Origin of the sequence: Streptomyces sp. NBC_01476 (assembly GCF_036227265.1) — a bacterium.
Lineage (GTDB): Bacteria > Actinomycetota > Actinomycetes > Streptomycetales > Streptomycetaceae > Actinacidiphila.
This window is the reverse complement of record NZ_CP109446.1, coordinates 7,935,682-8,047,397: the sequence shown is the minus strand read 5'-3', so window position 1 is coordinate 8,047,397 and position 111,716 is coordinate 7,935,682. Positions and strand designations below refer to the sequence as shown.

Here is a 111,716-nt window from a genome sequence, read left to right as displayed (position 1 = left end):
CCCTCGGCGGTGTCCGGCAGGAAGTACTGGCGCCACTCCCGGTTGCCCTCCTCGCCGTGGTTGCCGAGTTCGGCGGCGGGTTCCATGCCGTCGAACCGGCGGATGCGGTTGCGGATGACCTGGCGGGCCTTGGCGCCGCGCGGAGTGTCGGGCTCCAGTCCCTCGAAGACCCAGCGCGGCTGGAAGGTGATCATGAAGCCTCGGTTGTGGCGGCTGTGCCGGGTGACGTGGGCCGGGGTGTTGCAGACGACGAAGATCTCGGTGCCGCCGAAGCTGAACTCCCACCAGAGTTCCTCGGGGTCCAGCGGGCTGCCGGCCGGCCAGGGCTCCGGGTCGCCGTCGTGCAGGAACTGCAGCACCGACCAGAACCGGCGGAAGTAGTGGTCGAGCGTGCTCGGCTGCTCCTCGGGCCGGAAGAGGACCACCAGGGAGGTGTCCTTGCCCAGTTGCCGGTAGGTGGCGAGGTAGTCCTGAAGGATGCCGGCCAGCGGTCCCCAGGTGCTGTCGTCGTGCGGGCTGTCGATGAATCCGAACCGCAGCGACTGCTTCTTGGCCGCGGCCACCGCGAAGGTGCAGGGGAAGGGCCGGTCGGTGTCGAGCAGGGTCTCCACCAGCTCACGCGCGGCCGCCGGTCCCCACGGCGGGGTGGCGCCGATGGTGCAGGCGGCCAGCGTCTGGGCGGCGGTGGCGTCGGCCGCGGGGCTCTGCGCCACCGCGCCGGCGGTCGAAGGGCCCGGCGGCAGGGGGTTCGGCGCCGCGGCGAGAGGTCGGTTGTCGGACACAGGCACTGAATTGGACTCCGTCCCGGAAGAGGGCAGCTCGGCGCAGGGGCCGGGGCGCCCGGCAGGTGGCCGGCGGCGCCCCGGAGCGGGCCGCTGTCAGAACCGCGCGTACATGTCCTCGGGAATGATCGGCTGGTGGTAGGTGCACTCGCCGGAGAGCACGGTCGAGCCGTGCAGCCGGGAGACCGGGATGAGCACCTTGTCGCCCTCGTGCAGATCTATCTTGTGGGTGACGTTGTTCCAGAAGTGCATCTCCCCGCGCTCGATCATCACCAGCCGGTGCTCGTCGTGCACATGGGTGGTCGAGGTCTCCTCGTTGCTCTCCACGAAGGTGTCGAGGTCCACGGTGATGCCGTTGTCCTCGATGTACTTGTTGATCCGCGCTGCCTTGTCCTGGTGCTCGGGGATGCTGTCGGCCCAGGCCAGTTGCTGCGCCAGGTCCTCGTCCCACAGCGCGGCCAGCCATACGGCGTCGGCGAAGCCGTGGTGGAAGCGCTCGACACCCTCCGGACCGTAGAGCTCCAGCAGCGGCTCCACCCAGCGGCCGACCAGGTCGACGAGGTGGCCGGGGGCGACGCCGAGGTGGTCGAAGAGCGCCGGGCGCACGCCGAGTCCGTCCTCGAAGACGTCGGCGAACCGGGCGGCCGTGACGGCCTGGTCGATGCTGTGGTGCAGCAGCGCGCCCAGGAACTCGGGGTACTTCTCGCGGTCGCGGGAGAGCCAGTGCAGGTGGTTGCCGCGGGCCAGCGACGTGCCGAGGTAGAGCTGCCAGTAGGCGCCGGTGGTGGTCTTGAGTCCGGCGCCCTCCATCAGCGCGCGGTACTGGCCGCTCAGACCAGCCCAGGTGCGGTAGTCGTCCAGCAGCGCGACGCGGGCGCCCGGGTGGGCGATGTCGTACTCGCCGAGCGCGGCCCGGCCGACGGCCAGCCGGGAGGCGGGCAGGTAGGAGCTGAACTGGAGCAGGACGAAGGTCGCCGACGCCTTGCGGTCCTTGGTGGACAGCGCGGCGGTGAACGCCTGTCCGGATTCGGCGAGCCGCTGCTGGTGGTAGTCGGCGATCGCCGCCGCGACCTGCTCGGGGGCGTACCCGGGCAGCGGCTTGCGCTCCGAGGCCAGCAGGGAGAACAGGTGGCGCTCCAGCACGGGGGCCGCCATGGCGCCCAGCACGCGGTTGCTCTCGCTGTAGAAGGTGGCGGCGTCGGCCTGGGCGGCCGGGCCGGGGGACGGCGGCAGGTAGAGCAGTCCGCTGTCGTAGATGTTGCGCAGCATGCGGTGGCCCAGCAGGGCGCTGAGCTTGAGCGCCTTGGCCACGGGCATGGGCTTGCCGTAGTCGAGCCAGGCCAGGTCGTCCGGCCGTACCGGCCTGCGGTACGGGTCGTCCTCGGTGGTCAGCTCCTCCCATTCCGCGGCGCGGAAGGCCGGGTTGGCCGCGAATGCCTTGACGACGTCGTTCGGGTCTCCGGCGGTGAGCCGAGCGAATGTCTCCGAGTACTCCAGGGGCATGACGGTCCTCCAGAAGAGAATCGGGGCGGCGGATGTGCGAAGGCGGCACACGGGTCTCACCGTGCCGCCCAAGTAACTTAGGCAAGCCTTGCCTTACTTCCGAGCGGCGTCAAGCCCCCCCTCCCCAGCGGTGGTCAGGCTCTCCGGTCGGCGGGTGAGGGGCTGGGCTCGTTCCAGGCGGCCAGCAGGCGGAGCTTCTCCTCGGCGGGGGATCCGCGCTCCGCGGTGAAGACGACGGCACGCTGCCCGGTGTCGCCCGGCAGGGTCAGCATCTCGTAGTGCAGGGCCAGTTCGCCGACCGTCTCGTTGAAGAACCGCTTGGTGCCGTGGGAGTGCGCGTAGAGCCGGTACTCGGCCCAGTAGCGGACGAACTCGGGGGAAGCCAGGGCGATTTCCCCCACCAGCTGGTGCAGAACGGGGTCCGCCGGCCGGTCGACGGTGAGGTGGCGGAGCACCGCGGCGACCTGGGGCGCCACGGTCTCCCACGCGGCATAGACGGTTCGGGCCCGCGGGTTGAGGAACGTCCAGCGCGCGAGGTTGCGGTCCCGCACGGGCAGGGCGTCGAAGTCGTCGATCAGCAGCTTGGCGGTGCGGTTGACCGCGAGGACGTCCAGGCGCGGTCCGTGGATCAGCGCCGGGACGGGATCGAGCGCCTCGATCATCGCGACCAGTTCCGGGCGGGCCCTGGCCGTGACGTCCTTGACCGGCGCGGGCCGGTGGCCCGCGTTCCTGACCAGTGCCCGGAAATGCAGCCGTTCCAGTTCGTCGAGCTGGAGCGCCTTCTCGACCGCGGAGAGGACCTCGTCCGATATCCGCCCGATGCGTCCCTGCTCCAGCTTGGTGTAGTAGGCGGCACTGACCCCGGCCAGGGCCGCGACCTCCTCCCGGCGCAGCCCCGGCACCCGGCGCGGCCCGTGCGGGACCGGCAGCCCGGTCCTGCCCGGGTGGAGGGCCGCGCGGCGCGAGGTCAGGAACTCGCGCAGGGTGTTCTCGCCGTCCGCCATACCTCCTTTATAGCTCCGGACCGCTTTCGCGCGGGGCGGCGAGGGTGACCCTGCGCGTATCACGCTCAGTGCTTTTTCCCGGCCGTCCTCCGTGATCGAATGGAAAATGCCGCCGGCCGCGGATTCCGGCGACGTTCCATTCAGCGGCGGGATTCGCCGGCCGGTATCCACGCTTTACGCATTCCCGTACCGATATCAGGAGAGCATTCATGCCGTTCACCGTTCCCGCCCTGGCCGCCGCGGGACCCGACGCACCGCTGGAGTTCACCACCATCGAGCGCCGGGACCCGGGCCCGCACGACGTGGTCATCGACATCGCGTACACCGGTATCTGCCACACCGACATCGCGCTGCTGCACAACCGGTGGATGGAAGGCATCTTCCCGATGGTGCCGGGTCACGAGATCACCGGGACCGTCGCCGCCACCGGTGCGGACGTCACCCGGCACCGCGTCGGCGACCGGGTCGGCGTCGGCTGCTACGTGGACTCCTGCCGCACCTGCGAGAACTGCCTCGCCGGGGAGGAACAGCACTGCCGCAAGGGTGAGGTGATCACCTACAGCGCCCGTGACTACGAGGGCCGGATCACCTACGGCGGCTACAGCCGGCGGATCGTCGTCGACGAGAACTACGTGCTGCGCATCCCCGACGGCCTCGCCCTGGACACCGCCGCCCCGCTGCTCTGCGCGGGCGTCACGGTGTACGGGCCGCTGCGGCGCTGGGGAGCCGGCCCCGGCAGGTCCGTCGCCGTCGTCGGGATGGGCGGGCTGGGGCATCTCGCGGTCAAGATCGCCCACGCGATGGGTGCCCGTGTCACCGCTCTCAGCCGCAGCCTGACCAACCGTGAGGACGGGCTGCGGCTCGGCGCCGACGCCTATCTCAGCACCTCGGACCCCGCCACCTTCAGCGACCTCGCCTACGACGTCGACCTGATCGTCAACACGGTCTCCGCGCGGTTGGACATCGACGCCTTTCTCGGACTCCTGCGGCTGGACGGCGTGATGGTCAACGCCGGTGTCACCGCCGAGGCCGACAGCTTCCACGGGCCGCTGCTCGGCGCCGCCCGCCGCATCATCACCTCCACCAAGAACGGCGGCGTCCGCCAGTGCCAGGAGATGCTCGACTTCTGTGCCGCGCACGGCATCGGTGCGGACATCGAGACGGTCGCGGCCGGCCAGGTCGGCGGAGCGCTGGAACGGCTGGAGCGCGGCGATGTCCGCTACCGCTTCGTCATCGACGCGTCGACCTTCGACCACCCCGTGCCGTCGGCCTGACCGGCGCGGCCTGCTTCTCACCAGGCGGCTTCTCACCGGCTGCTTCTCACCGGGTCGCCTCCGCCGCATGTGTACATCTGTTCCTAAGCGGGTGTACGTTTGTACACATGCAGCGTCCCGAACCCCCTGCGAACCCCTCCGGGCCAGACGGCGCGACCGGCGGCGCGGCCGGAGGCCGGAAGGACGGCCGCCGCCCGCGCCGCAAGGACCCCGACCGCAAGGAACGGATCCTCGACGCCGCTCTCGACGTCCTGGCGGAGGACGGCGTGGCCGGCACCACCCATCGCCGTATCGCCGCCCGGGCCGATGTGCCGCTCGGCTCCGTCACGTACCACTTCGCGAGCCTGACCGGCCTTCAGGCGCAGGCGTTCGCGCGGTACGTCGAGATCCGGACCACGGCGTTCAGGGACCTGTTCGCGTCCGTGCGGACGCGCGACGAACTGGTCGAGGTGCTGACCGACCTGGTCCAGGAAGGTCCGGCACGGCACCGCAGCGCGGTCCTGGGCTTCGAACTCCATCTGGCGGCGCTGCGCGACCCCGAACTGCGCGCCCTCACCCAGCAGTGGACCACCGACAGCCGGGCGGTCCTCGCCCGCTTCACCGACCCGGACAACGCCGCCCGGCTGGACGCCCTGCTCGAAGGCGTGATCCTGCACGCCCTGCTCTCCACCGTGCCGGAACCCCGGGACAGGACGCGGGCGATGATCGACCGCACCCTCGGTCCGGTGTCCGGGCCGTTCGCATGACGGTCCGGCCGTCGCCGGCCCGCCGGAACCCGCGGCCGGAGCGCCGGCCGCAGCGGGGCGGCCACCGGCCGGGCGGCCGGTGCCGGCCATCCCCCAGCTACACACAACGGAGCCCGCGATGACCGACAGCCCGCCCCTGATCTCCGTCACCGACACCGAACTCGACGAGCTGCGCGCACGGCTGCGGCACACCCGCTGGCCGACGCCGTGGCCCACCGAGGGGTGGGCCGCCGGCACCGAGCAGGGCGAACTGCGGCGGCTCGTCGCCCACTGGGCCGACGGTTACGACTGGCGTGCGCAGGAGGCGGCGATCAACGCCCTGCCCTCCCGCTTCGCGGACATCGACGGGACAGCCGTCCACTACCTGCGCTTCGACGCCGAACACCCTGGCGCCCTGCCGGTCGTCCTGACCAACGGCTGGCCCAGTTCGGTCCTCGAACTGGTCGGCCTGGCCCGCCGGCTGGCCACCCCCTCGCGGTACGGAGGCGCCCCCGAGGACGCGTTCACGGTCATCGTCCCGTCCCTGCCGGGCTTCGCCTTCTCGCCGCAGCGGCCCGTGCTGGACGGCCTGCCCACCCACGAGATCTGGCACCGGCTGCTGCGGGGCCATCTCGGCTTCGAGCGTTACGCGGCCCACGGCGGGGACCTCGGCTCCGGTATCACCTCACGGCTGGCGGCGGCGCACCCCGAAGACCTCGTGGGCATCCATCTGCTGTCGGTCGCCAACCCGAGCGGGTACGACCCGGCCACTGTCACCGCGCAGGAGCAGGCGTACCTCGACTCCCTGGCCACCTGGTTCTCCGACGAGGGCGCGTACCTGCACCAGCAGCAGACGCGGCCCCTGACCCTCGGCTACGGCCTGGCCGACTCACCGACCGGGCTCCTCGCCTGGATCGTCGAGAAGTACCGCGCGTGGAGCGACTGCGGCGGCGACCTGTCGGCCCGGTTCAGTGACGACTTCCTCCTGACCCAGGCGTCTCTCTACTGGTTCACCCGGACCATCTCGACGTCGTTCCGGCCCTATTACGAGTACGACAGGGGCCGCGCCCACCGCCTGGAGCGGGTGGACGTCCCCACCGCCGTCGCCGTCTTCCCCGCCGACCTCGTCCAGCCCCCGCGCAGCTGGGCGGAGCGCACCTACAACGTCACCCGCTACACCCGCATGCCCCGCGGCGGCCACTTCGCCCCCCACGAAGAGCCCGGCCTCCTCGCCACCGACCTCACGGACTTCTTCCGCCCCCTGCGCGGTCGGACGTGACGCGGCCTGCCCGGCGCCCGAACGAGGAGCGGTCGGACGCACCGGGAGGTCACCCGAACGGAGCGGCACGTGTAAAGGCGCGCGAAGAGTGGCATATGTGAGCAAAACTCACTCCGGGAAGGGCGTCCCATGGTCCCGCCATCGCCGCACTGGGTCTCCCTGACCCGCAGCGCCCCCGCCTTCCAGAACGATCTGGGCAGCATTCAGGTCGTCGACGGCCAGGCACTGCCGATCCTCAACCGGCTGTCCATCAAGCGTGTGGTGCTGGCGCCCGGGGCGATCAGGGAACCGCAGTGGAACGTCAACGCCAACCAGCTCGCTTATGTCCTCAGCGGCGAGGTCCTGGTTTCCATGCTCGGCACCGGCAACGAGTTCTCGTCGTTCGTCGTCACCAAGGGGCAGATGTACCACGTCGAGTCCGGCTCGGTTTACCACATCGAGAATCTCGCCGATACCGACACGGAGATCATCATCGCCCTGCGCAGTGAGCGCCCGCAGCACTTCTCCCTGCGCGACAGTCTGTCGGCCATGACCAATTCCGTGCTGGGGAACACCTACGACCTGCCCTCCTCGGCGTTCGAGGCATTCGCCCGTCCGGATGCCTCCCAGATCCTGGCCCGGCAGGGCACCGCGTCGGTCAATCCCACGCAGCGGCTTCCCAATGCCCATCTGTTCGACATCGAGGCGCAGAACGCGCCGACCGCGTTCAGCTACGGCACCGCCCGTCTGGCGCGCAAGCAGTTCTGGGCGGCCCTCGACGACCTCTCGATGTACTCGCTGCGCGTCAAGGAGAGCGGGATGCGCGATCCGCACTGGCACCCCGTGACCGCGGAGATGGGATATGTGGCCAAGGGCCGGGCCCGGATGCGCGTCCTCGATCCTGACGTCAGCCTCAGCGAGTACGAACTGGGCCCCGGCGACGTCTACTTCGTCCCGCGCGCCTATCCGCACCACATCGAGGTGCTCGGCGACGAGGAGTTCCACTTCCTCATCTTCTTCGACCAGCCGACGCCCGGTGACGTCGGATACCGGGCCACCGCGACCGCGTTCTCCCGCGAGGTCCTGGCGTCCACCTTCGACGTGCCCGAGCGGGAGCTGCCGCAGTTCCCGGTCACCACGACCGACCCGCTCATCGTCGGCCGCAGGAACCCGACGGATCCGGTCAGGACGGCCTGAGAGACGACTTGCGATCCGTACCACCGACCACCGACGCCCGGCGCCTGGCCACGGTGTCGGCACTGATGTCCTACGCCGCCGGCGCCGGTGACGCCTTCGCCTTCGCGCAGCTCGGCGGGGTGTTCACAGCGAACATGACCGGAAGCCTGGTGCTGGCCGGGCTCACCTCCCGGCCGGCGTACGGGTCCCTCGTCTCGGGCGCGGCCACCGCGCTGGGCGCCTTCCTGATCGCCGTCTACGCCGTCTCCCGCGCCACCCCCGGGCGGCCCGCCCCGAACTGGCGCAGGATCCGCCGGGTGCTCTGGGTGGTGGGCGGGCTCAACCTCGCCCTGCTCGCGGCGATCGCCGCGAAGCCCAGCCCCGGCTCCGGCCTGCGGCTGGGGATGCTCGCCGTGTCCGCGGCGGCCATGGGAGCCCAGACCGCGGCCGCCAAACGGTACGAGCGCTCCTCGGGGGTGACCACGACCTTCGTCACCGGCACCCTGACCAGCCTGGCCCAGGACGCCGCCGACGGCAGTACCGATCACGCGGCCCTCCGTGTGGTGGTGGTCGTCATGCTCGTCCTCGGGGCCCTGACGGCCTCGGGTGCCATGTCCCTCGACCAGCGCCTCGGCCCCGCGGTCGCCGCTGCCGCGACAGTCGTCGCGGCCCTGGTCTTCCCACCGGACGGTGACCGGACCCCGTGACGACCATCCAGACACTCTCGCCGCCGCAGCTCCGCGGCTCCGTACTGCGCCGCCTCGGCCCCGCCTTCGTTCCGGCCATCGCCTACGTCGACCCCGGCAATCTGGTCACCAATGTGACCGCGGGCGCGCGCCACGGCACCGCGCTGCTGTGGGTGGTGGTCCTGGCGACGGGAGTCGCCGGCCCGGTCCAGTACCTGGCGGCCAAGCTCGGCGCGACCACCGGCCGGACGCTTCCGCAGCTCGTCGCCGAGCACTGCCCGGCGCCCTGGCGGGTCGCCTACTGGGCGCAGGCCGAACTCGTCTCGATCGCTACCGACGTCGCCGAGGTGATCGGCGCGGCCATCGCCATGCGTCTGCTGCTCGGGATCCCTCTCCCGCTCGGCGGCCTGATCGCGGCCGGCGTGGGGGCCGGACTGCTGACGGTGGGCGATCAGCTGGGCGAACGGTTCCTGCAGAGCGTCTCGGTCGTGTCGCTCGGCATCATCGGCGGGGCGTTCGCGTTCTGCCTGGCCTTCCGGCCGCCCCCGCTCCACGAACTCGGGGCCGGCCTGGTGCCGGCGCTGCCCGGCGAGGGGGCCCTTGTACTCGCGGCCGGAATCGTCGGCGCCACGATCATGCCGCACGCCATCCACATCCACAGCGCGCTCGCCCGCGGCCATCACCGCCTCGACGCGCACCGGATCGACGTGCTCACCGCGATGCTCTTCGCCGGCGCCACCAACGCCGCCATGCTCGTGGTCGGGGCCGGCGCGCTGCGCGGCATGGCGGGCGACGACTTCGCCGGCATCGCGGAAGGGCTGGCGGAGCGGGCCGGGAGCGCGGCTCGGACGGCGTTCTTGACGGCGCTGCTCGTCAGCGGGCTGACCTCCACCGCGGTCGGGACGCAGTCCGGGTCGGTGGTGATGAGCGGACTGCTGCGGCGCGAGATGCCGCGCTCGGTCCGCAGGCTCGCGACGGTGCTGCCCGCGGTGGTACTCCTCAGCGTCGGTGCCTCCCCCGTCATGGTGCTCATCCTGAGCCAGGTCGCCCTCGCGATCGGCCTGCCGCTGGTGCTCGTGCCCCTCGCGCTGATGACGTCGTCACGGCGGCTGATGGGGGCGCGGGCCAACGCGGTCCCAGTCGTGGTCGCACTGGCCGCGGCGATCGCCGCCGTCGTGGCGCTCGACGTCGCCCTGGTGGCGGAACCGCTGCTCCGGTGAACCGCCGGCGCGTGCCGGAGTCCTCCGGCGCGAGGGTTCCGGCCCGGGTCCGGCTCGGGACCGGCTCGGGTCAGGAGCGGTGGGACGCCGCCGACTTCGAGGCCGGGACCGGCAGGGAGAACCACACCGCTTTGCCGTCCACGGTGGGGACCGTACCCCAGGCGCGGGCGAGCGAGTCGACCAGGAGCAGGCCGCGGCCCGACTCCGCGTCGGCCACCGCGAAACGCGCCTGGGGCAGCACCGGGCTTCCGTCGGAGACCTCGACGCTCAGTTCCTCTCCGGCCTGCCGCAGCCGGAGCCGCAACGGCCCGCAGGCGTGCCGTACGGCATTGGACAGGAGTTCCGACGCGAGCAGGCACACGGTCTCGGAGAGCTCCGGGTAGTCCCACGCACGCAGGGTGTCCCGCAGGAACCGGCGCCCCTGGGCCACACTGATCGGCGTGGCCGCGAGGACCGCGGACACCGCCGTGGCGGGCGCCTCGGGCACCCTGACCAGCAGCAGGGTCACGTCGTCGCCGTAGTCCTCAGGACCGGGCAGCAGACTGGTGAGCACCGCGTCAGCGGTCGCCTCCAGGTCCAAGGTGCCGGCCACCGCCTTCTCCAGGGCGCTGCCCAGCGCTTCGATCTGCAACTCGATGTCGCTGGTGGGGGTCTCGACCAGGCCGTCGGTGTAGAGAGCGAGTACGGACCCCGGCAGCACCGTCATCCTGGTCTCCTGGTGCGGTACTTCGCCGACACCCAGCGGGACACTCACCTCGACCTGCGGGCGCTCGACCCGGCCGTCCGGCTGGATGACCAGCAGGGGCAGATGTCCGGCCGAACTGATGGTTGTCCGGCCCGCGTCGGGGTCCAGCACCAGGTAACAGCAGGTGACGAGCTGGTCGGGCAGTTCGCTGACGACCGCGTCCAGCGCCCGCATCAACTGCCAGGGCGGCATGCCGGTCTTCGCCAGCGCGTGCGCCGCGGAGCGCAACTGCCCCATGACGGCGGCCGCTTCGAGCCCCCGCCCCATCACGTCGCCTATCAGCACGCCGACCCTGCCCGCGCCCAGGGGTATCAGGTCGAACCAGTCACCACCGACACCTGCCCCCTGGCGGGCGGGGAAGTACCGGCTGGCGGTGGCCATTCCGGGTACCGGGGCCGGCGACCCCATCAGGCTGCGCTGCAAGGTGAGCGCCACATGCCGCTGCTGCTCGTAGAGTTCGGCGAGCTGCGCCTCGGCGGCCTTGCGCTCGCTGACATCCCGGATGGCGGCGGAGACCAGCGCGCCGCCGGGGGTTTCCAGCGGGCTGAGGCTGATCTCGACCGGGAACTCACGGCCGTCCCTGCGCAGTCCGTGCAGCTCAAGGCCCGCACCCATCGGGCGCACCTGCCGGTTCGACGCGTAGGAGTGGCGGAATCCGGGGTGCCGGCGGCGGAAGCGTTCAGGGACCAGTACCTCCACCGGCTGTCCCAGCAGGTCTTCGCGGGCGTAGCCGAACAGCGTCTCGGTCTGGGCGTTGACCAGCTGGATGGCTCCCGAGCCGTCGACGATCACCATCGCGTCGGGCGCCGCCTCCAGCAGTGCCCGGAAGGGTTCCTCGCTCGCCGTCGTCATGTTCCGCCTCGCGGTCGTCTGTCCCGGATGAGGGGACATCTCACCACGAGATGGACCCGGCGCCGACGGATTGTCGTTTTTCAGCGGCGAGCGACCGAGGTTGATCGGACGCCGGGGCACTCCGGGACACGAATGTTTGTGCGTTGTTCCGCTCCTTCCCCTCGCGCCGCCGGGGCGGGGATCTCCCGAACGCCTTCCGGGGCCGTTCGAAGGGCCGTTCGGCCCCACTGCGGTGACCTTGGGACCCTGTTCCCGGACACCGGCCGCGGCGAGTCTGGAGACACAAGGTCAATGAGGAGGTCGGTGTCATGACACGTTCCGTCATCGCGGGTCTGGACGGTTCACCGGAGAGCCTGGCCGCCGCGGACTGGGCGGCCAGGGAAGCCCTGCGCCGGGAGTTGCCGCTGCGCCTGGTGCACGCCTGGCAGTGGCAGCCGAGCGACCCCGCCACCACCACGGACAATTCCGCCCACCTCGACCCCGAGCGCCACTGGGCCGAGCGGATCCCGCGCGAGGCCGGCGCCACCTTGCGGGCCCGTTACCCCGGACTGTCCGTCACCGCCGATCAGATCGCCGCCCAGCCGGTGCCGGCGCTGCTGTCCGCCGCCGAGAACGCCGAACTGCTGGTCCTGGGCTCGCGCGGGCTGAGCAGCCTCGCCGGGTATCTCGTCGGCTCCGTGTCACAGGCGGTCGTCGCCCGGACGACGTGCCCGGTGGTCATGGTGCGGGCCGCCAGGACAGCGGCCGACGAACACCTGCCGGAGGAGAGCGGAAGTCCGGCCGATGATGCGCCATACCGCGACGTCGTCCTCGGCCTCGATCTGGTGAAGCCGAGCGACACCTTGCTCGGCTTCGCCTTCGAAGCCGCCGCCGCCCGGTCGGCGACCCTGCGGGTCGTCCACGGCTGGCTGCCGCCGGCCATCTACGGATACTCGCCGTCCGCGATGGCTCCCGACCTGAGCACCGAACTCGCCGGCCAGGAGATGAACGCGCTGACCGCGGCGCTCCGCCCGTGGCGGGAGAAGTTCCCCGCGGTCCGGGTGGTCGCCGAGTCAGCCATCGGTCCTGCCGCGCACCATCTCGTCGAGGCGGCCGGCCAGGCCAGCCTGGTCGTCGTCGGCCGGCGCACGCCCCGCCCGGGTCCGGGGCCGCATGTCGGTTCCGTCACCCACGCGCTGCTGCACCACTCGCCGGCCCCGGTCGCCGTGGTCCCGCACGACTGAGCCCTGTCACCGCCCGTCCCGGCACTGCCTGGCGGCCCGGCCGGCTCAGCGGCCGGTACGGATGCCTTCGAGCGAAAGGTCAAGGAGCCGCTGGGCCTGCCGGGCGCCGGCCGGGCCGGGCGGGACCCGCCAGACGCAGCCCATCAGCAGCAGGACGTCGTCCGGATCGAGGCCGGGGCGGATGGTGCCGTCGCGTTCGCCGGCGTCGAGCAGGACGCGGATGGCGTCGGTGACGGGGCCGTGGGTTTCGTGGGTGACCGCGTCGTGGACGGCGGTGGTGAGGGCGTCACCGAGCCCTCGCTTGATACGGATGTATCCGGCGAGGCGCTCGAACCACAGGCGCAGCGCCCGGGGCGGGGTCTCGGTGCGCAGCAGTTCCGGGGCCCAGTCGACGAGTTTCTGGACCTCGGCGCGGAACACCTCAAGGACCAGTGCCTCACGGCTGGGGAAGTGCCGGTAGAGGGTGCCGGGCCCGACCCCGGCCTGCTTCGCGATGGAATTGAGCGAGGCGTGGCCGTCCTCGGTGAGGATCTCGCGCGCGACGGCGAGGATGTGGGCGCGATTGCGCCGCGCGTCACTCCTCGGAGACATGCAGCCTTCGCCCCTTCGCCCGTCCTGCCTGGTGGTGCCGCACCGGCCACGGTCCGGGGGCACTGCGCGGATTAAAGCACACGGGCCGCCGCGCGGACCGCGACCGGCGGGGGCGGGCGGGGCGGGCCGGCGGACCCCGCGGCGCGGAGGGGCAGAGGGATAGGACGACGGCGGCTCGGGCCGGCCGGGCTCAGTCGAGGTCGGCCGTCACCCGCAGCACGGCGTCCGCCACCTGGACGGTCCAGCCGTCGGCGCGGGCCTCCAGGACGGTCCCGGGAGCACTCCGCCCGCCGGTCTCCAGCAGGGCCACATCGCGTACGACGACTTCCCGGCCGGCCAGTTCGGCCCGAGCCCGCGGCACGATGACATTCAGCGCGGCGGTCTTACGGATCACGACGGCCGCTTCCTCGGTGAAGTCCAGATACGTCTCTGCGGGTTCGAACGGCGCCGCGTACGTCGCGCCTCCCGGGTCCTGCCGCGTCCCCGGCACACCGGAGACCGCGCGGGACACGCCCTCGTCGATGACTTCGCCGAACATGGCGAACCACTCGGAGAGGAGAGCCGGGCCGCTGAGCCGCTCGGGCAGCGGCCGCTCCCGCTGGCTCAGGATCTCCCCGGTGTCGAACTCGGCGGCGGTGCGGTGAAGGGTGGCGCCGAAGGTGGGGGCGCCCTCGTACACCAGGCGCATCGGATTGGGCCCCCGCCCCGCGGGCAGCACCGACGGGTGGAGATTGACGGCACCGAACTTCGGGGCCTCGGTGATCTCCGCGGGGATGAGACGCGGATAGGCGGCGGACATCACCAGATCCGGGCGCATCGCCTGGATGACGGGAGCCGCGACCGCCTTCAGCTTGCCGGTGACCAGGACACTCTGGCCGGTCGGGACCCCGTCCACCACCGCGTTGCCGGCCTGGCCGTACCGATCGACCCGCTCGTTCGGCACGGTGACCACCAGGGGAATGCTGTGTCCCCGGCGCTCGGCCCAGCGGGAGATCAGATCGTAGTTGGGCAGAAAGCTCGTGAGGAGAACTATCCGCAGACCTTCGTCAGTCACTGCACATGTCCGTTCTGTATTCGCTCTGTGCTCCGGCCTCCCGGCCGCGGCCACCGGGCGGGGTGTGCCCGGCGGGCACCGCACGGCCGGCGCCACAGCGGCAAGCCTAAAAGAGCCATCCGTTTCCCCCCGCGGCGGCACCCGTCCCGGCATCTCCGGCGCGGCCGTCGCGACCGCTCGACGCGGTCCGTTCTCACACGGATGCGGGGGCCCGGAGAACGGGGCCGGTCGCCCTCGGGGACGGGGCAACTCGGCGGGGCCCCGCAAGGCGGCGAATTCCCCGCGCCGCGGACCCCGTCACTCTCCCGGCCCCGGAGCGGAGACCTGAGACCGGTTTGTCCGGTTTCGTGGTAGCCGGAGACATAACCGAAGACGTAACCGGAGACGGACCCCCGCCGTCCGTGAGCACCTCCTGGAAGGGGAGCACGATGCCCGAATCCGACGAGGCGCGGAGCTACGCCGCCGCACTCGACCGGGCCGAACGGCTGCTCGGCGTACGGCTGGAACGGTTCCTGGAACCAGGGCCCGGGGAGCCCGCCAACGGGGCGGACTTCAAACGTCTCGCCACCGTGCACACCTTCGGCGACGCGTGGTCGCGGACCGACGTGCTCGACACACGCACCCGCGCCCTGGTGTCCGTCACGATCGCCGCGACCCTGGGCACCCTCGAACCGCTGCGCGGGCAGCTCCGCATCGCGCTGAACAACGGCGTCTCCCCGCAGGAGATCGTCGAGGCGTTCGTCCAGATCGAGGCGTACGCCGGCGCCGCCCGTGCTTTCGACAGCTACCAGGTCGCCCTGCAGGTCTTCGAGGAGGCCGCGAAGGCGGAGCAGACGTAAGGGAGATCACAGCCGGGGCCGCCCCGCAGCGGGCCCGGCGGCCCCGGCTTGCCGTCGGGAAACAGATCGGTGTACCTTCCGGAGCGTGGGAAACAGATCCGTTTCCCACCGTCGTCCGCATACCAGCGCATACCAAGAGGCAGGCACACACATGGCTCGACAGATCTTCTTCGACACCACCGGCGGACCCGACGTGCTGTACCTGCGGGAGGTTGCCCTGCGCGATCCCGCGGCCGGGGAGGCCGTCCTCAGGGTGGACGCGATCGGGGTGAACCGGGCCGACGCCATGTTCCGTGAGGGGCGCTACTTCTATCCCCCGAACTCCCCCTCCGGACTCGGGTACGAGGCCGCCGGGGTCGTCGAAGCCGTCGGACCGGGTGTGAGCGAGGTCGCGGTGGGCGAGAGCGTCGCGGTCCTGCCCGCGTTCAAGCTCACCGAGTACGGCACCTACGGCGACCACGTGATCGTCCCCGCCTCGTCCCTCGTGCCCCGTCCGGCGGACAGTGACCCGGTCCGGGCGGCGGCCGTCTGGATGGCCTACGCCAGCGCGTACGGAGCACTGGCGGAGGGCGGTCCGGTCGCGGCGGGCGATCACGTACTCCTCACCGCGGCGACCGGCGGCGTCGGCCTGGCTGCCATCGAGGTCGCCAACAGGATCGGCGCCGTCCCGATCGCGACCACCCGGACGCCCGCCAAGAAGCAGCGGCTGCTCGACGCCGGCGCCGCACACGTCATCGTCACGGGCGAGGAGGATCTCACCAAGCGGGTCCACGAGATCACTGACGGCCGGGGGGTGACCACCGCGATGGACCCGGTGGGCGGCCCGGGAATCGTCGAGGTCATCGCGTGTGTCGCCACCGGAGGACGGCTTCTCGCCTACGGTCTGCTCGACCCCCGCAACGACCCCGGTCAGGGGCTGCCGGCCGTTCCCGGCATCGAGGTCAGCCTGTACACCCTCTTCCCCGTCACCGGCGACCCCGAGCGCCGGCGCAAAGCCATCGAGTTCATCGACGCCGGACTCGCCGACGGTGCGTTCGCCCCGGTGATCGACCGCACCTTCGACCTCGCGGACTTCGCCGAGGCCCACCGTTACATGGAGTCGAACGGGCAGTTCGGCAAGATCGTGCTCACCGTCCAGCACTGACCCCTCCCGGAGCCGGGCGGCCCGCGACACCGGCGGAGTCGCCGGCCGCGAAGGTTTCCCGCTCCGGTTTCCCGCTCCGGTTTCGCTCCGCCTCACACGTAGTCGTCGAGGCGGGCGACGGTGTAGCCCTGCGCGGCGATCGCCCGCAGCATCTTCGCCACCATCGCGGTCATCGACTCGCCCTTGAGCTGCGACGGTCCGCGGAAGTGCGCCAGGATGATGTCGCCGGGGTGGAACTTCCGGGACGGGTCCTGGAAGGTCACCCGGTTGATCTGCATGGTCTCGCGCCAGAGGATGATCGCCCGCAGGCCGCCGCACGACTTCACCGCGGCGCGTGTGTCGGCGTTCCAGTCTCCGTAGGGCGGCCGGAACAGGCCGGGCCTGGCACCGTACTCCTGGGTGAGTCTGCTCTGCTGGGTACAGATCTCGTGCCGCTGGCGGGCGAACGGCTCGGTGGGCAGATCGGGGTGGCTGAGCGTGTGGTCCTGTATCGAATTGCCCAGCGCCTGGAGGGGTTTGAAGTACTCGTAGTCGTTCTTGATGATGTCGTCGGTCAGGAACATGGTGAACGGGATCTTCAGGTCCCGCATCATGGCGACGAACTTCGGGTCCTTCTCCGCGCCGTCGTCGAAGGTGACGAAGACGATCTTCTGCTGGGTGGGTATCCGGCTGACTACGGGTATCTCACCGCCGTCGGTGCGCACCGGTTTGACCGCGGGGGCGGGTGGCTGCGGCGCGAGCACGGGGACGCCCCAGCTGCGGAACGCCGCGGCTCTGTCCGCTTCCGGCGCCCGGGTCGTGGTGAGGGGCGCGGCCGGCCGGCTCGCGGCGCCGGGCGGCGGTGTCGCCGCCGCCGAGTGCCCGGAGCAGCCGGTAGCGGCCAGGAGTCCGGCCACGGCCAGAAGGGGGAGCACTGCGTTGACGCGCATGGGTGGAGCCTGCCTCTGTGCCGAGCCGGACGGTCGTGGGCGCACGACGGTGGTGCGGTGGTGCCCTGCCGCCGTGCGCTCGCCCGGGAGGATGTGCGTATCCGGCCCGGGGTTCCCTCGGCCTGGGGATCAGCGGGGCGAGATCGTCATGCGCGCCCGGTGTCCGGCGGGAAGGTCACGCAGCGGGGAGCGGTGTACGGGCGGTTGCCGGTCACCGGGACACCGGTCAGCGGGCCACCAGTCCGTAAGGGGCCGGACCGCCGGTTCATAAGGAGGCCCCTCGCGTCAACTCCCCTGGAAACAGGGCACGTTGACGCACTCAACTTTCCTGAGTAGTTTCTCGTCGGGTTCTGCGCCACCCCGCAGGACACATCGCCGGCACCTTCCAGCACCGGTCAGGGGACGACATGAGCGAGCAGCGGGAAACACACCCGGCCGCACCGCGGCGGAGGGTTCTCGTAACAGCGCTGGGCACCGCGGCAGCCGCCACCGTGCTGTCGGCCGGCCCGGCCGCCGCGCGGGACGCGGGCGGCGGACTTCCCGGGTCGGCCGTCATCCTGGACCACGACGTGGATGTCGCGCGCGCCACTCCGCGGGTGGTCCGCCTGCTGGCCGGCTACTTCCGTGACAAGACCGCCCGCGACGCCGACGCGACCATGGCGCACTTCGCCCGGCGGACGGCATACGTCGACGCGACGCTGGGCTGGCCTTTTTACACCTGGCAGGACCTCTCGGACCTCTTCCACCAGCTGATGCCCACCTGGCCGGCCACCGCGCGGTCGTACCCCACCAAGATCCTCGGGGACGCCGACAGCGCGCTTGTCTTCTTCACCGACACCCCCGAACTCTTCGGCCACGAGATCCGCCCGATGGGGCTGGTCAACTTCAAGGACGGCCGGATCGCCCGGTGGGTCGACTACTGGGACGGGCGGGAGTTCACCCTGGCCGGCATCGAGGCGGAACGTACGCCGGCCGATCAGTTCCCGGCCGATTTCAAGGAGGGAACCGTGGGCGAGACCGCGGCTCCGGCCATCAAGCGGGTGGCCGCTTCCGTCTCCGCCGCGTTCGCCCGTGGCGATGTGGCCGCCGTGGCCCGGCTCTTCACCGCCGACGGCGTCCTCGAAGACCTCACCACGCACACCAAGGTCACCGGACACCTGGCCCTGGGCTCCTACCTCGGCCGGGCGATCACCCGGCTCCCCTACGGACCCGGCGCCAACGTCCGCCATGTGGTGGGCAGTTCGGCGGGCGGCGGATACGAGTGGACCAACCCCACCGGCCCGGTCCCACGCGGCGCCGCGGCGCTGGAACTCGACCGCGCGGGACTGATCACCCACCTCACGGCCGTCTGGGACGGCTCACTGCTCCCGCACACCGCACTCGCCGAACTCCAGTCCCTCACCATCGAAAGCTGACCCCCACCCGTGCAACCCCCGAACCCCCTCCCACGCCTCGCCTCACCGGGGCATCCCCTCCCCCATGTCCGCCCGGTCCCGCTCGGTTCCGGCCTCGGTGGCGTTCTCCCCACGCCGGTGTGGGGGCGCAAACCCGTCTCCGGCGCGGTAGAGGACGCTCCGTCCGCACCCTGACCCCGGGGCCACGGTCGCCGACCCCGCGGCGGGTTCTTTCGGGGTGGAGGGTCGGGGGGTGGATGCTGGGGGCGGGCGGCGCTGGGTTCGTCCGGCATGGGAGTACGAGGAGAGACCGTGAGAGAGCTCAGCTGGAACGACCGGGACGCGTGCTGGGAGACGACCTCCCGGGGGCGGGCCGTACTGGCCGACCCGCGGGTGAACCGGGGGACCGCGTTCACCGAGCGGGAGCGGGACGAGCTGGGTCTGGTGGGACTGGTCCCGCCGCAGGTGCTGAGCCAGGACGAGCAGGCGGCCCGCGCGTACTACCAGTTCTCCTCGCAGCCGAGCGATCTGGCGAAGAACGTGTACCTCACCGCTCTCCACGACCGCAACGAGGTGCTCTTCTTCCGCCTCGTCGGCGACCACCTCGCCGAGATGCTGCCCATCGTGTACACGCCGACCATCGGCGCCGCCATCGAGCGGTACAGCAACGAGTTCCGGCGCCCCCGCGGGATCTACCTGTCCGTGGACGCGCCCCAGGACATCGAACGCGCCCTCACCGCCTCGGGGCTGGGCGCCGACGACCTGGACCTCGTGGTGGCGACCGACGGCGAGGCGATCCTCGGCATCGGCGACTGGGGCGTGGGCGGCATCGACATCTCGGTCGGCAAACTCTGCGTGTACACCGCCGCGGGAGGTGTGGACCCGGCCCGCACCCTGCCGGTCATGCTCGACGTCGGCACCAACCGGCAGGAACTCCTGGACGACCCGCGCTATCTCGGCACCCGGCACCGGCGGGTCGACCGGGAGACGTACGACGCCTTCGTGGACGCCTTCGTGCGAACGGTGACCAAGCTGTTCCCACGCGCCCTGCTCCACTGGGAGGACTTCGGACCGGCCAACGCCCGCCGGATCCTCACCCGTTACCGCGACTCGTGCTGCACCTTCAACGACGACATCCAGGGCACGGGAGCGGTCAACCTCGCCGCGGTGCTCTCCGGGGTGAAGATCACGGGCGTGCCGCTGCGCGACCAGCGCATCGTGGTCTTCGGAGCGGGCACCGCCGGCATCGGCATCGCCGACCAGCTGCGCGACGCGCTGATCGCCGAGGGCCTCACCCACGACGAGGCCGTACGCCGGTTCTGGCCGGTCGACCGCTTCGGGCTCCTCACCGACGACCAGGACGGGCTGCGCGACTTCCAGCTCCCGTACGCCCGCCCCACCGCAGAGGTGGCCGACTGGCAGCGCGACAAGCGGGTCGGCGGTATCGCCCTCGGCGAGGTGGTCGCCCGGGTGCGTCCCACCGTACTGATCGGGTCGTCGGGGCAGGGCGGGGCCTTCACCGAGGACATCGTCCGGACGATGGCGGCGCACACCGACCGGCCGATCGTCATGCCGATGTCGAACCCGACACGGCTCGCCGAAGCCGTACCGTCCGACCTGCTGGAGTGGACCGGCGGCCGGGCGCTGATCGCCACCGGCAGCCCCTTCTCGGACGTCACCAGGGACGGGGTGACCCACCGGATCGGCCAGGCCAACAACGCCCTGGTCTTCCCCGGTCTCGGCCTCGGGGCCATCGTCTCCCGCGCCCAGAAGATCACCGACGGCATGCTGGTCGCGGCTGCCCACGCCGTCGCCGACCAGGCCAGGACCGGCACACCGGGTGCCCCGATCCTGCCGCCGACCGACGATCTGCGCAGCACCTCGGCGGCGGTCGCCGAAGCCGTGGCCCGTGCGGCGGCCGAGGACGGGGTGGCCCTGGCCGCCGTCGACGACGACACCATCGGGCAGCGGATCCGCGAGGCGATGTGGGCGCCGGTCTACCGGCCCGTCCGGGCTGTCTGAGGTTCCCCGACACACCCGTGGTAGCGTCGATTTCCGACTGTCCGGCGGGATGAGCTGTTCCCCGCGAACCGATCTTCGCCGGCCTTCGCCCCACCGCGTTCGGTCCCCGCACCGGCCAGCCGCGGGTGGCGGAAAACCGCCGTGGGCCCCCCGAGGGCCCTGACCCCCTTACGCACGAAGGCAAGCCGATGAACGCACTTCTTCCGCCGTCGCTGGTCGAACACTCCGAGGCCGAGGCCCTGTTCCGGTTCGAGACCGGCGCGCCTGACGCCGTACGCGCGGCGCTGGGGATGAACGCCACGCGGATCGGTGACGCGGTGGTCCTGTCGATGCGGGAGGACCCCACACGGTTCTGGAGCAAGGCGCTCGGCTTCGGCCGCACCGCGCCCGTCACGGCCGGACTCATCGGCGAGGTGTGCGACTTCTACCGGGCCGAGGGGACCCCGCAGGCGGTTCTCCAGCTCGCGCCCTCGGTGATCCCCGGGGACTGGGCGGAGATCTGCCGCCGCGAGGGCATCACCGCCCAGTCGTCATGGGTGAAACTCGTCGGCGTGGTCGACGAACTCGTGGCCAACGCGGATGCCTCTGACCGGCGGCCGCCGGCCGGTGTGCGGGTCACGCCGCTGGAGCCCGGCGACGCCGCGCGCTGGGCCTCGGTGATGATGCGGGCCTTCGGCATGCCGGAGACCCACTACGCGCAGATGGCCGCGGCCTCCGCCGGCCAACCCGGGTGGTATCCGTATGCCGCCTGGCTGGACGGGGAGATCGTGGGCACCGGGACGATGTACGTCGCCGAGGAGACGGCCCAGTTGTTCGCCGGGGCCGTACTGCCGCACGCGCGCAACCGCGGCGGGCAGACCGAACTGCTCGCCGCACGGGCGCGGATGGCGCAGAAACTGGGCTGCCGGTGGCTTGTCGCCGAAACGGGTGCCGAGACCGGCGGAAGCCACAACCCTTCCCTGCACAACATGCTCCGGCTCGGTTTCCGGACCGCCTACGAACGCCGCAACTGGACGTGGCAGCCGGTCACACCGGCGAGCGCGTAGCAAACGTGTGTTCGCTCCGGCTGTCTCCGGTTCTCACTTCACGGGTGTGATCCGCTATACAGGACTTACATCCACGATAGGGAGGTCGCATGTCCGAGCAACCGGGTTCGAGAAACCTCACCCATGTGTACGCCGACAGGATCCGGACCGATCTCGCCCGTGTGGAGGCGGAGATCGCCGAGACACACAAGCAACTGGAGCAACTGGCGACAGACCGCTCCTGGCTGCTGGGCCTGCTGGGTCATCTGTCCACCGACACGCAAACCCCCGGCGGGGAGTCCCTCCCTGACGGGGCGCCCGCGCCGGAGGAGGCCACCGCCCCCGAGGAGCCGGAAGCCGTCTCCCCAGCGGTCATCCCCGCTCAGCACTCCAACGGTGACGCGCCGGAGTCCGGCCCGCAGGTGCCCCGGAAGCGCCGGGGCGGCAACGGCGAGGCGACACTGCGCGATCTCGTTGTCCGTTTCCTGAGCAAAAAGGGCGAACCGACCTCGGTCCTCGAAGTTGCCGAGACACTGAACAGCGGGGACACCTCACGACAGGTGAGTACGGTCGTGGTGCGCAACACCCTGGAGGCGCTGGTGGCCAGGGGCATCGCCGAGCGGTCGAAGCAGGGCCGGTCGGTCTTCTACACCCTGCTTCCGGCGGCAGGCGCCAAGAGCAAGCGCCGGAAGGCTGCCAAGTCCGCGGAAGCCGTTGGCTGACCGAGCGGTCCGGGGTCCGCGCCGGCCGCGGGCACGGGGCGGATCGCGGGCCGCGGGGCATGCAGCACGCGGGACGCACCGCGCCGGAGCCGACGTCCTGGATGTCGGCTCCGGCGCGGCGCCGTACCGCCGGTTCAGCCGCGCAGGAACTCCAGCAGATCCGCGTTGAAGGTGTCCGCGAAGGGCGCGACCATCGACAGGCCGTGCGGAGCGCCGGGGTAGACCTTCAGCGTGGCGTCCTTCACCAACTGCACGGACTTCTCCGCGGAGTCCGCGATCGGCACGATCTGGTCGTCGTCGCCGTGCACGATCAGCGTCGGCACGTCGATGCGCCCCAGGTCCTGGGTGAGGTCGGTCTCGGAGAACGCCTTGACACAGTCGTAGGCACCCTTGATCCCGACCTGCATCGACCACAGCCAGAAGGCGTCCCGGGTGCCCTGAGAAACCTGCGAGCCTTCCCGGTTGGCGCCGTAGAAGGCGACGCTGAGATCCTCGTAGAACTGCGACCTGTCCCCGGCCACACCCGCGCGGATCTCGTCGAAGACCTCCCGCGGCAAACCTTCGGGGTTGGCCTCCGTCTTGAGCATCAGCGGCGGGATCGCGCCCAGCAGCAGCACCTTGGCGACCCGGCCCGTACCGTGCCGGCCGATGTAGCGGGTCACCTCACCGCCGCCGGTGGAGTGGCCGACCAGGACCACGTCGCGGAGGTCCAGGGTCTCGATCACCTCGGCCAGGTCGTCCGCGTACGTGTCGAGGTCGTTGCCGCCCCAGGTCTGGCTGGACCGGCCGTGCCCGCGGCGGTCGTGGACCACCGCGCGGAAGCCGTTCTCGGCGACCAGCCGCGCCTGGGGGTCCCAGGCGTCGCCGTTCAGCGGCCAGCCGTGGCTGAAGACGACGGGCTGACCCGTGCCCCAGTCCTTGTAGAAGATCTCGGTGCCGTCCTTGGTGGTGACGAAGGGCATGCTCTGTTTCCCTTCCTCTCATCCTTGTTGGAGTGACACGACTGCGTGCGTCCCGGCCGGGGGTACGTACCGTCACGCTACCCGCCGGGCAGCGGTCCCAGATGTGATCACGGTGAAAGATGGGAGAAGAGAAACAACCGCTTGACAGCCCGGTGGTGGACGCGCTTTCCACCTGCCGGCGCATCGCGCCGGACATCCGGCGGGGCGGAAGGTGTGTGCGTCGGGGGCGGGGACGAGACCGCGGCTCGGCGTCCAGGTGCAGGCGCGGGGCCCGGGTACGCGTGGTGCGTACCCGGGCCCCGCGCCGGCCGGCACCGGCTTGCGTCGGACCGGCGGCTTCAGCTCACGGGTTCAGCAGCTTCGCCGCGAGGGTGGCGGCGTTGTAGGAGCCCCACCCGGTGGTGAAGTCCCAGCCCGTGGCGGAGGAGTAGGCGCCGTTGCTGCCACTGGTGATGTCGTGGAAGCCGGTGCCGCCGGCCGTGTAGAGGGCGGGGTTGGCGAAGCCGAGCCGGGGCTTGCCCGCGGCCGTGGCCTGCTGGTTGTAGAGCGCGGCGAAGCCGGCCCACTCGGGCGCCGCCGCGCTGGTGCCGCCGACTTGGCCCCAGCGGCCCTGCGAGTAGATGGACACCCCGGGCGAGGGGTTGGCCAGCGCCGCGACGTCGGGGACCTGGCGCTTGCCGCCGCCCTGGCTCTTCTGGACCGGGGTCTGCCAGCTGGGGATGCTGAACACACCGGACTTGCCGCCGCCACCGCCGGACCAGGCGGTCTCCCGGCTCCACGCGTTGGCGGAGGTGACGGTCAGCGTGGTGCCGCCGACGCCGGTGACGTACGGGTCGCTGGCCGGGTAGTCGACGGAGGTGCCGCCCGTGCCGGCGTCGTCGGAGCCGCTGTCGCCGGAGGCCGCGAAGAAGCTCAGGCCCTCGGCGGCGCCCTGCGCGAAGACGGCGTCGACCGCGCTGATGTTGGAGCTGGTGCGCTGCGTCTCGGCGGCGCCCCAGCTGATGGACGTCACAGGGACGCCGCTGTCCACGATCGCCTGGTAGGTGTCGACCTCGCCCGCGTCGGAGTTGGGGCCCTCGAAGACGGTGATCTTCGCGGCCGGCGCGACGGCGTTGAGCACCTCGATGTCGAGCTCGACCTCGACCTGGCCGTCGCCGAGCGGGCCGGAACCGCCGCTCACCTTGTGCACGGTGGGCGCGGTCGAGCTCAGCCCGTAGTGGCTGTCGTACGCGGTGATGTTGGACTGCTGGAAGCCGTCGAACTCCAGCAGGGCGACCTGCTGGCCGCTGCCGGTGTAGCTGCCCGAGACGTTGTAGCCGCCCTTGATCTGGGTGGGGGTGTAGCCGCCGCCGGGGCCGTTGTGCGGGGTGACGGCGGCCGGTGCCTGGTGGTGCAGCTGGACGCGGTTGTTGAGGCCGGAGACATCGCTGACCAGGGAGCCGACCGAGCTGGGCAGCGAGGGCGCGGCGTCGTTGGCGTAGAAGGAGCGGCCCGAGGCGCTGTCCTTCCACGTCGACAGCTTGGTGCCGAACGCCTTCTCCAGCTGGGCGGCGGTGCCGGTGGCGTCGATCAGCAGGTTGCCGGAGTGCACGGTGCCGACGGTGAGCCCCTGGGAGCGCAGGTAGTCGGTGACCTTCTTGACGTCGGCGTCGCTGCGGCCGAAGCGGCCCGCGAACTGGCTCTTCGTCAGGTAGTGACCGTACGAGGGCGAGGCGGGGTCGGTGACCTGCGCGACGAAGGCGGCCAGGGCCTTGTCGTCGCGGGACGCCAGCGTGACGGCCACGGATATGCGGTCGGTGGAGGCGACAGCGCCGGTCCGTACGGCATTGGTGTTCAGTCCGGTGAGTATGTTGCCGGACAGCGCGGTGCGGGCGGCGTCCGGCTGCGTGGTGGCGGCGTACGCGGCGGGGACGGCTGCGAGCAGCAGTGCCGGGGTGGCGGCAGCGGCCAGCAGTTTCAGACGTAGGGTCACGAAGATCCTCCATGGGGGTCCGGTCCCCTTGTTCGGGGCCGGATCAACGCTAGGGAGTGGTGTGACGCCGCGTAAGCGTGGGAACCCTTGCGCTGGTTGTTAAGGGTGCGTTTCGTGTGACACCCGTGGCATGGAGGCCAGCGCGTACGCCAGCGCGGTGCGTGAGCGCACCCCGAACCTGCGGTACAGCCGCGACAGCGTGCCCTCGACCGTCTTGACGCTGATGAACAGCTGGGCGGCGACCTCGCGGTTGGTCGCTCCGCCGCGCACCAGTTCGGCGATCCTGGCCTCGGCGGGTGTCAGTGCGGTGGCCGCGGCGCCGCCCACCGTCCCGTCCACGCGGGCGAGTTCGACCCCGGCGCGCTCAGCGAGCGGTTCCGCGCCGGCGCGGTCGGCGAGCTGTCGCGCCTCGGTGAGCAGTGCCCGCGCGGTGGTCCGGTGCCTGGCCCGGCGCTCGACCGTCCCGAGCGCGGTGAGCGTCCGTACCAGGTCCACCGGCAGGTCGAGGGGGCCCAGCCGGTCGGCCGACGACCGCAGGAGTGCCGCGCCTTCCTTGAGCCGGCCGACCGCCGCCTCCCGCAGCCCTTCGGCCCGCTCCAGCGAGGCCAGGACGCTGCCCGGCAGCCGGCCTGCACGCTGGTACGCCCGCTGCAGGACGTCGTGGGCGGCCGCGGTCTCGCCGAGCGCCACCAGCGCCTCGGCGAGGTCGGCGTACCAGCCCAGCAGCGGCGGGTCGGCCGCGCCCATCGACTCCCCGATCAGGGTCACTTGACGCAGCGACTCGACCGCCTCGGCCACGTGCTGGAGATCGCCGGTGAACAGGCCGGCCTGGCCCAGCGCCGCCAGGGCCCGCAGCCGGAAGAGCTGGTCGCCGTCTTCCTGGGAGGCGTGCACGGCCCGTACCGCCAGTCGGCGGGCCTCGGCCGCGGAGCCGCCGAAGGTCTCCGCGAGGGCGGCCGCGTACAGCGCGGGCGCCGACTCCATGCCTGCGTCGGCGGCCACCCGGGTGCAGCGGGCCGCGGTGCGCAGCGCCTCCCGGCAGGCTCCGGCGCGGACCTGGGCGCGGGTGAGCGCCACCAGGGTGGCCACGGTCGACTCCACGCCGTCCGACTCCCCTGCGGCCGGGAGGAGTTCGGCCAGTTCGCGGCGGGCGTCGTCGACCCGGTCGGTGTCGAGGGCCAGGACCGCCCGCATCCGGATCAGGCCCCGGCTCTGGGGTCCGTCGGCCGCGAGCTCCACGGCCTGGGCCAGCGCGGCGTCGGCGTCGGCGGCTTCACCGGCGAGCGACTGCACCCGTGCGAGTGTGGACAGTGCGGCGATCCGCAGCCCGGTGTCCCCCGCCTGTGCGGCGCACTGTGCGGAGCGGCGGGCGTGCCGGGACGCTTCGTCCAGGGAGCCGGTCAACAGGCCGCGCACGGACGCCCAGTGGTAGAGCGGCGCTTCCAGTTCCGGAGCGCCGGCGGCGTCGCGCAGCCCGTCCTCGATGAGTTCGACGTGGTCGCGCAGGGCCTGGCCGACGCCGCTCAGCAGCACCAGCCGGGCCCGTACCCGGCTCCTGGCGGAGTCCGAGCGGTCGAGCACGGTGCGGGCGGACCGCTCGGACTCCTCCCATCGGCCGGCGTCGCAGGCGAAGTCGGCGGCGTCCAGGAGGCGCAGGTCGCGGTCGGCCGGGTGGGTCACCGGGGTTCTGTGCACGGCGAGTTCGGCGAGTTCGGCGGCGGCGTCCGGCTCACCGCGCTTGCGCGCCGCGTGGGCGGCTGCCATCAGCGCGGCGGCGGTGGCGGCGTCCTCGTCAGGCCCGGCGAGGGCCATGTGGCGTGCGGCTTGCGTGGGTTCGGCGACGGCGGCGGCCAACCGCTCGTGCACCGTGCGGCGTTCGGCCTCGGTTGCCTCGCCGTAGAGTGCCGCGCGCACCAGGGGGTGCCGGAAGCGCACGGACTGTGCGGCGTCGGTGCTGATCACGCCGGCCCGCTCGGCGGCAGCCAGTGCGGCGCTCGCGTCGGGTACGCCGGCGGCCCGCAGCAGCGGCAGGGTCGGCCGGGCGGCGGCGCAGGCGACGAGCAGGGCGTACCCGGTGGACGCCGGGAGGGCGGTGACGCCGCCCAGGACCAGGGAGCGCAGCGCGGCGGGCACCGGGAGGAAGCCGCCGCTCTCCGCGGGCAGGCCCTCCGGCGGCGCGCTCCGGCTCAACTCCAGTGCGTAGAAAGGGTTTCCGGCGGCGGTGCGCAGCACTGCCCGCTGGACGGGCGGCGGCAGGACGATCCCGGCGGCGAGCAGCAGGTGTGCCACATCGGCGTCGGGCAGCGGCGGCACGGGGAACTCCGCGGTGTCCGGCGGGCACCAGTGGGGGTGTTCGGGGCGCAGGCCCTCGGCCACCCGCTGGGCGACGGCGATCCGGATGCGGGTGTCGTCGATACGCCGGGCCACGAAGGCGAGAACATCGGCGCTGGGTCCGTCGAGCCATTGCATGCCGTCGACGACCAGCAGCACGGGGGCGGTGTCCGCGAGGCGGCGCAGCGCGTCGAGCACGGCGAGGCGCACCGCGAGGCCGTCGGGCGGGCCGGCCGGGCCGGGGCGGCGCAGCGCGCTCAGCAGGGCCTCCCGGGGCCCGGGCGGCACGGCGGCGATCACCTCGTCGGGCACCCGGGCGAAGAGGTCGATCAGCCCGAGGTAGGGCAGTTGGGCGTCCTCGGGCGCGGGCCGGCAGCGCAGGACGGCACCTCCCTCGTCCGCCGCGGCGGTTGCCACGGCGCCGAGCAGCGTCGACTTGCCGATGCCGGCCGGCCCGTACACGAGCAGCCCGCTGCGCTCCCGCAGGTGCCGGAGCGCCCGCTCCGCCGGCGCGGGCGCCGCACCCTGCGGGGGCCGGCCCGGCCGGCCCAGCGGACTACCGGCGACGACTCGGTCCGCCACGTTATGGCCTCTCCTTCTGGTCCGGGACCGCGGTGGGCACCGCGGTTGATCACCGACCATTTCATGTGCTCATGACAACGATCGGAATACCGTGTGTCAATGCCACGGGCCGCTGCGCGGGCGCCGACCGGACGCAGGGTGCCGTCCTGAAGCGGTTCCGTCGCGGTGCCGGCTCCCCTTTGCCGTGGACGGTCCGTTTCGCGGCCGGGCGTGGCCCGGGGACAGTCGCGAGAGGCCGGCCCGCATGTCGGGGCGGGGCGCGCGGGCCGATAACCTGCTGACAGTGCTGATCCCCGGGGCGCTGGGTCCGCTGATCCTGGGCTACACGGTCATCTTCGTCGCGGCCGTCGACATGTCCGCGCAGGCCGGGCTCTTCGGCGGCGGGGCTTCGGCGACTTCGCGATCGGGTACGGCTCGCAGCGCTACAACTGGCCGGTCGTCCACATCACCGTGGCGACGATCGTCGTCATCGTCCAGGCGGGCCAGTTCCTGGGCAACTGGCCCGCCCGCCGTGCCCTGCGCCGCTGACTCCTCCCCCCCCGGGGGTTCGCCCACCGCAGGGACCCGGTCGCCGGAGCTTCCCGCCCGGCCCCGCCGGAAGGCTCGGGCCGCCTCAACTGCCTTTCAGGGCCGCCGTATGGCGCCGGCCGGAGCTCCCGCGCTTCTGCGCATCGTGAGGGGGAGACGTCGGCAGCCCGAGCACGGTAACCTCAGCTGTATCTTGGATTCAATCTCTGCCCGTGCCGAGGAGACACCTATGTCATCAGTGGGATCTCGTCATCGTTCACTCCGTGACGAGACGCTCGATGAGATGCGTCGGCTCATCCTCGACGGCGAACTGCGCCCCGGCGAGCACCTGACCGAGGCCACGATCACCGAGCGCCTCGGCGTCTCCCGCCACCCCGTGCGCGAGGCGTTCCGCCGCCTTGAGGCCGAGGGCCTGCTCGAGTCGCTGCCGCGCCGCGGCGTACGCGTCGTCCAGCTCGACAGGGACGAGTTGCGCATCGTCCGGGAGGTCCGTCTGGCACTTGAGCTGATCGCCGTCCAGCACACGGTGGAACGCGCGGACGAGGCGACGATGTCCGCGCTGCGGGTCGTCCTGGAGGAGGGGCACACCGCCGTGGCCGGCGCCGATCACGGCAAACTCAACGCGCTCAACGACCGGTTCCACGATCTGCTCGCGGCCGGCGGCGGCTCGCGGTTCCTGGCCGAGACGCTGCGCTCGGCGCGCAACCAGGCGCACCATCTGGTCGGCGGCAAGAGCGCGGCGGTCAATCAGTCGTGGGACGAGCACGCGGCGATCATCCAGGCGGCGCTCGACCGGGACGCGGAGCTGGCGATGCTGCTCATGCGCCGGCACCTCAAGAAGCGCCACGAGAATCAGGGCGGTCCCCAGCCGGTCGAGCAGGTCGAGGCGGCCCAGGACTGACCCGCGGTCGGCGTCACGCAACGCGCGCAGGCCCGGAGGAGCGCTCCTCCGGGCCTGCGCGCGTCCGTACGTCTGTATACGTCCATGGGTCGGTGAGCCCGCCGTCCGCCGCCGCCCGAGCAGGCGTCCGCCGGCGCACCAGGTACTGGGCGGATACACGGAATTCACCAGGGCCGTCATCAGTCGTGATGTCTTTTGGATACAACATGTCGTGTGACGACTACTTACTCCGCCATCCCCGCCCGCGAGGGCGCCGCCGTGACCGTGAAGCAGCTGGACCACATCGTCCTGCGCGTAAAGGATCCCGAGGCTTCCGTGGCCTGGTACGTCGAGAAGTTCGGCTTCCTGGTGCACCGGCTCCAGGAGTTCCGGGCCGGAACCGTCCCCTTCCCCTCGGTCGAGGTGTGCCCCGGCACGATCATCGACCTCGACGCCCGCGTCGAAGCCACCGGCACCAACCTGTCCCACTTCGCCATCGAGGTGGCGCCCACCGACTTCCTCGCCCTGCGCGACTCCGGGGTGTTCGAGAAGGTCGAAGGACCCTTCCGCCGCTGGGGAGCCCGCGGCCCCGCCGATCTCGTATACGTCGACGACCCTGACGGCAACACGATCGAACTGCGCCACTACGGCCCCAGCCAGCTGGGCGCCTGAGCATGCCGGCAGGTGCCATGGCGCGCCGCGCGGTGGCCTCCGGGACGCTCGGCGCGGTCGCCGCGGGCTCACGGACGGCCTCCGGCATCGGGCTCGCCGCCCTGCTGGACGGCGGCAACGCCTTTGACGCCGCCCTCGCCGCCGCGTTCGCCGAGACCGTCGTGATGCCGTCCAAGTGCGGCCTCGCCGGCGACCTCGTGGCGCTGTACGTGCGCGCCGACCGCGAGGAGCCGGTCTCCGTCATCGCACTGGGCGGCGCACCGGCCGGCCTCTACGCCGCCGCGGCGGCACGTGACTGGCAGGTCCCCGCGGTGGGCCCCTTGTCGGTCGGTGTTCCCGGCGCCCCGGCCGGATACGCCCACCTGGCGGCGCTCGGCCGGATGTCCCGCGAACGCCTCGTCGCGCCCGCGGTCGCGCTGGCGCGACGCGGCTTCCCCTGGTCACGGCTGAATGTGCTCCTGACCCAGGAGTCGCTGGCGCTGCTGACGCGCTACCAGCCCGGCGGCGGTCGCTGCTTCCCCGCGACCAGGCCCGTCGCCGAGGGCGAGGTCGTCCGGATGCCGGGGCTCGCGGGGGTGCTTGAACGGTTCGCCCGCCACGGGGCGGACCTCTTCACCGGCGAACTCGGCCAACGCCTCGTCGGATACGTCCAGGAACACGGAGGCGTCCTGGACCTCGGCGACCTCGGCACTGTCGAAGTGACAGAAGAACGCGCGCACAGCGTCGAGTCGGAGCACGGGCGCCTGTGGGCGACCAACGGACCCAGCTACGGGATCGCCCTGACCCGTACGTTCGACCGCGAGCACCGCGTGGAGCGCGGCGCTCCCACCTCACCCGACACGGTGGCCAGGGCTCTCGCGTCGCTGTCCCGGGGGGAGCTCCACCCGGCGGCTGTGTCCGAAGGGACGTCGACCGTGTCGGCCGCCGACGCGGACGGCAACGCCGTGGTGATCGTCCACTCCAACTCCTTTCCCCGGTACGGCAGCGGTCTGGTCCTCCCCGGCGACGACCTCGTGCTGGCCAACCGCGCCGGACGCGGCTTCACCTTCGAAGAGGGCCACCCCAACGCGCCGCGCCCAGGTCAGCGGCCTCTCACCACGCTCCACGCCTGGGCCCTCAAAGACGCGACACGGTCGTGGGTCCTCGGGGCCACACCCGGCGGCGCCCAGCAGGTGCCCTGGAACGTCCAGGTCATCGACCAGTTGACCCACCCCGGGCTGCTCGACGGTCCGGCGCGGATGGGCACCGCGGTGACAGCGCCCAAGTGGGAGATCTCCGAGCGCGGTGTGCTGCGCGAAGGGGTCGAACTCCCGCCGCTCGGGGCGCGGTCCGCGCACACCCTGGTCCGGCTCGGTCCTGATCTCGTCTCGGCGGCGGCCGATCCGCGGTGGGACGCGACGGCGGTCGCGTCATGACGTGGCGGATCGCGGTCGCCGGCGCGGGCACGATCGGCGCCCGGGTCGCCTCAGAACTGGACGGGGGGCGTGTCCCGGGCTGCGAACTGGTCGCCGTGCTCGACTCGTCGAGCAGCGACGCCATGACGGGCGAGGCGCTGCGGGCTGCCGACCTCCTGGTCGAGGCGAGCACCACCGCGGCCGCCCGCGTCCTGCTCCCCCGCGCGCTCGACGCCGGTCTGCCGGTCGTGGTCTGCTCCTGCGGCGTGCTCGCCGACCGCTCGGTCGAGCAGGACCTGCGGCGGCGGGGCGCGGTCCTCGGCGCCGATGTCCTGGTGCCGGCCGGCGCGATCGGCGGCCTCGACATCCTGGCCGCGGCGTACCGGGCGGCGGCCGGGGCGACGGTGCGGCACACCACCACCAAGGCTCCGGCAGCCCTCGGCGTACGCACCGCCCCGCCCGGACCCGACGTGGTCTTCCGCGGCTCGGCGCGGGAGGCGGCCCTCGCCTTCCCCCGCACCTCCAACTCCTCGGTCGCCCTGGCGCTCGCGACCGCCGGGCTCGACGCGGTCGAGGTGGTCGTCGTCGCCGATCCCGGCGCCACCTCCACCCGGCACCGGATCGAACTGTGGTCGTCCGTCGGCCGCTACGACTTCGCCATCGACAACAGCGTCTCCCCTTCCTCGGGCGGACGGACCTCGGAGATCACCGCGTGGTCGGTCGTCGATCTCCTGGAGAAGCTGGCGAGATGCCGGGGCGGCGCGCGGGGCCGCCGCAGCGTCGTGCCGTGATGTCACAGCGATGTAATCCAGGACCCGTAGTTTGGATACAAGATACGGCTCGTTTCGGCGGCCGGAGAGGAGACACATGAGCACGTCACCCCCGATCAGTGACCGCGCCCTGGCGGCGGCCCGGGCGGTCATGGCCGATGTCGACCACACCACCGACCCTGTCGCGACCGCACGGCTCCTGCCACCGGCCGTCTACACCAGCGCGGACTTCTGGGAGTTCGAGAAGGAAGCCATCTTCCACCGCGAATGGCTGTGCATCGGCCACGTCAACGAAGTCCCCGAGCCCGGCGACCAGTTGCCGCTGACCGTCCTCGACGAGCCGATCGTCGTGCTGCGCGACCTCAGCGGCCAGGTCCGGGTGATGTCCGCGGTGTGCCGGCACCGCGGCCAGCCGCTCTTCGGCGGACTCGCCGGCGAGGGCCGCACCGCCGCCTCGCCCTGCCTGTCCGGACAGGTGATGAAGTGTCCGTACCACAACTGGACCTTCGACCTCGACGGCCGGCTGGCGGCGGCTCCGTCGATGACCGAGACGGTGCCCGTCAAGCGCCTGCGCGAGACGATCCGCCTCCCGCAGATCCGCCACGAGATCTTCCACGGCCTGGTGTTCATCAACTTCGACGACGACGCGGCGCCCCTGGCCCCGACGCTCGCCCGGATGGACGAGGAGCTGTCGACCTTCGGGCTGGAGGAACTGGTGCCGATGCCGGCCTTCGTCTTCGCGGACCAGCAGTGGAACTGGAAAATCCACCACGACAACGCCCTGGAGCCGTACCACACCAGCTATGTGCACCGCGGGGTGCACGAGGCGGCCCCGGCCAAGAACGCCCGCTTCTACCCCTTCGAACCCGGCGACGGGCAGGTCATGCACCCGACGTACCTGGTCGACGAGAACGCCGGCCTCGCCAGCACCGACGGCAGACGGACCACGTCCATCATCCCGGGCCTGACCGATGAGCAGCGCAAACGCGTCATGTTCGCCTCGATCCCGCCCATGCTCTTCTCGATCCTGCAGCCGACGTTCGTGCAGCTGGCGATGATCCATCCGAACGGTCCCGGCTCGATGGACCTGCGGCGGGTCAACCTCTACCCCAAGTCGGCGGTCGAGGAGCCGGGCTTCCTCGACGCCTACGAGAAGTTCATGGAGCGCAAGTCGCTCGCGATCCACCAGGACGCCGTGACGACCGCGGCGCTCCAGCAGGGACTGCGCTCGCGTTACGCCCCGCGCGGACCCCTGTCCTGGATGGAGTCCAACATCCCCCAGCTCAACGCCTGGCTCGTCGAGCGCTACCGGAAAGCACTGGACACCCTGTGACCGACATCGTGACCGACATCGTGACCGGCACCGCCGCCCCTGCGGATCTGTCCGCCGTCCTCGCCCGCCTCGATCTGCTCGAGTCCCGCGAGGAGATCAACGCCCTCATGGTCAGCTACATGGCGGCCACCGACGCCCCCGAGGACAAGGGCGCCAAGGTCGCCGCGCTGTTCACCGAGGACGGCCGCTGGCAGAGCGTCGGACCGCACGGGAACCCCGGATGGGCGGCCGTCGGCCGCCCGGCACTGGTCACCAAGTTCGACCGCAACGTCGAGCGCATGCCGTTCTCGGCGCACTTCGTGACCAATCCCGCGATCGAGGTGTCGGGCGACACGGCCCGCGGCCGGTTCATGTACTTCCAGGCCTGCACCTACCGCGGTGACCAGCCGCTGTGGATCGCCGGGTCCTACGACAACGACTTCGCCCGGGCGGACGGGCGGTGGCTCATCGCCCACATGCGCGTCCGCAACTTCTTCACCACGCCGTTCGACCAGGGCTGGGTCGCCGTACCCCACCTGCAGACGCCGTGACCACACCTCCCGAAAGCGGCACGACCGTGACCACGATGACCTACCGCCACCAGATCCTGCGCAACCTCGCGTTCGGCACCCTGCCCGTCTTCACCCGGCTCCAGGAGCAGAAGAACGCCCTGCTGGTCGCGGCCGGGCTGACGCCCTACGCGATCTGGGCGCCGGCCTTCGGCGGCCTCCACCACCTGGTCCTGGAGGCCTCGTTCGCCTCGATGGCCGACTTCGAGAAAGAGCACGCCGCGACGAAGCAGATCGCCGGGATGGCCGCTCTCAACGCGCAGCAGCTGGAGTGCGTGCTCCCCGGGACGGCCCACGACCGGCTGCAGCGCCTCGGGCTCGCCGCGGAGCGGGGCTGAACCCGGTGGCGCGCACCGAACAGGACTGGTACGCCTGGCACGCACCGTACGACCGGCTCGACTCGGTCGAGACCGGCCGGCTGGAACACGTGCAGGAGGCCATCTCCGCCACCCTGGACGCCGCTCCGCCGGGCCGTCTGTCCGCGGTCAGTGCCTGCTCAGGACAAGCGCGGGATCTGCTGCCCGTCCTCATCGACCACCCGCGCGGCCGGGACATCGACGCCCTGTTGATCGAACTGGAGCCGCTGAACGCGTCGTTCCTGCACGGCGCCCTCGGCAGCACCGCGCTCACCTCGGTCGAGGTCCTGGTGGCGGACGCCGGCGCGGCGGCGTCGTACGCCGGTCATGTCCCGGCCGATCTGCTGCTGATGTGCGGGGTGTTCGCGAACATCGACCTCAAGGCCGCCCTGCGCACCATCGGCCGCCTGGACGAACTGGTGGCGCCTGCCGGGTCGGTGGTCTGGACGACCTACGGCGACTCGATCGACGACGCGGACGACGTGCTGGCCGCCTTCGCCGCGGCCGGCTTCGCGCCCGTGTCGCTGGTGTGGGCCGCCGACCGCTCCTGGCTGGTGTCCGTGCACCGCTTCGACGGCGAGAGCCGGCCGTGGTCCGACGAGGGTGTGCTGTTCGCGTTCCGGCCGTCGCCGGAGCTCTGAAGCCCGCCGCGACGGCAGGCGGGCGCCTCCCGGGGGGCCTTACCTCAAAGTTAACTCCGCAGAAACCCGCCCCCGGGATTGGGATACAAAATTCATTAGACAAGCGGAGCACCCCATCCGCGGACAGCAGAGGTGGACAGCACGCATGACGAACATCCTGCCGACGGAGACAGCACGAGACAGCCGCGAACCGGTACCGGACCACCCGGCCGGGCAGCGCCCGGCCCCGCTCGACAAGGCCGTCGAGCCGATCGTGACGTTCTCCGGACTCACGAAGCGGTTCGCCGACGGCACCGTGGCCCTCAGCGACCTCGATCTCTCCGTCGCGCCAGGAGAGTTCGTCTCGCTCGTCGGACCGTCGGGCTGCGGCAAGTCGACCCTGTTGCGGATCGCCGCGGGCCTCAGCCCGATCAGCGAGGGCCGTGTCGAGACCCGGTTCGGCTCGCTCGGATACATCTTCCAGGACGCGACGCTCATGCCGTGGCGCACGGTCGCACGCAACGTGGAACTGCTGACGCAGTTGGAGGGCGTGCCCAAGGCCCGCCGGCGCCGGCTCGCCCAGGAGGCCATCGATCTCGTCGGTCTCGGCGGCTTCGAGGACAACTACCCCAAGACACTGTCCGGCGGCATGAAGATGCGTGTCTCGCTGGCCCGGTCCCTCACGCTCAACCCCGACCCGTTCATGTTCGACGAGCCTTTCGGCGCCCTCGACGCGATCACCCGCGAGCGGCTCAACGACGAGGTGCTGAAGCTCTACGCGGAACGGCGGTTCACCGCCCTGTTCGTGACGCACTCGATCGCCGAGGCCGTCTATCTCTCCTCGCGTGTCGTCGTCATGGCACCCCGTCCGGGACGGGTCATCGGCGAGTTCGACATCCCGTTCGACTACCCCCGGTCGCCGCACATCCGCTACAGCGAGGAGTTCGGCGCCATCGCCCACGAGATCTCCGAGTGTCTGCGAGGAGCGAGCGCATGACCACCACCTCCCCCGGCACGGTGACACCCCCCGCCGGATCCCCCGCTGATCCCGCCGGCGAACCGGCGACCGGCGCCGCGCGGGAACCCAAGGTCATCCTGCCGTCCGACGGACCCGGCCGGGCCCGCGTGGGCAGCTTCCTCGTCGTGGCAGGCCCGCCGGCGCTCGTCGGCGCGGCCACCATCGGGATCTGGTACCTGCTGGCGTACTTCGGTCTCAGCAAGACCCAGCGTTTCATCCTGCCGCCGCCGCACGAGGTCGTGAAGGTGGGCTTCCTGGACTGGGCCAACCTCAAGGAGATCCTGCAGGGCCTGCAGTCGAGCGGCATCGTCGCCCTGGTCGCCTTCGCCCTGTCCACCGTCATCGGCCTGCTCTTCGCCGTCGCGATGAGCGAGGCCCGCTGGATCGAGCGGTCGTTCTACCCGTTCGCCGTCGCGCTCCAGACCATTCCGTTCCTGGCGCTGGTGCCGCTGGTCGGCTTCTGGTTCGGGTTCAACGAACAGAGCCGCATCATCGTGGCGACCCTGGTCTCGCTCTTCCCCATCACGACCAACGCGCTGTTCGGCCTGCAGTCCGGCGACGCCGCCCTGCACGACCTGGTGCGGCTGCACAACCGCTCCCGGCTGGTCCGGCTCGTCCGCCTGCGGCTCCCCTGCGCGCTGCCCGCGATCTTCACCGGGCTGCGGATCTCGGCGGGCCTGTCGGTGATCGCCTCCATCGTCACCGACTTCTTCATCCGTCAGGGGCAGCCCGGTATCGGCGGTCTCCTGCAGAACTACTCGGCCAACCTCCAGTCGGAACGGCTCTACGCGGCGCTGATCGTCACCTGCGTGTTCGGTCTCGCGGTGTTCTGGGCGGTCGGGCTTGTCCGCAGACTCACCATCGGCCGGTGGGAGACGTCGACCGCCACCCGCTCGGACGACTGACCGGCCCCGCTGCTCCTCCACGACCCCCGTCACCGCCGCTCGGCCCCGCGTATCCAGGTGCGGACCCCTCGGTCCCGACCTGCCCTGCACCCATCAGGAGAGAACCATGCAACGCTCCGTCCGTCACACCCGCAGCCTCCGCAGATCCGTCCCGCTCGCCGGCGCGGCGGCCGGGATCATGCTGCTCGCCGCCTGCGGAAGCGACTCGGGGGACACGTCGAGCGCCGCGGCCACCAGCAGCGGACCGCTCGCCGGCATCTGTCCGAGCACCGTGAAGATCCAGTCGAGCTGGTACCCGCAGCCGTCCAAGGGCGCGCTCTACCAGCTGGTCGGCCCGAACGGGACGATCAACACCAACAACGGCACGTACAGCGGCAAGGTCGGCGGTGTCACCGTCTCGGTCCTGGCCGGCGGCCCGTTCCTCGGCAACCAGTCCGTCATGGCGCGCATGTACCAGGACTCCTCGATCCTGCTCGGCGAGGTCAGCACGGACGACGCCATCGAGGTCTCGCAGAAGCAGCCCGTGATCGCCGTCGTGGCCACCTTGCAGAAGAGCCCCAAGGCGATCGTCTACGACCCGGCGACCTACCCCGGCCTGAAGTCGATAGCCGACGTGGAGAAGACGGGTGCGACCGTGCTCAAGGCCGGCGAGGACGCCTCCAGCGACCTCCTGGTCGCCAACGGCAGCCTCAAGTCCGGCCAGCTCGACTACAGCTACGACGGTTCCCCCGGACGCTTCATCACCGCGGACGGCAAGGACATGATCATCGACTACGCCGACGCCACCACGTACCGGTTCGAGCACCTCAAGCAGTGGGGTAAGCCGCTCAGCAGCCTCCCGCTCGCCGACGGCGGCTACACGACGTACGAGAACTCCCTGTCGGTCACGCCGGCGAACAGGACGAAGTACGACTCCTGCCTGAAGGCGCTCGTGCCCATGATCCAGAAGGCGGTCGTCGGCTACACGACGGATCCGGGCCCGGTGAACACGGCGATGGAGAAGTACGCGACCGAGGCGAAGAGCCCGACGACGCTGACGCCCGCTCAGGACGCCTACTCCGTCACCTTCATGAAGGACCACGGCGTGCTGGCGGCCGGCACCGACGGTGTGGTGGGCAGTTTCGACGCCGACCGCGTGAACAAGCTCATCACCGACATGGCACCGGTCGCCAAGAAGCAGCACATCACGGTCAAGAGCGGCCTCGCCGCTGACGCCCTGGTCACCAACGCCTACCTGGACACCACCGTCACGATGAAGTGAGCCCGTGGTGGCCGCGGCAGCACGGAAGGGGGGGCCGGTCCCCGGGGGTGACGGCGCGGCCTTCGACCGGGCGCGGCCGGGCGGGCGGAACACCGTGACCGGGCCACGGTGACCGGCTCGTGCCGGGTCGCCGTCCGGATCGCCGTCCGGGTCGCCGTCCCGATCGCCGTCATCCCGGGGGCAGTGGGCCGTCCTCGGTGGCCGCGGCACGCAGCCAGGCGGAATCGCGCAGGAGACGGAGGCCGTTGAGGCCCACGATGACGGTGGAGCCTTCATGGCCCGCGACGCCAAGGGGCAGCGGGAGCGTGCCGATCAGGTCCCAGGCGACCAGGACGGCCATGAAGGTCCCGGCGATGACCAGATTCTGCACGACCAGGCGGCGTGCCGCGCGGGACAGCCCGATCACCGCGGGGATGGCGGCGAGTTCGTCCCGGACCACCACCGCGTCCGCGGTGTCCAGGGCGAGGTCGGACCCGGCGCGGCCCATGGCGATCCCGGTATGGGCGGCGGCCAGCGCCGGGGCGTCGTTGACACCGTCACCGACGGCCAGCACGCTGCGTCCGCCGGCCTGGAGTTCGCGGATCGCGGCGACCTTGTGCTGCGGCAGCAGTTCGGAGCGTACGTCGCGGATGCCGACGTCGGCGGCCAGCCGGCGGGCGGCGCGCGCGTTGTCGCCGGTGATCAGTACCGGGGACGTCCCGGTCAGCCGGGTCAGGGCGGCGACGGCCGCGACGGCGTCGGACCGCGGCTTGTCGGCGATGCCCAGGACGCCCACCGGCCGGCCGTCGGCCAGCACGACAACCGCCGTACGTCCGGCCTGCTCCAGTACGGCCACCACGTCCCGGAAGGCGTCGGCGTGTTCGGAGAAGCGGGCGGGCGCGCCGATCCGGATCGTCCGCCCGCCCACCGTGGCGGTCACGCCAAGGCCCGGGGTGGAGGTGAAGTCGTCCGCCGCGGGCAGCGCGAGGCCGCGGGTGCGGGCGGCGCCGAGGACGGCGCGGGCGACCGGATGCTCGCTGTGGTGCTCGGCGGCGGCCGCCAGGGTCAGCAGGTCGTCCGGCGCGAGACCCGAACCGGGCAGCGGCGTCAGGTCGGTCAGCCGGGGAGCGCCCTCCGTCAGGGTGCCGGTCTTGTCCAGGGCGACGGCGTCGATCTGCCCGAGGCGTTCCATGACCACGGCGGACTTCACCAGGACGCCGTGCCGGCCGGCGTTGGCGATGGCGGACAGCAGCGGCGGCATCGTGGCCAGCACCACCGCGCACGGGGATGCCACGATCATGAAGGTCATCGCCCGTAGCAGTGTCGCCCGCAGGTCGGCGCCGAGGGCGAGAGGGAGGACGAAGAGGGCGAGCGTCGCCGCGACCATGAGGACCGAGTAGCGCTGTTCGACCTTCTCGATGAACAACTGCGTGGGGGCCTTGGTCCCGGAGGCTTCCGCGACCATCCGCACGATCCGGGCGATCACCGAGTCCGACGGATCGCGTTCCACCCGTACCCGCAGGGCGCCGGTGCCGTTGGCGGTGCCGGCGAAAACCTCGTCGCCGGGGCGTTTGGCGGCCGGCAGCGGCTCACCGGTGATGGTGGCCTGGTCGACGTCGCTCTCGCCCTCCAGTACGTGGCCGTCGGCGCCGATCCGCTCCCCCGGCCGCACCAGGATCGTGTCGCCCACCTTGAGCGCGCCGGACGCGACCGTCTCTTCGCCGCCGTCCACCAGCCGGGTCGCGGTCGCGGGCGCGAGGTCGAGCAGGCCGCGTACCGAGTCGGCGGTCCGCGCGGTGGCGATGGCCTCCAGGGCGCCGGAGCAGGCGAAGATGACGATCAGCAGGGCGCCGTCGAGCACCTGGCCGATCGCCGCGGCGCCGATCGCGGCGGCGACCATCAGCAGATCGACGTCCAGCGTCCGGTCCTTCAGTGCCTTCAGGCCGGCCAGTCCCGGCTCCCACCCGCCCATGACGTAGGTGCCGGCGAACAGCGGCCCCCAGGTCCACGCGGGGGCACCGAGCAGGTCGAGCGGCAGCGCGATCAGGAAGAGCGCCAGGGCGGCCAGCGCCCAGCGGGCCTCGGGCAGCGCCAGCAGGCGGGTGCGGCGTTGCGGGCCGGCCGCCACGGGGGCCGGCGGCGGGGCGGATCTGATCAGAGTCGAGGACATGGCGGCACTGGTTCCTTCACGGGAGGAGATCCGGCCTTCACACCATACAGGAACACTTGAACAGTCATTCATGTATTCAGCTCCGTACGATGGAGCCCATGGGCCACAGACCGAGCATCCCTGACAGCACCGCGGCGCCGCGCACCCCGCTGACCCCCGCCAACGCGGGCCAGGTCGCCACCACGCTCCAGGCGCTCTCCACGCCCTCCCGGCTGCTGATCCTGGGCCGGCTCCGCGAGGGGCCGTGCGCCGCCACCGAACTGGCGGCGGCGGCCGGCCTGGAGCAGTCGGCCTGCTCCCACCAGCTGCGGCTGCTGCGGAACCTCGGCCTGGTCACCGGGACCCGCAAGGGGCGCTCTGTCGTCTACGCGCTCCACGACAATCACGTCGCCGCGCTCCTGGACCAGGCCGTCTTCCACGTGGAGCATCTGCGGCTCGGACTCACCGACGCGGCGGCCGAGGCCGGCGCCTACGAGGCCGCGGGCGAGCCGGCAGCACACTGAGCCACGGGCTGTACTGGAGGACGCGGGGCCCGCTGTTTCGCGGCCGGTGCGATGGGCTCGGAGCTTTCCGACGCCGAGCTCTACCGGCGCGGCCGGCTGGACGGCGGCCTCGCCTATGCCCCGGAGTCGCTGCGCTGGATCTTTTCCGACCTGACCGAGGTGGAACTGCGCCGCATGCGCGACGAACCCGCCGAGTCCCCCTGCTTCGGCGAACCCTTCCTGTGGACGGCCCTCTTCCGCCGGGCCGGCGCGTGACGATGCCGGATCACCGGCGGCCGGCCGGTCGCGTGGGCGCCGCGGCGGGGCCGGCCGGGATGTTTGGCGTCCGGGACCACCCTGCCACAAGGGCCCCGGGTGTCCCGTTCGGACAGATGTTGTCGTTTTGGGACTCGCCACGCACTATGGCAGGAGATCTTCCACTGTCGACCCTGGAGGGGAGCGCCATGATCCGGTCCCGGACCGCCGCGATCCCTGTCATGGGCGTGCTCACGGCCGCACTGCTCGGCTGTTCCGCCACCGCTGCCACCGGCGTGTCGAACGCGGCCCCGGCCCGTCCCGTCGGCGGTCCTGCCGCGCACGTGCCGGCCGCCACCGCGTCCCCGTCCCCGACACCGACGCCGTCGCCGACGCCGCCCCCGGTGAACCGCAAGACCGCCACCGCCGAGCTGACCATCCCGTCCATCGGCATCAAGAACCTCCGCATCGTCCCGTACGAGGGGACGACGGACGACTGGCCCGGCACCCGGATCCAGGACCGCAGCCTGGCCGCCAGCCCCTACGGTCCGCACGGCGGTGTCGGGCCGGGTGAGATCGGCAACTACCTCGTCACCGGCCACCGCCTGTCCGCGGGCGGCCCGCTCAACAAGGTCCCCTCGCTCAAGGCGGGTCAGAAGGTCCTCGTCACCACGGGCGGCACGACCTACACGTACACGGTCACCGAGACCAGGAAGACCGACTTCCGCTCCGCGCGCTCTCTGGCCGAGCAGCGGGCGCCGGTGCCCGGCCACCCCGGCGAGAAGCCCACCAAGGCGATGATCACGGTCTCCACCTGCGCGACACCGGAGGACAACGCGGCGGGCAACTTCTGGCGTGACGCCAAGAACAACCCCCAGCACCGCATCGACAAGATCGGTGTCCTGACCTCCTGGTCGAAGGCGCCCGCCGGTTCCTGAACCCCGCCCGCACCCCGGCCACGGTGCTACACCCCGGTCACGGTGCTAGCTCTGCCGGCCGCGCAGCAACCGCTCCAGCAGCTTCTCGTCCTCCGCGGACAGTCCGGAGACGAAGCGGCTGAGCACCGCCGCGCGGTCGCCGCCGTGATCAAGGAAGTCGCGCATGCCGGCCGCCGCGTGGCCCGCCTCGTCGTGCAGCGGGGCGTAGAGGTAGCCGCGGCCGGCGCGCTCGCGGGTGACCAGGCCCTTCTCGTGCAGGCGGGTGAGGATCGTCAGAACGGTGGTGTAGGCGGGGTCGCCGGCCACCTGTTCGCGCACCGTGCCCGCGCCGACCGGTTCGCCGGCTGCCCACAGCGCCGCCAGCACCTCGGCCTCCAGCTCGCCGCGGGCACGGCGTCCTGATGCCGACTGGTCCTTCTCCTCGCCCACGCCTGCCAGCTCCTTCGCCATGAACGTCGAGCCCCGCCGCGGCCTCGGCCTCCGCCGGCCCAGCGGTGCGCCCAAGGTACTACGCGGCACGGTGCCGCCGGCCGCTCCGCCGCGGCCCGCACCGTCCCTGGCGGTCTTACGGAGGGAAGCCCGGCCGACCGTAAGGCCCCCAGGGAAGCTCCTGCCCCGCCGGAGCGGTCGCGCCAACTCCTACAACATGTAGTACGTTGGTCGGGCGGTCGTCGCGCCTTCACCGGCACGCCACCTCTGCGCCCTGTCAGGTCGATGGCGTGCGCGCGGCGACCGCCGACGCGCCCGTCAGCCACCCTCCGCGTAAGGACTTCCCATGCCTCAGGTGCGCCACTGGCTGCGTATCCCCGCGACCATGTTCGCCGCGGCGATCCTCATCGGCCTGGTCGCGGCACACACCTCGCTCGTCCAGCCCGATGAGTTCCATCTCGAACGGGTACTGCAGACGGACCTGCGCACCGGCTGGCTCACCACCGTGATGCTCGATGTGAGCGACGTGGTGTCACCGGTCGGCGGGCTGCTCGTCCTGGCGGCGGGGACGGCGTGGCTGCTCTTCGTCCGCCGCCGCCCGGTCGACGCGGTCGCCACTTTCCTGGTGGTGGCCGTTGGCTGGAACGCCGCCCAGCTCGGCAAGTTCATCGTGGCCCGGCACCGGCCGCCGGTGATGTACTCGCTCGCCCCGGAGACGGGTTCCGACAGCTTTCCCAGCGGCCACGTCTGCTTCACCGTGTCGGCCGCGCTGGCCCTGTACTTCCTGGCGCGCGGTACCCGGCACCAGCGGGCGGTGACCTGGCTCGGCTGCGCGGCCGTGGTGCTGGTCGCCTTCTCCCGGCTCTACATCGGCGCGCACTACCCGACCGACGTGGCCGGCTCGGTGCTCATCAGCTTCGCCGCCGTCGTCCTGCTGACCGGCGTGTGGCACCGCTGGCTGCTGCCGCGCCTCGACCGCGTCCCGCTCCTCGCCCGCTTCGGCCCGCTGCCGGGAACCGGCGGGACGGCCCGGCCCGCCGGGGACGAGGCGAAGCCGTTCACGGCACCCCGATCCGCGCACCGGCTGTCCGACTGATCCGTCCAGCACGTGCCGGCTGCCGGTCCCCTCCCGGACCGGCAGCCGGAGTCCGGTGTGCCCGCGTCAGTGCGGCAGGCCGCTGCCGTGCGGACCGTAGAGGTCGAGCAGCCGGGTGCGGGCGTCCTCCAGGCGGTGGCCGATGACCTCGGCGCAGGCGAGTACGAAGACGTAGCCGAAGGCCGGGTCCTCCTCGCAGAGCCGCCGGACGGCTGCCGCGTCGAACTCCCAGGCGCGCACGTCCGACAGGGCCTTGGCCGACATGTGCCAGCGGCGCGGCGGGAAGAGCCACGACCAGCCCAGCAGGGAGCCCTGTCCGAGGGTTTCGATCGCCGCCGCCGGCCGGCCGGGCACGTGCAGTTGCAGCGCCACCTCGCCGTCGCGGAGGAACCAGAACCGGTCGGCCTTCCCGCGCTCTTCGAAGATGCGGGTGCCGGCCGGGAAATCGACCTCCTCGGCCAGTGCCATGAGCTTGTCGCGGTGCTCGTCGGTGAGGGCGTCGAGCCGCCCCGCCATGGTCATCAGCCTGGTCGTCATGGTGTCCTCCGCATTCCCCTGCCGTGCTGCCGGTGCGGCGAACATCGGCCTCCTGGGCTCGTGACCTCATCGTCCGCCGGCCCGCCGCTCCCCGGCACGGGCCGAACGGCCCCAGGACGCAGGCCGTTCGGCGCAGACCGGGGCAGCCGAAGTGCCCGCCGGAGCCGAACCGCCCGGGATCCCCGCCCGGGCCACGTGCTGTCCAGGGCACTATGAACGGCATGACGTACTCCACCGGCGACCGCCCGCTCCCCCACCACCCGCCGATCCGGCTCCGGCAGGAGCGCGTGGTCTTCGCGCGCATGCTGACCACGCAGGACCGCATCGCCGACGCCATCACCGCGTTCGCAGGCACCATGACCTTCGTCTATCTGCACGCGGTCTGGTTCGCCGGGTGGATCGCGGTGAACGAGGGGGTGCTCGGCCCACGGGCGGTCTTCGACCGTTTCCCGTTCGGTCTGCTCACCATGATCGTGAGCCTGGAGGCGATCTTCCTGTCGACCTTCGTCATGGTGAGCCAGAACCGCCAGGCGACCCGGGAGAACGTCAGGGCCGACCTCGACTTCGAGACCAATCTGCGGGCCGAGGTGTGGTCGGTGCACATAGGCAAGGCGCTCGGGCTCAACCCCGAGCAGATCGAGGGGTACGTGCAGGACGCCATCGCGGCGAACCGCGCCCGCATGCTGCCTCCGGACCACCAGCCACAGCTGTCGGACCAGTGACCACGCGCCGGGACGCGGCCCGGTCACGGGTCCGCGCCGGGCGGCCGGTGCGGTCCTGGATCAGCGGCCGCAGATCCAGGCGCTCCCCCGGCCGGGCGCCGTCAGGCCCGGCCGTGCTCGGCCGGCACCGACCGCGAGACGGTGGTGAGGACGGTCAGACCCGTCGCTCCCGGGGTGGTCCGGGTGCGTCCCGCGACATCGACGGTCACGGCCTGGTACGCGGTGTCCGCGGCGAGGCAGTCGAGCCAGTCGTAGGCGAGGCCGATGGACGGCTGGGACATCGCGGCGGTCGCGTATCCGTCGGCGAGCGCCAGATCGGGTCCTATCACGGTGACCTGGGCCAGGCCCCTGGCGTGGCGGCCCGCCGCGGGGTCCCAGAGGGGGGTGCCGCGTTCCACGGTCCCGGACGTGGCGACGCCTCCGTCGTGGACCTCCGCCACCGCCAGCAGGCACCCGGGCAGGCAGGGGTCGGTGACACCCACCCGCCACACGGGGGCGTCGGACCGGTCGCCGGACCGGACCCGTACGTCCCCGCCCGCGTTCAGCGCGTGCCGGGCCAGGCCGCTGTCGGCGAGCAGTTCGCTGGCGCGTTCCGCGGCCCAGCCCTTGACCGCGGCGCAAGGGTCGAATTCCGGGTGCGGTCCGCCCGCCCAGGCGTCGAGGACACCGCCGCTGACTGCGTGCAGGTCGCCGCACAGTTCCAGGCGATGGCGGATCCCGTGCCCGTCCAGGTCGCCGCACGGGCCGGAAGTGTCCAGCAGGCCGTCCCCTGTCGGGTCGGCCGGGCTGTCGGGGTGGTAGGGCGAGAACACCTCGTCGACGTGGCGGAGGAACGCGAACGCCTCGCGCACCGCCGCCCCGAAGACGCGGACGTCCACCGTGTCGGGGGCCGCCACCGAGACGACGGTGCCGATCATGTGCTCCACGGCTGTGCGCATCGTGTTCACCGTCCCACTGCGTCGGGGGCGGCCCGCATCCGCGGCGGGCCGTCAGGAGTGCCGGGCACTGGCCCGGTCAGGTGCTCGCGAAGGCGCCGGCGGGCGTCACCCGCCACAGCGGTGGCCGGGCCCGAGGAGGAAGTCAAGACCGAGGACCGTGAAGATCTTGACCGCGAGGGGGTCGACCACGACCCGCAGCGCCAGCCCCCGCGCGACGGCCGCGTCGTGCATGGCGCACAGCACGTGCACGGTGGACGCGGTGACCAGTGGATGGTGCAGCCGGACCACCAGTTCGGTCTCCTCGCAGGCTTCCACGTGCGACCGGAGCGCACGGGCGACCGCGTCCCGGCACGGAAGGTCGATGACGCCGCTGATCTCCACGGCTACGCGGCCGCGTTCGCGGTACGCAACTACGTCCACGGGCGCGCTCAGGACCGCGCACCGGGGCGGCCCCGGCGGGGCGGGGAAGGCGGATGGGTCAGCGGCATGGCGTCTGCTCGTCTCGACTGGACGCGACAAGGTCACAGGCCGCTTCCTGACCTGCCGGAGACCCTAACAGTCAAGCCGGCCGAGCGCGATGGCGTACGCCGGGGCGCCACGGCTCACTTGACCGGCGCGCGCTGGCAGAGCGCGCGCCGTCTGCGGTGCGGTGTGGTGGCCTGAGGTCCGGCGTCACGGCAGACTGACTCCGGCAACAGCCGCAGGCGGAACGGACAGGCCGTCGAACGGCCGCCGGAGGGGGTCTCGTGACGCGTACGGTCCGGCCGGAAACCGCGGTCGACGGCTCCGCGGCAGCCGACGCGGTGGCGGGCGCACCCGCGCGGGAGGCGGAGACGCTGCGGCACGAGATCGCCGGCCTGCGCGCGACGATCGCCGCACGGGCGACGCTCGACATGGCCTGCGGAGTGGTCATGGCCGTGGGCCGCTGCTCGCTGCACGAGGCGAGCGGTGCGCTGCTGGCCGCCGCCGCGGCGACGGACACCGGCGTGGAGGAGTTCGCCGGCCTGCTGGTGGAAGGGATCGGCGGCGCGGAACTCGCCGACCCGGTGCGGTCGGCGCTGCGCACGGTCCTGGCGCAGTTACCGCCCACGAGTGCGGCAGCGGAGGCGGGACGATGAGGCAGCGGACGCCCGGCGACCTGTGCGGCGGGGCATCCGCGCCGGAGCGCGAAGCGCCCCGCGCCGAGGTCGCCTGTCTGCGGGAAGAAGCGACCGGGCTGCGGCGTGCCCTGGAGTCGTATCCGGTCATCGACATGGCGCGCGGGGTGATCATGGCCACCGCCCCCTGCACGAAGGAGCAGGCATGGCAGCTCCTGGTGGAGGTCTCGCAGCACGCCAACGTCAAGGTGCGCGATGTCGCCCGATCCGTCGTCGACGGGGTCAGTGGTACGCCCCTGCCGCCGGAGGTGCACCGCGCCCTGGTGGTCGCGCTGCGGCGGGTGCGTGCCGCGCGCGGCACCTGATGGCGGATGATGTCCGTCGTGGCCGTCGCCACGGTCGCAGTCGTGGTCGCAGTCGCGGTCCCCGGCACAGGTGCGGAGGTGAGTGGGTGAGGTCCGGCCGTCCGGACGAAGAGGGCGAGCGGGGAACGGGGCCGGCCCGGATCCCTGATGCGGACCGGCGTGTCTTCACCCGTGCGCTGGCGGATGCCATGGCCGGCCAGGAGGCGCACGCGGTCCCGGCCCGCCTCTGCCAGGCGTGCGTGGACCTGCTCGACATCAGCGGCGCCTCGGTCTCCCTGTCCGGTGAACCGGGGCTCGGCGCCCTGTGGTGGTCGAGCGACCCGGTGGCCGCGCAACTGGCAGAGGCGCAGTACAGCCTGGGTGACGGCCCGTGCCGCAGCGCGCTGCGGCTGGTCGCTCCGGTGCTGGCGGGCGATCTCACCGACCGGGCGGACGCCTGGCGCTGGCCGGTCTTCGCCCAGCGGGCGCTGGAACTGGGGGTGCGTGCGGTGTTCTCCTTCCCGCTGGGCAGCGGGGCGGTGGGAGTCGGCACGCTCGACCTCTACCGCCGGGCTCCTGGTCCGCTGAGCGCGCGGGACATGGCGTTCGCCTTCCCGGCGAGCGATGCCATCACCTTCGCCCTGATGAAGATTCAGACGAGCGCGGAAGCGGTGTCGGACAACGGGCACGACATGTCGTCGTGGCTGGACGCCGCCGAGTCCGATCACGCCGAAGTGCACTACGCCACGGGCATGGTGATGGTGCAGCTCGGGGTCGATCCACAGCACGCACTGGCCCGGCTGCGCGCGTACGCTTTCGCCGAAGGCCGGACGATCACCGACGTCGCGCGCGGGGTCATCGCGCGCACAGTGCGCTTCGATGAGTAGAGGGGGATGGTGAGTCCGGTATGAGCCGACTACGGCACGTCACCGAGGCGTTCATGAGCGTCACGGACACTTTCGACACGCGGGTCGACCCGTTGGTCCTCGCCGACCGGCTCGTCAGCCACTGCGTACGTCTCACCGGTGCGGACTCGGCCGGTCTCATGATGGTCACCGCTCGCGGCCGGCTCCGGACGGTGGCGGTCTCCGACGAGCGGGGCGATGTGCTGGAGATGCTGCAGGTGCGGACCGGTGAGGGCCCCTGCGTCGACTGCCTGCGGATCCGGCACACGGTCGAGGCACCCGACCTCGCCGCGGCCACCGGCCGCTGGCCGCGGTTCACGGCCGCGGCGCTCGACGCCGGGTTCCGGGGGGCCGCCGCGGTGCCGGTTCGGGTCCAGGACCAACAGGTGGGCTCCCTCAACTTGTTGGCGGACGCCACCGGCACGCTGACGCCGGACGACCTGGCGCTGCTGGCGGCCCTGGCCAGGGTGGCGGCGACCGCGATGATGCAGTGGCAGTCCGACACGGCACGGCCCTCCGACATCCTCACCCGGATCCAGTCGGTGATCTCCGCCAAGACGTCTCTGGAGACGGCACTGGGCATGCTCGCGGCCGGCGGCGGCCTGACCATCCCCGAAGCCGCGCTCGCCCTGCGGAGGCACGCACTGCGCACCGGCATCCGCCCCGCCGAGGCGGCCCAGGCCCTGCTGGGGCGCACCCTGAGCGTCCAGGACGTCCTCTCCTCCCCGTAGCGGCCTCCCCGCAGCGGGCCGGGCGGGCACTCCGTCGCTGTACGGGCGGCCGGACGCGTGGGAGGCTTGAACGGAGTCGGCTGCTCTTCGTGTCCCTTTCCGGACCGGACGGTCGGCGGGATGTCGGAGTCATCTCCCCGGGCTGGAGCCCTGTGGTCCCCGGCGGCACATCTGATGCCGATCAGCGGGCCGGAGCGCTCGCGCGAGGGGACGACCATGAAGGGCACACCGGATCCCGGGACACCGGATCTGACCGCACTGCTGCTCACCACGAAGACGCTGGAGGAGTTCCTGCTCGCGCTCGCGGTGCGCTCGATGGACCAGGCTCCGTCCTGCGACGGCTGCGGGATCACCCTGGAGCGGGACGGGCGCCCGCTGACCGTGGCCAGCACGGGTGCCACCGCCTCCCGGCTGGACGAGAAGCAGTACGGCCAGGACGACGGACCCTGCCTGCAGGCGCTGCGGACCGGGCAGGAGGTCTCGGTGACCGACATGCCGGCCGAGCGGCGCTGGGGCGACTATCCGGCGTACGCGGTCTCCTGCGGGACCAACTCGTCCCTGTCGCTGCCCATCGCCTCCCGCACGGACACCGCGGGAGCCATCAATCTCTACGCCGGCAGCCCGGACGGATTCGCCGACGCCGACCTCGCCGTGCTGCGGTCGCTCGCCGCGCAGGCGACCGGTGCCATCGCGCTTGCCCAACGGCTGGCCGACGTGCAGGTCTTCAACGACGGCCTGCAGGCCGAGCTGAAGTCCCGCGCCACCGTCGACCGGGCGACCGGCGTCGTCATCGCGCAGCGGCACTGCACCCCGCAGCGGGCGACCGCCATCCTCAGGTCCGGCGCCCGGCGCCGCGGGATCACGCTGCACGAGGTGTGCGCCGAACTCCTCGGCGGCTTCGGGGAACCGCCGGACGGCCGGGATCTCGACCCCGCCCCTGACCGGCCACTGTGAGAGCCGGCACAGTACCCGCCGGTAGCACGTAAAGGCACAAACGTGGTAGTTGTCGCGAGGGGCAACGATGGATTGCCGGGCGGAGGACGGACGGAGCGCGGGTGCCCGATCATCAGGACGCGACGGGCGCGAAGGTGTCATCCACCACCTCGCTCTCCTATGAGGGCAGTCCGGAGTCCATCTCCGCGGCTCGCCGGCTGGCCGCCGCCTTCCTGGAGGACCCGCGCCACTGGCCGGAGCAGCCGCCCTCGCACCGGGTCACGCTCGATGTCCAGCTGATCGTGAGCGAACTGGTCACCAACGCGGTGAAGTACGCACCCGGTCCGTTCCTGCTGTCCCTGCGGATCGCCGGCCGGCTACTGGAGATCTCCGTCACCGACAGCAGCCCGGAGCCGCCGGTCCCCCGCGGACCCGGACCCGGGCGGGCCGGCGGCCACGGCCTGGAGATCGTGCTGGCGCTGAGCGAGAGCTTCGAGGTCTACCAGGAGCCGGTCGGCAAACGCCTCACCGCCCGCGTCGACCTGGACGCCGGCTCCGGCTGATATACCTTCGCGCATGTTACGCACCGCAGAATCACGGACGACGCGCGCACTGGTCCTGGCGTTGGTCATGATGGGGTCCGCCCTGTTCTTCTCACCCGCGGCCGTCGCGGAGGATGTGAAGGCACCGGCCGACTTCGTCGCCCTCGCCTCGGTCGACCCCTCCGTCATCCAGGAGATCCGCTACGCGACGCCGCACAATTTCGTCGGAACACCCGTGGACGGCTATGTCCAGCCGGTCTGCATCCTCACCAGGCCGGCCGCTCTCGCGCTCCACCGGGTCCAGCAGAAGCTGCTGCGGACCGGCTACTCGCTCAAGGTCTACGACTGTTACCGCCCCCAGCGTGCCGTCGACAACTTCGTCCGCTGGGCGCAGGACCTCGACGACCAGCGGATGAAGGGCGAGTTCTATCCCGACGAGGACAAGACCGATCTCTTCACCGACGGCTACATCGCCGCGCAGTCCGGCCACAGCAGGGGCAGCACCATGGACCTCACCGTCGTCCGGCTCCCGGCCGTCGGGACCCGTCCGTATGTCCCGGGTGAGCCGCTGGTGCCCTGTTACGCGGACCGTGCCGCCCGTTTCCCCGACAACTCCATCGACATGGGCACCGGCTTCGACTGCTTCGACACGCTCGCCAACACCCTGGACCCCCGGATCACCGGTGCGCCGCTGGCCAACCGGCTGAGGCTCAAGAAGGCCATGGAAGCGGCCGGTTTCACCAATCTGCCGGTCGAGTGGTGGCACTACACCCTCGACAACGAGCCCTACCCGTCGACGTACTTCGACTTCCCCGTCACCCGGGCGTCGTTGAGCTGACCCGGCGCCGGCGCTCCTCCCCCGCCCGGCTCGGCGGGGAGGAGCACCTTTCCTACGGGGCCTGCTTGTAGGGCCGGACCGCTTCGGTGGTGGCGGCCATCGCCTCGGTGGTCTGGTCGTAGGTGCGCTGTGCGACGGCGATGTAGAGCAGGTCGAGAACGGCCATCTGGGCGTGCCGGCTGAGGATGCTGGCGTGCCCGGGGGCGTCGGTGGGGACCGCGGTGGTCAGGACCAGGTCGACGCGGCGGGCCAGCGGGGAGCGGGGGTCGTTGGTGACAGCGACCGTGGTGGCGCCGCGGGCGGCCGCTTCCGCGGCCAGGTCGGTGACTTCGCGGGTGCTGCCGCTGTGCGAGATGGCGAGCATCACATCGAGCGGCCCGAGCAGGGCCGCGCCGGTGAGGGCCACCTGGGTGTCGCTCCACGACCAGGCGGGGACGCCGATCCGGAAGATGCGGTGCTGGAACTCGGTGCCCATGCCCGCGCTGCCGCCCGCCCCGCAGATCTCGACGCGGCGGGCTCCGGCGATCGCCGAGGCGGTCTTCTCGACGGCCGCGAGGTCGAGGCGGCCCAGGGTCTCGCCGACCGAGTGGCGGACGGCCGCGGAAATGGCGTCGGCGACCTGGGCGAGGCCGTCGCGCTCCGAGATCTGCCGGCCGATGTTGGCCTGCCAGGTCTCGCGTTCGGTGCGGCCGGTGTCGGACGCGAGGGCGATCCGCAGCGCGGCGTAGCCGGGCAGGCCCAGCGAGCGGCAGAACCGGGTGATGCTGCCGGTGGAGACCCGGCAGGCGTCGGCGAGGTCGAGGATGGTCATCCGGGCCACCGCGGCGGGGTCGTCGAGGATCAGCTCGGCGGTCGCGCGCTGGGCTTCGGGCAGTCCGGGCAGCAGTCCGCGGATGCGGTCGACGACTCCGTCGTCGGTGGCCTCGAAAGCTGTACGCATAGGGCGATTCCTCCCGGATGGGCAAAGAATTATTCTCCATTGCTGTGCCGAGGAGTGTCAACGCCGCTCTCTGACCCTTGACGTGGCCGGTGAGCGGCGTGCAGAGTCCCTCAGCGGAGAATAATTTTTCTTCGACTCTGGAGCGCACCCGATGACATCCCTTGATGAAGGCGGCCGCGGCGGCACCCGGCGGCGCGCGAGACGGCTGATCAGGCCGCTGACCGGAGCGGCGGTGTGCCTCGGTCTGACGGCAGCCGTCCTCACCGGCGCCGGCGCCGCCACGGCCACGACCGCCCCCACGGCCCCGGCCACCGCAGGCCGCCCCGCGGTGATCCCGGCACTCGACAACTGGACCGCTGCGAAGGGCTCGTTGCGGCTCGGCCCGAGGTCCAGGATCGACACCGACGCGGCAAGCCGGTCCACCGCGGTGACGCTCGCGGAGGACCTGCGGCAGGCCCGCGGCTGGCGGATCCCGGTGGTCAGCGGCCCCGCCCGCCCCGGCGACATCGTGCTGCGCACCGACTCACGGCGCGCCGACCTCGGCACGGAGGGGTACGCGCTGCGGATCGGCGCCGAGGCGCAGGTGACCGGCCGTACCGGCGGCGGCGTCTTCTATGGCACCCGGACGATCCTGCAACTGCTCACCGCGGGCGCCGCGTTGCCGGCCGGCAGCACCACCGACGTACCAGCCGCCAGGGAACGCGCGGTCGGCGTCTGCGCCTGCTACACCTACAACACCGACGCCTGGTTCGACCGTCTGATCAAGGACATGGCGTACCTCAAGCTCAACACGCTGCACGTGGAGCTGAAGGTCCGCAGCGACGCCTACCCGGCGATCAACACGTTCTCCTACTACACCAAGCCGGAGATCCGCTCGCTGGTCGCGCTCGCCGCCAAGTACCACATCACGGTGATCCCGGAGATCAACTCCCCCGGGCACGTGGACCCGTACATCACGCCGTACCCCGATCTGCAGCTCACCAACTCCGCAGGGGTCAAGGACCCGACCCGGCTGGACGTCACCAACCCCGCGTCGTTCACCTTCTACACGCACCTGATCGACGAGGACCTGAGCGTGTTCCCCGGCCCCTCTTTCCACATGGGCGCCGATGAGTACATGGTCAACTCGGCCTACTCCAACTTCCCGCAGCTGCTGGCCTACGCCCAGGCGAAGTTCGGGCCCGGTGCCACCGCCCAGGACGCGTACATCGACTTCGTCAACCGGGTCGACACCTATGTGCGCTCCAAGGGCCGGACCCTGCGGATCTGGAACGACGGCCTGACCGGCGCCAACACCGTGCCGCTCAACAAGGGCATCGTCATCGAGCACTGGCTGCCGGAGAAGGTCACCACCCAGCAGCTCCTCGACTCCGGCTACCAGGTCATGAACGCCACCGACGCCTGGTACTACGTACGCGGCAGCTACCAGCCCGACGCCGAGCGGCTCTACGACGCCGGGTGGACCCCGCTGGACTTCGCCGACCAGACGGTCACCGACCCCGGCTCGCGCGTCACCGGAGCCGAGTACATGGTCTGGCCCGACAACTACGGCAAGGAGAACGAGAACACCACCCAGCAGCAGATGACCACCTCGCTGCGCGCCTTCGCCCAGGGTGTGTGGGGCAGCCCCCGGCCCACCGCTGACTACGCCGGCTTCACCGCACTGGCCGACGCCATCGGCCACGCCCCCGGCTGGGGTCCGCAGTGGGTCCAGCCGCTGCCCGAAGGCACTTACCGGCTCAGTGCCGCGGGCCGTGCGCTGACCGCCGCCGGCACTGCCGGCACCCCGCTGGCCACCGGCCGCACCGCGGGCTCCTGGCACCTGGCGCCCACCGCCGACGGCTACTACCGGATCACCGACAGCGGCAGCGGGCGGTGCGCCGACGTGAGCCACGGCGCCATGAACAACATGCACGTGGTGGTGGAGGAGGGCGCGGCGGCGACCGCGGAGACCTGCGCCGCCTCCGAGAGCCAGAAATGGCAGCTCGAACCCGTCCCCGGCGGCTACCGGGTCGTCGACGCCATCACCCAGCAGACGCTCCAGGCGCCCCGGGCGGGCGGCCCGGTCGTCCAGCAACCGCGTGACGTCGCAAGCAATGACGTCTGGCGGATCACCGCGGTCCGGGGGCGGTCATGATCAGCCGCAGGGATCTGCTGCGCACCGGCACGGCCGCCACCGCGGCCGCGGCCACCGCGGCGCTGACGGCCGGCCGGGCGGGCGCGGCCCCCGGGCTCCCCGCGACCGGCTCCCCCGCCGGCTCCCCCGCCGCCGGCCCGGCCGGCCGGGTCCGGCCCGCCTCTGTACTGGCCGTCGACCCGGCCGACACCCCTGAGCAGATCATCGCCAAGGCCGCCGCGATCGTTCCCCGGCCGCCCCAAGTCGCCTGGCAGGAACGGAAGGTGACCGGGTTCACCCACTTCGGGATGAACACCTTCACCGACCGGGAGTGGGGCTCGGGCTGCGAGGACGAGGCGTGGTTCGCCCCCACCGGCGCCGACATCGACCAGTGGATGCGCGCCTACCGGGCGGCCGGGATGAAGCAGGTGATGCTCACCGCCAAGCACCACGACGGCTTCGTGGTGTACCCCACCCGCTACAGCAACCACTCCGTCGTGGCCAGCCCGTGGTGGTATCGCGGCGGCGCCCCGGACGCCGCGGCCCGCCGGGCCCGGGAACGCGCCACCGCGGCCCGCGGCGAGGACTCCTCGGCGTTCTGGCGGATCCGCGGCGCGGGCAACATCAACCCGGCCGGCGACCTCCTCGGCACCTACCTGCGGGCCGCGCGCGCAGCGGGCCTGAAGGTCGGCGTCTACCTCTCCCCCGCCGACGGCGCCGAACTGCCGCACGCCTGGCACGAGACGTTCGTCCAGCAGATCGTCGCCAAGCACGACGCGGGCGGGCAGCTCAGCACGGAGGAGCAGTCGACGTACGACGACCGGGCCCGGACGCCGGCCGGGATGGGGCGCTACGGCAGCGGCAGCGCGGTCACCGCCAGGACCATTCCGACCCTGGTCGAGGAGGACGACCGGGCGCACGCGCTCGCGGCCGGCCGGCTGCCCCGCTTCCAGGTCATGGCGGACGACTACAACGCGTACTACCTCAACCAGCTGTACGAGCTGTTCACGCAGTACGGTCCGATCGACGAACTGTGGCTGGACGGCGCCAACCCGTGGACGTCCAGCGGCATCAGTGAGGCGTACGACTTCACCGCCTGGTTCGCGCTGATCCATGCTTTGTCACCGGACACGGTCACCTTCGCCGGGCCGCAGGGGACCCGCTGGGTCGGCAACGAGGGCGGCTCGGCGCGGCTGACCGAGTGGAGTGTGACCCCGGCGACCGCCGATCCGGCCACGGCCCACGGCGAGGGGCTGCTGCCGCACGGCGCACAGGTCACCGACATCGGGTCGGACGCGGCGATCACCGCGCCCGGGGTGAAGTTCCTCCAGTGGTTCCCGGCCGAGGCGGACGTGTCGATCCGGCCCGGCTGGTTCTGGCACCCGTCCGAACACCCCAGGACCGCCGAGCAGTTGACGGACATCTACCGGACGTCGGTGGGCCGTAACGCGGTCATGCTGCTGAATGTCCCGCCGAACACCGACGGCCGTGTGGACGACGCCGACGTGGCCGCGCTCACCGGCTTCGGCCGCACCATCGCGGCGACTTACGGCCGCAACCTCCTCACCGGTGCCCAACCGTCGTCCCTGGCGCGGACGTTGACCGACGGCCGACTCGACACTTCGTGGTCGCCGCCGCGCGGGGCACCGACCGGCACGCTCGAACTGCGCCTGCTGGACGGCCTGTTCTTCGACCAGGTGTGGCTCGGCGAGGACATCCGGCACGGGCAGCACGTGGAAGAGTTCGAGGTCGCCGTCTGGGACGGCACGGCATGGACCGCGATCGCCGAAGGCACCACCATCGGCTACTCCCGGATCCTCGCCGTCCCCGCGCAGAGCGCCGCCCGGCGGCTGCGGGTCACCGTCACCCGTTCCCGGGCCACTCCCCGGCTGTCCACCCTGGGCCTGTACCGCACTCCGGCACCGGTCGCGGGGAGCTGACCCGCTGGCTCCGGGGGCGGTCGTCGCGATGAGCGACGGCCGCCCCCGGAGCGTTGGTCAGCCCGACCGGCGGGACGGGGTGAGGGCGAGCCGTTTGACGGCGATGAGCCGGTCCAGCGGGTGCGCGGCGACGCGGTGGGCGAGACCATACGCGCGGTCGAGCACCTCCGCGGGCGGGACGACCCGGTTGACCAGGCCCCGGTCGTACGCCTCGGCGGCGCCGAAGCGGTCGCCGGTGAGGGTCCACCGCATTCCCGCCGGGTGGGACAGGCCCAGATCGCGCGGCGCGCAGTTGACCGGGATGCCCCAGACCACCTCGGGCAGGCCGAAGACGGCGTCGTCCGCCGCGATCCGCAGGTCGGTGCGGAGCATCAGCGTCATGCCGCCGCCGAGGCAGTACCCGCGCACCGCGGCGACCACCGGCTTCCCGAGCGGCTGGGCGCGGTCCGGGCGCTGCTGCGCCTTGGGCCGGGCCAGCTCGGAGAGCGGGGCCGGGTGCGGGATGGTGTCCTTGAGGTCGGCGCCGGTGCAGAACGCCCGCTCGCCGGCGCCGGTCAGCACCACCACCCGTACCCGGTCGTCGGCATCCGCCTCGCGCCAGGCGGCGGCCAGATCGCGGTAGTCAGGACCGGTCAGGGCGTTGAGGCGCTCCGGCCGGTTGAGGGTGACGGTGAGCACCGGTCCGTCCCTGCGTACGTCGATCGTCATCGGGTCACTCCTCGGCCGGCGGCTCCGGCACGTCGTCGGTCCTGTCCCCCGGCATGCCCGCGCCCAGCGCCGCGGTCAGCCGCCGGCAGATGTCCAGCAGGTGCTCGGTCGGCGCCGACCTGCCGGGCTCCGGGAGCTGGGAGACGGTGCCCAGGATGCTGATCGCGCCCACGAGTTCGTCCGCCTGGAAGACCGGTGCGGCGAAAGCCCGCAGGCCCGGCAGCACCTCGGTGTAGGCCAGACCGTCGTCCCGCACCGCGGTGAGCGTGCGCTCCCGTTCGGCCAGTGCCGCGGCCGGGAGATCCGCCCGGACCGGCCGTTCGCGCGCGGCCGGCGAGAAGGCGAGGAAGACCTGACCGGCCGCGGAGTCGTAGGCCGGCAGGTGGGAGCCCTCGCGGATCTTCAGCGAGACCAGCTGGTCGGTGTTGTCGTTCTCCCGGATCACCAGCGGCGCGTCGCCGTCCCAGATGGTGAGCAGGGCGGTGACGTGGGTGAGCCGGACCAGCTCCTCCAGGTACGGGCCGGCCAGTTCGGCAAGCGGCAGCCCGTTGAGCGCGGCGGTGCCCAGCCGGACGAGTTTCGGGCCCAGCCGGTAGCGGCCGGCCCGGGTGTCGTAGGAGAGCATGCCGGTGTGCCGCAGGGAGTGCGCGTACCGGTGCAGGGTGGTGCGCGGCCAGGGCAGCAGCTCCTGCATCTCCGCGAGGCTCAAGGTGGTGCGCCGCGAGGTGAACAGTTCCAGCACCTCGATGCTGCGCTCCACGCTGAGCAGGGGTTCCCCGCGTCCGTCCGCCATGCTTCCTCCTCATCGGATACCGCTGTGAGGCGAGGATAGGCGAGCGGTGCCGGCTCGCCCGGCGACGGCGGGGCGCGCTCACGTGGTGCCCGCGCCGGCCGGGGCGCCGTCCGCCGCGCCGCGCTCCAGCAGCGCGGGCAGTGCCTTGCGGTCGGTCTTGCCCGCGGGTGTCTTGGGGATGGCGGTGACGAAGCGTACGGTGCGCGGCAGTTTGAAACCGGCCAGCCGGTCGCGCAGATAGGCGGTCACCTCCGGCTCGTCCAGCGCGGACCGCGGCCGGCGGACGACCACCGCGGCCACCCGCTCGTCCCACCGCTCGTCGGGCACGCCGAAGACCGCGCAGTCCAGCACGTCGGGGTGGCCGACCAGGGCGCTCTCCACCTCCTTGGGGAAGACGTTCTCGCCGGCGGTGCGGACCATCTCCTTCAGCCGGCCCTCGATGCGCAGCTGACCGTCGGCGCCTTTGCGGCCGAGGTCGCCGGTGTGCAGCCAGCCGCCGCGGAACGCCTCGTCGGTCGCGGCGGGGTCGTCGAGGTACCCCAGCATCACGGTTTCGGCGCGCACGCAGATCTCGCCGGTCCCGCCGTCGGGCACCGGGCGCAGCGCGGGGTCGAGCAGGGCCACCGTCACGCCGGGGACCGGGGTGCCGACCGCGTCCAGATTGCCGGGGTGGGCGTCCTCGGACCGTAGGGTCGCCACGAAGGAGCCGGCTTCGGTCTGGCCGTAGACGTGTTCCAGCCGTACCTGCCGGGCCCCGCGGGCCTCGAACGCGGCGACCGCGCCGGGGATCAGTCGGCTCGGTTCGTAACTGGCGTACATCAGCCGGCGGAAGGCGGACAGGTCGGTGGCGGGCAGCCGGGGCGACTCCAGCAGCCGGGCCAGCACCAGCGGGACAGCGAACATCGCGGTGCAGTGGTGCTGTTGCAGCAGGTCGAGGGCGCGGTCGGGGTCGAACTTCCGCATCAGCACCGCCGATCCGCCGGCCAGCAGATACTGCTTGAGGAAGTCCCAGCCGCCGGTGTGGTAAAGCGGCTGGTAGCCGAGCAGCCTGTCGTCCGGGCGCACGCCGGAGGCCAGCGCCGCGCCGTAGGCGTCGCCGAGGCTGCGCCGCTGGGAGAGGACCGCCGCCTTGGGGGTGCCGGTGGTGCCCGAGGTGAAGAGCACCAGGTGCGGGTGGTCGGGGCCGCCGCCGGCCCCCTCGTCCTCGCAGGGGCCGGACCCGGCGGGCGCCGGGCGGCCGTCCCCGGTCGCGCCGGCGATCCGGTCGGCCCACCCGCCGTCCGGGGCAGTGGTGAACACAGGAGTGGTGGCGGCGCAGCGGTCCAGCGCGTCGCGCACCAGATCCCCGTGCCCCGGGCCGGCCGCGGCGAGCACCGGCCGGGTCACCCGCAGGACGTGCGCCAGTTCCTCAGCCGTCAGGCGGGTGTTGAGCGGGACGAAGAGGGCCCCGATGCGGGCGGTCGCCAGATAGACGGCCACCATGTCCGCGCAGGGGTCGTCGGCGACGGCCACCGGGTCCCCGGGCCGCACTCCGAGCCGGCGCAGCCCGGTCGCCAGGTCGCGGATCCTGCGGTGCAGGTCGCCGTACCCGTACTCGCCCGTGTCGTCGATGAGCGCGGTCCGCTCCGGCCGCCACGCCGCCTGCGCGGCCACCAGGTCGGCCAGGGTGGGCGGAGGCGGGGGCTGCCCGGGCAGCGGTATGCGCTGGGCGATGGTGAGCGGTGCGGTCATCGCGTCACCGCCCCTGGAACTCGGCCGGGCGGCGCTCGGCGAACGCCTTCACGCCCTCGGCGAAGTCCTCGCTGTCCTGGAGCAGCCGGACCATGGCGTCCTCCAGCCGGAGCCCGGAGGCGGTGTCCATGTCCCCGGAGCGCAGGGCGAGTTCCTTGGTGGCCTGGACGGCCATCGGGGCGTTGCGGCTGATCCGGTGGGCGAGGCCGAGCGCGGTGGGCAGCACCTGGTCCGCCGGCACCACCTGGTTGACCAGACCCCAGCGCAGCGCGGTCGCCGCGTCGATCGCGTCGCCGGTCAGCAGCAGTTCCATGGCCAGCGCGCGGGGCAGCTGTCCGGCCAGCCGCTGGGTGCCGCCGCAGCTGGCGAGGATGCCGTGGCCGACCTCGGGGGTGGCGAAGGTCGCGTGTTCGGCGGCGACCCGCAGGTCGGTCGCGAGCATCAGGGTCAGCCCGCCGCCCAGGCAGTAGCCGTTGACCGCGGCCACCACGGGCTTGTACAGGTCCAGGCCGCGGTCGGGACGCAGTTCCACCCCGGGGTTCCACAGGTCGCGCAGCGGGTGCGGGCGCGGCAGGAAGTCGCGCAGGTCGGCCCCGGCGCAGAAGGCGCGGTCCCCGGCGCCGGTGAGAACGACGGCGCGCAGCGTGTCGTCGTCGCGGATCTCGATCCAGGCGTCGCGCAGCGCGTCGAGGGTCGGCATGTCGAGGGTGTTGAGGCGTTCCGGACGGCTGATCGTGACGATCGCGACATGGCCGTCGCGGTCGAGGGTGATGCTCATGGGTGACCTTTCAGGAGGAAGCCGGGCGGGCGTACGACACGGGCCCGCCGGTCAGCGGCCGCGGTCGTGGAAGCGCCCGGGGCGGTCGTCGCGCCCGGTGCGCTCGCGCAGTTCCGCCTTGCGCACGCGCTGGGTATGGGTGCGGGGCAGGTCGTCGACGACCTGGATGTAGCGGGGCACCATGAAGCGGGGCAGCCGCTCCTCGGCGAAGGCGGCGATGTCCGCGGCCAGGCCGCCGGGGGCCGCTTCCGGCCGGTGCCCGGGGCGCGGCACCACGTACGCCTTCACGTCGTGCTCGCCCCATTCGGAGGGCACGCCGATCACCGCTGCCTCGGCGACCGCCGGGTGCCCGCCGAGCGCCGCCTCGACGTCGGTGGAGCAGATGTTCTCGCCGCGGCGGCGGATGGCGTCGCCTGCCCGGTCCACGAAGTACACCCACCCGTCGGCGTCCTTGCGGCACCGGTCGCCGGTGTGGAACCACAGGTTGCGCCAGACCCCGACGGTGGCCTCCGGCGCGCCGAGGTAACCGGTCGTCATCTCCCAGGGGGAGTCGGTGCGCACCACCAGTTCCCCGGTCTCCCCGTCGGGCAGTTCGTGGTCGTTCTCGTCGACGATCCGGATCTGCGCGCCGGGCCGCACCCGCCCGCAGCTGCCCTCCGGGCCGAGTTCCCAGCCGCTCACCACCGGGCAGCTCACCTCGGTCATGTTGAAGGCGGTGGTCAGCCGTACGCCGAAACGGGCGGCGAACGCGTCGCGGTCGCGCGGGAAGGGGGCGACGAAGACATTGCGCAGCGGGTTGTCGGCGTCGTCGGGGGCGGGCGGCACCGATTCCAGGTAGCGGGCGGCGCTGCCGGGCAGCAGGGCCGTGGTGCAGCCGTAGGCGCGGACGTCCGGCCAGAAGCCGGAGGTGCTGAAGCCGTCGCGGGTGACCACCTGGGCGCCGGTGAGGGCCGCGGCGTAGACCGAGAGTTTGCCGCTGACGTGGAAGAGCGGCAGGGGGACGTACCAGTGGTCGTCGGGGCCGGCCTCGTCGAGCGGTATGCACCACCTGGCGGAGCGTTCGAGCTGCCGCCAGGGGATGAGTACGCCCTTGGAGCGGCCGGTGGTGCCCGAGGTGTAGACGACGGTGGCCAGGGAGTGCTCGAAGAGGTCGGGTTCCGCGGGGCCCGGTTCACTGGGTGTCTCGGGTCCCGGTTCGCCGGGTGCCGCGGGGGCGGCGCCGCCGGGCAGGACGGGCAGCCCCGCCGGGAGCGGGACCTCGGCCGGGGCGAACCGGTCGGCCCACTGCCGGTGCACCACCGCGGCGGCGGGTGCGGCGTCCGCCACCACGCCGGCCAGCACCGGACCGTGGTAGGCGGTGTTCAGCGGCACCTCCACCGCACCGAGCCGGGCGACGGCCATCCACACCGCGAGCGCCTCCGGGCCGGTCGGGAACATCGTCACCACCCGGTCGCCCGGCCGCACCCCGGCCGCGTGCAGGATCCCGCGCCAGGCCAGGACCAGGTCCTCGAACCGGCCGTAGGTGACATCTCCCCGCGCGGTGTCCCGGATGAACACCTCGCCGGGGGTGTCGGCGGCCCGGGTCCGCAGCAGCGCCGGCAGCGGAACCGCCGCCGCGGATGCGGGGCCGGCGGCCGTGTGCTCCGTGTCCCGCACCGCACCGGGGGCCCGGTTCACGCGGACACCTCCGCGGACGCGGCGGGGGCGGTGTACGGGGCCGCCGCGTCGGCCGCGTCGAGCATCGCCTGCGCGGCCGGGGAGCGGTACTCGTCCCACAAGTGACCGACCAGGCCGGCCGACCGGGCCACCAGGGCGATGCCGCGGCACACCTGCCAGGGGATGCCGATCCCGGTGAGCAGGACCGCCGCGGCGCCGTCCACATTGACCGGCAGGCGCCGTCCGGTGGCCTGCTCGGCGTACCGCTGGAGCAGCAGGAAGCGGTCCCGGGCGGTGCCGTCGAGCCCGGCCCTGTCGGCCACCGCGAAGAGGCGGGCGGTGCGGGGGTCGCCGTCGGTGTGGACGGGGTGGCCGAGGCCGGGCAGCCGGGTCCGCTCGGCGCGTGCCCGGGCGACCAGCTGCTCGGCGTGTGCACCGGGCTCGGCGTCCGCCGGCCACTCCTGGAGCAGCCGGGCCGCCCCGTCGAGGGCGCCGAGGAAGTGGTCGCCGGCCCCGAGCAGGCCGGCCGCCACCGCACCCTGGAGGGCACCGGGCGCGCCGAGGTGGGTGAGTCGGGCGGCCAGCGCGGTCGCGGTCATGCCGTGTTCGGTGAGTGCGACGAGCACCGCGTCCAGGGCGGTCCTGGCGCCCTCGGTGGGCAGTTCCGCGGCGATCTCCAGGTGCAGCATGTCGGTGAACGACACGCTGCCGACCAGGTCGCGGACCAGGTCCAGGCCCTTGACGGTGACGCCGTCCGGCGTCACCGCGGCCATGGTCTGGTGGTGCAGTGACATGGGGGTTCCTTCGGTGGGCGGCCGGAGATCCGGCCGGATGCGCGCCGGCCCGGGGGCCGGCGGCAGCGGAGTGCGGTGCGTGGTGCGGGGTGCGTGCGGTCAGTGGGGTACGGCGGGGGCCGGCTGCTTGCCTGCCGCCCTGACGCCCAGTTGGGTGCGGACCGACATCGACTCCCAGGCGTCCTGGTCGGGTGTGCCGCGGCCGGCGAAGGTGGCCAGGAAGCTGATGAGGAAGCCGGCCGGGATCGAGATGATCGCCGGGTAGGAGAGCTTGATGATCGCGTCGCCGTGCAGCCAGGTCGGGGAGAGCGCGATCACCACGATGGACACCAGCAGTCCGCCGATCAGGCCGGCCACCGCGCCGCGGGCGGTGAACCGCCGCCAGAAGAGCGTGAGGACGACCACCGGCAGATTGGCGCTGGCGGCGATGAGGAAGGCCAGGCCCAGCAGGAAGGTGATGTTGCGGCCGGAGCCGATGGCGCAGGTGCCCAGGGTGGCCAGCACCCCCATGACGACGGCGGTGATCCGGGCGACGGCCGGCTCCTGCCGCGCGGCCTTCTCACTGTTGTGGTGCAGACTGCCGGTCCACAGGTCGTGCGCCACCGCGCCGGAGGCGGACAGCAGCAGGCCGGAGACGACGGCGAGGATGGTCAGGAAGGCGACGCCGGAGATCACCGCGAGGCTGATGTCGCCCCAGGCGCTGCCGGCTCCCCCGGCCAGTTCGCGGGCCAGGATCGGGGCGACGAGATTGCCGCCGGCCCCGGTGGCCTCCTTGGCCGCGGCGGCGTCGAGCAGCGCGCGGGCACCGAAGCCGATGATCACGATCAGGCCGAAGAAGACGCCCATGACGCCGATCGCCCAGCCCAGCGAGCGCCGGGCGGTGTGGCCGTCGCGGACGGTGAAGAAACGCACCAGTACGTGCGGCAGACCGGCCGTGCCCAGCATGTAGACCAGGCCGTAGGAGATGATGTCGACCTTGTCCAGGGCATGGTGGTGGGGCAGCAGCAGGCCCGGGCCGCGGATGGCGTCGCCGGCCGGCTGCCGCGCCGCCGCGGTGTGCAGCAGCCCGTTGAAGTCCCAGCCGGCGTGGGCCAGGACGGCGCCGCTCATCACCAGGGCAGCGACGACGAGCAGCAGCGCCTTGACGATCATCACCCAGGTCGCGCCGAGCATGCCGCCGAGCGTGACGTAGACCGTCATGAAGGCGCCGGTTATCAGCACCGCGGTGGTGAACGACAGCCCGGACAGTGCCTGCAGCAGGGTGCCGGCGCCGACCAGTTGGGCGAACAGGTAGAAGAAGGACACCACCAGGGTGTTGACGGCCGCCGAGCCGCGGACCGCCTCGCCGCGAAAGCGCAGGGACAGGACGTCGGCCAGGGTGAAGGCGCCGGAGTTGCGCAGCCGCTCGGCGAGCAGGAACAGCACCGGCAGGAAGGAGAAGAGGGCGGCCAGCAGGATCAGGGTGCCGTCGAAGCCGGTGAGGAAGATCAGGCCGACGGTGCCGAGGAAGGTCCCGGCCGACATGAAGTCGCCGGCCACCGCGAGGCCGTTCTGCGGCGAGCCGATGCCGCGGCCCGCGGCCCAGAAGTCGCCTGCGGTACGGGTGCGCCGGCCGGCCCTGATGATGACCGCGAGCATCGCCAGGACGAGGACGCCGAAGACGCCGAGCGTCAGACCGTGGTTCATGCGCCCGCCCCTTCTCTGGTGCCCTGGGCCGACCGCGCGGCGACCGCGTCCTGGAGCGGCACGATGCGGCGTGTGGTGAAGCGCAGGTAGACCGCGACCAGCGCGAACGCGGCCAGCGACATCAGCAGGTAGACCAGCAGGCCGCTCGATCCGACCACCGGTATCCGGGTGGACAGCGACGAGGGGCCGAAGGCCACCCAGAGGAAGAAACCGACGTAGAGGACCAGCGTGATGCCGGTGAGCAGCCACGAGAGCCGCCCGCGGAGGCGGCTGAGCTGCTGGAAGTCCGCGGAGACGTACACCGCGTGCACTGCCGCGCGGTCGCTGGGCGAACCGCTGTCGTCGAGGGTCATGGGGATCCCGCCCTTCTTGAGCGCCATCGCTCTCGGGTCATTCCGGATGGTGGGATGCGATCCCGCCATCCGGTTTCGACGAAGGTAATGCGGGCGACTTGCGCAGTCAATACAGGGAAGTCCCCAGGTCGGGGCCCAGCCGCGGGGGCGGCGGCTCTCACGCGCCTGCGACACCGGGCGCACCGCCGCGGGGCGGCACCGGCCGCACTGGTCAACTGGGGCCCGCCGCAAGGACGTTGGGCGGCACTCCGGGTGGCGGCAGCGGTGCCGCCGCCACCCGGGCGACCTCGCGCAGGGGGCGCCGGATCAGCGCGGGCGGAGCGTGGACTGGTGATGGTGGGTGCGCACGCCCACGGCGGCCGCGGCGCCGGCGCCGAGCGAGATGGCCGCGGCGAAACCGATCATGGAGGGCCGGAGCGCGGCGTGCTGGATCACGACGCTGAAGGCGACCGAGGGCAGGCCCATGCCCAGGTAGGCCACGACGAAGAAGGCGGCCAGGACGCCTGCCCTCGACGCGGGCTCCGCCGACGTCACCGACTGGACGACCGACGCCTTGAACAGGAGCCCTGCGCCGCCTCCTGACAGGCCCGCGGCGACGAGCGCGAGCCACAGCGCCGGGTGGTAGAGCGTCAGCGCGGTCAATGCCAGGCCGACCGGGAAGAGCACGGTGCCGCTGACGAGCAGCCTGGGGTGCGAGACCTGCGCGAGAGCGAGTTGGGCCACGGCCGACGCGGCGAACGCGGTGAACGGAGCGAGCCCCACGACAAAGGTCGAGGTGATGCCCAGCTGGCCGCGCACGATGATCGCGCCGAGCGAGGAGAAGAGGCCCATGACGGCGAACGAGAAGAATCCGACCGCCGCCGCGGAGCCGAACGACGTCCGGCCGCCGGGCCGCAGCGCGAACCGGACCGACCGCTGGTGCCCGGCGGTGGAGCGGTCGACGGTCTCGGGGCAGCGGAGCACCACCACCAGCAGCACCGCGAGAACCGCGGCGAAGACGACGTACACCGTGGTGAGGGGTGCACTGGCCCACTGCGCGAGGGCGCCGGCCGCCAAGGGACCCAGCGCCAGGCCCCCGAGGTTGGCGCCGGCGCCGACCAGGGCGGGCACGGCCGCTCCGGGCCGCTCCGGGTGGGCCTGCCGGTAGAGATCCGTGAGGTACGCGGTCGCCGTCGGAGCCATGAGACCGATCGCGATGCCCGTCAGCACCCGGCCGGCGATCAGGCTGGGGAGCGACGGCGAGACCGCGAAGACGACGGCGGACGCGACGGCGGTGGCGAGCCCGAAGGCCACCACCGGACGACGCCCGACGCGGTCGGAGAGATGACCGAACGCGAAGAGGCTGGCGGCGGCGCCGATCACCATGACGGCGAAGGCCACGGTCACCGTCGTGGCCCCGAAGCCGTCCCTCACCTGGTACAGGGGCCACAGCGGCGTGGGCGCGGTGCCGAAGGCCATCAGCGCGGTGAAGGCGGCAGCCACCAGCCAGAATCCGGCCCGGTACGAGCCGCGGGCGCTCCCGCGGCGCGCCGCCGCGGCGCTGTCCTTCTCGGCCGCCGGCGCGAACGCGGGCGGTGTGGTCTCGGTCATGCGGAAGCTGCCCTTCACCTGCTGCGGACGGCGCTGAGCGCCGGAGATGTCCGGGCGCCCGGCCCTTCGCCGAGCACCCGCAGTTCAGGCAACCACGCCTTCCGGTCCCGCCATCCAGCTTCCCCGCACGTATTGAAGATAGAAATCATCTCCCGTGGAGATAATGGGGTATGGAACTTCGCCACCTGCGCCACTTCGTGGCCCTTGCCGAGGAGAGAAGCTTCACCCGGGCGGCAGCCCGCGAGCTGATCGTCCAGTCGGGCCTGTCCACCTCGGTCCGGGCCCTGGAGAAGGACGTCGGAACGCCCCTGTTCATCCGGGGCACCCGTCCCGTGCGGCTGACGGTCGAGGGCGAAGCGCTGCTGCCCGCCGCCCGGCGCGCCCTCGAAGCGGCGGAGGCCGCGCGGCAGGCGGCCCGGGACGTGCACGGCGTGCTCGCCGGGCGGCTGGTGCTCGGCGCGCTCCAGACCAGCGGGCACACCCTGCCCTTCACGTCATGGCTCGCCGACTTCGCGGTGGCCCACCCCGGTCTTGACATGTCGGTCCGGCAGCTCGGCGCACTGCGGATGCTGGACATGGTGGCGAACGGCGAACTCGACTGCGCCCTCGTCTCCATGCCGCCGGGCGGCGGCCCGCCCGCGGGCGTCCATGTCGTACCGATCCTCTCGGAGTCACTCGCCCTGGCCTGTTCCACCGGTCATCCCCTGGCCGCGGCCGCCTCCGTCCCCCTGGAGCGCCTGGCGGACGAGCGCTTCGTCGACACACCACCGCAGTGGGCCATCCGGAATGTGATCGACGACGCCTTCCGCACCGCGGGCCTGAGCCGGCGGACCGTCTACGAGGTCAACGAATGGGCCCTGGTGCTGGATCTGGTCGCGGCCGGGGCCGCGGTGGCGCTGGTTCCCGAGGGGCTCAACTTCGCCCTGCACCAGGACACCGCCGCCCGGATGAAACTGGTCCCCGTCGAAGGTGTGCGGCTGCGGCGGGACATCAGCCTGGCGCTGCCCAAGGGCCAGGCGGCGAGTCCTGCGGCCCGGCGCTTCCTGGACCACGTCGTGCGGGCCGTGCGGACTCCGGGGCCGTCCTGACGCGGACGGTTCACCGCACCGCCGGCCGGCCCCGGCTCACACGGTGATGACGACCTTCGCCCGGGCGTGCTCCACTTCCATGTAGCGGATCGCCTCGGGGACTTCGGCCAACGGATACGTCCGGTCGATCACCGGGGTGACCTTCCCCGCTTCGGCGAGTTCCCGCAGCGCCGCCAGGTTCTCCCTGCTCGGCGCCGCCGTCAGGACGAGCAGCCGGTGGCTGACGAAGCGCGAGAGCGCCTGGCCCTTGAGCATCAGCGACATCGGGCCGAAGAGACTGCCGCCGTCGAAGACACCCCCGCCGGACAGGACGAGCGTCCCCGTGGGCGCCAGCGCGCGCCGGAAGGCGGTCAGCGAGTGGTTTCCCACCAGGTCGAAGAGGATGTCGTACCGTTCACCGGCGCGGGTGAAGTCCTCCTGGGAGTAGTCGATGACGTGATCCGCGCCGACCGATCTGACCAGCTCCTGGTTCCGCGTGCTGCACACCCCGGTCACATGTGCCCCGAACGCCTTGGCGATCTGGACGGCGAACGGCCCCACGCCTCCTGACGCTCCGTTGACCAGTACCCGCGCGCCCTCCCGCACCTGTCCGAGGTCGCGCAGCCCCATCAAGGCGGTGTTCCCGGCCAGCGGCAGCGCCGCCGCCTGTGCGAAGTCCAGGTTCGCCGGTTTCGGCTCCACGGCGTCGTCCGGTACGCAGAGGTACTCGGCGAACGCTCCGTCCGCTTCGCCGAAGACCTCGTCGCCGGGGCGGAAACGTCGCACTCCCCTGCCGACCGCTTCGACGCGGCCCGCGAAGTCCCGGCCGGGAATCTCCCGCTTCGGCCCGCGAAGTCCGAGGCTCAGGCGCGCCAGGTACGGGTCGCCGCGCACGACGTGCCAGTCGGCCGCGTTGACCGCGGCCGCGTGGATCCGGACGAGTACCTGGTTCTCGGCGGCCACCGGCTTGGCGACGTCCCTGATCTCCAGAACGTCGGGCGAGCCGTACCGGTCCTGGACGACTGCCTTCATCGTGTCTCCCGATGCTCGGGTTCGGTGCGGAGCGGGTGCCGAACGGATGCGGAACGGACAGGGACGACCAGAAGTATCGGCGCTGCGCGGACGCCGGACGAGCAGCCACGGCCAGCGACGACGGAAATCCGCTGCCTTTTGCCGTCCGGCGCGTCACGCATATTCACTCGTGACAGTGATTCATGGCGTCAACCCTCCCTCTCGCGTCCACATTGGTGGACACTTGGTCGGGTTCCGAGCGAATCCTTCGTCCGCGATCGTGGCGGGGAGTGGCTCGACGACCGACAGGCAAAGGGCAGCGATGAGTACCTCTCCACCGAACCGGTTGATGCCGGGAATCCCCTTCCGGCGCCGGACCCGGGCGGCGCGGGAAGACGCGGCGCCGGCCGCCCCCGCGCCGCCTGCCGTCTCCGTACCGAAGTGGGCCGGAGCGGCGGGCCGGACGCAGACCGACGCCCCACCGGCCGCTCCGGCCGCTCCGGCGGCCCCGGTCACCCTCCCCACCCCCGCTCCGGCGCCGGAGGACGGGGTGGAGGACGTGGCCCGGGCCTGGGAGCGCTCGTGCCGGCGGAGCCTTCGGGCCGAGAAGCAGCTCGCCGCCGCCTGGGCGGCCCATCCGGAGGTGCTGACGGTGAGCGCCGACCGCGACCGGGTCCTCGTCGCGCTGCGGGTCATCGACCTGCACGCCTGGTACGTCTGGCGCTCGGCGCTCGGCATCCGTGGCCGCCGGGTGATCTTCATCGGACCCGACTGCGCCGGCCTCGGGGCCGTCGAAGGCGCCGCGGTCCGGCTCGTCGGGCTCGGCGTGCCGGGCCTCCTCGCCGGCCGGGAGGCGACGGCCGCACACCCGTACCGGCTCTGGGACGGCGTGTACGACCTGGCCAGGCCGCTGGTCGACGACCGGGGCAACACCTGGACCCACGAGGACGTGTGGTCGTACGACGGGGTCCCCCTGCTGTCACTGACAGGCACCGCCCTGCCGTCCGCCTGCACCGCACCCTGGCCGTGTCTGCTCACCGACCTCGTCGAACAGTGCGGTCCGCTGGTCGCGGCGCACCCGCCCACCGGCCGTCCGGCCGCGTCGCGGGTGCCGGTGCCGCCCCGCTGACTCACCAGGATCGAGCTGCCCACAGACCATGAACAGCAGCATTCATCACCGGGCGGTGCCGCAGCCGCCCGGAACCGACGACGGAGCGCGGGAAGCCGCTCCGGACACCGGCCACCGGCTCGGGCTGCTGGCCGCCATGCCGCCGGGTCCGGAGCGGGTCCGGCTCAGGGAGTGCCTGATCGCCGAACTGCTGCCGCTGGCACGCCGGATGTCGCTGCGCTACCGGGGCCGCGGGGAGTCGGACGACGACTTGTTCCAGGTCGCGTGCGTCGGCCTGGTCAAGGCCGTCGACCGCTTCGATCCGGCCAAGGGCCACCCTTTCCTGTCGTTCGCCGTGCCGACCATCACCGGTGAGATCAAGTGCCACTTCCGCGACCACATGTGGAGTGTGCGGGTCCCCCGGCGCGTACAGGAGGCACAGCCCCAGGTCCGGCAGGCGCACAGCGATCTGGTGCAGCGCTCACCGGGCGCGCGGCCCTCGGTCCGGGAACTCGCCGCGCAGGCCGGCCTGTCCGAGGAGGACGTGCTCGGCGCGATGGCCGCGGAGGGCGCCTACCGGGCCCGTTCCCTGGATATGCCGGCGAACGGCGGGTCCGGCGTACCCCTGGCGGAGACCCTGGGGTTCGACGAGCCCGCGCTGACCCTGGTGACCGACTGCATGGCCGTGCGCACCGCCGCCCGCGGGCTGACGGAACGCGAACGCGGGGTGCTGCACCTGCGCTTCTTCCGTTCCATGACCCAGCGGCAGATAGCCGACGTCCTGGGGCTGTCCCAGATGCACGTGTCGAGGATCCTGGCGGCGTCGCTGATCCGGCTGCGTCACGAACTGCTCTCCCCCGCGCCGGACGCCTGACCGGTCGCCCGCAACGGGCACCGCGCCCTTCGCCGCGGGCCCGCCGGGATCGGCCAGGGCATCAGCCCAGGCCCCGCTCCTCGGCGTCCCAGCGGTCGGCCACGGCCTGGGCCAGCGGGGTCGACGCCTGCGGCGACGACAGGTAGCGCACGAGCATGGTGGCCACCGGCGCGTCGAGCTCCTGCTGCTCGTACCCGATCGCCTGCCAGTGGGCCGCGGCGGCCACGACCTGCCGGGGCAGGCCGAGTCCCACCGACAGCGCCGACACCAGGCGCGGCTCGATCTTGTAGCTCTCACCGCTGACGATCTTGCCGAGCAGTGACTTACTGGGGGACCAGCCGGTCACCGGATCGACGGCTCGGCCCGCGAAGTCCCGCAGACTCCACCGCTTTCCCCTTCCCACCGCGGACCCGACCAGTTCGGTCAGGGCGTTACGCTGCCCAGGCTCTTCGCCAGCCACTCGTCCAGACTCCTGTTGCCGCTTGCGCATCCCGATGCGACGACGCCGTCACCGCTCCCTCATTGTCCCCTTCTGAGATCACTTCCAGGCCCCCTCGGCGCTACGGCACCGCTTCACCTCGGAAAACGTCTCAATAAGTCCGGCGGACGCTCGGGAAGGATTGGCCTTGCCGCAAGTGGGTACAGCAAAGGCCGCCCCCGGACGGCTGACACGTCCGGGGGCGGCTCTTCGGCGGTACGCGGCGGGCTCAGTGCGCGGGCGCGGGCGGATGCTGCGCGGGGAGGACCGGGAGCAGGCGCGCCGCCGCTTCGAGGGAGCCGGCCATCCGCAGCACGGTGGGCAGCCGGCACGGTTCACGGCGCCCGTAAGGCACCAGCAGGGGGACCCCGTCCGGCGCCCAGCCACCGCGGTGCTGCCACAGCGTGCCGTGCCCGTCCTCCAGCGGCGCCGCCAGGTCGTAGACCCGGTCCCAGAGCCGGTAGGGCTCCTGGGCGGCTGCGGCGGCCTGTGCCAGGAGGCCCGGCACGCCGTGGCCGACGAGGCGGACGGGGGTGGCGACGAGCATCGCGGTGCCGATGCACACGTCCTGGTGGCACAGCACGGTCTCGGGCCGGATGCCCAGCATGGAGCGGTGGACGTACCAGGCGCTCAGCTCACGGATGTGCATGATCATCACCACCCGTTCGTCCTCGGTGAGCACCGAGACCACGTCCGGGTGCGCCCCGTACGCGGCGGCCAGCGACGAGGCGGTCCGCCGTGCCTGGGCCCGGGCCCAGTGCCGGGCGGCTCGCTGTTCGCGTGACCCCGCCGCGGAGGGCTCCGGGGCCACCGGCTCCGGAGCGTCGCCGGCCGGGGACGGGGAGAACGGCGAGGACGGCGAGGACGGCGGGGACGGGGAAGAGGACCCGGGGACGCCCCGGCCGGGACCCGTGGGGGCGTCCCCGGTGCGCAGCGCCGCCATCCACCGCCGGGGGCCACGGGCGGCGTGCCGTGAAGAGGCCCGCCGTGAAGAGGTCCCCCGACGGGCCGGGTCGCCGGTCACAGCGACCACCCGGTGCCCCGGTTCCCGAGCGAGTGGCGCAGGTCGAGCCGGGCGCGCCACTGGAGCGCCTTGACGGCGCCCTCGGTACGGCCGGTCATCCGGGCGATCTGGCGCGCTCGCATCCCCATCCAGTACCTCATGACGATCACCTGCTGCTGGTGCTCGGTGAGCCCGGTGAGTGCCTGGCGGACCACGGACCCGGTCATGCTCGCGACCACCTCCTCGTGCGGGTCGGACACCGGGGGCATCCGCGCTTCCGGCACCTCGAAGACCGGCAGTTCCAGGCGGGTGCGCGCCAGCTTCCGGTGGTCGGTGACGAGGTTGCGGGCGATGGTGAGCAGCCACGCCCGCATGCCGCTCGGCGATTCGTAGTAGTGCCCGATCCTGCCCAGCGCCCGGACGAAGGTGTCGCTGACCAGATCCTCGGCGGTCCCCGGGTCCTCGGGCACGTGCCGGCGCAAGTACCGTGCCACGCACGGCTGGTAGCGGGTGAAGATCACGGCGAACGCGTTGGCGTCGCCCGCTCCGGCCAGGACCGCGAGGGCGGCGTCGCTCCGGAGGTCCCTGGGGTGGCCCGGTGCTCCGCTCACCGCGACCGTTGGTTCTTCGTGCTGCACCGCATCTCCTGTCTCCGTGTCGGTGGGCGTCCGCGGGCGCGCCCACCTGCCGAGGGCGCGCGCGATCCGCCGGACTGGCATATGTCCATGTCCATGTCCGTGGACACTGAGTCAAGCACTCGTCGCACTCGACTGTCCACGATTGTGGACATTAAGTGACTTCTGGCGATGGGAACTCCCGTACGATCCGCCGCACACCGGTCGGGCCGCTGGTCTCCGGGGCTCCGCCGTGGCAGGTTCGCCAGGGAGCGGGACAAGCGTTGCGAAACGGAAGCCGTGTTTTCGGCCAACAACGCTTAATCCCCGGAGTGTTGGGCAACCAGCAGCAACCAGCCGCACGAGCCCGGTGCGGCGTCCCTGCCCTGGTGTCAGGGGAAGGAACCGCTGTGACAGACGTACACATCGAGACAGCCATGCTCGACGACGGGATTCCCCTGATGTACCGGGACTCCAGTGGCCTCGTCCGCCTGGCCTACGACCCGCGGCAGATCACCCGGGAAGGGGCCGTGACTCTCCTGTGCCTCCTGGAGCCCCGGCTGTTGGGGCAGATCCGGGTCCGGTGCAGCCCGCCGATCCGGGTCGGCGGCCACCCGTGCTCAAGCCCCCGCTGAACTCCCCCTGCCCGGAGCCCGGTTCACTGGTGCGCCGGGCTGCCGCGAGGGCGGGCTCAGTCCTCCAGGGGTTCGGCGAAGTGGCGGAATTCCCCGCGGTCGTGGTGGAGGTCCCACAGGAGGCCGGCGAGCACCGCGGGGTCCTTGCGGGGGTGGCCGGGGGTGATCGCGCCGGGAATGATCAGCTGGGCGACGTGAATGCGGTCCTCGGCGAGGGTGTCGTGCAGCATACGGGCGTAGGCGCTCTCGGCGGCGAAGGCGATGGAGGTGCCGGCCCGGTCGGCGTGGGGCCGCACGGCGCTGCCGCCGTTGACGAACAGCAGGGTGCCGCGCCCGAGGACGCGCATCCCGGGCAGGACCTGCTGGACGGCTGTCACGGGCCCGTGGACGGAGAACTCCAGCGGTCCCCTGAGGTCGGCCGGGGTGGTCTGCAGGACGGGCTTCATGAAGTCCTTGTGCGGAATGGGGCTGTACTGCAGGACTTCCACCGGGCCGAGGGCGGCGGTGGCAGCGGCCAGGGCTGCGGTGAGGGCCACCGGGTCCCGCACGTCGGCGGCGAAACCGCGTGCGCGCACCCCCTCGCCGCCGAGTTCCGCGGCGAGGGAGTCGACGTGTTCCTGGGTACGGGAGACGAGGGCGACGTCGAAGCCCTGGCGGCCGAAGCGGCGCGCCACGGCGGCGCCCAGACCTCTTCCTGCTCCGACGATGGCGATGGTCGTCATGCTGGGTCCTTGTCCTGGTGGGCGGGAGGCGCGCGGACCGGTGGCGTCGCGGTCGCGCGGGTTCGGTACGCGGGTGCCGGGTGTGCCGGGGCGCCGGTCTCCTTACGGCTGCGGTTTTCGGGCTGGGTTCGGGCTGGGTTCGGGCTGGGGCTTCGGGCTGCGGTCGCCGGTGGGCGAATGATCCCTGCCCGGCATCGCCGGGCGCACAGCCCTCCAGGGGTCCGATCGAGTGCATGACGCCCGTGGCCGCGGACCGAGCCGTGGGCTCCGTCCGCGGCCACGGGCCGGGAGGCGTGCGGGAGGCGTACCGGATTTCCGCACGCCGGTGCGGTCAGGGTGCCGCCGCCAGCGTGGCGTCGAGCCCCGCACGCGGACTGCCGAGCCCGGTCACGAAGTCGTAGCCGGTGGTCGCCGAGCAGATCGACGGGCAGAATCCGTTCGCCGGTCCCGACACGATGTCGCCGAGCCGGCCGGCCGCCGCGTACACGGCCTTCTGGGCCGAACCGTCCGCCGAGGTGAGCCGGGGCTTGCCGGCCGCCGCGCGCAACTGGTCCGCCGAGGCGAGGATCGCCGCCCAGGAAGGCGCGCCGAGGCTGGTGCCGCCGACCTGGTACCACCCCGACTCTCCGTTGGGCCCGGCGGTGTCGTAGACCGCCACGCCGGTCGCGGGGTCCGCGTCGAAGCTGACATCGGGCGTACCGCGGCCACCGGACACCACGCCCTTCTGGTAGCCGGGCGTGGGCTCGACATAGCTGCGTCCGCCGCCGCTGCCGGCCCAGGCGGTCTCCCCGGTCACGGCGCCGTCGCCGCCCAGGTCGAGGGTGGTTCCGCCGACCGACAGCACCGCCGGGTTGTACGCCGGGTACGAGCCGGGGTGGCCGTAGTCGCCGCTGGCCACCGAGCACACCGAGCCGGCGAGCCGGCAGTGCTGGTCGTAGTAGGTCTCGTCGGTGAACTCCTCCGCTATCCCCCAGCTCATGCTGATCGCGTCGGGGTGCAGCGCCGCCGCGGCGTCGACCGCCCTGAACAGCGACGCGAACCCGCCGTCATGCGCCTCGACGAGCACCACCGCCGCCTGCGGGGCGACCGCGTGGATCCACTCGACGTCCATCGCGGTCTCCAGGCCCCAGTTCGGGTCGTCGGGCCCGGTGCCGTCGGGCGCGGTCACGGTGAGGTGGAAGCAGCCCGCGGTGGCGGCGCCGGGGCACACGCGGTTCAGCCCGAACTGCGCGCTGAAGCCGTTGACATCGCCGACGATGCCGGCGTCACCGGGGGCGTCGACCACGGCGACCGTCTGGCCGGCCCCGGTGCCGCGCAGCCCCAGGTACGCGCGCACGGCGGCGGGGTCGTACCCGGACGGGGCGGCCGCGGTGAGCTGTGGCTTTCCGGTGCCGGTGTAGCCGCGTACCCTGACGGCCGCCGCGGGCTGCGCGGTGCCGATCCGGGCGTCACCGGCCGCGGTGTCGCCGAGCGGCAGGGTGTCCGGCCGGGTGACGGGCGCCTTCGGCGCCATCGTCCGGTGCTTCGCCGCGCTCGCCGCCGGGGTGCCGGTCAGCGTCAGCGACTCGAGGCCGTGCTGGATGGACACGTCGTACGCGCGCACCGTCTGGCCGGCCTCGGCGACCAGGATCTGGTGCGCCCGCCAGTCGATCGGCATGGTGAGCACCCTGTTGTCGGCGGTGACGCTCAGCCGGCCGGTCTGGAAGGGCTCGTACGCGGCGAGCGGATCGACCTCGTCGTCACCGGCGGTGAGGACCGACAGCGGGTACGCGTTCAGCGCGACATGGGCGGTCAGCAGGACCGGTGTGCCGCCGGCCTCGGCGATCCCCGAGTCGGTGCCGGAGGCCCAGAACGTCGCGTCGGGGCCGTCGGGTGTGATCGCTGCGGAGCCGGTGTCGCCCGTCGCGATCAGCCCGGCCCGCGGGTCGAGGAAGTAGCTCTCGTGGCCGGAGAGGGTGTTGTCGGTGTTGCTGTAGATCAGCCTGCCGGTACGGGCGTCGCGCACATCGACCCGGCCCTGCCCGTCGCTGGTGGTCCAGGTGAACGCGGCACCGTCCGCGCCGGCGCCGGGAATGCCCGGGCCGGCCGCCACCCCGTTCGGCAACTGCGCGGCATAGGTCGTCGCCGGATCGGCCGGAGCCGTCCAGACGGTACGCCCGGTGCCGCCGTCGATACCGAGCGCCGACATCGTCGTCGGGGCCTGGTGGCTTTCCACCTGATCCTGGTACTCGGCGACGACGACGCCGTCGGTGACCGCCGCGTTCGCGAAGTAGGAGGCGCCTGCCGGGCGGTAGGTCCACAGGGCCTGTCCGGTGCTCGCGTCGAAGGCGGACACCCGGTCGGTGGCCGTCACCACGGCGGTGCGGCCGCCGATCCGGCCGACCGCCACGTTCCACGCGTACTGGCCGGGCAGCGCCATCCGGTGCAGCACCTTGCCCGTCCGCTCGTCGACCAGTGCGATGCCGGTGGTCGCCGCGACCGCGAGCACCGGCCGGCCGGCGACAGTCGTGGCGACGATCTGGTGCACCGGGCCGCCCACGTCGGCCCGCCAGAGCACGTGCGGGGCGTCGTCGGCCGGGGTGAGCGTCCGGCCGTCGAAGGCGTAGACCGCGCCGCTCTGCCCGCCGGCTATGTCGTCGGGACAGTGGTCGCCGTCGACGTCCGCCGACACGGCGGCGTAGAGGTCGCCGAGCAGCGGCGCGGTGCGGACCGCTTTTCCGGTGCCGGCGTCGTAGTGCACCGCGTCCTGTGCCGCTGTGACGCCGCGGACGCCGGTGCCGTCGGTGGACAGCGTCGCCGGATCGGCCACGTCACCCGCATGCTCCCAGCGCGGCGCGCCGTTGCCGCCCGCCAGGCCCTGCAGGTCGTACGCCTCGTCGATCGGCGACGCCGGACTCGGTGTCACCGGGGAGAGCCACGAACCGACCACCACGGACGCCTGGCCGTTCGCAGTCGGCACCACTTCGATCGTGGCGGGCTGCACCGGGGTCCCGTCGCCGGCGGCGAGGGCGTGCGACCACTGGGTGCGGGCGGTGCCGGGGTCCACGGCGGAGACCGTCGACGCGGTGAAGCTGTAGGCCGGCGGCGCCACTTGGTCGGGCGTGGTCACCACGCCGCTGACGATCCAGGACGTCCTGCCGTGCGGGCTGAGCACGCCGATCGCCAGCGCCGTCGGCAGCACGCCGTCGGTGCGGGTGGTCGTCGTCGTGCGGCCGTCGGTCACGCGCAGCCCTGCCAGGGTGTAGGAGACGGCGGTGGCCGGGTCGGTCTGCTCGACCACCGCGAGCAGGCCGCGGCCGGCGTCGTACCGCGTCAGCACCGGGTATCCGGCGGTGCGCCGGTCCCAGCGGACCGTGCCGTGGGCGTCGACGAGGACCACGTGGCCGTCCGGCGGTCCTGGGACGCCGAGTCCGAGCGGGGTGTCGGACCACGAGACGGCGACGCCGCCGCCGACCGGCTGGAGGCCCAGCAGCCGGCCCCACTGGGCGCCGGTCGCATAGCGCCAGGCTTCCGTGGCGGCAGGCGCGCCGTGGCCGGCGCTGCCGTGACTTCCGCTGCCGCCACTTCCGCCGCGCAGCACGATCGCCCGCACGGTGGTGGACGAACCCCACGCGCCGGGGCCGCCGTTGCCGGTGGGTGAGCCGGTCTCGTCGCCGATGATCAGGTCCTTGCCGGTGACGGCGAGCTGGGTGACGAAGCCGGGGTCGAGTTCGCTGTGGAGGGTGGCGCCGGTCCTGCCGTCGAGCACCGTCACGAAGGTGCCGAAGTGCAGGTCGGAGCCCGGCACGCTGAACGGCCAGCCGCAGTTTCCGCAGCTGGCGGCGCCGAGGTTGACCCCGACGGTCTCGGCGACGGCGACATCGGCCGCACCGTCGCCGTTGAGGTCGCCGACCGCGTACGGCTGGGTGCCGCCCATCGCGAACGGCTGGCCGGTGGTCACGTAGAACGGGTCGGCCGGGTCGGTGCCGACCACCAGTTGCGGCGTCGCGACATAGCCGGGGTTGGTGAAGGTGAGGTGCCAGTCGCGGTAGAGCGAGGCCGTACTGCGCTGCCAGACCGTACTGCCGTCGGCGTGCACCCGGCTGACCACGCCGAGGCTGTACACCTGCAGCGCGTCACCTCCGGACAGCGGGCTGGTCAGCGGCGTGCCCTGTGCCGTCTCCACCCCGCCGGTGACGCTCAGGCCCAGGGAGCCGCCGTTGGCGTCGGGGCCCGCCGCGCCGCCGGTGCCCGCCGCGGCGGCCGGGCCGGCGGTGGTCTGCGGGGGCTGCGAGGTGCCGGGGACGTAGGCGCGCCGCGGGTCGAAGGCCGCGCTCCGGGTGACGGCGTCGGCGCCGGACGACGCGGTGGTGCCGGTGGGGGCGGCGGGGGCGGCCAGTGCCGGCGTGCTCCGGATGCCCGGTATCAGAACTGCGGTGAATGCGAAGACCGTAAGGACGACCAGCAAGCGAATGACCCGCTTGATACGCACCACGCCTCCTTCCCAAGATCGCTGTGTTTCCGGTCACGCTCGCACGCACCGGCACCCGCCTGGAAGGGAGCATGGGGGCCTACTTCCCGGCGTTGTCGTGAATACGGTGGTGATGAACGGTGCTTGGAGTGCTGGGGCTGACACCGGAACAGCAGGACGTCTACCTCGCCCTTCTGGACTGCGCGCCGGCCACGACCGCGGAGATACGCGGCCGGCTGGCGGGTATGCGCGTGACGGCCTCCCTCACCGCGCTGGAGGCCAAGGGGCTGATCTCCCGGCTGCCGGGGCGGCCGGTGCGCTACCAGCCGGCCCGGCCGGACATGGCGATGGAGGTCCTGGTCCGTTCCCAGGAACAGGCCCTCCAGCAGGTGCGCGTGCTCGCGGCCGGCCTGATGGAACGCTTCCGGGCCGGGCAGAGCGCGGTCAGTCCCACCGAGATCGTCGAGGTGGTGACCACCCGTGAGGCGACGGTGCAGCGCCTGGCCCAGCTTCAGCGCAGCGCCAGGCAGCAGGTCAGCGCCTTCGACCGGCCTCCGTACATCGGCGGCCTGGGGACCAACGACATCGAGTCGGAGTTGCTGCCGACCGGCGTGCGGTACCGCTGCGTCTACGACCGGTCAGGGCTCGGCATGCCGGGGCGGCTGGCCGCGGTCCGCGACCTGGTCAAGAGCGGTGAGCAGGCGCGGGTCGCGGCGGGCGTCCCGGTCAAGATGTTCCTGGCCGACGACCGGATCGGGCTGATCTCGCTGGAGCGGTCACCCACCAGCGACAGCGCCCTGATCATCCATCAGTCGTCGCTGCTGGACACGCTGATCGCCCTCTTCGAGGAGGTCTGGGCCGACGCGGTCCCCATCAGTTTCGGCACGCAGGGTGCCCCGGACGCTCCCCGCAAGGCCCACCACAGCACCCTGCTCGGCCTCCTCGCCGCCGGCCTCACCGACGAGGCCATCGCCCGCCACATGGGCTGGCATCCCCGCACCGCCCAGCGCCGGGTCCGCGACCTCATGGCCGAACTCGGCGCCCAGACCCGCTTCCAGGCCGGCCTCCAGGCCGCCCGCCGGGGCTGGCTCTAGAACGGCCGCGCCCCGAGGATGCGGCGGGGCCCGCGCCGCGCGGAGTGGGCAATCGCGCCCACCGGGGCCGGATTACGCCTTTCGGCGGCTAGTTGAAGGTGCAATCATTCGGGGGGCCCGAACGCTGCCGTGCCGGCGCATGCCGCCATGGCGCCGCCGGGTCGTCCTGCCTCCAACGGATCAAAGGTGAGTCACATGACGGTACACAGCAAGGCGTTCGGCGCGGCCGCGGCGATCGGCGGCGCCGCACTGCTCGCCCTCGGCGCGGGCATGCAGCCCGCTTCGGCCACCGCCCTGCCTCCGGCCGCCTTCTACTCGGGCACCAACCAGTCCGGGACGGCGACGCCGGTCGACCTGGGCCGGGCAGGGGTGTGCGAGACGCTGTCCCAGCCGGCTCTGTCCGCGCTGAACTACTCCGCGCAGGACATCGACGTCTACTTCAACCCCGGCTGCCGCACCGGCGCCCCCGGCACATCGAGCGATCTCCACTTCGTGCTGGGCAGCCTGCATGCGGGGAACTTCCCCTACGCGGCTGTGAGTTACCGGGTCCGCGCCCTGGCGTAAGGAGCCGGCGCACGGCCGGCCGAGCGCCGGCGAGAAGGGGCCCTCCGCGGCGCTGGAAACCGCCGCGGAGGGCGCTGCGGAGGGCGCCCTTCGCTCGGTCCACGGCCGGCCGGACGGGCTCAGTGGCCCGCCGTGGTGAGCACCACCTTTCCGGTGAACTCCCGCCGCTCCAGCGCCTGGTGGACGTCGGCCGCTTCCCGCAGCGGCCGGGTGGCGGCGATGGCGGGGCGGAGAGATCCGTCGCGGGTCAGGGCCAGCAGCCGGGTGAGCGCGTCCCGGTACCAACTGTGGTCGGCCTTCAGCTCGTTGGGCACCATGCACAGGGCGGTGCGCCGGCCCGGGCGCAGATTCATCAGTTTCACCCGGGCCGCGCCGACCGCCGTGTCGCGCATCATGCGGCCGGGGCGGCCGGTGAAGGCGTAGCTGACGAGTGTGCCGCCCGGGGCAAGCAGCCGGTATCCCTTGCCGAGGTTGGCGCCGCCGATGTGGTCGAACACCGCCTGGACACCCCCGGGTTCAGCGGCGCTCACCACCTTCTCGAAGTCCTGGGTCCGGTAGTCGACAGGCGTGACGCCGTACCGCGCGAGCTGCTCCGCGGCACCGGGCGCCGACGCGGTCCCGTACATGCGCAGCCCCGCGAGCTGCCCGAGGCGGGCGACCGCCCGGCCGACGCCGCCGGAGGCGCCCTGGATCAGCAGGGTGTCGCCGCGGCGGACCCTGGCGTGTGTCTCCAGCAGGCTCACCGCGGTGAGGTGGTCGAGCGGCACCGCGGCGGCGACCACCGGGTCGAGCCCCTCCGGGAGCGGGACGAGCTGCCACGCGGGGAGGTTGAGGTATTCGGCGTACGCGGCCATCTTCGGCAGGGCCGCGGCGACGAGGGTGCCCGGGGCGAGTGCGGCCGTGTCCCGGGGGTCGTCCCCGGCGGACGGGGCGTAGTCGACGACTTCCGCGACGAGTTCGTAGCCGGGCGTGAAGGGTGCCTTCCGCTGGAGCAGATAGTCGCCCTGGCGGGCCATCAGGTCGGTGAAGCCGACGCCGGCGGCGAGGACGCGCACCCGTGCGTGTCCGGGCGCCGGGGCGGGGGTCACGGTCGCGGTCCAGCGCATGGTGTCGGGGCCGCCGAATGTCTCGACAACCCACGCGTGGCCGTGCAGGTCCCTGGTTCCAGGCACAGTGCTGCTCCTTCTCTCAACGAGTGACGTGACATTAGATTACACGACACACATCGGCTCCGGCTAGGCTGTTACGTGTCATCCGATGACGTGACATGGAAAAGGTGATCGCAGGATGAGGCCCGCAGAGGAGATCCGTTATCTGATTCTGGCGGCCCAGCGCGAGGGCAACCGCCGGCTGGCGCAGGAGCTCCGGCCGCTGGGCATCACCCCCTCCCAGGCCGAGGTCCTCCGGCTGCTCGCCGACCGCCAGCCGCTCGCCCTCAGCGAACTCGGCGAACTCCTGGTGTGCGAATCGGGCAACAACCCCAGCCGCCTGGTCGACCGGCTGGTCGCGGCCGGCCTCGTCCGCCGCGACGAGGGCACGCAGGACCGCCGCAGGGTGGCGCTCACCCTGACGCCCGAGGGCGCCGCAACCGCCGGCCAGGTGGTCGAGGTGGAGGAGCGGCTCTACGGCCGCATCGACGAGGCCGCGGCGGCGTACGACGCCCACGCCGTGGCGGACTTCCTCCGCGCACTGGTGTCCGGCGAGCCGTCGGGTCTGGCGCTGGCCCGCCGGATGGCTACGCAGGCCCGCTGAGTCCACCGGGCGGCCGGACCGCCGGACTCGCCGGGTTCTCGGGGTTCGCCGGGTTCGCCGCCCAGGAGATCGGTGAGGTCATCCGGATCGGCGACGTGATCGCAGTCGCCGGATTCCTCCTGGACTCCGGGAATCCGGCCCCGCGGACCTCGCAGCAGAAGCGGGGGCGGAGCTGCCCGCGGTCCGGGCGAACCCTCACCCCGCGGACTGGAGCGGTGAGTCCATCGGACCGAAGCGGGTCCGGCCGGCCGCCGCGTGGCCGGGCCCCGGACCGGCCGCCGCTTGTGGGAGGTCTCGGTGGAGGGGGACCGACCGGCGTGCGGTTCGCCTTCCGACCGGGCGCCCGCGTTGAACCCGCCGCGACCCCTCCGGATTCCGTTTGAAGGTCGGCCACGCCGCGAGGGGCACGCAGCCCGCAGCGCACCGCCTGGTTGCCTCGTCCGCGACCATCGATGCCGCGCGCCGCGACCTTCCTGACCTGCCCTTATCTGTCCGAGCAGAGCCCAGCGGCCCGTATCGCCGCCCTGACCTTTTCCTTACTCGGCACTTACTTCCCCCCGACCCGTGCTGTAGGGTCGCGCCACGGATCTTGGTTCCGCTTTCACATCGCGGACAGGTGCTCATTGCCTCCGCTCAACCTGCAACGAGAAAGCTGCGCGGCAATCAGCGTGGCCCGTCGTACCCCCATGCACGGCATATCTCCAGCGCTCTGTGCGCCGGCGTGCAGCGACCTCCGAACGGATCCCCATGACCAGTGCACCTGCGGAAGTGTCTTCCGACGACGTCGAACAGCTTCCGGCCCCGACCGGACTGGACGAGGTCAAGGGGTGGTTCTTCCCGGCGGACCAGCTGCTCTTCGACTGGTTCCTGACCCGGCAGAAGAGCCTGGCCGAGGCCGGCGACCTGCTGGAAGTAGGCGTGTACATGGGCAAGAGCGCGATATTCACCGGCTCCTACCGGCGGCCGGGCGAACGGTTCACCGTCTGCGACCTCTTCGACGCGCCCGCCGACGACTCCGCGAACGGCGCCGAGATGGCCAAGTCGTACTCCACCCTCACCCGGCGCGCCTTCGAGGCGAACTACCTCTCCTTCCACGACGAGCTGCCGACCGTGCTCCAGGGCCTGTCCTCGATGGTGTCCGAGCACGTACCCGCGGAGAGCTGCCGCTTCGCGCACGTCGACGCGTCCCATCTGTACGAGCACGTCCACGGGGACATCGAGACGGCCCGCACGGTGCTCAAGCCGCATGGCGTCGTCGTACTGGACGACTTCCGCGCCGAGCACTGTCCGGGGGTCGCTGCGGCGGCCTGGCAGGCCGTGACCACCGGCGGTCTGCACGTCCTGTGCATCACCGGGAACAAGCTCTACGGCACCTGGGGCGACCCCACCGCGCTGCGCACCGAGCTGACCGCCTGGCTCAAGACCCGCACCGACCTCTGGCACGGTACGGAGTCGGTCGCGGGCGAGCCGCTCATCCGGATCAGCAGCAAGAACGCGAAGCTCCCGCCGCAGCCCGTCTCCCGGCACCCCGCGCCGCCGAAGCCCGAACCGTCCCAGGAGGCCCGCCCCGCCGCGGCGCCCCGCCGTACCACGCGTCCTCCGCTGCGGCGGTTCGCCGTGAACGTCCTGCCGCCTTTCATCACCAAGGCGGCCATCGCGGCCAAGCGCCGCGGCTGACCCGGCAGCGCCCGCCGGGCACGTCTCCCCCGCCGGGCGCTGCGGTCCGGGTTCCCACTACCGCCAGGGATCAGGTGCGTCGCGCGAGGAAGACAAACTCCCTTCCTGGCCGGTCCGGCGCATCGCGGACGTCCTCCACCACGAAGCCGTGCGCGACCAGGTCCCGTTCGACTTCCTTCCGCTCGCGGAAGCGCAACGTCGACTCCGACGTCAGCACCTGTCCGTCCACGGCGAACACGTAGGTCCAGCGGAACGTCACCAACGGCACGCAGACCTCGATCAGTTGGACCCAGTTCTCGACGGAGCCGACGCCCGGGATCTCCGTCACGCTGTATGAGTTTTCGCGGGTCCACTCCTCCCAGGCGCGCCTGGCGGGATCGCGGGTCTCGAAGACGAGATGCCCGCCGGGCCGCAGTGCGTCGTGGGATTTCCGCAGCGTCCTCTGCCATGTCCGCGGATCGACGATGGCCTGGGCGACGTTCGCCGTCATCGTCGCGAGGTCGGCCTGCAGTGGCGGGAGGCCTGTGGCATGGCCGCAGATCCAGCGCACCCGTTCGCCGCCGGGCTTGGCCCGGGCCACGTCGATGGAGGCACGAGCGGGATCGACCCCGGTGACCTCGATCCCGCGATCGGCCAGAAGGAGCGCGAAAACTCCCGTTCCGCAGCCGATGTCCAGCACGCTGCGTGCCTCAAGCTCTTGTGCCATCGCGAGGTATGCGTCGAGGTCGCTGCGGTCGGGGTCGAGCGGGTCATAGATCGCGGCGAGCCGTGGATGTGCGAAGCACTCGTCAGCCATGCGGGCGACCGTAGGCGGAGCCGGGCCCGGCAGCTACTGGGTTTCGCTGCTGGGGTCGGTCCTGAGCGTGGCGAGACGCCGGGCGGCGACGTGACGGACGACCGCTGCGAGGTTGCTCACGGCTGTGCCGTGGTCGTCGTCAAGGCGGTCCCAGATCTGTTGTGGGAGGAGGCCCTTGTCGGCCATGGGGTCGATCAGTGTCTCGCCCGGCTCGATGGCCGGCTGCCGGACGGCAACTGCCGTACTGATCGAACTTCGATGACACAGGACACCCCCGCCGGGCGCTGCCCTTGGTTTGGATTCGAACTAAAATAGAACGGTGCGTGAGGAAGAGGTACCGCGACAGGCCGACGGCCCCCTGGTGAAGGTGCGCCTGCCGGACGGCCAAGTGGTGCATGCCGTGGTGCGGACACGGCGGAAGGAGCGCGACGGCAGCTGGTGGTACGACGTGCGGATCCACGTGCCGTCCCAGGTCGAGGAGAGTGGAAGGCTGCGGGTGGCGCCCGCGCCGGTGAGTTTCCGGGTGCCGGCCGAGCTGTGCGAGCAGGTGCCCGGGCAGGCGTACGGGCGGGTGCCCACCGAGCGGTACGGTGTCGCCCCCGACTGGCGGATCGAGCGGCCGGTCTACATCGGTCGCGCACCCGGGCCGGCGCGGGTCGTCCACCGCGGCACCTGCCGGGCCGTCCGCGACATGTCCGCCGCCGCCAGTTCGGAAGAGGCACGCGACGCGCTCCTCCGTGACGACACCGTGCCCTGTCCCGTATGCCGCCCGGACCGGCCGCTGAAGGCCGCGTAGCCGCCACGCGCCGGGCGGCCCGGGCGGGAGCGGGTGTCGCGGGTGCTCCCGCCCGGGCTTTCGCCTTCTTACCGGCCTTCTTACCGGCCGAGCAGCTGGTTCATCCTGGCGATCTCGGTGGACTGCGAGCCGATGATCGACGCGGCGAGCTGCCTGGCCGGACCGTAGGAGCCCTTGGACTGCTCGGTCCTGGCCATGGCGATCGCGCCCTGGTGGTGGCTGATCATCATCCGCAGGAACGCGCTGTCGAACGCGGCACCGGAGGACTTCGCCAGCCGGCCCATCTCGGCGTCGCTCATCATGCCGGGCATCGAGCCGGCGGAATGGTCCATGCCACCCATCCCGTCCATACCTTCCATCCCGCCGGTGCCGCTGGTGCCGCCGGTGCCGTTGCCGCCCGCCGTCCCGTCGGTCGCCGAGGCGCCGGCCGAGGGCACGCTCCGCCCCCACCCGGCCAGCCACCCGGACATGGCGGTGATCTCCGGGTCCTGGGCCCGCTCGATCGTGACGGCGAGGTCTTTGACGGCCTGCGACCGCGCCCGCGTGGCGGCGAGGCCGGCCATCGCGACAGCCTGCTGGTGGTGGGGGATCATCGCCAGCGCGAAGGCGACGTCCTGGTCGTTGTGGGTTGCGGCCGGGGCCGATGCCGACGGGGTGCTGTGCATCGCGCCCATGTCGTGGTGGGAGGGCTCCGTGGCGCCGTCGCTGCCGCAGGCGGCGAGCAGCAGGACCGCCGCGGCGCCCGTGACGGTGAGGGCCGCGCTCCGGCGGAGCCGGAGCGGGAAGTGACGTGTCGTCATGGTGAGGCAACTCCTTCGACCGCCCGAGGCGGGCGGGTGCGAGCGGACATCCGGGCGTACCGGGGCACAGCCGGGCGACGACCCATCCCTTGCCGGGAGCCGGTCGCCGGGCTGTGCGGGTGCCTCTAGATCCGCAGGAGCTGCAGTTGTGCCAGGTCGGGCGGCGCCCTGCTCACCGCACCGGCCGCGCCCGCGGGCGCCGGGGGTAGGCCGGCGTCCAGTGCGGTGATGCCGGCCGGGGCGGGCGCGGGCGGTGCGTACCCGGTGGCGGTCCCGGCCGCCGTACACGTGCTGTCGGCGTGGTGCAGGTGCCCGCCCATCCCGCCACCGGCCGCCGGGTGGCAGCTCTCACCCTCCGGGAGCGCCTTCCCGTGCGGCCCCGGCATCGAAGCGCGGTGCGCCGCGGGTACGGACCCGGCCACCGCGCCGTGATGCATGACTCCCGGACCGGCGACGGCCACGGTGGGTCCGGGCGCGAGCGCGTGCATGGCGAACACCCCGGCCAGCACCGCCAGCACCAACAGCAGCCGCCCACGCCACCAAGGACGAAGCCGGCCTGCCGTACGGCGATTCACGCCCCCATCCTAGATCCCACCCCGCGCCCCGCCCCGCCGACCCGTCCGGTCCCCACCGGGGCACAACGAGGCGCTGGTCCGGGGCTGAGGCCCCCGCGGTGGGGGGCCGGACGGGGTGGCTGGAACTCCGGCCCCGGGGGAATCGCTTATCGCCGGGTTTCCCGGGCACCCGGATGCGTACGCGCACTGCCCGGGTGAGGGTGGGACAAGAAGCTCCCGCCACTCCTCCGACGCGATGCCCGGCCGTACCCCCGACCTCCGCTCTTCCAGCCACGGGATCCCCGTGAACCGAGCGCCGTCCCGCCAAGGAGCCGCCCCGATGCACAGCACCGCCTCGCAGGACCGCGCCGCCCCCGGGGCGGCGGAGGACGACGGGTTCTCCGCGGCGACGGCCCGCCGGGAGACCGCGCTCCGCTTCGGTGAGTACGTGGCCGGGGCAGCGAGCTTTCCGCTGCCGGGGTCCGGCCGGACGGCCGAGCGGTTCGCCGCGCTGAGCGCCGTGGCGGAGCAGGACCTGTGCGTGGCCCGGTTGGTGGAAGGGCACGCGGACGCCACCGCGATCCTCGCCGAACTCGGCGGGCCGCCGCCGCAGCCCGGGGAACGCTGGGGCGTCTGGGCGGCGGAACCGCCGGGCGAGGGCCTGACCGCCACCCGGAGCGGCGACCGATGGGCGCTCAGCGGCCTCAAGCAGTACTGCTCCGGCGCGCACAGCTGCACCCACGCCCTGGTCACCGCCCGGACCGGCGACGGCCGCCGGCTCTTCCGGATCAGCACCGGCCCCGGGACGCGGCCCGTGCCCGGCAGCTGGCAGGCGCTCGGCATGGCCGGCAGCGACACGCCCGACATCCGCTTCCGGGACGTGCCCGCGCAGCCGCTCGGCGGTGTCGAGGCGTACGTCGAACGGCCCGGCTTCCAGCACGGCGGCATCGGCGTGGCCGCCTGCTGGTACGGCGGCGCCCGCGCGGTGGCCGCCGTCCTCCGGCAGGCCGCCGCCGACCGCGGCCCCGACCCGTTCACCGACGCCCACCTGGGCGCCGTCGACATGCGGCTGTTCGCGGCGGACGCCGTGCTGCGCCAGGCCGCGGCCGAGATCGACCGCGATCCGTACGACGCCGAGGGCGGCGCCAGGACCCGCAGCCTGCGGGTGCGGGCGTTCGTCGAGTCGGTGTGCGCCGACGTGCTGACCCACGTCGGCCGGGCCACCGGCGCAGGACCGCTCTGCCACGACGCGGCGCACGCCCGCAGGACCGCCGATCTCGCCGTCTACCTCCGTCAGCACCACGCGGAACGCAATCTCGCAGAACTGGGTGGCCTGGTCGCCCGGAAGGAGTCGCTGTGACCCAGCAGCCCGGGCGGCAGCCCGTGTACGCCAACCCCATCCAGGCACCCGGCACCGACGAGGACCGCTGGCGGACCTGGCACGGATGGACAGAACTGCCCGAATTCGAACTGCCCACCGAAGGGCGGGTGGTCGTCGTGGCCGCCCACCCGGACGACGAGGTACTCGGCGCCGGCGGCATGATGGCGCTGCTCAACTCCTCCGGCGTCGAGGTGACCGTGGTGTCCGTCACCGACGGCGAGCAGTCGCACGCCGGGAGCAGAACCGTCACCCCGCGGCAGCTGACCGGCATCCGGGCCGAGGAGTTGCGCAACGCCCTGGCCGAACTGGGCGGCGCCCGGATCGTCCGGCTCAAGGTGCCCGACACCGAGACCGCCTTCCACGAACCGGACCTGATCGCTTCCCTGTCCGAACTGCTGCCGGGCGCCCAGCTGTGCCTTGCGCCCTGGATCGGCGATGTGCACGGCGACCACGAGGCCGTGGGCCGCGCCGCGCTGGCCGCCTGCCGGGAGGCCGACGTGCCCTGCCGGATGTATCCGGTGTGGCTGTGGCACTGGGCGCAGCCCGGCGACTCCAGGGTTCCGTGGCCGTCGGCGGCCCGGGTCCCGCTGCCGGACGAGGCCCTGGCCCGCAAGCGCGCCGCGGTCGGCCACTTCGCCAGCCAGATCAGGCCGCTCGGGTCCGCCCCCGAGGACGCGGCGGTGCTGCCGCCGGAGGAACTCGCCCACCACCTGCGCCCGTTCGAAGTGGTCTTCGAGTGAGCGCCACGAGCACGCCCGCGTCGTACTTCGAGGACATGTACGGGCAGGCCGACGATCCCTGGCATCTGGCCGAGCGCTGGTACGAGCAGCGCAAGTACGACCTGACACTGGCCGCCCTGCCGCTCCCCCGCTACCGGCGGGCGTTCGAGCCGGCCTGTTCTGTCGGCGAACTCACCCGGCGTCTCGCGGTGCGCTGCGACGAGGTGCTGGCCGCCGACCGGGTCGCCTCAGCCGTCGAGACCACCCGGCGGCGCACCGCCGCGTTGCCGCAGGTGACCGTGGCCCGGCTGACGGTGCCCGGCGAGTGGCCCGCGGGCACCTTCGACCTGATCGTGCTCTCCGAGGTCCTCTACTACTTCGACGACCGGGAGTTCGACCTCGTCCTGGAGCGGTCGGTGGCGGCCCTGGAGCCCGGCGGCACCCTGGCCACCGTGCACTGGAACCATCCGGTCCGCGAGCACCTGTCGACCGGCGACGACATCGCCGCACGGCTCGCCGGCGTGTCCGGGCTCGCCCTGCTGGCCGACCACCGGGAGGACGACTTCGTCCTCCAGATCCACGGACGCACCGACCGGGACGGCCGGCCGCCGGCGACCCCGGCCGTGCGGGAGGGACTGGTATGAGCCTCGACGCCATCGCGGTCGTGATCCCGGCCCGCAACGAGGAGCGGCTGCTGCCGGCCGCCCTGAACGCCGTCGCCATCGCGGCCCTGCACCCGGGTCTGGAGGCCGTGCGGGTCCTGACGGTGGTGGTCGCCGACTCCTGCCGCGACCGTACCGCCGAGGTCGCGGCCCGGGCGGGTGCCGAGGTCGTACGCACCGAGGGCCGCAACCCGGGGGCTGCCCGGGCGGCCGGTGTCGCGTACGCGCTGGAGGTGCTGGGCACCCGGGGGACATGGATCGCCTCCACCGACGCGGACAGCATCGTCCCGGCGCACTGGCTCGGCTACCACGGCGCGCGGGCGCTCGAAGGCTGGGAGGCGGTCGTCGGCACCGTGGAACTGCCGCCGTCCGAGCTCGCCGACCGCCACGCCCTGCAGTACGAGGCGGGCCGTCCGGCGGCGGCGCCCTGGCGGCATCCGCATGTGCACGGTGCCAACCTCGGGCTCACCGCGGGCGCCTACCGGCACGCGGGCGGCTTCCCGCCCCTCGATGTCGGTGAGGACCGGGCACTGGTCGGCGCGCTGCACCGGCTCGGCCACCGCGTGCTGCGGACGGACGCCTGCCCTGTCCTCACCTCGGACCGGCTGCGGGCCCGTGCCCGCGGCGGCTTCGCCAGGAATCTCGCGGCACTGGCGGGCGGGCTCGGCGAGGTGTCTGCCCGGCCGGCGGAGGAGAAGGCGTGAGGACGCCGGGCCCGGGCAGGAGAAATGTGAAGATTCGTCCCTATCTGCGACTGGAGGACCGATGGCGGTACGGCATCAGTTGATCGAGCGGTCCCCCGAGCAGGTGTGGGAGGTGCTCGCCGACCGGGACCAGTACAACAACTGGGTGGTCGGGGTCGCGGACTCCGAGCCCGGCCGCGGGGACTGGCCCGACGTGGGGTCCGACCTCACCTACAAGGTGGTGCTCGGGCCGTGGACCGGCACCGGACGCACCGTCGTCCGCCGTGCGCTGGCCCCGCACATCCTGGAACTGGAGGCGGACAGCGGTCCGCTCGGCACCGCCAGGATCGCCGTCGAGGTGCGTCCATGGGGGACAAAGGACAGCATCGCCATCCTCGACGAACACCCGCTGCGCGGCGCCGCCGGGTCGCTGCACAACGCCGCGATCGATGCGTTCCTGCAGGTCAGGCACCGGAGCATGCTCAACCGCCTGGCCGAGGTGGTGGAGCGGTCCACCGCACGGACCCCCGGCTAGGCCGGTCCCCGATCCCCCACCCCCTCCCCCGGGCCGGTGCCCGTGCCCGGCCCGGCCCGGCCCCAGCGGAACAGGAGCAGTGCATGGCGGACGCCGTGGTCATCGGAGCGGGGCCGAACGGTCTGGTCGCCGCGAACGTCCTGGCCGACGCCGGGTGGAGCGTCGAGGTGCTGGAGGAGCAGGCGGAGCCGGGCGGCGCGGTGCGCAGTGACCGCGGGGTCCACCCGGAGTTCGTCAGCGACCTGTTCAGCTCCTTCTATCCGCTCGCGGCGGCGTCCCCCGCGCTGAGCGCTCTGCGGCTGGAGGCCGAGGGTCTGCGCTGGAGCCGGGCCCCGCGGGTCCTGGCGCACCCGCTGCCCGACGGCCGCTGCGCCGTGCTGGATCAGGACGTGGCGAGGACGGCGGCGGGCCTGGAGACCTTCGCGCGCGGTGACGGCGCGGCCTGGCGGGAACTGTGCGGACTGTGGGACGAGGTCGGCGAGGACCTGCTGGGCTGTCTGTTCGCGCCCTTTCCCCCGGTCCGCGCCGGGGTGCGGCTGGCGGCCAGGGTGCGGGCGGCGGGCGGTCTGCGGCTGGCCCGCACCATGCTGCTGCCGGTACGCCGCATGGGCGAGGAGTACTTCCGCGGGGAGGGCGGCCGGCTGCTGCTTGCCGGTAACGCGCTGCACGCCGACCTGTCGCCGGAGTCGGCGATCAGCGGCGGCTTCGGCTGGCTGATGAGCATGCTGGGCCAGACGCACGGTTTCCCGGTCCCGGTCGGCGGGGCCTCGGCTCTCACCGGCGCACTGGTGCGGCGGCTGGAGCGGCGCGGCGGTGTCGTGCGGTGCGGCGAGCGGGTGACGGAGGTGGTGGTACGCGGCGGCCGGGCGCTGGGTGTCCGCACCGCGACGGGCGACGCGGTACGGGCCAGGCGGGCCGTCCTCGCCGATGTCTCCGCGCCCGCGCTCTTCACCCGGCTGGTGGCGGCCGAGCACCTGCCGGCGCGGCTCCTGAAGGAACTGCACCGGACCTTCCAGTGGGACTTCTCCACCTTCAAGATCGACTGGGCGCTGGACGGACCGGTGCCGTGGACCGCGGGGGAGGCCGCGACGGCGGGCACCGTGCACCTGGCGGACAGCGTGGACGATCTCACCCGGTTCGCGGCGCAGATCGCCACCGAGCACGTACCGGACCGGCCGTTCGCGCTCTTCGGGCAGATGACCACCGCGGATGCCGACCGCTCCCCCCGAGGCACCGAGTCGGCGTGGGCGTACACGCACGTGCCGCGGCACACCAAGGGCGACGCCGGCGACGACGGCCTCACCGGAACCTGGGACCGCCGCGAACAGGAGGCCATGGCGGACCGGGTCGAGGCGCGGGTCGAGCGGTACGCGCCGGGCTTCCGCGAGCTCATCCGCGGGCGGCGCATCCTGGCCCCGCCGACGCTGCAGTCCCTCGACGCCAATCTGCACGGCGGGGCGATCAACGGCGGCACCACCGCTCTGCACCAGCAGCTGGTCTTCCGGCCCACGCCGGGCGCGGGCCGGCCAGAGACCCCCGTCCGGGGCCTGTACCTCGCCTCCTCCAGCGCCCATCCGGGCGGCGGCGTACACGGCGCGCCCGGTGCCAACGCCGCCCGTGCCGCACTGTGCGGGCCCGCCGCCCGTCGGGTGATCAGCTCCGTGCAGCGCGCCCTCGGCCGCTGACCGCCCCGGGCCCGCCGGCAGGGGTCAGAGCAGCGGGCGGACGCACTCCGCGAAGGTGTACGCCTCCTCCAGGTGCGGGTAGCCGGACAGCACGAACTCGTCGATACCCGCCGCGCGGTACTCGTCGACGCGTTCGGCGACCTCCTGGTGGCTGCCGACCAGGGCGGTACCCGCGCCGCCGCGGACCAGGCCGATGCCGGCCCAGAGGTTGGGCGCGACGAGCAGCTTGTCCCGCGATCCGCCGTGCAGGGCCAGCATCCGGCGCTGGCCCTCGGAGTCCAGGGCGCGCAGCCGCTGCTGGCCGGCCGCGATCTCGCCGTCGTCCAGCCCCGCGATCAGTGCGTCGGCGGCCTGCCACGCCTGGGCGGAGGTGTCCCGGGACAGGACGTGGACGCGCAGCCCGAACCGGGGTGTGCGGCCCTGCGCGGCGGCCCGCTCCCGTACCCGGGCGATCTTCTCGGCGACCAGCGGGGCGGGCTCGCCCCAGGTGAGGTAGGTGTCGGCGTGCCGGGCGGCGAGGGTGATCGCCGGGCCGGAGGAGCCGCCGAAGTAGATCCGCGGCGGCGGCTCCGGCGGACGGCGCAGCAGCGCGCCCTCCAGGTGGTAGTGCTCGCCCTTGTGGTCGAAGGATTCGCCGGTCCAGGCGGCCCGCACCACGTCGAGGAACTCCTCGGCCCGGGCGTACCGCTCGTCGTGGCCCAGCCGGTCGCCGTAGCCGCGCTGTTCGGTGTCGCTGCCGCCGGCCACCACGTTGAGCAGCAGCCTTCCCTGCGAGAGGCGTTGGAAGGTGGCCGCGGTCTGCGCGGCGAGGGCGGGTTCGACCAGGCCGGGACGGAACGCGACCATGAACTTCAGCCGCCTGGTGCGGGCGATGAGCGCGGCGGTGACGATCCAGGCGTCCTCGCAGTGCGCGCCGGTGGGGGTCAGCACGCCTTCGTAGCCGAGGTCGTCCGCGGCCTCGGCGAGCTGGGAGAGGTACGCGAGGGTGGCGGGGCGTTCGCCGGCGATCCGGCCCGCGTCTCCCCCGGTCGCGCCGATGCCGACGCCGTGCACGGAGCCGCCCAGCCGGCGGCCGTCGCCGCCGGTCGGCAGGAACCAGTGGAAGGCCGTGGGCGGGCGGGCGCCGGCGGTCATCGGGCGGCACCTCCGAACGTCCGGCCCAGCGCGAACCGCCGGGCGCCGGCGCGGCCGGCCACCAGGTCGGCGGCGAGTTCGCCGATGGCCGGCGCGAACTTGAAGCCGTGTCCGGAGAAGCCCGCCAGGACGGTGACCGGGCCGTCGCGGTCGACCACGAAGTCGTGGTCGGGGGTGATCGTGTACAGGCAGGTGGTGGCGACGGGTGCGGAGGCGTCGGCGCCGGGGAGCCAGTGCTCGGCGTACTCCTGCACCTGGGCTTGCGCGGCCAGGTCGGTGGTGCGGTCCCGGTGGTCGGGGTCGACGACCGGTCCCACCCCGTGGAAGCCCACCTTGACGCCGTCGACGCTGCCCAGGCCGTACACGCCCGCCTCGGCGGCGAGCCCGTAGCGCCCGGAACGGGCGGTCAGCCCCGCGCCGCCGTGGTGGATGAAGCTGGGCCAGTCAGTCGCGTCGGCGGCCGGGAAGTGGAGCGGCTGTTCCTGGGTGACCCGCAGCGGCGGCAGTCCGGCGACGGTGGCGGCGGCCAGTCCCGGGGCCCAGCCGCCGACCGCCACGACGGCCGCGTCCGCGGTCAGCACCTCGTCTCCGGTGGTGACCACCTCGACCCGGTCGGCACCGGTCCTGAGGAGTTTCGCGACCCGTACCCGGTGCCGGATCACCGCACCTTTCGCGGCGGCGGCCTCCTGGAAGGCGAGGACCGCGTGATCGGCGTGCACCCGCCCCGCGGCGGCGTGGAACAGCACGCTGGTGTCGAACCGCAGACCGGGCCAGCGTTCGCCGGCCTGGTCCGGGCTCAGCACACCGCTGACGTGTCCGGCGCGCTCCAGTTGGGCGTGCAGCGCCTCGATCGCGGCCACCGGGCCGTGGTCGACCGCGCCGGTGAGGGTGAGCACCGCGCGGCCCGACTCCTGCTCCGCCTGCCGCCACAGCGGCAGCGCCCTGGCGGCGAGGGAGACATAGAAGGGGTCGGGATAGGCGAGGCGGAAGATCCGCGACGTGCCGTGCGAACTCCCCTCGGTGTGTCCCGCGGAGGAACGCTCCAGCAAGGTGACCGCGTAACCGCGGGATGCGAGCTGCCAGGCGGTGGCGGAGCCCATGACTCCGCCACCCACTACTACGACATGTGCCACGGTTGTACCGCCCTCTTCTGTTCTGCGGGTGTACGGTCCGCCAGGACCATGGTCCGCTGCGGTTACGCGTTGTCCAGCGGCAGGCCGGGCGGGTTCACCTGGGAGGTGGCCACCGCCTCGTCGCTGAGGTTCCAGGCGGCCAGCAGTTTGGCGTAGTCGCCGTTCTTGATCAGGTAGTTGATGGCGTCGGCGGTGGGCTTGACCAGTCCGTCGTCCTTCTTGGTGGTGGCGCAGATCAGACCCTGCAAGGTGGCGCCGGCGCCGGAGTACTTGCCGCCGCTCCGGGTCGCGTTGGGGGTCTTCTCGGTCAGCCGGACGTGGTACGCGACCGCCGGGTTGGGGGTGAAGTAGGCGTCGATCTTCCCGGAGTTGAGCGCCAGGTAGGTCGAGTTGTTGTCGGGGAAGTACTTGATGGTGAGCTTCTTGCCCTCACCCTTGAGCGTGGCCTGCCACGCCTGCAGGATCTTCTCCTGGTTGGTGCCCGCCCCCACCGCCACGGTCTTCCCGGCGAGGCTCGCGGCGGTGCCGTCGAAGTTCCAGGTACTGCTCTTGCTGACCTCGAAGCCGAGGTTGTCCTGCCGGTAGCAGGCGAAGTCGTACTTGGTCTTGCGCTGTTCGGTGTCGGTGATGTTGGAGAAACCGAGCTGGTTCTTGCCGCTGTCGATGCCGACGAAGAGGTTGTCCCAGGTGGCGTTGTTGAGCACCGGCTTGAGGCCGAAGACCGCCGCGACCAGCCGGCCGAGGTCGGGTTCGGAGCCGGTGAGGGTCTTCTGGTCGGATCCGACGAAGCCCAGCGGCGGGGAGCCGGAGGGAAGCAGGCCGAGTCCGATGGTGAGGGTGCCTTCCTTGACGACCGCGGGGGGCAACTCGGCCCGGATCGCGGCCACTTCGGGGACGGTGAGGTCCACCGGGGTCGCCGCGCCGTTCGACAGCGCGCCGACGGTGACCGTGGTGCTGCCCGCGGCGGCGGGGGCGGTGCCCTTGCCGCTGCCGGCGTCGTCGGTGCTGTCGCTCCCGCAGGCGGTCAGGCCGCCGGCCAGAGTGAGCAGGGCGAAGCCGGCGGTGATGACACGGATACGTCTGGAACCTGCGCTGGACATGCTTCTCCTGGGGACTCGGTTCGGGTGGTGCTCAGAAGGGGGACGGGGGTACGGGGGACGCCGAAGGGGATCGGGAGGGCCGGGGGGACCGGGAGGGTCACAGGACCTTGCTGAGGAACTCCCGGGTGCGCTGGTGCCGGGGGTTGTCCAGCACCTCGGCCGGGGTGCCCTGTTCGAGGATCTCTCCGCCGTCGAGGAAGACGACCAGGTCGGCGACCTCGCGGGCGAAGCCGATCTCATGGGTGACCACGATGAGCGTGGTCCCGCTGCTGGCCAGGTCCTTGATGGCGGAGAGCACCTCGCCGACGAGTTCCGGGTCCAGTGCCGAGGTCGGCTCGTCGAAGAGGATCACGCCCGGCCGCTGGGCCAGTGCCCGGGCGATCGCCACCCGCTGCTGCTGGCCGCCGGAGAGCTGGCGCGGGTAGGCGTCGGCCTTGCCGGCCAGGCCCACCCGGTCGAGCAGTTCGAGCGCCAGCGCCCGGGCCTTCTCCTTGGTCGCGCGGCCGGTCGCCACCGGTGCGGCGGCCACGTTGTCGACGGCGGTCAGGTGCGGGAAGAGGTTGAAGCTCTGGAAGACGAAGCCGATTCCGCTGCGCTGGGCGAGGATCGCCCGCTCGCTCAGCTCCTTGAGCCGGTCGCCGTGCCGGCGTACGCCGATGAGTTCGCCATTGACGCTGACGTGACCGATGTCGAGCTTCTCCAGGTGGTTGATCGCCCGCAGCAGGGTGGACTTCCCGGAGCCGGACGGGCCGAGGATCACCGCGACCTGTCCGGGCTGGACGGTCAGGTCCACCCCGTTGAGCACTCGGTGGGAGCCGTACCACTTGTGGGCGCCGTGGACCTGAACCGCGGCAGCGGCGGCGGGGGCGAGAGGGGGAGTGCTCATCCGTTCACCGTTCCGAGGTCGGCGCGCTCGCGCAGCCGGCGCAGTCCGCCGCGCAGTTTCTGCAGCGGGGTGGGCGGGACCGTGCGCAGTGCGCCGCGCGAGTAGTAGCGCTCCACGTAGAACTGTGCGATCGACACGACGCTGGTGAGGATCACGTACCAGACGGTCGCCACCATCAGCAGCGGCACCACGTCTCCCGGGTAGGTGCTTCCCATGCTCTGCACCTCGCCGAAGAGGTCGAGCAGGGACACGTAGAAGACCAGCGAGGTGCCCTTGATCAGCCCGATCAGCTGGTTGACATAGGACGGGACGATGGCGCGCAGTGCCTGCGGCAGGACGATCCGGCGGAACTGATAGCCCTTGGGCAGTCCCAGTGCGGCGGCGGCCTCGTGCTGGCCCTGGTCGACGGAGAGGATCCCGGCCCGTACCACCTCGGCCCCGTACGCGGCCTCGCTGAGGCTCAGCCCGACGGTGGCGATGACCAGTTCGGTGGCCAACGACGCCTCGCCGAAGTGGACGAAGCCGGGGCCGAAGGGCACGCCGAGACTCAACGTCCGGTACAGCGCGCTGAAGTTGTACAGGATCAGCAGCACCACGATCAGCGGCACCGACCGGAAGAGCCAGATGTACACCCAGCTGACCGCCCGCAGGATCGGGCTCTTCGAGAGCCGGGCCAGCGCCAGCAGGATCCCGCCGAGCAGACCGAACACCGCGCTGAGTGCGGTGACTTTCAAGGTGACCAGCAGGCCGCGCATGATGACCGGCCGGAAGAACCAGTACCCGAACCGGTCCCACTGGTAGAAGGGGTTGCTTGCCAGCCCGTGGATGAACTGGGCGGCGAGGACCAGCACCACGGCGGTGACGATCCAGCGCCCCGGGTGGCGCAGCGGGATCACCCGCTGCGCCGACAGGGAGCGCGGCTGCTGGTCGCCGGAGCCGGGTACGGCGTCGTGCGGTGGTCTCTCCTTGGTCGGGACCGTGGGAGGGGGCTCGGTCATCGCGGTCTCCTCCCGGCTCAGAAGGTGGTGGGCGGGTTGACGACCGAGCTGCTGACGCCGGTGCCGGGCACACCCCACTTGGTGAAGATCCTGGCGTAGTCACCGGTGGCGATGAGCTTGTTGACGGCGTCGCTGATGGCCTTGGCGATCGGCGAGTTCTTCGCGGTGACGAAGCCGACCGGGGTGGTGCTGATCTCGCCGAGGTACTTGGTGTTCGGCACGTGCGTGGCGTCGTACTTCAGACCCAGCGTCGGGCCGAAGTAGATGTCCACCTTGCCGTTCTGCAGACCGAGGATGATCGGCGCGGTGTCCGCGAAGTACTGGACCTTGTAGGGCTTCTTGCCGGCCGCGGCGCACTTGCCCGCGCCGTCGGTGAGGATCTGCTGGAAGGTCGAGCCCGGGCTGGTGGCGACGTTGTAGCCGCACAGGTCGGTGAGGCTGGTCACCGAGTCGGCCGGCAGGTCCTTGGGGCCGAGGAAGGACTGGCCGTCATTGAGGTAGGTCGCGAAGTCGACGACCTCCTCGCGGGTCTTGGTGGCACCGAAGTTGTCCTGTCCGACGTCGTACTTCCCGTTCTGCACGCCGGGGATGACGGTGGGGAAGGTGCCGTACTGCACGTCCCAGGTGACGCCGAGCACCTTGCCGATCGCGTCGCGCAGGTCGATGTCGAGGCCGACGGTCTTGCCGCTCGGGTCCTGGCCGCCGTGCGGCAGGCCGGAGGTGCCGACCACCCGTGAGGTGCCCAGGATCAGGCTGCCGCGGGTCTGGATCGCCTTCGGCAGTTCGGCCTTCAGGGCCGGGTCGGCCTGGATCCCGGAGACGACGTCCTCGGTCGGCAGCGCCGTGGACGCCGCCGCGGACGGGGACTTCGCGCTCGGAGCTCCGCCCGCCGGCGCGGTATCGGCCGAACCGGAGCTGGAGCCGCAGGCGGTGAGCAGGGCGAGGACGGCAGCGGCGCCGGTCGCGGTGAGGGCCGTTCGGGAGACGTGGCGGGCGGGGCGTCCGTCGGTCGTCACGGTGGTTCCTTTCCAGGGGTGACAAGGGTGGTACGGGGGTCGGCGGGCAAGGGGGTGGTAGGGAAGCGGCGGAGAGCCGCCGTTGAAAGGGGAAAAAGTGGTGGATACGGGACAGAAGGTACGGGCGGTCTACCGGGGAGGTGAAGGGAGCCGGGTGGTCACAGGACCGCGGCGAGGAAGGCGCGGGCCCGCTCGTGGTGCGGACGTTCCAGGACGTCGGCCGGTGCGCCGGATTCGATGATCCGGCCTCCGTCCAGGAAGACCACGGTGTCCGCGACCTCACGGGCGAAGCCGATCTCATGGGTGACGACGATCATGGTCATCCCGCTGTCGGCGAGATCCTTGATGACCGCGAGGACTTCGCCGACCAGTTCCGGGTCGAGAGCGCTGGTCGGCTCGTCGAACAGCAGCAGTTCCGGCTCCATCGCCAGTGCCCTGGCGATGGCGACGCGTTGCTGCTGGCCGCCGGAGAGCTGTCGGGGATAGGACCCTTCCCGGCCGCCGAGACCGACGCGCTCCAGCAGTTCGCGGGCCTTGGCCGCGGCCTGCTTCTTCGGCACCCCGTGCACGGCGATCGGGGCCTCGACGATGTTCTCCACCACGGTGAGGTGCGGGAAGAGGTTGAACTGCTGGAAGACCATGCCGACCCGGGCGCGCTGCCGGGTGATCGACCGGTGTCCCAGTTCATGCAGCCGGCCGTCCTGGTGCCGGTAGCCGATGATCTCGCCGCCCACCTCGACGAATCCGCCGTCGGGACGCTCCAGGTGGTTGATGCTGCGCAGCAGGGTGGACTTGCCGGAGCCCGAAGGCCCGAGCAGCACGGTGACTTCGCCCTGGCGCACATCCAGGTCGACACCGTCCAGGACCAGATGTGTGCCGAAGCTCTTGCGCAGTCCCCTGATCCGTACCAGGGGGTCGGTGGCCACGGTCGTCATGAGATGCCCGCCAGTTCGTTGCCGGTCCTGCCGAGCAGCGGCACATTGCCCCGGAAGAGCTCCCGGAAGCTCCTCCTGCCACCGCGGTTGCTGCCGCGGGCGTAGTAGCGCTCGACGAAGAACTGCCCGATCGAGAGCAGCGTGGTGAGGATGATGTACCAGAGCGTCGCCACCAGGAGCAGCGGGATGATCAGGTAGTTCTGGTTGTAGATCAACTGCGAGGAGTAGAGCAGGTCCTGCACCGCGATGACGCTCACGATCGAGGTCGCCTTGAGCATCCCGATCAGCAGGTTGCCCGAGGCCGGCACGATGGCCGGCATCGCCTGCGGCAGCACGATCCTGCGGAAGATCCGCGCGTTCCCGAGGCCGAGCGCCTGGGCGGCCTCGGTCTGGCCGTGGTCGACGGACAGGATGCCGCCGCGGACGATCTCCGAGGAGAAGGCCGCGACATCCAGGCTGAGTCCCACGTACGCGGCGAGGATGCCGCTGAACAGATGGGCCGTCCGCACCGTGACGAATTCGCTGCCGAACGGGATGCCGAGCGACAACTGCGGGTAGAGCGAGGCGAGTTCGTACCAGAAGAGCAGCTGCACCAGGGGCGGGACGGAACGTATCAGCCAGACGAAGGCGAAGCTGAGCGAGCTGAGGATCGGGTTGTGCGACAGCCGCATCGCGGCGACGCCGATCCCGAGCAGATAGCCGGTGGCCATCACCGCGGCGGTGAGCCAGAGCGTCAGCTCCAGCCCGTGCACGATCGATCCGTTGAGGAAGTAGTCGCCGACGGTGCCCCACTGGAACCGGTTGTTGGTCAGCACCGTGTTGACCAGCATCGCGAAGAGCACCAGCAGGACGAGGGCCGAGACCCACTGGCCGGGGTGGCGCAGCGGGACCAGCTTCGCGGCGAGCAGTTGCTCGTCGGTGGGGCGGTCGGCGGGGGCCGTGGAGGCGGCGGCAGGCGGCGGTGGCTGCGCGGCGGTCGGGGGCGGTGGTTCCGGCGCGGCGGATTTGCGCGCGGAGGTGTCAGAGCTGCTCATGGTGGTGTGCTTTCCGTCCCATGGGGCGCAGCACCGCGCCGTGGGTCAGCGGCGGGCGGTGTGCGGAGTGCGGGCGTGGCCGGGCGACGGCAGGCGTACGGACATCTCAGCGCTCGCTCGGAGCGCGAGTGCGGTCAACAGACCGGGGACGTCCTCGGACACAGTGCGCTGCTCACCCGGAGCAGGTCGACGTGGCGGCGGGCCACCATGAGCTGAGCGAACCCGCGCGGAAGCGGCGTACCGCTGTTGTCGGTGCGTCGTATCTGCATGCGGATCACCTCGCATCCTCCGGCCCATGGGGCCTCGCGCTTACGGAACGTGACCGTCCCGCCGGGTCGTCACCTGGAGCACCCCACCGCGGACGAGGGTTGCCGGTCAGCCAGCCAGGGCTCAAAGCTGACGCTCATAACCAGGGCATACCGTAACCGCTGGGTCGGCTTTGGGCAATGCCTCAGTATTCGACGGTCCGTCAGCCCGGCCGGTCCGGAGCGGTGGGCCGGCCCCGGGGGCGGGAAAGCGGTCACTGTGTGATCCACAGCCCGTCGACCAGCCATTGTGTTCGACGCCGGTCCGGAGTTACCGTGTGAGCAGGTTATGAGCGTCAGCAACAAGCCCTGGCTGGCTGACCAGCAACCCTCCGACGCGGCGGGGTGCTCCAGGTGACGACCCGGCGGAGCCGAGCCCGGTTTACGCAAGCGCGCGATCGAAGGTGGAGGGGACTGTAGTGCGTCGAGCCATCAGTACCTACTCGCGTCGGCACATCGACCTGCAGCGCATCTCCAGCGCCCTCTGTACGGACATCTGACCGCTCCGCCGTTCCCGCGGCACCGGCTGTCGCCGGCCACGCGGATCCGCTGAGCCCCGCGCATCGCGCGGACCGGTGCCCCGCTGCGTCGCGGCACGCCGTCCCGCGACCGCGCCCCTTCCGCTCTTCGCCCGGCTCCTCCCGAGCCCCCGTCTTCTCCTCCCCTCTTCCCCCCGCCGACGCCGCCCCGGGCCGACCGCCCGGCGCGGGTTCCGTCCGGCATGTCCGCAGCACGGTGGAGCGCCCTCCACCCGAGCAGGAAGCGACCTCCCATGCCTCAGCCGCACCCCGCCCTCCACCTCGCCGTCGCCCTTGACGGCGCCGGGTGGCACCCCGCCGCCTGGCGCGAAACCGACGCCCGGCCCCAAGACCTGTTCACGGCGGCGTACTGGGCCGGCCTGGTCGCCGAGGCCGAGCGCGGCCTGCTGGACTTCGTCACGATCGAGGACTCGCTCGGTCTCCAGTCCGCCGACTACACCGAGCTCGACCAGCGCACCGACCAGGTCCGCGGCCGGCTGGACGCGGTGCAGATCGCCGCCCGGATCGCCCCGCTGACCAGCCACATCGGTCTGATCCCGACGGCTGTGGTCACTCACACCGAGCCTTTCCACCTCTCCAAGGCGATCGCCACGCTCGACTACGTCAGCGGCGGCCGGGCCGGGCTGCGGGTGCAGGTCTCGGCCCGCCCTTACGAGGCGGAACTCTTCGGACGGCGCAGCTTCCCGCCGTTCCGGTTCGAGGACTTCAACACCCCCGAGGTCCAGGCGCTGCTCACCGAGACCTTCGACGAGGCCGCCGATTACGTCGAGGTGGTGCGGCGGCTCTGGGACAGCTGGGAGGACGACGCCGAGATCCGCGACGTCGCGACCGGCCGCTTCATCGACCGGAAGAAGCTGCACTACATCGACTTCGAGGGACCGCGGTTCAGCGTCAAGGGCCCGTCGATCACCCCGCGCCCGCCGCAGGGCCAGCCGATCGTCGCGGCGCTGGCGCACCAGAGCATTCCCTTCCGCCTGGTCGCCCGCTCCACCGATGTCGGTTTCATCACCCCGCGCGACGCCGAGGACGCCCGGGCGATCATCGCCGAGATCCGGGCCGGCCAGGACGAGGCGGGCCGCGCCGGGGAGACGGTGCACGTCTTCGCCGACCTGGTGGTCCTGCTGGACGACACCGACGAGGCGGCCGCCGCCCGCGGCGCGCGGCTGGACGAGCGGGCGGGCGCGGCGTACACCAGCGACGCCCTGGTCTTCGCCGGCACCCCGGCCGGCCTCGCGGACCTGCTGGAGCAGTGGCAGGCGGCCGGGATCACCGGTTTCCGGCTGCGGCCGGCCGCCGTCCCGCACGACCTGGAGCAGATCACCCGCCACCTGGTGCCCGAACTGCGGCGGCGCGGCCTGTTCCGTACCGCGTACGAGGCCGCCACCCTGCGCGGCCTGCTGGGACTCCCCCGCCCGGCGAATCGTTACGCCACCGCTTCCGCCCCGACCACCTCCGCCGTCTGAGCGCCCGCAGAGACCTTAAGGAAGCCCGTCGCATGAGCAAGCCCGTCAAGCAGATCCACCTCGCCGCGCACTTCCCCGGTGTCAACAACACCACCGTGTGGAGCGACCCGGCGGCCGGCAGCCAGATCGACTTCAGCTCCTTCGTCCACCTGGCGAAGACCGCAGAGCGCGCCAAGTTCGACTTCCTCTTCCTCGCCGAGGGCCTGCGGCTGCGGGAACAGGGCGGCGAGATCTACGACCTGGACGTGGTCGGCCGCCCCGACACCTTCACCGTGCTGACCGCGCTCGCCGCCGTCACCGAACGCCTCGGACTCGCCGGGACCATCAACTCCACCTTCAACGAGCCCTACGAGGTGGCCCGCCAGTTCGCCTCCCTCGACCACCTGTCGGCCGGCCGCGCCGCCTGGAACGTCGTCACCTCCTGGGACGAGTTCACCGGGCAGAACTTCCGGCGCGGCGGCTTCCTCGCCCAGGGCGACCGCTACGAGCGGGCCCGGCAGTTCCTGGACGCGACCAAGGTGCTCTTCGACTCCTGGAAGGGCGACGAGATCGTCGCGGACAAGGAGTCCGGTGTCTTCCTTGGCGACCCGGACGCGGGCCGGTTCGACCACCGGGTGACCCAGTTCGACATCCGCGGGCGCTTCAACGTCCCGCGCAGCCCGCAGGGACGGCCGGTGATCTTCCAGGCCGGCGACTCCGAGGAGGGCCGCGAGTTCGCCGCGTCCGCCGCGGACGCGATCTTCACCCGGCACGGCACGCTGGAGGCCGGCCGGGAGTTCTACGCCGACGTCAAGGGCCGGCTGGCCAAGTACGGCCGCTCCCGTGACGAGCTGAAGATCCTGCCCGGGGTGACCTTCGTACTCGGCGACACCGACGCCGAAGCCCAGGAGAAGGCGCTGCTGATCCGCCGGCAGCAGGTCAGCGGCCAGACCGCGATCAAGTTCCTGGAGCAGCTGTGGAACCGCGATCTCAGCGACCACGACCCGGACGGCCCGCTGCCCGAGGTCGACCCGCTGGTCGGCGAGAACACCATCGCCCGGGGCCGGGCCAGCGTCCGGATGCACCGTGACCCGCTGGCCGTCGCCGCCCAGTGGCGGGCGCTCGCCGAGGCGAAGAACCTCACCACCCGCGAGGTGATCATCGAGGTGACCGGCCGCCAGTCCTTCATCGGCACCCCGGCCACGGTCGCCGAGGCGCTCAACGAGTTCGTGCAGACCGATGCCAGCGACGGCTTCATCCTCGCCCCGCACCTGACGCCGGGCGGTATCGACGACTTCGCCGACACCGTGGTCCCGCTGCTCCAGGAGCGCGGCGTCTTCCGTACCGAGTACGAGGGCACCACGCTCCGGGACCACCTGGGCCTGCGCCACCCCGACGAGGCCGCCGCGCGGACGCGGAGGGCGGCGTCATGAAGTTCATCAACATCACCCTGATCGTGCACGCCCCCGACCCGGTCACCGGCGCCCAGCCGTCGACCCACGAACGCTTCCGGCAGGTGCTCGACAGCGCGCTGCTCGCCGAGGAGCTGGGCTTCGACGGATTCGGCGTCGGCGAGCGGCACGAACGCCCCTTCATCTCCTCCTCCCCCACGGTGGTGCTCAGCCACATCGCCGCGCTGACCCGGCGGATCCGGCTCTTCACCGCGGTCACCACGCTCAGCCTGCTCGACCCGGTCCGCGCCTACGAGGACTACGCCACCCTCGATCATCTCTCCGGCGGCCGGCTGGAACTGATCATCGGCAAGGGCAACGGCGCCGCGCAGCGCGAGCTGTTCCAGGTCACCCCCGAGGACCAGTGGGACCGCAACGCCGAGTCCTACCAGCTCTTCCGTGAGATCTGGCGCAACGACAAGGTCACCGCCTCGCCGAAGTTCCGGCCCGTCCTGCACGACGCCGAGGTCTGGCCCCGGCCCTACCAGCGCCCGATCCGGGTCTGGCACGGAAGCGCCACCAGCCGCGAGTCGGTGGACCTCGCCGCCCGCTACGGCGACCCGCTCTTCTCGGCGAACGTCACCAACCCCATCGAGCCCTACGCGGAACTCATCCGCTACTACCGGGAGCGCTGGGAGCACTACGGCCACGACCCGGCGCTCGCCGCGGTCGGCGCGGGCTCGGCCGGCTTCTACGCCGCACCCACCTCCCAGCAGGCCCTGGCCGACTACCGGCCGGTCTTCGAGGGCTACCTCGGCTTCCAGCGGCGGCTCGGTGCCGAGCCGGTGTTCCCCACCCTGGAGGACTTCGTCGAGCGCAGCTCCGCGCTGATCGGCAGCCCGGAGCAGATCGTCGACAAGGTCCACCGCTACCACGAGCGGTTCGGGCACAGCGTGCTCCATCTGCACGCCGAGCCCGGCGGGCTGACCGACGCCCAGCACCGCGCGTCGCTGGAACTCTTCCAGTCCGCCATCGCGCCGGTACTGCGCAGCGCCATCCCCGACCCGCCGTGGCCATGGGGGCCGGTCGCCCCCGACAACACCCCGGTCAAGGAACCCGCCGGCTCTTCGGCGGCCGACCGCGCCACCGCCGCACCGCAAGGAGCATGACCATGGCCAACACCCCCCTGGCGGTCCTCGACCTGGTGCCGATCAGCTCCGGTTCTTCCGCCCCGCAGGCCCTGCGCAACAGCATCGACCTCGCCCGGCAGACCGAGCGCTTCGGGTACAGCCGCTACTGGTTCGCCGAGCACCATCTCAACCCCGGGGTGGCCGGCACCTCCCCCGCAGTGGTCCTCGCGCTGACCGCCGCGGCGACCTCCACCATCCGGCTGGGCTCCGGCGCGGTGCAGCTCGGGCACCGCACCGCGCTCTCCACCGTCGAGGAGTTCGGGCTGCTCGACGCGCTGCACCCGGGCCGCTTCGACCTCGGCCTCGGCCGCTCGGGCGGCAAGCCGCCCGCCGAGACCCGGCAGCCCGCACTGGTCGGCGGCAGCACCGTGGTCGACGGATACACCCCCAACGGGCTGCGGATACCGGCCCGCTTCAGCTTCGCGCACCTGCTGCGCTCCCCGCGCTTCGCCCTGCACAAGAAGCTGCTCCAGCAGCCGAATGCCGAGTCGCAGGAGTACGCGGAGCAGATCGACGACATCCTCGCGCTGATCGCGGGTACCTACGCCACCGCTGAAGGCATTGAGGCGCATGTCGTACCGGGCGAGGGCGCGGACCTCCAGGTCTGGATCCTGGGCAGCAGCGGCGGTGTCAGCGCCGAGGTGGCCGGCGCGAACGGCCTGCGCTTCGCGGCCAACTACCACGTCAGCCCGGCCACCGTGATCGAGGCCGCGGAGGGCTACCGTGCCGCGTTCACCCCGTCCGCCGCCCTGGACCGCCCCTACGTCAGCGTGTCCGCGGACGTCGTCGTGGCCGAGGACGAGGGCACCGCCCGCGAACTGGCCACCGGATACGGCCTGTGGGTGCGCAGCATCCGCAGCGGCGAGGGCGCGATCCAGTTCCCGACCCCGGACGAAGCCCGTGCCCACGTCTGGACCGAGGAGGACCGGGCCCTGGTCGAGGACCGGGTCGAGACCCAGTTCACCGGGACGCCGCAGCAGGTCGCCGACCAGCTGGAGACACTCCGGGACGCCACCGGCGCCGACGAACTGATCGTCACCACCATCACCCACGACCACGCCGACCGGGTCGCCTCCTACCGGCTCCTGGCCGAGGAGTGGTCACGGCGGGCATGACCGTCGCGCGCCCCCGCCTCCGTATCCGTACCGATCTGTGAGCAGACAAGGAGATAGCCGTGAGCGTCGTCGTCCTCGTCGGCAACCCCCGGCCCCGATCCCGTACCCATGACGCGGCCCAGCTGGTGGCCGAGGCACTGACCGGGCAGAAGCCCGACCGGACCGTGGAACTCGCCGACCTCGGTGCCGCGCTGTTCGACCCCGGGGACCCGCGGGTGGCCTCGGCCGTCGCGGCGGTCCAGGAGGCGAGTCTGCTGGTCGTCGCCAGCCCCACGTACAAGGCGTCCTACACCGGCCTGCTGAAGCTCTTCCTCGACGGCCTCGGTTCCGGCGCGCTGACCGGCGTGACCGCGGTCCCGCTGCTGCTCGGCGCGCACTGGCGGCACTCGCTGGCCGCGGATCTGCTGCTCAAGCCCGTTCTGGTGGAGCTGGGCGCCACCGTTCCCACCCGGGGCCTGTTCCTGCTGGACTCGGAGTACACCGCCTCCGAGGAGTTGGAGAAGTGGCTGACGTCGGCACGTTCCCAGGTCGCGGCGAGTGTGAACGCCGCATCGGTCCAGGTCACCTCATGAGCGTGGACGAGGCACTGCACACGACCGAACTCCGCCGCGTCTTCGGCGCCTTCCCCACCGGGGTGACCGCGGTCGCCGCACTGGTGGACGGCGCCCCGGTCGGGATCGCCGCCAGCTCCTTCACCTCGGTGTCGCTGGACCCGCCGCTGGTCTCGGTGTGCGTCGCGCACAGCTCGACCACCTGGCCCGCGCTGCGCGGCGCGGGCCGGCTGGGCGTCAGCATCCTGGGCGCGCACCAGGAGCGGGCCTGCCGGCAGCTGGCCGCGCGCGACGGCGACCGGTTCGCCGGACTCGACTGGCACGCCACCGACGACGGCGCGGTCCTGGTCGAGGACGCGAGCGCCTGGCTGGACTGCAGCGTCGACCAGGTCATCAGGGCCGGCGACCACGACATCGTGCTGCTCCGGGTCCATGAGCTGGACGCCGACCCCGCCGTGCCGCCGCTGGTCTTCCACGCCAGCGGGTTCCGCCGCCTCGAAGCGGCGTGACCTGTACGGCCGGGGCCCGCCGGCCCCGGTCCCCCTTGATCCCAGGTAAGGAAACGAGATGCCCAAGGCGTACATCTTCTCCGGCTTCGGCGGACCGGAGGTCGAGTCCTTCGCCGACCTTCCGCGCCCGGTGCCCGGTCCCGGCCAGCTGCTGGTGGCCGTGCGGGCCGCCGGGGTGAACCCGGTCGACTGGAAGCGCCGCACCGGCTACCGCCCGCTGGGCGCACCCGCGCCCGAGCTGCCCGCCGTCTTCGGCGGCGAGATCGCGGGTGTGGTGGAGCAACTGGGCGCGGACGTCGAGGGGTTCGCGGTCGGCGACGCGGTGTTCGGCAACCCGGTCGGCGGCGGGTACGCCGAGTACACGCTCCTGCCGGTGGCACTGGCGGCGCACAAGCCGGAGGCGCTGTCCTGGGCGGACGCGGCGACCCTGCCGATCGCGGCGGCCACCGCCTACGACGGGGTGGTCCAGCTCGATCTGCCCCCCGGCGCGACGCTCCTGGTCACCGGTGCGGGAGGCGGCGTCGGTGTCGCCGCCGTACAGATCGCGATCGCCCGCGGCCTCAAGGTGGTGGGTACGGCGAGCGCGGCCAAGGAAGCGTTCGTCACCTCGCTCGGTGCGGTGCATGTCGCCTCAGGCCCTGGTGTGGCCGACCGGATCCGCGCGGCGGCACCGCAGGGGATCGACGCGGTGTACGACCTGGTCGGCGGCCCGGCGCTGGAGGAGGCGGCGGAACTCCTCACGGACCGCACCAAGCTGATCAGCGGCGGCGACCGGGAGACCGTCGCCAAGCTCGGCGGGTTCCCGGTGGCCCGGGAGCGGACGAGTGCGGTGCTGGAGGCGGTGGCCGGCTTGGTCACGGACGGTGTCCTCGACCCCTTCGTGACCCAGACGTTCCCTCTCGACCGCGCGGGTGACGCGCTCCGCGCGGTGGAAGCGGGGCACGCCCGCGGCAAGATCGTCATCGAACTCCCCACCACCCCCTGACCCCTGCGGCCTCTTTTCCTCGACCGTTCACGAGTTATCTGGTGAGTGGTTGACGAGATCCCGTCCGATCTGTTGATCGGGCGGGATCTTGGCGTTTCTGGTGTCTGTTCGATGTGCTGTCCGAACGTGGCAGGCGTCGTGACGTCTGTCCAGTGGTCGTCAGCCTGTGGTTCCGGGGTGGTTCGGGTGCGGAAGGTGTTCCGAGGCCTTCGCCGGGCGTGCGTGATCGCGGTTTGTGGTGCTGAGCTCTCAGGTGGCGGTGCGGATCTGCGATCGTGCGGGCGGAGGAATCCCGGTCGCGGCGGGAGGCGAGAGTGCGGGACCAGTGGGTGCGCCGGCTTCGGAGGTGGTGGTGACGGCTCGCTCGGTGCCGGTGGTCTGTTGCCAGGTGAACAGGACGTGCAGGTTGATGCTGCAGATCATCAGCGCGAGCAGGATGCTCTGCGCGACCCGTCCGTGAGCGAGTCGTTTGGGGGGGTCGGAGGTGTCGATGCTGTGGCTCTTGGCTCTGCCGTTGGGACCTTCGATGTTCGCCCGCTCGGGCCGGTAGACGTCCTGCCAGGTGGGGTGGAGGTAATGGCGGTCCTGGCGGAATTTGTCGAGTTCGCCGAGGCCACCTGGCCGAACGGTGACCGTCGGCTTCTGGCAGATCCGCGGCAGCCCGTTCATGGGCAAGGGCCGCAGTCGTTCGCCTTGGGGGATGAGAACGGTGGGCTTGGCCGCGGTGTGTGCGGCGGTGGCTCGCTTGTTGGTGAGGCCGACGACGGCCGGTTGCGGTGCGGGGACGCGGTGGGAGCCTGATCGCGCCCCGCTCGTCCGCGGACTCTTTGAGCTTGAGGAAGTACGGCTCCCGGGCAGCGATCCGCTCGCGGAGTTCGCCGTTCTCATCGATGGCGCGTACGGCTTTGTCGGTGAGCCCGGTGGTGGCATGAATCAGCACGTGCGGCATGGCGGGGCAGGCGAGGGACCCGTCGACGAGGAGGGCGCCCTGGTGGGTGCCCTGGCCGCCGCGGTACTGCTGTTTGTAGTCGAGAACCAACTGGCAGCCCATGGTGCGGACCGGCTGTGCGAAGTTCTCGGTGGTCTGGTCGGTGTAGGTGCGGTCGGCCGCCAGCAGTCCCGTCGGGAAACCGAACGGGGCGAGCCGGGCCAGGGAGTGGACGGCATTCGGGCCGATGCGCTTGCCCGGGGTATCCAGGACGAGACCGAGGGCGCGTTGCGGATGGCGGCTGACACGTTCACCGGCCTGGATGCGACCTGCGGGGTGTCGTCGGCTGCCGGCGACCAGAAGGCTTGCGGAGTGCCCGAAGATTCCTTCCTCGGAGCCCCCGCAGTAGTGCCAGCCCGCGGTGAGCTCGACGGAGGCCAAGCCCCGCCGTTCACGGGGCGGACGGTGCCAGGTGGGAAACGGCGTGGTGTCGGCGCCGATATCGCCCCGCCAGCCCTTGAGCAGGCCCGGTCGGTGAGCGAGGCGGACGATGACCAGGACCAGACGGTCACTGATCTCCTGCAGCAGCTCCCGGCGCCGTTTGTGCTCGGCGTCCGTGTCCTCCCAGGCGTCGGCCACGATCTCGGCCTCTTCGGCAGGCAGCCGGCGTCGCCGGTCGCAGCGCCGCGGGTCCAGGGCGGTGGTCAGCCGATCGAAAGGCCCGATAGACGCGGCGGGAGAACGGCTCGCGTGCCGCCTCCCATTCCAACTGGGTCCCGGACGCAGCAGAAGCACCCGAGGCATCGCCATCAGCCGAGGCTGAGGTCTCGGCCGAACCGCGGGGCGAACTGCTGGCGGGTGGGTGACCGCTCATGCCCCCAACGACCACACCCGCCTGCCTTGCGCCCGCACCACTTCGCCCCACGACAACTCCCGTCCGCGCCCTAAGCTCATCTCGTGCAGGCAGAGGACAGACCCCAGAACAGCGTCAAGCACTGGCAGGAGTGCACCGACGTCTACGGCTTCCTGGAGCAGGTCCGTCTGCGACCCGGTATGTGGTTGCCCGACGGCTCACTCCAGCACCTGCAGTCCATCCTCATCGGCTACCGAGTCGCGCTGGGCGTGCACTCCATAGACGAGACCTTCGCGTTCTGGCCCGACGGGGACTTCACCCACTGGCTTCGTGAGCACCACGGGATATCCGGCTCTCTCGGTTGGGCCGCAGAGATCGAGCGACAGACGCCGACCGGTTCCACGCCGGTCGACGAGTTCTTCCGACTGCTGGACGGCTTCCGGCACGGCTCAACGCCTGAGCCGCCACCGGATGCAACGACGGAACAGCATCCCGGCATCGAGTACATGAGCAACACCTTCGTCACCCTCTTCTGGCGCCCGCAACTGCTCACGGAGGCCGTCCTGCGACTGGAAGACCGTGGCTTCCGCGTCATGCGTCTCGCCGCGCGTGAGTGGGCCTCCGAACAGGACATGCACCGGGATGTTGCCGCTGCGCTGGGGTTCCCCGGCTACTACGGCCACAACCTGGACGCCCTCAACGACTGTCTTGGCGACGTGGCCTGCTACGGCCCGTACGACGACTCACCAGAAGGTACTGGGCTCGTCCTGTCCATCACCGACTACGACCGCTTCGCCACCGCCTGCCCGAAGGCGGCCCAGGCCGTTCTGGACATCATCGCCGGCCAAGCCCGACGCGCAGCAGCGCTCCAGCGCCGCTTCTTCTGCCTGATCCACAGCAATGACCCGAACATCCGCTTCGCACCAGTCGGCGCCATGCCCGTCATGTGGAACAACGACGAATGGCCCGACGCCAAACGTCGGTGAGAACACGGCAGTTCCCCGGGAGCACACGTAACCGCTGCCGGGCCCTCATCCCGAGGCGATGGAATGCCGGGCGGCAGTGACACACCCTTCCTCCCAATGCCACCATTCCTCGGCCTCACCGTGTTCCAAGAGCTTGCGGATCCGCAGCAGATCCGCCTCCGGCGGGACATCCAGAGCCACCATCCGGTACCGCTCGATGCCCTCACCGGTCGTACCGAGGCCATGGAAGCTCTCCAGCACGCTCTGCCGGGCGGCGGCTGAGCCGCCGTCCTTCAGCATGTTTGCGACAACTTCAATTGGCTCCACTCCGACACTGAAGTTGGCTCCATGAGCGGGTCGCGGAGGACGGCGTGGGACTGTCAACCTGGCTCCGAGAAGTTGTTTTGGCCCCACCCGGAACGAGTCGGTTCCCTGGCCGTGGGGAGGGGTCGGAGAGGTAGCGTGAAGCACATCGGGTCCGACGGCCGACGAGCCCCCGACAGGCGCGTTGACAACGCCGCGGATCTCGACCCGTGTTCGATCCGGGACCGCTGGATTCTCCGATCCGCGGTGGACGACGAGGACGGCATCGGCCGGCGGAAAACGGGCGGGCCCAGGGAGCTGAGGCCGGCGGCTGCTGAAGTGGTTGTCGGCCTGAGTGCCGCCCGCCGAACGGGCCTCCCTCAGGCGGCCTGTAGCCTGCGCGGGTGATCGTTCGCTGTGTCC

109 protein-coding genes, 1 pseudogene and 2 riboswitches (2 of these 112 only partly in view) are annotated in these 111,716 nt (G+C 72.2%); of the genes and pseudogenes, 63 read left to right on the top strand and 47 right to left on the bottom strand.

All coding sequences use genetic code 11. The annotated features are described in order from the left end of the window. From OG552_RS34955 to OG552_RS34945, 3 genes are all read right to left on the bottom strand, one after another. Positions 1-782, bottom strand: partial view of a YqcI/YcgG family protein gene (locus tag OG552_RS34955; protein WP_329139977.1) — the 5' portion only. The gene continues 307 nt to the left of window position 1, outside the view; only the first 782 of its 1,089 coding nucleotides appear in the window; its start codon is at positions 780-782; the stop codon falls past the left edge of the window. 96 nt (positions 783-878) lie between these two features. Beyond that, positions 879-2,285 carry a hypothetical protein gene (locus OG552_RS34950; RefSeq protein ID WP_329139975.1) on the bottom strand — a complete coding sequence of 469 codons (1,407 nt, stop codon included), beginning with the start codon at positions 2,283-2,285 and terminating at the stop codon, positions 879-881. A 134-nt stretch (positions 2,286-2,419) separates the two neighbouring features. Then, on the bottom strand, positions 2,420-3,289 hold the full coding sequence (locus OG552_RS34945) for a helix-turn-helix domain-containing protein (RefSeq protein WP_329139973.1): 870 nt from the start codon (positions 3,287-3,289) through the stop codon (positions 2,420-2,422). 209 nt (positions 3,290-3,498) lie between these two features. Here OG552_RS34945 and OG552_RS34940 point away from each other — a divergent pair, with 209 nt between their 5' ends. From OG552_RS34940 to OG552_RS34915, 6 genes are all read left to right on the top strand, one after another. Further along, entirely contained in the window at positions 3,499-4,563 is a 1,065-nt protein-coding gene (locus tag OG552_RS34940) for an NAD(P)-dependent alcohol dehydrogenase (protein WP_329139971.1), read from the top strand. 107 nt (positions 4,564-4,670) lie between these two features. Next, on the top strand, positions 4,671-5,309 hold the full coding sequence (locus OG552_RS34935; protein WP_329139969.1) for a TetR/AcrR family transcriptional regulator: 639 nt from the start codon (positions 4,671-4,673) through the stop codon (positions 5,307-5,309). Between the two features lie 118 nt (positions 5,310-5,427). Next, on the top strand, positions 5,428-6,567 hold the full coding sequence (locus tag OG552_RS34930; protein ID WP_329139967.1) for an epoxide hydrolase family protein: 1,140 nt from the start codon (positions 5,428-5,430) through the stop codon (positions 6,565-6,567). A gap of 129 nt (positions 6,568-6,696) precedes the next feature. Beyond that, a complete protein-coding gene (locus OG552_RS34925; protein WP_329139965.1) occupies positions 6,697-7,743 on the top strand; it encodes a cupin domain-containing protein in 1,047 nt (348 codons plus the stop codon). A gap of 8 nt (positions 7,744-7,751) precedes the next feature. Next, a complete protein-coding gene (locus OG552_RS34920; protein ID WP_329139963.1) occupies positions 7,752-8,429 on the top strand; it encodes a DUF1275 family protein in 678 nt (225 codons plus the stop codon). Then, entirely contained in the window at positions 8,426-9,628 is a 1,203-nt protein-coding gene (locus tag OG552_RS34915) for an Nramp family divalent metal transporter (RefSeq protein WP_329139960.1), read from the top strand. Before OG552_RS34920 ends, OG552_RS34915 begins: the two co-directional genes overlap by 4 nt. Before the next feature lie 70 nt (positions 9,629-9,698). Here OG552_RS34915 and OG552_RS34910 read toward each other — a convergent pair whose 3' ends face one another. Beyond that, the gene (locus tag OG552_RS34910) at positions 9,699-11,225 is read right to left on the bottom strand and encodes an ATP-binding SpoIIE family protein phosphatase (protein ID WP_329139958.1); all 1,527 of its coding nucleotides are present in this window, start codon (positions 11,223-11,225) and stop codon (positions 9,699-9,701) included. A 308-nt stretch (positions 11,226-11,533) separates the two neighbouring features. Here OG552_RS34910 and OG552_RS34905 point away from each other — a divergent pair, with 308 nt between their 5' ends. Further along, complete coding sequence (locus OG552_RS34905) at positions 11,534-12,448, top strand: universal stress protein (protein WP_329139956.1); 915 nt, start codon at positions 11,534-11,536, stop codon at positions 12,446-12,448. 45 nt (positions 12,449-12,493) lie between these two features. On the opposite strand, the gene OG552_RS34900 is transcribed toward OG552_RS34905, so the two are convergent. Next, on the bottom strand, positions 12,494-13,039 hold the full coding sequence (locus OG552_RS34900; protein WP_329139953.1) for a TetR/AcrR family transcriptional regulator: 546 nt from the start codon (positions 13,037-13,039) through the stop codon (positions 12,494-12,496). Between the two features lie 190 nt (positions 13,040-13,229). Continuing rightward, a complete protein-coding gene (locus OG552_RS34895; RefSeq protein WP_329139951.1) occupies positions 13,230-14,093 on the bottom strand; it encodes a methionyl-tRNA formyltransferase in 864 nt (287 codons plus the stop codon). 428 nt (positions 14,094-14,521) lie between these two features. Here OG552_RS34895 and OG552_RS34890 point away from each other — a divergent pair, with 428 nt between their 5' ends. Both OG552_RS34890 and OG552_RS34885 read left to right on the top strand, forming a co-directional pair. After that, positions 14,522-14,932 carry a carboxymuconolactone decarboxylase family protein gene (locus tag OG552_RS34890; protein ID WP_329139949.1) on the top strand — a complete coding sequence of 137 codons (411 nt, stop codon included), beginning with the start codon at positions 14,522-14,524 and terminating at the stop codon, positions 14,930-14,932. A gap of 151 nt (positions 14,933-15,083) precedes the next feature. After that, positions 15,084-16,076, top strand: a complete 993-nt coding sequence (locus OG552_RS34885) for a zinc-dependent alcohol dehydrogenase family protein (RefSeq protein ID WP_329139947.1) — start codon at positions 15,084-15,086, stop codon at positions 16,074-16,076. A 92-nt stretch (positions 16,077-16,168) separates the two neighbouring features. On the opposite strand, the gene OG552_RS34880 is transcribed toward OG552_RS34885, so the two are convergent. Further along, the gene (locus tag OG552_RS34880; protein ID WP_329139945.1) at positions 16,169-17,005 is read right to left on the bottom strand and encodes a polysaccharide deacetylase family protein; all 837 of its coding nucleotides are present in this window, start codon (positions 17,003-17,005) and stop codon (positions 16,169-16,171) included. Between the two features lie 407 nt (positions 17,006-17,412). Here OG552_RS34880 and OG552_RS34875 point away from each other — a divergent pair, with 407 nt between their 5' ends. The 4 genes from OG552_RS34875 (at position 17,413) to OG552_RS34860 (ending at position 22,168) form a co-directional block, all read left to right on the top strand. After that, positions 17,413-18,420 (top strand): hypothetical protein, encoded by a 1,008-nt coding sequence (locus OG552_RS34875; RefSeq protein WP_329139943.1) that lies wholly within the window; start codon positions 17,413-17,415, stop codon positions 18,418-18,420. 291 nt (positions 18,421-18,711) lie between these two features. Next, on the top strand, positions 18,712-20,421 hold the full coding sequence (locus tag OG552_RS34870) for an NAD-dependent malic enzyme (protein ID WP_329139940.1): 1,710 nt from the start codon (positions 18,712-18,714) through the stop codon (positions 20,419-20,421). 188 nt (positions 20,422-20,609) lie between these two features. After that, positions 20,610-21,467, top strand: coding sequence for a GNAT family N-acetyltransferase (locus OG552_RS34865; RefSeq protein WP_329139938.1), 858 nt, complete (start codon positions 20,610-20,612; stop codon positions 21,465-21,467). An 89-nt stretch (positions 21,468-21,556) separates the two neighbouring features. Further along, positions 21,557-22,168 (top strand): hypothetical protein, encoded by a 612-nt coding sequence (locus tag OG552_RS34860; protein WP_329139937.1) that lies wholly within the window; start codon positions 21,557-21,559, stop codon positions 22,166-22,168. A gap of 134 nt (positions 22,169-22,302) precedes the next feature. Here OG552_RS34860 and OG552_RS34855 read toward each other — a convergent pair whose 3' ends face one another. From OG552_RS34855 to OG552_RS34845, 3 genes are all read right to left on the bottom strand, one after another. Beyond that, positions 22,303-23,130, bottom strand: coding sequence for an alpha/beta fold hydrolase (locus OG552_RS34855; protein WP_329139935.1), 828 nt, complete (start codon positions 23,128-23,130; stop codon positions 22,303-22,305). A gap of 343 nt (positions 23,131-23,473) precedes the next feature. Then, a complete protein-coding gene (locus OG552_RS34850) occupies positions 23,474-25,102 on the bottom strand; it encodes a S53 family peptidase (RefSeq protein ID WP_329139933.1) in 1,629 nt (542 codons plus the stop codon). Between the two features lie 99 nt (positions 25,103-25,201). Beyond that, the gene (locus tag OG552_RS34845) at positions 25,202-28,015 is read right to left on the bottom strand and encodes a helix-turn-helix transcriptional regulator (RefSeq protein ID WP_329139931.1); all 2,814 of its coding nucleotides are present in this window, start codon (positions 28,013-28,015) and stop codon (positions 25,202-25,204) included. A gap of 244 nt (positions 28,016-28,259) precedes the next feature. On the opposite strand from OG552_RS34845, the gene OG552_RS34840 reads away from it, so the two are divergent. The 11 genes from OG552_RS34840 to OG552_RS34790 all read left to right on the top strand — a co-directional run bounded on the left by OG552_RS34840 (position 28,260) and on the right by OG552_RS34790 (position 38,300). Next, positions 28,260-29,444, top strand: coding sequence for a GntR family transcriptional regulator (locus OG552_RS34840; protein ID WP_329139929.1), 1,185 nt, complete (start codon positions 28,260-28,262; stop codon positions 29,442-29,444). 213 nt (positions 29,445-29,657) lie between these two features. Next, positions 29,658-30,095, top strand: a complete 438-nt coding sequence (locus tag OG552_RS34835; RefSeq protein ID WP_329139927.1) for a VOC family protein — start codon at positions 29,658-29,660, stop codon at positions 30,093-30,095. A gap of 17 nt (positions 30,096-30,112) precedes the next feature. Next, positions 30,113-31,510: a gamma-glutamyltransferase gene (locus tag OG552_RS34830; RefSeq protein WP_329139926.1), complete on the top strand. Its 1,398-nt coding sequence runs from the start codon at positions 30,113-30,115 to the stop codon at positions 31,508-31,510. Beyond that, positions 31,507-32,280, top strand: a complete 774-nt coding sequence (locus OG552_RS34825) for an aspartate dehydrogenase domain-containing protein (RefSeq protein ID WP_329139924.1) — start codon at positions 31,507-31,509, stop codon at positions 32,278-32,280. Before OG552_RS34830 ends, OG552_RS34825 begins: the two co-directional genes overlap by 4 nt. A gap of 76 nt (positions 32,281-32,356) precedes the next feature. After that, the gene (locus OG552_RS34820; RefSeq protein WP_329139922.1) at positions 32,357-33,592 is read left to right on the top strand and encodes an aromatic ring-hydroxylating oxygenase subunit alpha; all 1,236 of its coding nucleotides are present in this window, start codon (positions 32,357-32,359) and stop codon (positions 33,590-33,592) included. Continuing rightward, on the top strand, positions 33,589-34,122 hold the full coding sequence (locus OG552_RS34815; protein ID WP_329139919.1) for a nuclear transport factor 2 family protein: 534 nt from the start codon (positions 33,589-33,591) through the stop codon (positions 34,120-34,122). The genes OG552_RS34820 and OG552_RS34815 overlap by 4 nt, the downstream gene beginning before the upstream one ends. A 35-nt stretch (positions 34,123-34,157) precedes the next feature. After that, on the top strand, positions 34,158-34,478 hold the full coding sequence (locus OG552_RS34810; RefSeq protein ID WP_329139917.1) for a hypothetical protein: 321 nt from the start codon (positions 34,158-34,160) through the stop codon (positions 34,476-34,478). A 5-nt stretch (positions 34,479-34,483) separates the two neighbouring features. Continuing rightward, positions 34,484-35,137 carry an SAM-dependent methyltransferase gene (locus OG552_RS34805; RefSeq protein WP_329139915.1) on the top strand — a complete coding sequence of 218 codons (654 nt, stop codon included), beginning with the start codon at positions 34,484-34,486 and terminating at the stop codon, positions 35,135-35,137. 145 nt (positions 35,138-35,282) lie between these two features. Then, positions 35,283-36,113: an ABC transporter ATP-binding protein gene (locus tag OG552_RS34800; RefSeq protein ID WP_329139912.1), complete on the top strand. Its 831-nt coding sequence runs from the start codon at positions 35,283-35,285 to the stop codon at positions 36,111-36,113. Then, positions 36,110-37,039: an ABC transporter permease gene (locus OG552_RS34795; protein WP_329139911.1), complete on the top strand. Its 930-nt coding sequence runs from the start codon at positions 36,110-36,112 to the stop codon at positions 37,037-37,039. Before OG552_RS34800 ends, OG552_RS34795 begins: the two co-directional genes overlap by 4 nt. A gap of 106 nt (positions 37,040-37,145) precedes the next feature. Continuing rightward, positions 37,146-38,300, top strand: coding sequence for a hypothetical protein (locus OG552_RS34790; protein ID WP_329139909.1), 1,155 nt, complete (start codon positions 37,146-37,148; stop codon positions 38,298-38,300). A 169-nt stretch (positions 38,301-38,469) separates the two neighbouring features. Here the strand turns inward: OG552_RS34790 and OG552_RS34785 are convergent, their stop codons facing one another. Next, positions 38,470-40,449 (bottom strand): heavy metal translocating P-type ATPase, encoded by a 1,980-nt coding sequence (locus OG552_RS34785; RefSeq protein WP_329139907.1) that lies wholly within the window; start codon positions 40,447-40,449, stop codon positions 38,470-38,472. 98 nt (positions 40,450-40,547) lie between these two features. Between OG552_RS34785 and OG552_RS34780 the strand changes: the two genes are divergently transcribed. The 3 genes and pseudogenes from OG552_RS34780 (at position 40,548) to OG552_RS34770 (ending at position 42,124) form a co-directional block, all read left to right on the top strand. Continuing rightward, entirely contained in the window at positions 40,548-40,952 is a 405-nt protein-coding gene (locus tag OG552_RS34780; RefSeq protein WP_329139904.1) for an ArsR/SmtB family transcription factor, read from the top strand. 33 nt (positions 40,953-40,985) lie between these two features. Further along, a pseudogene (locus OG552_RS34775) lies at positions 40,986-41,207 on the top strand (SAM-dependent methyltransferase); the annotation flags it as partial. Positions 41,208-41,428: 221 nt separating this feature from the next. Continuing rightward, on the top strand, positions 41,429-42,124 hold the full coding sequence (locus tag OG552_RS34770; RefSeq protein ID WP_329139903.1) for a sortase domain-containing protein: 696 nt from the start codon (positions 41,429-41,431) through the stop codon (positions 42,122-42,124). A 45-nt stretch (positions 42,125-42,169) separates the two neighbouring features. Here OG552_RS34770 and OG552_RS34765 read toward each other — a convergent pair whose 3' ends face one another. Further along, positions 42,170-42,553, bottom strand: coding sequence for a BlaI/MecI/CopY family transcriptional regulator (locus OG552_RS34765; RefSeq protein ID WP_329139900.1), 384 nt, complete (start codon positions 42,551-42,553; stop codon positions 42,170-42,172). A 346-nt stretch (positions 42,554-42,899) separates the two neighbouring features. On the opposite strand from OG552_RS34765, the gene OG552_RS34760 reads away from it, so the two are divergent. Then, positions 42,900-43,649, top strand: a complete 750-nt coding sequence (locus tag OG552_RS34760) for a phosphatase PAP2 family protein (protein ID WP_329139899.1) — start codon at positions 42,900-42,902, stop codon at positions 43,647-43,649. A 66-nt stretch (positions 43,650-43,715) separates the two neighbouring features. On the opposite strand, the gene OG552_RS34755 is transcribed toward OG552_RS34760, so the two are convergent. Further along, positions 43,716-44,186 carry a cyclic nucleotide-binding domain-containing protein gene (locus OG552_RS34755; RefSeq protein WP_329139897.1) on the bottom strand — a complete coding sequence of 157 codons (471 nt, stop codon included), beginning with the start codon at positions 44,184-44,186 and terminating at the stop codon, positions 43,716-43,718. Between the two features lie 221 nt (positions 44,187-44,407). Here OG552_RS34755 and OG552_RS34750 point away from each other — a divergent pair, with 221 nt between their 5' ends. Then, positions 44,408-44,908, top strand: a complete 501-nt coding sequence (locus OG552_RS34750; protein WP_329139896.1) for a DUF1003 domain-containing protein — start codon at positions 44,408-44,410, stop codon at positions 44,906-44,908. Between the two features lie 101 nt (positions 44,909-45,009). Here the strand turns inward: OG552_RS34750 and OG552_RS34745 are convergent, their stop codons facing one another. Together OG552_RS34745 and OG552_RS34740 are read right to left on the bottom strand one after the other, a co-directional pair. Next, positions 45,010-45,846, bottom strand: coding sequence for an FAD:protein FMN transferase (locus OG552_RS34745; RefSeq protein WP_329139894.1), 837 nt, complete (start codon positions 45,844-45,846; stop codon positions 45,010-45,012). Between the two features lie 105 nt (positions 45,847-45,951). Further along, positions 45,952-46,266 (bottom strand): hypothetical protein, encoded by a 315-nt coding sequence (locus tag OG552_RS34740; protein WP_329139892.1) that lies wholly within the window; start codon positions 46,264-46,266, stop codon positions 45,952-45,954. A gap of 326 nt (positions 46,267-46,592) precedes the next feature. Here OG552_RS34740 and OG552_RS34735 point away from each other — a divergent pair, with 326 nt between their 5' ends. The 7 genes from OG552_RS34735 (at position 46,593) to OG552_RS34705 (ending at position 51,236) form a co-directional block, all read left to right on the top strand. Further along, a complete protein-coding gene (locus tag OG552_RS34735; protein WP_329139890.1) occupies positions 46,593-46,964 on the top strand; it encodes a hypothetical protein in 372 nt (123 codons plus the stop codon). Then, positions 46,961-47,308: an ANTAR domain-containing protein gene (locus OG552_RS34730; protein ID WP_329139888.1), complete on the top strand. Its 348-nt coding sequence runs from the start codon at positions 46,961-46,963 to the stop codon at positions 47,306-47,308. The genes OG552_RS34735 and OG552_RS34730 overlap by 4 nt, the downstream gene beginning before the upstream one ends. 86 nt (positions 47,309-47,394) lie before the next feature. Continuing rightward, positions 47,395-48,174, top strand: coding sequence for a GAF and ANTAR domain-containing protein (locus OG552_RS34725; protein ID WP_329139886.1), 780 nt, complete (start codon positions 47,395-47,397; stop codon positions 48,172-48,174). A gap of 20 nt (positions 48,175-48,194) precedes the next feature. After that, positions 48,195-48,923 (top strand): GAF and ANTAR domain-containing protein, encoded by a 729-nt coding sequence (locus OG552_RS34720; protein ID WP_329139884.1) that lies wholly within the window; start codon positions 48,195-48,197, stop codon positions 48,921-48,923. A 216-nt stretch (positions 48,924-49,139) separates the two neighbouring features. Beyond that, entirely contained in the window at positions 49,140-49,877 is a 738-nt protein-coding gene (locus OG552_RS34715) for a GAF and ANTAR domain-containing protein (protein ID WP_329139882.1), read from the top strand. 101 nt (positions 49,878-49,978) lie between these two features. Next, the gene (locus OG552_RS34710) at positions 49,979-50,419 is read left to right on the top strand and encodes an ATP-binding protein (protein WP_329139880.1); all 441 of its coding nucleotides are present in this window, start codon (positions 49,979-49,981) and stop codon (positions 50,417-50,419) included. Between the two features lie 13 nt (positions 50,420-50,432). Further along, positions 50,433-51,236 (top strand): M15 family metallopeptidase, encoded by an 804-nt coding sequence (locus OG552_RS34705; protein ID WP_443071111.1) that lies wholly within the window; start codon positions 50,433-50,435, stop codon positions 51,234-51,236. A gap of 52 nt (positions 51,237-51,288) precedes the next feature. Here the strand turns inward: OG552_RS34705 and OG552_RS34700 are convergent, their stop codons facing one another. After that, the gene (locus OG552_RS34700) at positions 51,289-52,176 is read right to left on the bottom strand and encodes a MurR/RpiR family transcriptional regulator (protein WP_329139878.1); all 888 of its coding nucleotides are present in this window, start codon (positions 52,174-52,176) and stop codon (positions 51,289-51,291) included. Positions 52,177-52,327: 151 nt separating this feature from the next. Between OG552_RS34700 and OG552_RS34695 the strand changes: the two genes are divergently transcribed. Further along, positions 52,328-54,313: a family 20 glycosylhydrolase gene (locus OG552_RS34695; RefSeq protein WP_329139876.1), complete on the top strand. Its 1,986-nt coding sequence runs from the start codon at positions 52,328-52,330 to the stop codon at positions 54,311-54,313. Continuing rightward, positions 54,310-56,232 (top strand): alpha-L-fucosidase, encoded by a 1,923-nt coding sequence (locus OG552_RS34690; RefSeq protein WP_329139875.1) that lies wholly within the window; start codon positions 54,310-54,312, stop codon positions 56,230-56,232. The genes OG552_RS34695 and OG552_RS34690 overlap by 4 nt, the downstream gene beginning before the upstream one ends. 57 nt (positions 56,233-56,289) lie before the next feature. Here the strand turns inward: OG552_RS34690 and OG552_RS34685 are convergent, their stop codons facing one another. From OG552_RS34685 to OG552_RS34645, 9 genes are all read right to left on the bottom strand, one after another. Further along, the gene (locus tag OG552_RS34685) at positions 56,290-56,940 is read right to left on the bottom strand and encodes an enoyl-CoA hydratase/isomerase family protein (RefSeq protein ID WP_329139874.1); all 651 of its coding nucleotides are present in this window, start codon (positions 56,938-56,940) and stop codon (positions 56,290-56,292) included. A gap of 4 nt (positions 56,941-56,944) precedes the next feature. After that, positions 56,945-57,733 (bottom strand): IclR family transcriptional regulator, encoded by a 789-nt coding sequence (locus tag OG552_RS34680; protein ID WP_329139873.1) that lies wholly within the window; start codon positions 57,731-57,733, stop codon positions 56,945-56,947. A 78-nt stretch (positions 57,734-57,811) separates the two neighbouring features. Next, positions 57,812-59,464 (bottom strand): class I adenylate-forming enzyme family protein, encoded by a 1,653-nt coding sequence (locus tag OG552_RS34675; RefSeq protein WP_329139871.1) that lies wholly within the window; start codon positions 59,462-59,464, stop codon positions 57,812-57,814. 4 nt (positions 59,465-59,468) lie between these two features. Next, positions 59,469-60,242, bottom strand: a complete 774-nt coding sequence (locus OG552_RS34670) for an enoyl-CoA hydratase/isomerase family protein (protein WP_329139869.1) — start codon at positions 60,240-60,242, stop codon at positions 59,469-59,471. A 51-nt stretch (positions 60,243-60,293) separates the two neighbouring features. Beyond that, entirely contained in the window at positions 60,294-61,919 is a 1,626-nt protein-coding gene (locus OG552_RS34665) for an AMP-binding protein (protein ID WP_329139867.1), read from the bottom strand. Further along, entirely contained in the window at positions 61,916-62,692 is a 777-nt protein-coding gene (locus OG552_RS34660) for a citryl-CoA lyase (protein ID WP_329139865.1), read from the bottom strand. Before OG552_RS34660 ends, OG552_RS34665 begins: the two co-directional genes overlap by 4 nt. Positions 62,693-62,791: 99 nt before the next feature. After that, on the bottom strand, positions 62,792-64,378 hold the full coding sequence (locus OG552_RS34655; protein ID WP_329139863.1) for a solute symporter family protein: 1,587 nt from the start codon (positions 64,376-64,378) through the stop codon (positions 62,792-62,794). Beyond that, entirely contained in the window at positions 64,375-64,758 is a 384-nt protein-coding gene (locus OG552_RS34650; RefSeq protein WP_329139861.1) for a DUF485 domain-containing protein, read from the bottom strand. Before OG552_RS34650 ends, OG552_RS34655 begins: the two co-directional genes overlap by 4 nt. 279 nt (positions 64,759-65,037) lie before the next feature. Then, positions 65,038-66,321, bottom strand: a complete 1,284-nt coding sequence (locus OG552_RS34645) for an MFS transporter (RefSeq protein WP_329139859.1) — start codon at positions 66,319-66,321, stop codon at positions 65,038-65,040. A gap of 170 nt (positions 66,322-66,491) precedes the next feature. Between OG552_RS34645 and OG552_RS34640 the strand changes: the two genes are divergently transcribed. Continuing rightward, entirely contained in the window at positions 66,492-67,409 is a 918-nt protein-coding gene (locus OG552_RS34640) for a LysR family transcriptional regulator (protein ID WP_329139857.1), read from the top strand. 36 nt (positions 67,410-67,445) lie between these two features. On the opposite strand, the gene OG552_RS34635 is transcribed toward OG552_RS34640, so the two are convergent. Next, positions 67,446-68,420: an NAD(P)-dependent alcohol dehydrogenase gene (locus OG552_RS34635; RefSeq protein ID WP_329139856.1), complete on the bottom strand. Its 975-nt coding sequence runs from the start codon at positions 68,418-68,420 to the stop codon at positions 67,446-67,448. 301 nt (positions 68,421-68,721) lie between these two features. Here OG552_RS34635 and OG552_RS34630 point away from each other — a divergent pair, with 301 nt between their 5' ends. Both OG552_RS34630 and OG552_RS34625 read left to right on the top strand, forming a co-directional pair. After that, positions 68,722-69,528 (top strand): BN159_2729 family protein, encoded by an 807-nt coding sequence (locus tag OG552_RS34630; RefSeq protein WP_329139854.1) that lies wholly within the window; start codon positions 68,722-68,724, stop codon positions 69,526-69,528. A 28-nt stretch (positions 69,529-69,556) separates the two neighbouring features. Then, positions 69,557-70,381, top strand: coding sequence for a SigB/SigF/SigG family RNA polymerase sigma factor (locus OG552_RS34625; protein WP_329139852.1), 825 nt, complete (start codon positions 69,557-69,559; stop codon positions 70,379-70,381). Between the two features lie 61 nt (positions 70,382-70,442). Here OG552_RS34625 and OG552_RS34620 read toward each other — a convergent pair whose 3' ends face one another. The 3 genes from OG552_RS34620 to OG552_RS34610 all read right to left on the bottom strand — a co-directional run bounded on the left by OG552_RS34620 (position 70,443) and on the right by OG552_RS34610 (position 72,500). After that, a complete protein-coding gene (locus OG552_RS34620) occupies positions 70,443-70,841 on the bottom strand; it encodes a hypothetical protein (RefSeq protein WP_329139850.1) in 399 nt (132 codons plus the stop codon). 247 nt (positions 70,842-71,088) lie between these two features. Continuing rightward, a complete protein-coding gene (locus OG552_RS34615) occupies positions 71,089-71,802 on the bottom strand; it encodes a BN159_2729 family protein (RefSeq protein WP_329139848.1) in 714 nt (237 codons plus the stop codon). Positions 71,803-71,879: 77 nt separating this feature from the next. After that, a complete protein-coding gene (locus OG552_RS34610; protein WP_329139846.1) occupies positions 71,880-72,500 on the bottom strand; it encodes an RNA polymerase sigma factor in 621 nt (206 codons plus the stop codon). A gap of 386 nt (positions 72,501-72,886) precedes the next feature. On the opposite strand from OG552_RS34610, the gene OG552_RS34605 reads away from it, so the two are divergent. Further along, positions 72,887-73,111: a hypothetical protein gene (locus OG552_RS34605; protein ID WP_329139844.1), complete on the top strand. Its 225-nt coding sequence runs from the start codon at positions 72,887-72,889 to the stop codon at positions 73,109-73,111. Between the two features lie 56 nt (positions 73,112-73,167). Here the strand turns inward: OG552_RS34605 and OG552_RS34600 are convergent, their stop codons facing one another. Together OG552_RS34600 and OG552_RS34595 are read right to left on the bottom strand one after the other, a co-directional pair. Next, positions 73,168-73,833, bottom strand: coding sequence for an SDR family NAD(P)-dependent oxidoreductase (locus OG552_RS34600; RefSeq protein ID WP_329139842.1), 666 nt, complete (start codon positions 73,831-73,833; stop codon positions 73,168-73,170). Positions 73,834-74,164: 331 nt separating this feature from the next. Next, positions 74,165-78,304 carry a PQQ-binding-like beta-propeller repeat protein gene (locus OG552_RS34595; protein ID WP_329139840.1) on the bottom strand — a complete coding sequence of 1,380 codons (4,140 nt, stop codon included), beginning with the start codon at positions 78,302-78,304 and terminating at the stop codon, positions 74,165-74,167. A gap of 128 nt (positions 78,305-78,432) precedes the next feature. On the opposite strand from OG552_RS34595, the gene OG552_RS34590 reads away from it, so the two are divergent. Together OG552_RS34590 and OG552_RS34585 are read left to right on the top strand one after the other, a co-directional pair. Further along, complete coding sequence (locus OG552_RS34590) at positions 78,433-79,377, top strand: TrmB family transcriptional regulator (RefSeq protein WP_329139838.1); 945 nt, start codon at positions 78,433-78,435, stop codon at positions 79,375-79,377. A gap of 195 nt (positions 79,378-79,572) precedes the next feature. After that, positions 79,573-79,941: a hypothetical protein gene (locus OG552_RS34585; protein ID WP_329139836.1), complete on the top strand. Its 369-nt coding sequence runs from the start codon at positions 79,573-79,575 to the stop codon at positions 79,939-79,941. A 119-nt stretch (positions 79,942-80,060) separates the two neighbouring features. Here OG552_RS34585 and OG552_RS34580 read toward each other — a convergent pair whose 3' ends face one another. Continuing rightward, the gene (locus OG552_RS34580; RefSeq protein ID WP_329139834.1) at positions 80,061-81,113 is read right to left on the bottom strand and encodes a zinc-binding dehydrogenase; all 1,053 of its coding nucleotides are present in this window, start codon (positions 81,111-81,113) and stop codon (positions 80,061-80,063) included. 115 nt (positions 81,114-81,228) lie between these two features. Between OG552_RS34580 and OG552_RS34575 the strand changes: the two genes are divergently transcribed. Then, positions 81,229-81,693 (top strand): MarR family winged helix-turn-helix transcriptional regulator, encoded by a 465-nt coding sequence (locus tag OG552_RS34575; RefSeq protein ID WP_329139832.1) that lies wholly within the window; start codon positions 81,229-81,231, stop codon positions 81,691-81,693. Between the two features lie 747 nt (positions 81,694-82,440). Beyond that, on the top strand, positions 82,441-83,370 hold the full coding sequence (locus OG552_RS34570) for a class I SAM-dependent methyltransferase (RefSeq protein WP_329139830.1): 930 nt from the start codon (positions 82,441-82,443) through the stop codon (positions 83,368-83,370). A 70-nt stretch (positions 83,371-83,440) separates the two neighbouring features. Here the strand turns inward: OG552_RS34570 and OG552_RS34565 are convergent, their stop codons facing one another. Together OG552_RS34565 and OG552_RS34560 are read right to left on the bottom strand one after the other, a co-directional pair. Then, positions 83,441-84,166, bottom strand: a complete 726-nt coding sequence (locus tag OG552_RS34565) for a class I SAM-dependent methyltransferase (protein ID WP_329139828.1) — start codon at positions 84,164-84,166, stop codon at positions 83,441-83,443. A gap of 33 nt (positions 84,167-84,199) precedes the next feature. Further along, complete coding sequence (locus tag OG552_RS34560) at positions 84,200-84,352, bottom strand: hypothetical protein (protein WP_329139825.1); 153 nt, start codon at positions 84,350-84,352, stop codon at positions 84,200-84,202. 133 nt (positions 84,353-84,485) lie between these two features. Here OG552_RS34560 and OG552_RS34555 point away from each other — a divergent pair, with 133 nt between their 5' ends. Next, positions 84,486-84,962, top strand: a complete 477-nt coding sequence (locus tag OG552_RS34555) for a DUF6233 domain-containing protein (RefSeq protein ID WP_329139824.1) — start codon at positions 84,486-84,488, stop codon at positions 84,960-84,962. 80 nt (positions 84,963-85,042) lie between these two features. On the opposite strand, the gene OG552_RS34550 is transcribed toward OG552_RS34555, so the two are convergent. Then, positions 85,043-85,762 (bottom strand): DUF305 domain-containing protein, encoded by a 720-nt coding sequence (locus OG552_RS34550; RefSeq protein ID WP_329139822.1) that lies wholly within the window; start codon positions 85,760-85,762, stop codon positions 85,043-85,045. Between the two features lie 125 nt (positions 85,763-85,887). Then, positions 85,888-86,337 carry a DUF6153 family protein gene (locus OG552_RS34545; protein ID WP_329139820.1) on the bottom strand — a complete coding sequence of 150 codons (450 nt, stop codon included), beginning with the start codon at positions 86,335-86,337 and terminating at the stop codon, positions 85,888-85,890. A 319-nt stretch (positions 86,338-86,656) separates the two neighbouring features. Between OG552_RS34545 and OG552_RS34540 the strand changes: the two genes are divergently transcribed. The 6 genes from OG552_RS34540 (at position 86,657) to OG552_RS34515 (ending at position 91,981) form a co-directional block, all read left to right on the top strand. Next, positions 86,657-87,676: an acyl-CoA dehydrogenase gene (locus OG552_RS34540; RefSeq protein ID WP_329139818.1), complete on the top strand. Its 1,020-nt coding sequence runs from the start codon at positions 86,657-86,659 to the stop codon at positions 87,674-87,676. After that, entirely contained in the window at positions 87,673-88,437 is a 765-nt protein-coding gene (locus OG552_RS34535) for a PIG-L deacetylase family protein (protein ID WP_329139816.1), read from the top strand. Before OG552_RS34540 ends, OG552_RS34535 begins: the two co-directional genes overlap by 4 nt. A gap of 35 nt (positions 88,438-88,472) precedes the next feature. Continuing rightward, on the top strand, positions 88,473-89,060 hold the full coding sequence (locus OG552_RS34530; protein WP_329141353.1) for an SAM-dependent methyltransferase: 588 nt from the start codon (positions 88,473-88,475) through the stop codon (positions 89,058-89,060). After that, complete coding sequence (locus tag OG552_RS34525; protein ID WP_329139814.1) at positions 89,057-89,782, top strand: glycosyltransferase; 726 nt, start codon at positions 89,057-89,059, stop codon at positions 89,780-89,782. The genes OG552_RS34530 and OG552_RS34525 overlap by 4 nt, the downstream gene beginning before the upstream one ends. A gap of 61 nt (positions 89,783-89,843) precedes the next feature. Beyond that, positions 89,844-90,296, top strand: coding sequence for an SRPBCC family protein (locus OG552_RS34520; protein ID WP_329139812.1), 453 nt, complete (start codon positions 89,844-89,846; stop codon positions 90,294-90,296). A gap of 83 nt (positions 90,297-90,379) precedes the next feature. Beyond that, positions 90,380-91,981 carry a phytoene desaturase family protein gene (locus OG552_RS34515; protein WP_329139810.1) on the top strand — a complete coding sequence of 534 codons (1,602 nt, stop codon included), beginning with the start codon at positions 90,380-90,382 and terminating at the stop codon, positions 91,979-91,981. A gap of 24 nt (positions 91,982-92,005) precedes the next feature. Here the strand turns inward: OG552_RS34515 and OG552_RS34510 are convergent, their stop codons facing one another. From OG552_RS34510 to OG552_RS34470, 9 genes are all read right to left on the bottom strand, one after another. Next, positions 92,006-93,115 (bottom strand): LLM class flavin-dependent oxidoreductase, encoded by a 1,110-nt coding sequence (locus tag OG552_RS34510; protein WP_329139808.1) that lies wholly within the window; start codon positions 93,113-93,115, stop codon positions 92,006-92,008. Continuing rightward, a complete protein-coding gene (locus OG552_RS34505; protein WP_329141351.1) occupies positions 93,112-94,230 on the bottom strand; it encodes an FAD-dependent oxidoreductase in 1,119 nt (372 codons plus the stop codon). Before OG552_RS34505 ends, OG552_RS34510 begins: the two co-directional genes overlap by 4 nt. A gap of 80 nt (positions 94,231-94,310) precedes the next feature. Continuing rightward, positions 94,311-95,348 (bottom strand): transporter substrate-binding domain-containing protein, encoded by a 1,038-nt coding sequence (locus OG552_RS34500; RefSeq protein WP_329139806.1) that lies wholly within the window; start codon positions 95,346-95,348, stop codon positions 94,311-94,313. A gap of 97 nt (positions 95,349-95,445) precedes the next feature. After that, on the bottom strand, positions 95,446-96,234 hold the full coding sequence (locus tag OG552_RS34495; protein WP_329139803.1) for an amino acid ABC transporter ATP-binding protein: 789 nt from the start codon (positions 96,232-96,234) through the stop codon (positions 95,446-95,448). After that, positions 96,231-97,232: an amino acid ABC transporter permease gene (locus OG552_RS34490; protein ID WP_329139801.1), complete on the bottom strand. Its 1,002-nt coding sequence runs from the start codon at positions 97,230-97,232 to the stop codon at positions 96,231-96,233. Before OG552_RS34490 ends, OG552_RS34495 begins: the two co-directional genes overlap by 4 nt. Before the next feature lie 17 nt (positions 97,233-97,249). Further along, positions 97,250-98,248 (bottom strand): ABC transporter substrate-binding protein, encoded by a 999-nt coding sequence (locus tag OG552_RS34485; protein ID WP_329139799.1) that lies wholly within the window; start codon positions 98,246-98,248, stop codon positions 97,250-97,252. A gap of 158 nt (positions 98,249-98,406) precedes the next feature. Continuing rightward, a complete protein-coding gene (locus OG552_RS34480) occupies positions 98,407-99,183 on the bottom strand; it encodes an amino acid ABC transporter ATP-binding protein (protein WP_329139797.1) in 777 nt (258 codons plus the stop codon). Beyond that, positions 99,180-100,217, bottom strand: coding sequence for an amino acid ABC transporter permease (locus OG552_RS34475; RefSeq protein WP_329139795.1), 1,038 nt, complete (start codon positions 100,215-100,217; stop codon positions 99,180-99,182). Before OG552_RS34475 ends, OG552_RS34480 begins: the two co-directional genes overlap by 4 nt. Positions 100,218-100,351: 134 nt before the next feature. Next, positions 100,352-100,486: a putative leader peptide gene (locus OG552_RS34470; protein ID WP_329139793.1), complete on the bottom strand. Its 135-nt coding sequence runs from the start codon at positions 100,484-100,486 to the stop codon at positions 100,352-100,354. 31 nt (positions 100,487-100,517) lie between these two features. Then, a riboswitch (SAM riboswitch) is annotated at positions 100,518-100,628 on the bottom strand. A gap of 179 nt (positions 100,629-100,807) precedes the next feature. After that, positions 100,808-100,921, top strand: a riboswitch (SAM riboswitch). A gap of 5 nt (positions 100,922-100,926) precedes the next feature. On the opposite strand from OG552_RS34470, the gene OG552_RS34465 reads away from it, so the two are divergent. The 8 genes from OG552_RS34465 (at position 100,927) to OG552_RS34430 (ending at position 108,244) form a co-directional block, all read left to right on the top strand. Continuing rightward, positions 100,927-101,022 carry a putative leader peptide gene (locus OG552_RS34465; RefSeq protein ID WP_329139790.1) on the top strand — a complete coding sequence of 32 codons (96 nt, stop codon included), beginning with the start codon at positions 100,927-100,929 and terminating at the stop codon, positions 101,020-101,022. A 272-nt stretch (positions 101,023-101,294) separates the two neighbouring features. Then, positions 101,295-102,524 (top strand): LLM class flavin-dependent oxidoreductase, encoded by a 1,230-nt coding sequence (locus tag OG552_RS34460; protein WP_329139788.1) that lies wholly within the window; start codon positions 101,295-101,297, stop codon positions 102,522-102,524. Positions 102,525-102,556: 32 nt separating this feature from the next. Continuing rightward, positions 102,557-103,936: an NtaA/DmoA family FMN-dependent monooxygenase gene (locus OG552_RS34455; protein ID WP_329139786.1), complete on the top strand. Its 1,380-nt coding sequence runs from the start codon at positions 102,557-102,559 to the stop codon at positions 103,934-103,936. Further along, positions 103,933-105,063 carry an LLM class flavin-dependent oxidoreductase gene (locus OG552_RS34450; protein ID WP_329139783.1) on the top strand — a complete coding sequence of 377 codons (1,131 nt, stop codon included), beginning with the start codon at positions 103,933-103,935 and terminating at the stop codon, positions 105,061-105,063. The genes OG552_RS34455 and OG552_RS34450 overlap by 4 nt, the downstream gene beginning before the upstream one ends. A 2-nt stretch (positions 105,064-105,065) precedes the next feature. Continuing rightward, positions 105,066-106,199, top strand: a complete 1,134-nt coding sequence (locus OG552_RS34445) for an LLM class flavin-dependent oxidoreductase (protein ID WP_329139781.1) — start codon at positions 105,066-105,068, stop codon at positions 106,197-106,199. Positions 106,200-106,258: 59 nt separating this feature from the next. Further along, positions 106,259-106,771 (top strand): NADPH-dependent FMN reductase, encoded by a 513-nt coding sequence (locus tag OG552_RS34440; RefSeq protein ID WP_329139778.1) that lies wholly within the window; start codon positions 106,259-106,261, stop codon positions 106,769-106,771. Further along, positions 106,768-107,259: a flavin reductase family protein gene (locus OG552_RS34435; protein WP_329139776.1), complete on the top strand. Its 492-nt coding sequence runs from the start codon at positions 106,768-106,770 to the stop codon at positions 107,257-107,259. Before OG552_RS34440 ends, OG552_RS34435 begins: the two co-directional genes overlap by 4 nt. 58 nt (positions 107,260-107,317) lie before the next feature. Further along, positions 107,318-108,244 (top strand): NADP-dependent oxidoreductase, encoded by a 927-nt coding sequence (locus tag OG552_RS34430; protein ID WP_329139774.1) that lies wholly within the window; start codon positions 107,318-107,320, stop codon positions 108,242-108,244. 249 nt (positions 108,245-108,493) lie between these two features. Here the strand turns inward: OG552_RS34430 and OG552_RS34425 are convergent, their stop codons facing one another. After that, entirely contained in the window at positions 108,494-108,913 is a 420-nt protein-coding gene (locus tag OG552_RS34425) for a hypothetical protein (RefSeq protein ID WP_329139772.1), read from the bottom strand. A 1,216-nt stretch (positions 108,914-110,129) separates the two neighbouring features. On the opposite strand from OG552_RS34425, the gene OG552_RS34420 reads away from it, so the two are divergent. Continuing rightward, complete coding sequence (locus OG552_RS34420; RefSeq protein WP_329139770.1) at positions 110,130-111,011, top strand: barstar family protein; 882 nt, start codon at positions 110,130-110,132, stop codon at positions 111,009-111,011. 45 nt (positions 111,012-111,056) lie between these two features. Here the strand turns inward: OG552_RS34420 and OG552_RS34415 are convergent, their stop codons facing one another. Further along, a complete protein-coding gene (locus OG552_RS34415; RefSeq protein WP_329139768.1) occupies positions 111,057-111,290 on the bottom strand; it encodes a DUF4265 domain-containing protein in 234 nt (77 codons plus the stop codon). Between the two features lie 407 nt (positions 111,291-111,697). Here OG552_RS34415 and OG552_RS34410 point away from each other — a divergent pair, with 407 nt between their 5' ends. After that, a protein-coding gene (locus OG552_RS34410) for a hypothetical protein (protein WP_329139766.1) crosses the window boundary here: on the top strand, positions 111,698-111,716 show its 5' portion. Its footprint extends 359 nt past the window's final position; 19 of the gene's 378 nt are visible here — the first part of the coding sequence; it begins with the start codon at positions 111,698-111,700; the stop codon falls past the right edge of the window.

What these genes read in the sequence shown, in the direction of transcription:
- OG552_RS34560 (WP_329139825.1), bottom strand. Translation starts at nt 84,352, where the DNA reads ATGGCCGACAAGGGCCTCCTCCCACAACAGATCTGGGACCGCCTTGAC.
- OG552_RS34700 (WP_329139878.1), bottom strand. Translation starts at nt 52,176, where the DNA reads ATGCGTACAGCTTTCGAGGCCACCGACGACGGAGTCGTCGACCGCATC.
- OG552_RS34630 (WP_329139854.1), top strand. Translation starts at nt 68,722, where the DNA reads ATGAGTACCTCTCCACCGAACCGGTTGATGCCGGGAATCCCCTTCCGG.
- OG552_RS34445 (WP_329139781.1), top strand. Translation starts at nt 105,066, where the DNA reads ATGGCCAACACCCCCCTGGCGGTCCTCGACCTGGTGCCGATCAGCTCC.
- OG552_RS34575 (WP_329139832.1), top strand. Translation starts at nt 81,229, where the DNA reads ATGAGGCCCGCAGAGGAGATCCGTTATCTGATTCTGGCGGCCCAGCGC.
- OG552_RS34885 (WP_329139947.1), top strand. Translation starts at nt 15,084, where the DNA reads ATGGCTCGACAGATCTTCTTCGACACCACCGGCGGACCCGACGTGCTG.
- OG552_RS34650 (WP_329139861.1), bottom strand. Translation starts at nt 64,758, where the DNA reads ATGGCGCTCAAGAAGGGCGGGATCCCCATGACCCTCGACGACAGCGGT.
- OG552_RS34930 (WP_329139967.1), top strand. Translation starts at nt 5,428, where the DNA reads ATGACCGACAGCCCGCCCCTGATCTCCGTCACCGACACCGAACTCGAC.
- OG552_RS34865 (WP_329139938.1), top strand. Translation starts at nt 20,610, where the DNA reads ATGAACGCACTTCTTCCGCCGTCGCTGGTCGAACACTCCGAGGCCGAG.
- OG552_RS34715 (WP_329139882.1), top strand. Translation starts at nt 49,140, where the DNA reads ATGAAGGGCACACCGGATCCCGGGACACCGGATCTGACCGCACTGCTG.
- OG552_RS34510 (WP_329139808.1), bottom strand. Translation starts at nt 93,115, where the DNA reads ATGACCGCCGGCGCCCGCCCGCCCACGGCCTTCCACTGGTTCCTGCCG.
- OG552_RS34935 (WP_329139969.1), top strand. Translation starts at nt 4,671, where the DNA reads ATGCAGCGTCCCGAACCCCCTGCGAACCCCTCCGGGCCAGACGGCGCG.
- OG552_RS34520 (WP_329139812.1), top strand. Translation starts at nt 89,844, where the DNA reads ATGGCGGTACGGCATCAGTTGATCGAGCGGTCCCCCGAGCAGGTGTGG.
- OG552_RS34670 (WP_329139869.1), bottom strand. Translation starts at nt 60,242, where the DNA reads ATGAGCATCACCCTCGACCGCGACGGCCATGTCGCGATCGTCACGATC.
- OG552_RS34525 (WP_329139814.1), top strand. Translation starts at nt 89,057, where the DNA reads ATGAGCCTCGACGCCATCGCGGTCGTGATCCCGGCCCGCAACGAGGAG.
- OG552_RS34780 (WP_329139904.1), top strand. Translation starts at nt 40,548, where the DNA reads ATGGGCCACAGACCGAGCATCCCTGACAGCACCGCGGCGCCGCGCACC.
- OG552_RS34600 (WP_329139842.1), bottom strand. Translation starts at nt 73,833, where the DNA reads ATGACGACCATCGCCATCGTCGGAGCAGGAAGAGGTCTGGGCGCCGCC.
- OG552_RS34890 (WP_329139949.1), top strand. Translation starts at nt 14,522, where the DNA reads ATGCCCGAATCCGACGAGGCGCGGAGCTACGCCGCCGCACTCGACCGG.
- OG552_RS34495 (WP_329139803.1), bottom strand. Translation starts at nt 96,234, where the DNA reads ATGAGCACTCCCCCTCTCGCCCCCGCCGCCGCTGCCGCGGTTCAGGTC.
- OG552_RS34500 (WP_329139806.1), bottom strand. Translation starts at nt 95,348, where the DNA reads ATGTCCAGCGCAGGTTCCAGACGTATCCGTGTCATCACCGCCGGCTTC.
- OG552_RS34450 (WP_329139783.1), top strand. Translation starts at nt 103,933, where the DNA reads ATGAAGTTCATCAACATCACCCTGATCGTGCACGCCCCCGACCCGGTC.
- OG552_RS34950 (WP_329139975.1), bottom strand. Translation starts at nt 2,285, where the DNA reads ATGCCCCTGGAGTACTCGGAGACATTCGCTCGGCTCACCGCCGGAGAC.
- OG552_RS34615 (WP_329139848.1), bottom strand. Translation starts at nt 71,802, where the DNA reads ATGGCGGCGCTGCGCACCGGGGACGCCCCCACGGGTCCCGGCCGGGGC.
- OG552_RS34655 (WP_329139863.1), bottom strand. Translation starts at nt 64,378, where the DNA reads ATGAACCACGGTCTGACGCTCGGCGTCTTCGGCGTCCTCGTCCTGGCG.
- OG552_RS34635 (WP_329139856.1), bottom strand. Translation starts at nt 68,420, where the DNA reads ATGAAGGCAGTCGTCCAGGACCGGTACGGCTCGCCCGACGTTCTGGAG.
- OG552_RS34770 (WP_329139903.1), top strand. Translation starts at nt 41,429, where the DNA reads ATGGGCGTGCTCACGGCCGCACTGCTCGGCTGTTCCGCCACCGCTGCC.
- OG552_RS34855 (WP_329139935.1), bottom strand. Translation starts at nt 23,130, where the DNA reads ATGCCCTTCGTCACCACCAAGGACGGCACCGAGATCTTCTACAAGGAC.
- OG552_RS34945 (WP_329139973.1), bottom strand. Translation starts at nt 3,289, where the DNA reads ATGGCGGACGGCGAGAACACCCTGCGCGAGTTCCTGACCTCGCGCCGC.
- OG552_RS34810 (WP_329139917.1), top strand. Translation starts at nt 34,158, where the DNA reads ATGACCTACCGCCACCAGATCCTGCGCAACCTCGCGTTCGGCACCCTG.
- OG552_RS34690 (WP_329139875.1), top strand. Translation starts at nt 54,310, where the DNA reads ATGATCAGCCGCAGGGATCTGCTGCGCACCGGCACGGCCGCCACCGCG.
- OG552_RS34910 (WP_329139958.1), bottom strand. Translation starts at nt 11,225, where the DNA reads ATGACGACGGCGAGCGAGGAACCCTTCCGGGCACTGCTGGAGGCGGCG.
- OG552_RS34750 (WP_329139896.1), top strand. Translation starts at nt 44,408, where the DNA reads ATGACGTACTCCACCGGCGACCGCCCGCTCCCCCACCACCCGCCGATC.
- OG552_RS34475 (WP_329139795.1), bottom strand. Translation starts at nt 100,217, where the DNA reads ATGAGCAGCTCTGACACCTCCGCGCGCAAATCCGCCGCGCCGGAACCA.
- OG552_RS34490 (WP_329139801.1), bottom strand. Translation starts at nt 97,232, where the DNA reads ATGACCGAGCCCCCTCCCACGGTCCCGACCAAGGAGAGACCACCGCAC.
- OG552_RS34550 (WP_329139822.1), bottom strand. Translation starts at nt 85,762, where the DNA reads ATGACGACACGTCACTTCCCGCTCCGGCTCCGCCGGAGCGCGGCCCTC.
- OG552_RS34720 (WP_329139884.1), top strand. Translation starts at nt 48,195, where the DNA reads ATGAGCCGACTACGGCACGTCACCGAGGCGTTCATGAGCGTCACGGAC.
- OG552_RS34640 (WP_329139857.1), top strand. Translation starts at nt 66,492, where the DNA reads ATGGAACTTCGCCACCTGCGCCACTTCGTGGCCCTTGCCGAGGAGAGA.
- OG552_RS34745 (WP_329139894.1), bottom strand. Translation starts at nt 45,846, where the DNA reads ATGCGCACAGCCGTGGAGCACATGATCGGCACCGTCGTCTCGGTGGCG.
- OG552_RS34530 (WP_329141353.1), top strand. Translation starts at nt 88,473, where the DNA reads ATGTACGGGCAGGCCGACGATCCCTGGCATCTGGCCGAGCGCTGGTAC.
- OG552_RS34755 (WP_329139897.1), bottom strand. Translation starts at nt 44,186, where the DNA reads ATGACGACCAGGCTGATGACCATGGCGGGGCGGCTCGACGCCCTCACC.
- OG552_RS34570 (WP_329139830.1), top strand. Translation starts at nt 82,441, where the DNA reads ATGACCAGTGCACCTGCGGAAGTGTCTTCCGACGACGTCGAACAGCTT.
- OG552_RS34480 (WP_329139797.1), bottom strand. Translation starts at nt 99,183, where the DNA reads ATGACGACCGTGGCCACCGACCCCCTGGTACGGATCAGGGGACTGCGC.
- OG552_RS34860 (WP_329139937.1), top strand. Translation starts at nt 21,557, where the DNA reads ATGTCCGAGCAACCGGGTTCGAGAAACCTCACCCATGTGTACGCCGAC.
- OG552_RS34880 (WP_329139945.1), bottom strand. Translation starts at nt 17,005, where the DNA reads ATGCGCGTCAACGCAGTGCTCCCCCTTCTGGCCGTGGCCGGACTCCTG.
- OG552_RS34905 (WP_329139956.1), top strand. Translation starts at nt 11,534, where the DNA reads ATGACACGTTCCGTCATCGCGGGTCTGGACGGTTCACCGGAGAGCCTG.
- OG552_RS34625 (WP_329139852.1), top strand. Translation starts at nt 69,557, where the DNA reads ATGAACAGCAGCATTCATCACCGGGCGGTGCCGCAGCCGCCCGGAACC.
- OG552_RS34455 (WP_329139786.1), top strand. Translation starts at nt 102,557, where the DNA reads ATGAGCAAGCCCGTCAAGCAGATCCACCTCGCCGCGCACTTCCCCGGT.
- OG552_RS34430 (WP_329139774.1), top strand. Translation starts at nt 107,318, where the DNA reads ATGCCCAAGGCGTACATCTTCTCCGGCTTCGGCGGACCGGAGGTCGAG.
- OG552_RS34940 (WP_329139971.1), top strand. Translation starts at nt 3,499, where the DNA reads ATGCCGTTCACCGTTCCCGCCCTGGCCGCCGCGGGACCCGACGCACCG.
- OG552_RS34435 (WP_329139776.1), top strand. Translation starts at nt 106,768, where the DNA reads ATGAGCGTGGACGAGGCACTGCACACGACCGAACTCCGCCGCGTCTTC.
- OG552_RS34800 (WP_329139912.1), top strand. Translation starts at nt 35,283, where the DNA reads ATGACGAACATCCTGCCGACGGAGACAGCACGAGACAGCCGCGAACCG.
- OG552_RS34760 (WP_329139899.1), top strand. Translation starts at nt 42,900, where the DNA reads ATGCCTCAGGTGCGCCACTGGCTGCGTATCCCCGCGACCATGTTCGCC.
- OG552_RS34470 (WP_329139793.1), bottom strand. Translation starts at nt 100,486, where the DNA reads ATGCAGATACGACGCACCGACAACAGCGGTACGCCGCTTCCGCGCGGG.
- OG552_RS34795 (WP_329139911.1), top strand. Translation starts at nt 36,110, where the DNA reads ATGACCACCACCTCCCCCGGCACGGTGACACCCCCCGCCGGATCCCCC.
- OG552_RS34825 (WP_329139924.1), top strand. Translation starts at nt 31,507, where the DNA reads ATGACGTGGCGGATCGCGGTCGCCGGCGCGGGCACGATCGGCGCCCGG.
- OG552_RS34900 (WP_329139953.1), bottom strand. Translation starts at nt 13,039, where the DNA reads ATGTCTCCGAGGAGTGACGCGCGGCGCAATCGCGCCCACATCCTCGCC.
- OG552_RS34660 (WP_329139865.1), bottom strand. Translation starts at nt 62,692, where the DNA reads ATGTCACTGCACCACCAGACCATGGCCGCGGTGACGCCGGACGGCGTC.
- OG552_RS34425 (WP_329139772.1), bottom strand. Translation starts at nt 108,913, where the DNA reads ATGAACGGGCTGCCGCGGATCTGCCAGAAGCCGACGGTCACCGTTCGG.
- OG552_RS34515 (WP_329139810.1), top strand. Translation starts at nt 90,380, where the DNA reads ATGGCGGACGCCGTGGTCATCGGAGCGGGGCCGAACGGTCTGGTCGCC.
- OG552_RS34685 (WP_329139874.1), bottom strand. Translation starts at nt 56,940, where the DNA reads ATGACGATCGACGTACGCAGGGACGGACCGGTGCTCACCGTCACCCTC.
- OG552_RS34460 (WP_329139788.1), top strand. Translation starts at nt 101,295, where the DNA reads ATGCCTCAGCCGCACCCCGCCCTCCACCTCGCCGTCGCCCTTGACGGC.
- OG552_RS34585 (WP_329139836.1), top strand. Translation starts at nt 79,573, where the DNA reads ATGACGGTACACAGCAAGGCGTTCGGCGCGGCCGCGGCGATCGGCGGC.
- OG552_RS34840 (WP_329139929.1), top strand. Translation starts at nt 28,260, where the DNA reads ATGTCGGGGCGGGGCGCGCGGGCCGATAACCTGCTGACAGTGCTGATC.
- OG552_RS34565 (WP_329139828.1), bottom strand. Translation starts at nt 84,166, where the DNA reads ATGGCTGACGAGTGCTTCGCACATCCACGGCTCGCCGCGATCTATGAC.
- OG552_RS34730 (WP_329139888.1), top strand. Translation starts at nt 46,961, where the DNA reads ATGAGGCAGCGGACGCCCGGCGACCTGTGCGGCGGGGCATCCGCGCCG.
- OG552_RS34875 (WP_329139943.1), top strand. Translation starts at nt 17,413, where the DNA reads ATGAGCGAGCAGCGGGAAACACACCCGGCCGCACCGCGGCGGAGGGTT.
- OG552_RS34645 (WP_329139859.1), bottom strand. Translation starts at nt 66,321, where the DNA reads ATGACCGAGACCACACCGCCCGCGTTCGCGCCGGCGGCCGAGAAGGAC.
- OG552_RS34790 (WP_329139909.1), top strand. Translation starts at nt 37,146, where the DNA reads ATGCAACGCTCCGTCCGTCACACCCGCAGCCTCCGCAGATCCGTCCCG.
- OG552_RS34785 (WP_329139907.1), bottom strand. Translation starts at nt 40,449, where the DNA reads ATGTCCTCGACTCTGATCAGATCCGCCCCGCCGCCGGCCCCCGTGGCG.
- OG552_RS34705 (WP_443071111.1), top strand. Translation starts at nt 50,433, where the DNA reads ATGTTACGCACCGCAGAATCACGGACGACGCGCGCACTGGTCCTGGCG.
- OG552_RS34680 (WP_329139873.1), bottom strand. Translation starts at nt 57,733, where the DNA reads ATGGCGGACGGACGCGGGGAACCCCTGCTCAGCGTGGAGCGCAGCATC.
- OG552_RS34925 (WP_329139965.1), top strand. Translation starts at nt 6,697, where the DNA reads ATGGTCCCGCCATCGCCGCACTGGGTCTCCCTGACCCGCAGCGCCCCC.
- OG552_RS34830 (WP_329139926.1), top strand. Translation starts at nt 30,113, where the DNA reads ATGGCGCGCCGCGCGGTGGCCTCCGGGACGCTCGGCGCGGTCGCCGCG.
- OG552_RS34820 (WP_329139922.1), top strand. Translation starts at nt 32,357, where the DNA reads ATGAGCACGTCACCCCCGATCAGTGACCGCGCCCTGGCGGCGGCCCGG.
- OG552_RS34415 (WP_329139768.1), bottom strand. Translation starts at nt 111,290, where the DNA reads ATGCTGAAGGACGGCGGCTCAGCCGCCGCCCGGCAGAGCGTGCTGGAG.
- OG552_RS34675 (WP_329139871.1), bottom strand. Translation starts at nt 59,464, where the DNA reads ATGACCGCACCGCTCACCATCGCCCAGCGCATACCGCTGCCCGGGCAG.
- OG552_RS34540 (WP_329139818.1), top strand. Translation starts at nt 86,657, where the DNA reads ATGCACAGCACCGCCTCGCAGGACCGCGCCGCCCCCGGGGCGGCGGAG.
- OG552_RS34695 (WP_329139876.1), top strand. Translation starts at nt 52,328, where the DNA reads ATGACATCCCTTGATGAAGGCGGCCGCGGCGGCACCCGGCGGCGCGCG.